Origin of the sequence: Actinoplanes rectilineatus, assembly GCF_000962825.1 — a bacterium.
Lineage (GTDB): Bacteria > Actinomycetota > Actinomycetes > Mycobacteriales > Micromonosporaceae > Actinoplanes > Actinoplanes rectilineatus.
Genome location: NZ_JZKF01000013.1, coordinates 1 through 115,343, shown reverse-complemented (window position 1 = coordinate 115,343; position 115,343 = coordinate 1). Strand labels below are relative to the sequence as shown.

The 115,343-nt window shown below is 71.0% G+C and carries 99 protein-coding genes (1 of these 99 running past the window's edge); 52 read left to right on the top strand and 47 right to left on the bottom strand.

Annotation, left to right across the window (positions count from 1 at the left end):
- The 3 genes in view from pucL to uraD are tightly spaced (at most 12 nt apart) and all read right to left on the bottom strand, a layout consistent with a single transcriptional unit that may run on beyond the window.
- A protein-coding gene (gene pucL, locus WH85_RS13035) for a factor-independent urate hydroxylase (protein WP_245673925.1) crosses the window boundary here: on the bottom strand, positions 1-447 show its 5' portion. 405 nt of this gene lie to the left of the window's left edge; the window shows 447 of its 852 coding nt (coding positions 1-447); the start codon lies at positions 445-447; its stop codon lies beyond the left edge, outside the window.
- 12 nt (positions 448-459) lie between these two features.
- Positions 460-792 (bottom strand): hydroxyisourate hydrolase, encoded by a 333-nt coding sequence (uraH, locus tag WH85_RS13030; RefSeq protein ID WP_045742080.1) that lies wholly within the window; start codon positions 790-792, stop codon positions 460-462.
- The gene (uraD, locus tag WH85_RS13025; RefSeq protein ID WP_045742079.1) at positions 782-1,279 is read right to left on the bottom strand and encodes a 2-oxo-4-hydroxy-4-carboxy-5-ureidoimidazoline decarboxylase; all 498 of its coding nucleotides are present in this window, start codon (positions 1,277-1,279) and stop codon (positions 782-784) included. The genes uraH and uraD overlap by 11 nt, the downstream gene beginning before the upstream one ends.
- Before the next feature lie 88 nt (positions 1,280-1,367).
- Here uraD and hrpB point away from each other — a divergent pair, with 88 nt between their 5' ends.
- Complete coding sequence (hrpB, locus tag WH85_RS13020) at positions 1,368-3,842, top strand: ATP-dependent helicase HrpB (protein WP_045742127.1); 2,475 nt, start codon at positions 1,368-1,370, stop codon at positions 3,840-3,842.
- 8 nt (positions 3,843-3,850) lie between these two features.
- Here hrpB and WH85_RS13015 read toward each other — a convergent pair whose 3' ends face one another.
- The 8 genes from WH85_RS13015 to glgX all read right to left on the bottom strand — a co-directional run bounded on the left by WH85_RS13015 (position 3,851) and on the right by glgX (position 15,718).
- The gene (locus WH85_RS13015; RefSeq protein ID WP_045742126.1) at positions 3,851-6,268 is read right to left on the bottom strand and encodes a putative bifunctional diguanylate cyclase/phosphodiesterase; all 2,418 of its coding nucleotides are present in this window, start codon (positions 6,266-6,268) and stop codon (positions 3,851-3,853) included.
- Between the two features lie 55 nt (positions 6,269-6,323).
- The gene (locus WH85_RS13010; RefSeq protein WP_045742078.1) at positions 6,324-7,046 is read right to left on the bottom strand and encodes a PP2C family protein-serine/threonine phosphatase; all 723 of its coding nucleotides are present in this window, start codon (positions 7,044-7,046) and stop codon (positions 6,324-6,326) included.
- An 81-nt stretch (positions 7,047-7,127) separates the two neighbouring features.
- Positions 7,128-8,156, bottom strand: coding sequence for a hypothetical protein (locus WH85_RS13005; RefSeq protein WP_045742077.1), 1,029 nt, complete (start codon positions 8,154-8,156; stop codon positions 7,128-7,130).
- Positions 8,153-9,340, bottom strand: a complete 1,188-nt coding sequence (locus tag WH85_RS13000) for a transporter substrate-binding domain-containing protein (protein WP_052720400.1) — start codon at positions 9,338-9,340, stop codon at positions 8,153-8,155. The genes WH85_RS13005 and WH85_RS13000 overlap by 4 nt, the downstream gene beginning before the upstream one ends.
- A 46-nt stretch (positions 9,341-9,386) precedes the next feature.
- Entirely contained in the window at positions 9,387-9,611 is a 225-nt protein-coding gene (gene yidD, locus WH85_RS12995) for a membrane protein insertion efficiency factor YidD (protein ID WP_045742076.1), read from the bottom strand.
- Between the two features lie 4 nt (positions 9,612-9,615).
- Complete coding sequence (gene treZ, locus WH85_RS12990; protein WP_045742075.1) at positions 9,616-11,340, bottom strand: malto-oligosyltrehalose trehalohydrolase; 1,725 nt, start codon at positions 11,338-11,340, stop codon at positions 9,616-9,618.
- The gene (gene treY / locus WH85_RS12985) at positions 11,337-13,607 is read right to left on the bottom strand and encodes a malto-oligosyltrehalose synthase (RefSeq protein ID WP_045742074.1); all 2,271 of its coding nucleotides are present in this window, start codon (positions 13,605-13,607) and stop codon (positions 11,337-11,339) included. Before treY ends, treZ begins: the two co-directional genes overlap by 4 nt.
- Positions 13,607-15,718, bottom strand: a complete 2,112-nt coding sequence (gene glgX / locus WH85_RS12980; RefSeq protein WP_045742073.1) for a glycogen debranching protein GlgX — start codon at positions 15,716-15,718, stop codon at positions 13,607-13,609. The genes treY and glgX overlap by 1 nt, the downstream gene beginning before the upstream one ends.
- A 202-nt stretch (positions 15,719-15,920) precedes the next feature.
- On the opposite strand from glgX, the gene WH85_RS50320 reads away from it, so the two are divergent.
- A complete protein-coding gene (locus WH85_RS50320) occupies positions 15,921-17,684 on the top strand; it encodes a glycogen debranching enzyme N-terminal domain-containing protein (protein ID WP_245673920.1) in 1,764 nt (587 codons plus the stop codon).
- A complete protein-coding gene (locus tag WH85_RS12970) occupies positions 17,684-18,925 on the top strand; it encodes a glycosyltransferase family 4 protein (protein ID WP_045742072.1) in 1,242 nt (413 codons plus the stop codon). The genes WH85_RS50320 and WH85_RS12970 overlap by 1 nt, the downstream gene beginning before the upstream one ends.
- 48 nt (positions 18,926-18,973) lie before the next feature.
- On the opposite strand, the gene WH85_RS12965 is transcribed toward WH85_RS12970, so the two are convergent.
- The 4 genes from WH85_RS12965 to WH85_RS12950 are packed head-to-tail and all read right to left on the bottom strand — an operon-like array spanning position 18,974 to position 22,161.
- Complete coding sequence (locus tag WH85_RS12965; protein WP_045742071.1) at positions 18,974-19,237, bottom strand: UBP-type zinc finger domain-containing protein; 264 nt, start codon at positions 19,235-19,237, stop codon at positions 18,974-18,976.
- A complete protein-coding gene (locus tag WH85_RS12960) occupies positions 19,234-20,808 on the bottom strand; it encodes a Na+/H+ antiporter (RefSeq protein ID WP_045742070.1) in 1,575 nt (524 codons plus the stop codon). The genes WH85_RS12965 and WH85_RS12960 overlap by 4 nt, the downstream gene beginning before the upstream one ends.
- A 30-nt stretch (positions 20,809-20,838) precedes the next feature.
- Positions 20,839-21,444, bottom strand: a complete 606-nt coding sequence (locus tag WH85_RS12955) for a fibronectin type III domain-containing protein (protein WP_083448965.1) — start codon at positions 21,442-21,444, stop codon at positions 20,839-20,841.
- A gap of 27 nt (positions 21,445-21,471) precedes the next feature.
- Positions 21,472-22,161: an EcsC family protein gene (locus tag WH85_RS12950; RefSeq protein WP_045742068.1), complete on the bottom strand. Its 690-nt coding sequence runs from the start codon at positions 22,159-22,161 to the stop codon at positions 21,472-21,474.
- Between the two features lie 251 nt (positions 22,162-22,412).
- Between WH85_RS12950 and WH85_RS12945 the strand changes: the two genes are divergently transcribed.
- The gene (locus WH85_RS12945; protein WP_045742067.1) at positions 22,413-23,315 is read left to right on the top strand and encodes a proteasome assembly chaperone family protein; all 903 of its coding nucleotides are present in this window, start codon (positions 22,413-22,415) and stop codon (positions 23,313-23,315) included.
- 87 nt (positions 23,316-23,402) lie between these two features.
- On the opposite strand, the gene WH85_RS12940 is transcribed toward WH85_RS12945, so the two are convergent.
- A complete protein-coding gene (locus WH85_RS12940; protein ID WP_045742066.1) occupies positions 23,403-24,161 on the bottom strand; it encodes an alpha/beta hydrolase in 759 nt (252 codons plus the stop codon).
- A 560-nt stretch (positions 24,162-24,721) separates the two neighbouring features.
- Between WH85_RS12940 and WH85_RS12935 the strand changes: the two genes are divergently transcribed.
- The 6 genes from WH85_RS12935 to WH85_RS12910 all read left to right on the top strand — a co-directional run bounded on the left by WH85_RS12935 (position 24,722) and on the right by WH85_RS12910 (position 33,732).
- A complete protein-coding gene (locus tag WH85_RS12935) occupies positions 24,722-25,531 on the top strand; it encodes a hypothetical protein (protein ID WP_169792438.1) in 810 nt (269 codons plus the stop codon).
- A gap of 724 nt (positions 25,532-26,255) precedes the next feature.
- On the top strand, positions 26,256-26,870 hold the full coding sequence (locus tag WH85_RS12930; protein ID WP_211275356.1) for a hypothetical protein: 615 nt from the start codon (positions 26,256-26,258) through the stop codon (positions 26,868-26,870).
- Between the two features lie 1,490 nt (positions 26,871-28,360).
- Positions 28,361-29,398, top strand: coding sequence for a DMT family transporter (locus WH85_RS12925; protein WP_245673919.1), 1,038 nt, complete (start codon positions 28,361-28,363; stop codon positions 29,396-29,398).
- A gap of 360 nt (positions 29,399-29,758) precedes the next feature.
- Entirely contained in the window at positions 29,759-30,727 is a 969-nt protein-coding gene (locus WH85_RS12920) for a TolB family protein (RefSeq protein ID WP_245673918.1), read from the top strand.
- A 92-nt stretch (positions 30,728-30,819) separates the two neighbouring features.
- Positions 30,820-31,497 (top strand): tRNA (guanosine(46)-N7)-methyltransferase TrmB, encoded by a 678-nt coding sequence (trmB, locus tag WH85_RS12915; RefSeq protein ID WP_045742062.1) that lies wholly within the window; start codon positions 30,820-30,822, stop codon positions 31,495-31,497.
- A gap of 180 nt (positions 31,498-31,677) precedes the next feature.
- A complete protein-coding gene (locus WH85_RS12910) occupies positions 31,678-33,732 on the top strand; it encodes a sensor histidine kinase (RefSeq protein WP_245673917.1) in 2,055 nt (684 codons plus the stop codon).
- Here WH85_RS12910 and ggt read toward each other — a convergent pair.
- Both ggt and WH85_RS12900 read right to left on the bottom strand, forming a co-directional pair.
- A complete protein-coding gene (gene ggt, locus WH85_RS12905; RefSeq protein WP_045742060.1) occupies positions 33,723-35,522 on the bottom strand; it encodes a gamma-glutamyltransferase in 1,800 nt (599 codons plus the stop codon). The genes WH85_RS12910 and ggt overlap by 10 nt on opposite strands.
- An 80-nt stretch (positions 35,523-35,602) precedes the next feature.
- Positions 35,603-37,105 (bottom strand): alpha/beta hydrolase, encoded by a 1,503-nt coding sequence (locus tag WH85_RS12900; RefSeq protein ID WP_045742059.1) that lies wholly within the window; start codon positions 37,103-37,105, stop codon positions 35,603-35,605.
- A gap of 118 nt (positions 37,106-37,223) precedes the next feature.
- Here WH85_RS12900 and WH85_RS12895 point away from each other — a divergent pair, with 118 nt between their 5' ends.
- Positions 37,224-38,345 (top strand): PQQ-dependent sugar dehydrogenase, encoded by a 1,122-nt coding sequence (locus WH85_RS12895; RefSeq protein WP_045742058.1) that lies wholly within the window; start codon positions 37,224-37,226, stop codon positions 38,343-38,345.
- Between the two features lies 1 nt (position 38,346).
- Here the strand turns inward: WH85_RS12895 and WH85_RS12890 are convergent, their stop codons facing one another.
- The 4 genes from WH85_RS12890 to WH85_RS12875 all read right to left on the bottom strand — a co-directional run bounded on the left by WH85_RS12890 (position 38,347) and on the right by WH85_RS12875 (position 41,263).
- Positions 38,347-38,607, bottom strand: a complete 261-nt coding sequence (locus WH85_RS12890) for a hypothetical protein (RefSeq protein ID WP_045742057.1) — start codon at positions 38,605-38,607, stop codon at positions 38,347-38,349.
- 40 nt (positions 38,608-38,647) lie between these two features.
- Positions 38,648-38,878 carry a hypothetical protein gene (locus WH85_RS12885; RefSeq protein WP_045742056.1) on the bottom strand — a complete coding sequence of 77 codons (231 nt, stop codon included), beginning with the start codon at positions 38,876-38,878 and terminating at the stop codon, positions 38,648-38,650.
- Positions 38,879-38,888: 10 nt separating this feature from the next.
- On the bottom strand, positions 38,889-40,532 hold the full coding sequence (locus WH85_RS12880) for a sodium:solute symporter family protein (RefSeq protein WP_045742055.1): 1,644 nt from the start codon (positions 40,530-40,532) through the stop codon (positions 38,889-38,891).
- A gap of 74 nt (positions 40,533-40,606) precedes the next feature.
- A complete protein-coding gene (locus tag WH85_RS12875) occupies positions 40,607-41,263 on the bottom strand; it encodes an HAD family hydrolase (RefSeq protein WP_045742054.1) in 657 nt (218 codons plus the stop codon).
- A 252-nt stretch (positions 41,264-41,515) separates the two neighbouring features.
- Between WH85_RS12875 and WH85_RS46950 the strand changes: the two genes are divergently transcribed.
- Positions 41,516-42,625, top strand: coding sequence for a glycosyltransferase (locus WH85_RS46950; protein ID WP_052720393.1), 1,110 nt, complete (start codon positions 41,516-41,518; stop codon positions 42,623-42,625).
- 158 nt (positions 42,626-42,783) lie between these two features.
- Here the strand turns inward: WH85_RS46950 and fgd are convergent, their stop codons facing one another.
- A complete protein-coding gene (fgd, locus tag WH85_RS12865) occupies positions 42,784-43,779 on the bottom strand; it encodes a glucose-6-phosphate dehydrogenase (coenzyme-F420) (RefSeq protein WP_045742053.1) in 996 nt (331 codons plus the stop codon).
- 10 nt (positions 43,780-43,789) lie between these two features.
- Positions 43,790-45,631 carry a sigma-70 family RNA polymerase sigma factor gene (locus tag WH85_RS12860; RefSeq protein ID WP_045742052.1) on the bottom strand — a complete coding sequence of 614 codons (1,842 nt, stop codon included), beginning with the start codon at positions 45,629-45,631 and terminating at the stop codon, positions 43,790-43,792.
- Between the two features lie 138 nt (positions 45,632-45,769).
- Here WH85_RS12860 and WH85_RS12855 point away from each other — a divergent pair, with 138 nt between their 5' ends.
- The 4 genes from WH85_RS12855 (at position 45,770) to WH85_RS12840 (ending at position 48,868) form a co-directional block, all read left to right on the top strand.
- The gene (locus WH85_RS12855) at positions 45,770-46,162 is read left to right on the top strand and encodes an ATP-binding protein (protein ID WP_045742051.1); all 393 of its coding nucleotides are present in this window, start codon (positions 45,770-45,772) and stop codon (positions 46,160-46,162) included.
- 92 nt (positions 46,163-46,254) lie between these two features.
- Complete coding sequence (locus tag WH85_RS12850; RefSeq protein ID WP_083448963.1) at positions 46,255-47,397, top strand: PP2C family protein-serine/threonine phosphatase; 1,143 nt, start codon at positions 46,255-46,257, stop codon at positions 47,395-47,397.
- A gap of 84 nt (positions 47,398-47,481) precedes the next feature.
- A complete protein-coding gene (locus WH85_RS12845) occupies positions 47,482-47,946 on the top strand; it encodes a MarR family transcriptional regulator (protein WP_045742050.1) in 465 nt (154 codons plus the stop codon).
- Positions 47,947-47,989: 43 nt separating this feature from the next.
- Complete coding sequence (locus WH85_RS12840) at positions 47,990-48,868, top strand: LLM class flavin-dependent oxidoreductase (RefSeq protein WP_045742049.1); 879 nt, start codon at positions 47,990-47,992, stop codon at positions 48,866-48,868.
- A gap of 164 nt (positions 48,869-49,032) precedes the next feature.
- On the opposite strand, the gene WH85_RS12835 is transcribed toward WH85_RS12840, so the two are convergent.
- Complete coding sequence (locus tag WH85_RS12835) at positions 49,033-49,383, bottom strand: histone-like nucleoid-structuring protein Lsr2 (RefSeq protein WP_045742048.1); 351 nt, start codon at positions 49,381-49,383, stop codon at positions 49,033-49,035.
- A gap of 194 nt (positions 49,384-49,577) precedes the next feature.
- Here WH85_RS12835 and WH85_RS12830 point away from each other — a divergent pair, with 194 nt between their 5' ends.
- Together WH85_RS12830 and WH85_RS12825 are read left to right on the top strand one after the other, a co-directional pair.
- The gene (locus WH85_RS12830; RefSeq protein ID WP_045742047.1) at positions 49,578-50,009 is read left to right on the top strand and encodes a hypothetical protein; all 432 of its coding nucleotides are present in this window, start codon (positions 49,578-49,580) and stop codon (positions 50,007-50,009) included.
- Between the two features lie 95 nt (positions 50,010-50,104).
- On the top strand, positions 50,105-51,385 hold the full coding sequence (locus WH85_RS12825; RefSeq protein WP_045742120.1) for a D-alanyl-D-alanine carboxypeptidase family protein: 1,281 nt from the start codon (positions 50,105-50,107) through the stop codon (positions 51,383-51,385).
- Between the two features lie 6 nt (positions 51,386-51,391).
- Here WH85_RS12825 and WH85_RS12820 read toward each other — a convergent pair whose 3' ends face one another.
- Positions 51,392-51,892 (bottom strand): DUF456 domain-containing protein, encoded by a 501-nt coding sequence (locus tag WH85_RS12820; RefSeq protein ID WP_045742046.1) that lies wholly within the window; start codon positions 51,890-51,892, stop codon positions 51,392-51,394.
- Between the two features lie 201 nt (positions 51,893-52,093).
- Between WH85_RS12820 and WH85_RS12815 the strand changes: the two genes are divergently transcribed.
- A complete protein-coding gene (locus WH85_RS12815; protein WP_045742045.1) occupies positions 52,094-53,023 on the top strand; it encodes a sigma-70 family RNA polymerase sigma factor in 930 nt (309 codons plus the stop codon).
- 82 nt (positions 53,024-53,105) lie between these two features.
- Here the strand turns inward: WH85_RS12815 and WH85_RS12810 are convergent, their stop codons facing one another.
- A complete protein-coding gene (locus tag WH85_RS12810; protein ID WP_045742044.1) occupies positions 53,106-55,424 on the bottom strand; it encodes a HelD family protein in 2,319 nt (772 codons plus the stop codon).
- A 172-nt stretch (positions 55,425-55,596) separates the two neighbouring features.
- Here WH85_RS12810 and WH85_RS12805 point away from each other — a divergent pair, with 172 nt between their 5' ends.
- Positions 55,597-56,103, top strand: coding sequence for a hypothetical protein (locus tag WH85_RS12805; protein ID WP_045742043.1), 507 nt, complete (start codon positions 55,597-55,599; stop codon positions 56,101-56,103).
- A gap of 63 nt (positions 56,104-56,166) precedes the next feature.
- Here WH85_RS12805 and WH85_RS12800 read toward each other — a convergent pair whose 3' ends face one another.
- Positions 56,167-57,018 (bottom strand): sigma-70 family RNA polymerase sigma factor, encoded by an 852-nt coding sequence (locus WH85_RS12800; RefSeq protein ID WP_045742042.1) that lies wholly within the window; start codon positions 57,016-57,018, stop codon positions 56,167-56,169.
- A 249-nt stretch (positions 57,019-57,267) separates the two neighbouring features.
- Between WH85_RS12800 and WH85_RS12795 the strand changes: the two genes are divergently transcribed.
- Complete coding sequence (locus tag WH85_RS12795) at positions 57,268-58,860, top strand: DEAD/DEAH box helicase (protein ID WP_045742041.1); 1,593 nt, start codon at positions 57,268-57,270, stop codon at positions 58,858-58,860.
- A 285-nt stretch (positions 58,861-59,145) separates the two neighbouring features.
- Here the strand turns inward: WH85_RS12795 and WH85_RS12790 are convergent, their stop codons facing one another.
- Positions 59,146-59,796, bottom strand: a complete 651-nt coding sequence (locus tag WH85_RS12790; RefSeq protein ID WP_045742040.1) for a hypothetical protein — start codon at positions 59,794-59,796, stop codon at positions 59,146-59,148.
- A 17-nt stretch (positions 59,797-59,813) separates the two neighbouring features.
- On the opposite strand from WH85_RS12790, the gene WH85_RS12785 reads away from it, so the two are divergent.
- Entirely contained in the window at positions 59,814-59,993 is a 180-nt protein-coding gene (locus tag WH85_RS12785; protein WP_045742039.1) for a hypothetical protein, read from the top strand.
- Positions 59,994-60,079: 86 nt separating this feature from the next.
- Here WH85_RS12785 and WH85_RS12780 read toward each other — a convergent pair whose 3' ends face one another.
- The 3 genes from WH85_RS12780 to WH85_RS12770 all read right to left on the bottom strand — a co-directional run bounded on the left by WH85_RS12780 (position 60,080) and on the right by WH85_RS12770 (position 62,395).
- Positions 60,080-61,126, bottom strand: a complete 1,047-nt coding sequence (locus WH85_RS12780; protein ID WP_052720407.1) for an App1 family protein phosphatidate phosphatase — start codon at positions 61,124-61,126, stop codon at positions 60,080-60,082.
- 165 nt (positions 61,127-61,291) lie between these two features.
- The gene (locus WH85_RS12775) at positions 61,292-61,987 is read right to left on the bottom strand and encodes a hypothetical protein (RefSeq protein WP_045742119.1); all 696 of its coding nucleotides are present in this window, start codon (positions 61,985-61,987) and stop codon (positions 61,292-61,294) included.
- Positions 61,988-62,053: 66 nt separating this feature from the next.
- Positions 62,054-62,395: a hypothetical protein gene (locus tag WH85_RS12770; RefSeq protein WP_045742037.1), complete on the bottom strand. Its 342-nt coding sequence runs from the start codon at positions 62,393-62,395 to the stop codon at positions 62,054-62,056.
- A 103-nt stretch (positions 62,396-62,498) separates the two neighbouring features.
- Between WH85_RS12770 and WH85_RS12765 the strand changes: the two genes are divergently transcribed.
- The 9 genes from WH85_RS12765 (at position 62,499) to WH85_RS12725 (ending at position 71,549) form a co-directional block, all read left to right on the top strand.
- Entirely contained in the window at positions 62,499-63,353 is an 855-nt protein-coding gene (locus WH85_RS12765) for an NAD-dependent protein deacetylase (RefSeq protein WP_045742036.1), read from the top strand.
- A gap of 143 nt (positions 63,354-63,496) precedes the next feature.
- The gene (locus WH85_RS12760) at positions 63,497-64,498 is read left to right on the top strand and encodes a LacI family DNA-binding transcriptional regulator (protein WP_045742035.1); all 1,002 of its coding nucleotides are present in this window, start codon (positions 63,497-63,499) and stop codon (positions 64,496-64,498) included.
- A gap of 118 nt (positions 64,499-64,616) precedes the next feature.
- The gene (locus tag WH85_RS12755; protein WP_045742034.1) at positions 64,617-66,302 is read left to right on the top strand and encodes an ABC transporter substrate-binding protein; all 1,686 of its coding nucleotides are present in this window, start codon (positions 64,617-64,619) and stop codon (positions 66,300-66,302) included.
- A 66-nt stretch (positions 66,303-66,368) separates the two neighbouring features.
- Positions 66,369-67,415: an ABC transporter ATP-binding protein gene (locus tag WH85_RS12750; RefSeq protein ID WP_045742033.1), complete on the top strand. Its 1,047-nt coding sequence runs from the start codon at positions 66,369-66,371 to the stop codon at positions 67,413-67,415.
- Positions 67,412-68,392 carry an ABC transporter permease gene (locus tag WH85_RS12745; RefSeq protein WP_045742032.1) on the top strand — a complete coding sequence of 327 codons (981 nt, stop codon included), beginning with the start codon at positions 67,412-67,414 and terminating at the stop codon, positions 68,390-68,392. Before WH85_RS12750 ends, WH85_RS12745 begins: the two co-directional genes overlap by 4 nt.
- A gap of 3 nt (positions 68,393-68,395) precedes the next feature.
- The gene (locus WH85_RS12740; RefSeq protein WP_045742031.1) at positions 68,396-69,373 is read left to right on the top strand and encodes an ABC transporter permease; all 978 of its coding nucleotides are present in this window, start codon (positions 68,396-68,398) and stop codon (positions 69,371-69,373) included.
- Positions 69,370-70,359, top strand: a complete 990-nt coding sequence (locus tag WH85_RS12735) for an ABC transporter ATP-binding protein (RefSeq protein WP_045742030.1) — start codon at positions 69,370-69,372, stop codon at positions 70,357-70,359. Before WH85_RS12740 ends, WH85_RS12735 begins: the two co-directional genes overlap by 4 nt.
- 112 nt (positions 70,360-70,471) lie before the next feature.
- A complete protein-coding gene (locus WH85_RS12730) occupies positions 70,472-71,293 on the top strand; it encodes a class I SAM-dependent methyltransferase (protein ID WP_045742029.1) in 822 nt (273 codons plus the stop codon).
- A 55-nt stretch (positions 71,294-71,348) separates the two neighbouring features.
- On the top strand, positions 71,349-71,549 hold the full coding sequence (locus tag WH85_RS12725; protein ID WP_045742028.1) for a hypothetical protein: 201 nt from the start codon (positions 71,349-71,351) through the stop codon (positions 71,547-71,549).
- Positions 71,550-71,637: 88 nt separating this feature from the next.
- Here WH85_RS12725 and WH85_RS12720 read toward each other — a convergent pair whose 3' ends face one another.
- Positions 71,638-72,000 (bottom strand): cupin domain-containing protein, encoded by a 363-nt coding sequence (locus WH85_RS12720; protein WP_045742027.1) that lies wholly within the window; start codon positions 71,998-72,000, stop codon positions 71,638-71,640.
- Positions 72,001-72,072: 72 nt separating this feature from the next.
- Between WH85_RS12720 and WH85_RS12715 the strand changes: the two genes are divergently transcribed.
- Both WH85_RS12715 and murJ read left to right on the top strand, forming a co-directional pair.
- The gene (locus tag WH85_RS12715) at positions 72,073-72,516 is read left to right on the top strand and encodes a MarR family winged helix-turn-helix transcriptional regulator (protein ID WP_045742026.1); all 444 of its coding nucleotides are present in this window, start codon (positions 72,073-72,075) and stop codon (positions 72,514-72,516) included.
- A 161-nt stretch (positions 72,517-72,677) separates the two neighbouring features.
- Positions 72,678-74,243, top strand: a complete 1,566-nt coding sequence (gene murJ / locus WH85_RS12710; RefSeq protein WP_045742025.1) for a murein biosynthesis integral membrane protein MurJ — start codon at positions 72,678-72,680, stop codon at positions 74,241-74,243.
- Positions 74,244-74,268: 25 nt separating this feature from the next.
- On the opposite strand, the gene lepB is transcribed toward murJ, so the two are convergent.
- The 5 genes from lepB to WH85_RS12685 all read right to left on the bottom strand — a co-directional run bounded on the left by lepB (position 74,269) and on the right by WH85_RS12685 (position 80,869).
- Entirely contained in the window at positions 74,269-75,018 is a 750-nt protein-coding gene (gene lepB, locus WH85_RS46945; protein ID WP_052720389.1) for a signal peptidase I, read from the bottom strand.
- Positions 75,015-75,305 carry a PadR family transcriptional regulator gene (locus WH85_RS12700; RefSeq protein ID WP_245673915.1) on the bottom strand — a complete coding sequence of 97 codons (291 nt, stop codon included), beginning with the start codon at positions 75,303-75,305 and terminating at the stop codon, positions 75,015-75,017. Before WH85_RS12700 ends, lepB begins: the two co-directional genes overlap by 4 nt.
- Positions 75,306-75,533: 228 nt before the next feature.
- A complete protein-coding gene (locus WH85_RS12695) occupies positions 75,534-78,053 on the bottom strand; it encodes a DNA gyrase/topoisomerase IV subunit A (RefSeq protein WP_045742023.1) in 2,520 nt (839 codons plus the stop codon).
- A gap of 13 nt (positions 78,054-78,066) precedes the next feature.
- Positions 78,067-80,148: a DNA gyrase/topoisomerase IV subunit B gene (locus tag WH85_RS12690; RefSeq protein WP_211275355.1), complete on the bottom strand. Its 2,082-nt coding sequence runs from the start codon at positions 80,146-80,148 to the stop codon at positions 78,067-78,069.
- A gap of 112 nt (positions 80,149-80,260) precedes the next feature.
- Positions 80,261-80,869 (bottom strand): adenylate/guanylate cyclase domain-containing protein, encoded by a 609-nt coding sequence (locus tag WH85_RS12685; protein WP_045742021.1) that lies wholly within the window; start codon positions 80,867-80,869, stop codon positions 80,261-80,263.
- 175 nt (positions 80,870-81,044) lie between these two features.
- Here WH85_RS12685 and WH85_RS12680 point away from each other — a divergent pair, with 175 nt between their 5' ends.
- Complete coding sequence (locus WH85_RS12680; protein WP_045742020.1) at positions 81,045-83,846, top strand: ATP-binding protein; 2,802 nt, start codon at positions 81,045-81,047, stop codon at positions 83,844-83,846.
- A 173-nt stretch (positions 83,847-84,019) separates the two neighbouring features.
- On the top strand, positions 84,020-84,790 hold the full coding sequence (locus tag WH85_RS12675) for a DUF5995 family protein (RefSeq protein WP_045742019.1): 771 nt from the start codon (positions 84,020-84,022) through the stop codon (positions 84,788-84,790).
- A 5-nt stretch (positions 84,791-84,795) separates the two neighbouring features.
- Here the strand turns inward: WH85_RS12675 and WH85_RS12670 are convergent, their stop codons facing one another.
- Both WH85_RS12670 and WH85_RS12665 read right to left on the bottom strand, forming a co-directional pair.
- Entirely contained in the window at positions 84,796-86,247 is a 1,452-nt protein-coding gene (locus tag WH85_RS12670; protein ID WP_045742018.1) for a sensor histidine kinase, read from the bottom strand.
- Complete coding sequence (locus WH85_RS12665; protein WP_063775502.1) at positions 86,240-86,938, bottom strand: response regulator transcription factor; 699 nt, start codon at positions 86,936-86,938, stop codon at positions 86,240-86,242. The genes WH85_RS12670 and WH85_RS12665 overlap by 8 nt, the downstream gene beginning before the upstream one ends.
- A gap of 76 nt (positions 86,939-87,014) precedes the next feature.
- Here WH85_RS12665 and WH85_RS12660 point away from each other — a divergent pair, with 76 nt between their 5' ends.
- Together WH85_RS12660 and WH85_RS12655 are read left to right on the top strand one after the other, a co-directional pair.
- A complete protein-coding gene (locus WH85_RS12660; RefSeq protein WP_045742016.1) occupies positions 87,015-87,815 on the top strand; it encodes an endonuclease/exonuclease/phosphatase family protein in 801 nt (266 codons plus the stop codon).
- Positions 87,816-88,084: 269 nt separating this feature from the next.
- Complete coding sequence (locus WH85_RS12655) at positions 88,085-89,107, top strand: glutathione S-transferase family protein (RefSeq protein ID WP_045742015.1); 1,023 nt, start codon at positions 88,085-88,087, stop codon at positions 89,105-89,107.
- A 1,090-nt stretch (positions 89,108-90,197) separates the two neighbouring features.
- On the opposite strand, the gene WH85_RS12650 is transcribed toward WH85_RS12655, so the two are convergent.
- On the bottom strand, positions 90,198-90,710 hold the full coding sequence (locus tag WH85_RS12650; protein ID WP_245673914.1) for a MarR family winged helix-turn-helix transcriptional regulator: 513 nt from the start codon (positions 90,708-90,710) through the stop codon (positions 90,198-90,200).
- Positions 90,711-90,799: 89 nt separating this feature from the next.
- On the opposite strand from WH85_RS12650, the gene WH85_RS48635 reads away from it, so the two are divergent.
- The 5 genes from WH85_RS48635 to WH85_RS12625 all read left to right on the top strand — a co-directional run bounded on the left by WH85_RS48635 (position 90,800) and on the right by WH85_RS12625 (position 99,766).
- The gene (locus WH85_RS48635; RefSeq protein WP_083448960.1) at positions 90,800-92,104 is read left to right on the top strand and encodes a DMT family transporter; all 1,305 of its coding nucleotides are present in this window, start codon (positions 90,800-90,802) and stop codon (positions 92,102-92,104) included.
- Between the two features lie 339 nt (positions 92,105-92,443).
- Positions 92,444-95,026 (top strand): DUF5691 domain-containing protein, encoded by a 2,583-nt coding sequence (locus WH85_RS12640; RefSeq protein ID WP_052720387.1) that lies wholly within the window; start codon positions 92,444-92,446, stop codon positions 95,024-95,026.
- Between the two features lie 147 nt (positions 95,027-95,173).
- Positions 95,174-96,235, top strand: a complete 1,062-nt coding sequence (locus WH85_RS12635; protein WP_045742012.1) for an ATP-binding protein — start codon at positions 95,174-95,176, stop codon at positions 96,233-96,235.
- Complete coding sequence (locus tag WH85_RS12630; protein ID WP_045742011.1) at positions 96,228-98,618, top strand: DUF5682 family protein; 2,391 nt, start codon at positions 96,228-96,230, stop codon at positions 98,616-98,618. Before WH85_RS12635 ends, WH85_RS12630 begins: the two co-directional genes overlap by 8 nt.
- Positions 98,615-99,766 carry a VWA domain-containing protein gene (locus WH85_RS12625; protein ID WP_245673913.1) on the top strand — a complete coding sequence of 384 codons (1,152 nt, stop codon included), beginning with the start codon at positions 98,615-98,617 and terminating at the stop codon, positions 99,764-99,766. The genes WH85_RS12630 and WH85_RS12625 overlap by 4 nt, the downstream gene beginning before the upstream one ends.
- Here the strand turns inward: WH85_RS12625 and WH85_RS12620 are convergent.
- The 3 genes from WH85_RS12620 to WH85_RS12610 all read right to left on the bottom strand — a co-directional run bounded on the left by WH85_RS12620 (position 99,763) and on the right by WH85_RS12610 (position 100,832).
- Positions 99,763-100,071 (bottom strand): hypothetical protein, encoded by a 309-nt coding sequence (locus WH85_RS12620; protein WP_045742009.1) that lies wholly within the window; start codon positions 100,069-100,071, stop codon positions 99,763-99,765. The genes WH85_RS12625 and WH85_RS12620 overlap by 4 nt on opposite strands.
- A complete protein-coding gene (locus WH85_RS52230) occupies positions 100,068-100,493 on the bottom strand; it encodes an AbrB/MazE/SpoVT family DNA-binding domain-containing protein (RefSeq protein WP_211275354.1) in 426 nt (141 codons plus the stop codon). Before WH85_RS52230 ends, WH85_RS12620 begins: the two co-directional genes overlap by 4 nt.
- A 96-nt stretch (positions 100,494-100,589) precedes the next feature.
- A complete protein-coding gene (locus WH85_RS12610; protein ID WP_045742008.1) occupies positions 100,590-100,832 on the bottom strand; it encodes a hypothetical protein in 243 nt (80 codons plus the stop codon).
- Between the two features lie 329 nt (positions 100,833-101,161).
- Between WH85_RS12610 and WH85_RS12605 the strand changes: the two genes are divergently transcribed.
- Positions 101,162-101,893 (top strand): hypothetical protein, encoded by a 732-nt coding sequence (locus tag WH85_RS12605; RefSeq protein WP_045742007.1) that lies wholly within the window; start codon positions 101,162-101,164, stop codon positions 101,891-101,893.
- A 59-nt stretch (positions 101,894-101,952) separates the two neighbouring features.
- On the opposite strand, the gene WH85_RS12600 is transcribed toward WH85_RS12605, so the two are convergent.
- The gene (locus WH85_RS12600) at positions 101,953-103,950 is read right to left on the bottom strand and encodes a S8 family peptidase (RefSeq protein WP_045742006.1); all 1,998 of its coding nucleotides are present in this window, start codon (positions 103,948-103,950) and stop codon (positions 101,953-101,955) included.
- Positions 103,951-104,179: 229 nt separating this feature from the next.
- On the opposite strand from WH85_RS12600, the gene WH85_RS12595 reads away from it, so the two are divergent.
- On the top strand, positions 104,180-104,857 hold the full coding sequence (locus WH85_RS12595; protein ID WP_045742005.1) for a hypothetical protein: 678 nt from the start codon (positions 104,180-104,182) through the stop codon (positions 104,855-104,857).
- Between the two features lie 76 nt (positions 104,858-104,933).
- Here WH85_RS12595 and WH85_RS12590 read toward each other — a convergent pair whose 3' ends face one another.
- Positions 104,934-106,757: a hypothetical protein gene (locus WH85_RS12590; RefSeq protein ID WP_045742004.1), complete on the bottom strand. Its 1,824-nt coding sequence runs from the start codon at positions 106,755-106,757 to the stop codon at positions 104,934-104,936.
- A 287-nt stretch (positions 106,758-107,044) separates the two neighbouring features.
- Between WH85_RS12590 and WH85_RS12585 the strand changes: the two genes are divergently transcribed.
- The 5 genes from WH85_RS12585 to WH85_RS12565 all read left to right on the top strand — a co-directional run bounded on the left by WH85_RS12585 (position 107,045) and on the right by WH85_RS12565 (position 111,436).
- The gene (locus WH85_RS12585; protein WP_045742003.1) at positions 107,045-107,794 is read left to right on the top strand and encodes an NUDIX hydrolase; all 750 of its coding nucleotides are present in this window, start codon (positions 107,045-107,047) and stop codon (positions 107,792-107,794) included.
- The gene (locus WH85_RS12580) at positions 107,791-108,744 is read left to right on the top strand and encodes a hypothetical protein (RefSeq protein WP_045742002.1); all 954 of its coding nucleotides are present in this window, start codon (positions 107,791-107,793) and stop codon (positions 108,742-108,744) included. Before WH85_RS12585 ends, WH85_RS12580 begins: the two co-directional genes overlap by 4 nt.
- Positions 108,745-108,754: 10 nt before the next feature.
- Complete coding sequence (locus WH85_RS12575; RefSeq protein WP_045742001.1) at positions 108,755-109,714, top strand: hypothetical protein; 960 nt, start codon at positions 108,755-108,757, stop codon at positions 109,712-109,714.
- A complete protein-coding gene (locus WH85_RS12570) occupies positions 109,711-110,934 on the top strand; it encodes an adenylosuccinate synthetase (protein WP_045742000.1) in 1,224 nt (407 codons plus the stop codon). The genes WH85_RS12575 and WH85_RS12570 overlap by 4 nt, the downstream gene beginning before the upstream one ends.
- A gap of 121 nt (positions 110,935-111,055) precedes the next feature.
- The gene (locus tag WH85_RS12565; RefSeq protein WP_425394643.1) at positions 111,056-111,436 is read left to right on the top strand and encodes a DUF1540 domain-containing protein; all 381 of its coding nucleotides are present in this window, start codon (positions 111,056-111,058) and stop codon (positions 111,434-111,436) included.
- Positions 111,437-111,485: 49 nt separating this feature from the next.
- On the opposite strand, the gene WH85_RS12560 is transcribed toward WH85_RS12565, so the two are convergent.
- Positions 111,486-111,920, bottom strand: a complete 435-nt coding sequence (locus WH85_RS12560; RefSeq protein WP_045741998.1) for a nitroreductase family deazaflavin-dependent oxidoreductase — start codon at positions 111,918-111,920, stop codon at positions 111,486-111,488.
- A 126-nt stretch (positions 111,921-112,046) separates the two neighbouring features.
- Here WH85_RS12560 and WH85_RS12555 point away from each other — a divergent pair, with 126 nt between their 5' ends.
- Genes WH85_RS12555 through WH85_RS52880 form a run of 3 tightly spaced genes read left to right on the top strand, consistent with a single transcriptional unit; the run spans position 112,047 to position 115,168 of the window.
- A complete protein-coding gene (locus WH85_RS12555) occupies positions 112,047-113,675 on the top strand; it encodes a S8 family serine peptidase (protein ID WP_045741997.1) in 1,629 nt (542 codons plus the stop codon).
- A 27-nt stretch (positions 113,676-113,702) separates the two neighbouring features.
- Complete coding sequence (locus tag WH85_RS12550) at positions 113,703-114,302, top strand: sulfite oxidase-like oxidoreductase (protein WP_045741996.1); 600 nt, start codon at positions 113,703-113,705, stop codon at positions 114,300-114,302.
- Positions 114,272-115,168: a ferredoxin reductase gene (locus WH85_RS52880; protein WP_045741995.1), complete on the top strand. Its 897-nt coding sequence runs from the start codon at positions 114,272-114,274 to the stop codon at positions 115,166-115,168. Before WH85_RS12550 ends, WH85_RS52880 begins: the two co-directional genes overlap by 31 nt.
- Positions 115,169-115,343 lie beyond the last annotated feature (175 nt).

The window sequence follows — 115,343 nt, the reverse complement described above, 5'->3', positions numbered from 1 at the left end:
GAACTCCGAATCGGTGGTGTTCAACAGGACCAGGCCGGTCACCCCGGACACCACCTGCTCGCCGTCGCCGGTCACGGTCACCACCGCGGTCCGGGTGTGGTCGCCGCGCCGCCGGAACGAGTGCGGCCCCAGACGCTCCCAGCCGATCGCCTCGACCGACACCTTCGCCCCGTGCACCTGCGGCTGGGACGCGACGAAGTGCCGGGCCAGGAGCAGCGCGAACTCCTCCGGCTCACCGGTGCCGTGCTTCTTCGCGAACGCGTACACGGTGTTCTTCATCGTGTCGGTCGGCAGCACACCGGCGTTGTCCCCGGTCAGGTGCGTGGCGGCCAGGTCGCCGGAGAGCGCGACGCTGACGGTGAAGTCCACCAGACCGTGGGTGTCGCCGTCGCGGTGCACCCGCACCAGACGCGTCTCCGCCTTGCCGTACCGGTTCGGTCCGAGCACGATCGCCAACGGTCAGCTCCCTCGATAGGTGGTGTAGCCGTACCGGCTGAGCAGCAGCGGTACGTGGTAAGACCGGTCCGGATCGGACATGTGGAAGGCGACCGTGATCTCCGGAAAGAAGCAGTCGCCGCCGAGGTACGGCTCGACGTAGAAGACCAGCCGGTATCCCCCGGCCTGCCACTCGTGCACCGGGACCGGGTATCGGATCCGGCCGTCGTCGTCGGTCCGTCCCTCGCCGATCGTGCGCCAGCCCCCGGTGTCGCGGCGTTCCAGGCGTACGTGGACGTCGCGGGCCGGATCGCCGCTGACCGTGTCCAGGATGTGCGTCGAGATCTCAGAGGTCATCGAGCACCCGTTCCAGCCGCAACAGGGCGATCCTGCGGAGTTCGCCGGTCACGATCTCGCGTTCGACGGCCGGGTCGTTGCCCAGCCGTTCCCGGGCTGCCGCCAGGATCTCCGCCTGGCCACGGCCGCTCGCGAAGATCAGGAACACGTGGCCGAACCGGTCCTCGTAGTCCCGGTTGGCCGCGACCAGGGCGGCCCTGGTGTCGTCGTCGGCGCTGGACGCGGCGGCCGACTGTTCCGCCCGCGACCAGGCGGCCTCCGCGGAATCGCCGGCGGCACGCTCGCCGATCCGCGGGTGCGCGGACAGCCCCTGCAGCACGTCCGGCCAGGTCAGCGCCCGTCCGGCGGCGTCCGCCGCGGCGAGCAGCGCGGCCCGGTCGGCATACGGCCGCCCGGCGAGGATCGCCTCGCCCCAGGCCGGCGCCGCACAGCAGGCCAGCAGGTCGGCCCTCAGCCGCTCGGCGGGCAACGCGTTGAAGGTCTCCATGGTGTTGATCAGTCAATCAGGCGGATCCGCCCCCGTCAGCGCCTGAGCGAAGAATTAACAAGCGATGCGTGAGACTGGTCGGGTGCTGATCCCCGCCGACGCCCTGCCCGATCTCCCGGTCCGCCCCGTGCTGCCGCAGGTGGTCGCCGTCCTCGACGAGGCGGGCGCCGCGGTGCTGGTGGCCCCGCCCGGAACCGGCAAGACCACACTGGTGCCGCTGGCCCTGGCCGGTCCGGGACGCCGGGTGATCGTCGCCGAGCCGCGCCGGGTCGCGGCCCGGGCCGCCGCCCGCCGGATGGCCGCGCTGCTCGGCGAGAAGGTCGGCGAGCGGGTCGGCTACGCGGTCCGCGGCGACCGGCAGGTCTCCCGGGACACCGTGGTCGAGGTGGTCACCACCGGCCTGCTGGTCCGCCGCCTGCAGCACGACCCGGAACTGGCCGGCGCCGCCACGGTGATCCTCGACGAGTGTCACGAACGGCACCTCGACTCGGACCTCGCGCTGGCGTTCCTGGTCGAGGCCCGGTCCGCGCTGCGCCCCGACCTGCGCCTGCTGGCCACCTCGGCGACCGCCGACTCGGACCGGCTCGCCGCGGTGCTGGACGGCGCACCGGTGCTGACCGCGCACGCCCGGACCTTCCCGGTCGAGGTGTCCTGGTCCCCGCCGCCCGGCCCGGTCGCCCCGCCGCTCGGCCTGCGCGTCGACCCGAGACTGCTCGACCACGTCGCGGCCACCACCCGCCGGGCACTGTCCGAAGGCGACGGTGACGTCCTGGTCTTCCTGCCCGGCGCCCGCGAGATCGAGACGGTCGCGGGACGTCTGCGCGGGGTGGACGCCGACGTGGTCGTCCTGCACGGCCGGCAGTCCGGCACCGACCAGGACGCCGCGCTGCGGGCCGGTCCGCGCCGCCGGGTGGTGCTGGCCACCGCGGTCGCCGAGAGCAGCCTGACGGTGCCCGGGGTCCGCGCGGTGGTCGACGCCGGACTGAGCCGGGTGCCCCGGACCGATCACTCGCGGGGCCTGGGCACGCTCGTGACGGTCCCGGTCTCCCGGGCCGGCGCCGAACAGCGGGCCGGCCGCGCCGGCCGGGAGGCGCCCGGACGGGTCTACCGCTGCTGGACCGCCGCGGCACACGACCGTCTCCCGGCCCGGCCGGACCCGGAGATCGCCGCCGCCGACCTCACCGGGTTCGCCCTGGACCTGGCGTTGTGGGGGCATCCGGACGGCGCCGGCCTGGCACTGCCCGACCCCCCGCCGGCCGGTGCGCTGCGGGCCGCCACGGCCGTCCTGCACGACCTGGGCGCGGTCGGCACCGACGGCCGGGTGACCGCCCGCGGCCGCGCCCTGGCCGGGGTGGGCCTGCATCCGCGTCTGGCCCGGGCGCTGCTCGACGGCGCGGCCGCGGTCGGCGAACGCCGGGCCGCGGAGATCGTCGCGGTGCTCGACGAGGACCGGTCCGCGGGCGGCGACGTGGTCGCCGCCTGGCGGCGCGCCTCCGGCGAGAGTTCCTTCACCGCGGAGGTACGCCGCCTGCGCTCCGCCGTCCGCCGGTCGGAGCAGCCGCCCCCCGCCGGCACCGGCCCGCGGATCCCGGACGACCTGGCCGCCGGCCTCGTGGTCGGGCTCGCGTTCCCGGAACGGGTGGCCCGGGCCCGTCAGGCGGGCGGCCGGTCCTACCTGATGGCCGGCGGAACCGCCGCGGACCTGCCCGACGGCAGCCCACTCACCGGCCTGCCCTGGATCGCCGTGGCCAGTGCCGACCGCACCGCCGGCGCCCGGACCGCACGGATCCGCGCCGCCGCGCCGCTGGACGAGCAGACCGCCCGCGAGGTGGCCGCCGCCCTGCTCGACGACACCACCGAGATCGCCTGGCTCGACGGCGACGTGGTGGCCCGCCGGGTCCGCCGCCTCGGCGCGATCACGCTGTCCACCACCCGGCTCACCGACCCGGATCCGCACCGGGTCGGTGCGGCCCTGCTCACCGGTCTCCGCGAGTCCGGCCTGTCGCTGCTCACCTGGACCCGGACCGCCGAGGAGCTCCGCGCCCGTCTGTCCTTCGCCCACACCGCCCTGGGCGACCCGTGGCCGGACGTGTCCGACGAGGCGCTGCTCGCCACCGCCGAGGAGTGGCTGCCGCTGGAACGGGCCCGCCGCCGCGCCGACCTGGCCAAGGTGGACGTCGCCTCGGCACTACGGCGTCTGCTGCCCTGGTCGGTGGCGGGCCGGCTGGACGAGGTGGCCCCGGAACGCCTGCCCGTCCCGAGCGGCTCCCGGGTCCGCCTGGACTACTCCGACCCGGCGGCGCCGGTGCTGGCGGTCAAGGTGCAGGAGGCCTTCGGCTGGAAGACCGCGCCGCGGCTCGCCGACGGCCGCGTCCCGGTCCTGCTGCACCTGCTCTCCCCGGCGGGGCGCCCGGTGGCGGTCACCGCGGACCTGGCGTCGTTCTGGCAGCAGGGCTACCCCCAGGTACGCGCCGAGATGCGCGGCCGTTATCCGCGGCACCCGTGGCCCGAGGACCCGACCACGGCCGCCCCCACCCGCCGTCTCAACCCACGCGCCCGGTGAGGCCCGGCTCAGAGTCCCAGCCGGTCCACGGCCACCGGCGGGCCGAACAGGTAGCCCTGGCCCAGCGGGCACCCCAGACCGGCCAGCGCCGCCGACCGCTCGTCCGTCTCGATGCCCTCGGCGACCACGTCGATGCCGAGTTCGGCGCAGATCGCCAGGACCGAGCGGCAGAGCGCGCCCGCCCGGTCGTCCGGCTGGTCGCTCACGTCGGTCAGGGTGGAGTCGAGCTTGACGATGTCGACCGGGATCGCGTGCAGCTGGGCGAGCGCGTTGAAGCCGCTGCCGAAGTCGTCGAGCGCGACGCGTACCCCCTGATCACGCAGACGGCCGACGACGGCGGCCGCGGCGGGCAGGTCCGAGATGCGCAGCGTCTCGGTGATCTCCACGACGAGCCGGGAGGCGGGCAGGTCGTGGCGGGACAGCGCGGCCGCCACCGCCTCCTCCAGGCCCTGCTGCCCGAGACGGCCGGCTGACACGTTGACGTGCACCGCGATCGGGCGGCCGAACCGGTCGGCGAGGACGGCGGCGTCGGCGCAGGCCTGGTTCAGCACGAAGTCGTCGATCGCGGCGACCAGGCCGGTGCGCTCGGCCATCGTCACGAAGACGTCCGGGTGCACCTTGCCGGCGACCGGGTCGGTCCAGCGGGCCAGGGCCTCCACCGCGACCGTGGTGTGGTCCCGCAACCGCACGATCGGCTGATAGTGCACCTCGAACCCGGAGGCCGCCGGGCTGCCGCCGGTCAGGGCCCCGGCCAGCAGCTGCGGCAGGTCCGCGTTGGGGCCGGCGTCACGGGGACCGGTGTAGCGGATCAGGGCGCCCTTGCCGCGGCGTTTCACCGCGTACATCGCGGCGTCGGCCCGGCGCAGCAGGATGTCGGCGGAGAGGCTGTCGCCCGGTTCGGCGGCGACCAGGCCGATGCTGGCGCCGACCCCGACCGCCCGGCCGTCGATGATGTACGGCTCCCGCAGCGCCGTCAGGATCCGCTGTCCGATCGCCTCCGACTCGGCCACCCAGGAGAGACCGGCGGGTTCCGGTTCGGTACGCCGCCGTTCCCGGGCCGGTGCCGAGATCCCGGACATCCGGATCCCGGCGGCCGACAGCACGTACCCCCGCTGCCGGATCACCGACCGCAGACGCCCGGGTGGACGGCTCGGCGCCGGCGGCGGTTCGGCGCCGTGGTCGAGCATCACCGCGAACTCGTCGCCGCCCAGCCGGGCCACCAGGTCCTGGGACCGGACACAGGCCCGCATCCGCTCGCCGACCGCGTGCAGCACCCGGTCACCCATGGCGTGCCCGAACGTGTCGTTGATCAGCTTGAAGTCGTCCAGGTCGGCGAAGAGCACCGCGACCGGGGCGCCGTGCTGCTCGTGCGCGTCCAGGGCGAGCACGAGGCGTTCCCGGAAGAGCGCCCGGTTGGCCAGGCCGGTGAGCGGATCGTGGTACGCCTGATGGTGCAGCCGCCGCTGGGTCTCCGCGACCCGGCCGAGCAGCGCCATGTTGTCCACGATCGTCAGCATCTGCCGGGTGACCACCAGGGCCAGGCCCAGCCATCCCAGGTACGCCTGGAACGCCGTCAGCGGGTGCCCGGTGAGGGTCCGCGCCACCAGCACCACCCCGGCCACCACCACCGGCCCGTACGGCAGGAGCAGGTGGAACCAGTCCTGGGCGATCAGCGGGGCCGGTGGGCGGGGCAGACCGACCCGGGCCGGGCTGAGCGCCGCCAGGGCGAGGAAGACCGGGCCGAGCAGGTGCCCGGCGTTCTCCAGCCAGGACGGCCCGGACCCGAGCAGCCGGATGGTGTCGCCGCAGGTGAAGGCGAGCAGCGCCATCCCGGCCAGTCGCAGCGGGCGCCGCCCGGCGGGGGTGTCCGGCCGGGTGGTGAGCAGCAGCACGACCATGGTGAGCAGCACCAGGTCGGCGACCGGGTACGCCAGCATCGCGGTCCGGGCCAGGTCGGCGGGAAGGCCGGCCGGGGCCACCGACCAGATCAGCGCCAGCAGTGACGCCGCGATCAGCACACTGTCGAGCACCAGCGCGATCTGGTCGCGCCGGGCGGAGGTGGGCATCGGCCGGGGCCGGGTCCGGGTGGCGCCGAGCAGTCCGAGCAGCATGCACACGGGCAGCACGAGGAAACCCACGTCGCCGACCGCCTCGGGGGCGGCCGGGGCGGCGCCGGTCAGGTCACGCAGCACCCACCAGAGGCGGGTCAGCGACCACACCAGCAGGCCGCCGGCGGCGAGCAGCCGCCAGCGCCGCGGGATGCCGGCGCGGCGGCGGCCGGCCGTCAGGCAGATGCCCGCGGCGGCCAGGCCGGCGATCAGTTGGGTCGTGTCCGGGTACAGCCGTGGCGGTCCGGGGACCATTTCGCCGAGAGCGACCACTCCCAGGGCGAGCGCCAGCGTGCCGATCAGTCGCGCCGTCGTCATCACCACCAAGTCCGGGCCGCGCTCGGGAGTGCGGCAGCCGAGACAAAATACCGGGTCAGTCCCGGGTGGTCACGTCGGCGACGATCACGGTGACGTTGTCGGGCCCGCCACCGCGCAGCGCGAGGTCGATCAGGCGCTCCGCGCAGGACTTCGGGTCCGGCACGGTCTGCAGTTCCTGTTCGATCACCGCGTCGCTGACCACGCCGGTCAGACCGTCGCTGCAGAGCAGCCACCGGTCACCGGGCTGGGGTTCGACGATCACGTACGCCGGGCTGACGGGCTCCCCCTGCAACACCCGGGTGACGACGGCCCGGCGTGGATGCCCGGCCGCCTCCTCGGGTTTGATGAGGCCCTGGTCGACCAGCATCTGGACGTACGTGTCGTCCTTGGTCAGCTGGTTGAGCCGGTCCTCACGCAGGAGGTAGGCACGGGAATCGCCGACGTGAGCCATCGCGGCCCGCTCGCCGTTGAAGAGAACCGCGGTCAGCGTGGTGCCCATCCCCTGGAGCGACGGGTCGGCGAGAACCTGCTCGGCGATCCGTTGGTTCGCTACTTCCAGTGCGCGGTGCAGGGAGTCCATCTGCTGGTCGGTGTCGATCACGGCGTCGAGCGAGACCATGGCTTCGACGGCGAGACGGCTGGCGAGGTCGCCGGCGGCCATCCCACCCATGCCGTCGCAGACGACGAGGAGGTTGTCACCAGCGTAGTGACAGTCCTCGTTGTTGCTCCGGACGTGTCCTTGGTCGGTGACGGCCGCCCACCGGAGGTGCAAGGTCATGGCGTGCAGCCTGCCAGGTCGATGCCAAGCTGTCTGCACGTGGTGGGCGGCATGTCGCACATGTCGTCGTTCAAAATACACTCAGCTGGGATCCAGCGGTCGTCCGAGGCACCTCGGATCGACTTCCGTCACCTTGCGTGTCGGTGCGATCCACTGGAGTGCGGAGGTCTCGACGGCCCAGCCACGGACCGCGATTCCACTCTCGGGAGATCGGGCGGAATCAGGGCAGAGCGTCTTGGATCGGACCTCCCCGTTCGGGATGAAGATCACTTCGCCGTCGGCCGTCAGCATCGTCGTCGAGGTGTCGTCGACGGTGAGCAGCTGCCCCCGGACGACATTCACCTCCCCGGTCGCCGCGATCGTCTCGACCGCACTGTCCGCGAGAACGGGCGTCCGCAGAAAGACGACACCGACCACGAACGGCATCGCGAACGCGGCCGCGATCGCCGGCCACTGGGTGGCGATCCGGGCCCAGTTCTCCGGAAGCGGACCGGTCAGCACCGGACCGAACAGCGGCGGCCCGGCCAGCAACAGCACGGTCACCCAGTTGCCGGCCCGGACGGCGGCGACCAGACCGGGCCACACGAAGATCCAGACCAGGATTCCGGTGAGCACCGGCACGCCCAGTGTGATCCATCGCATCAGCCAGGGCCCCGCCTCGACACCCTGCACCGCGGTCAGCCCCAGGATCGCCACGATCAGCATCATCAGCAGCGGGAGCAGTTGCAGCTGCCAGGAGAACGCGGCGATCACCGCGGCCATCCCGACCACCCAACCGGGCATCCGCAGCGCCGCCACGGCCAGGAACGACGAGGCGGCCCGGCCCGGCGCGCTCACCAGCAGCAGACCGCCGAGCACCCGGATCACCAGGATCGCCGCCGGGATGATCCAGCTCAGCGTGATGAACAGCGCACCGAGCATGCCCAGCGGGTTGATGTACTGCACGAGCAGCAGCATGGTCGGCAGATCCTGACGACTGAGGTACCACAGCCGCAGAATCAACATCAACAGCGGGAAGCCCGGGAGCACGGCGAGCAGCCAGTTCAGCTCGGCCCGGAAACTCGGCCGCGACGCGATCGACCGCTCCTTGAACACCGGGAACTCGTTCATCCTAGGGGGTCCTCCCAGGGCAGGCGGCTCACGTCCGGCCGCTCGGCGCGGGGCTGCGTCCGGACCGCGATCGGCGCCTGATCGGGCACCCCGGTCTCCACCTGGAGGTTCCTCTCGAAGGCCTCCTCCCAGCGGTTGTCCCGGGGATCGGCCCAGGACCGGTACAGGGTGAGGTCCACGAGGGTCTTCAGCGCCGGGTTCTCCCCGACGTTGACGCCCCAGCGCTCGGTCGGGTCCAGGCCCAGATCCCAGTGGGCGTACTTCTCGGGGAACTTGAACTTGTAACCGGCCAGGATCGCCGCATCGGTGCTCACCGCGTCGACCCGCCGCGCGTTCAGCTCGGTGACGCACTCGCTGATCCGGTTCTTGCGGGTCACGATCGCCCCGGCGTTCTCCAGGGCGGTCAGGCTGGTCGCGGTGGAGAGCGTGCAGACCTCACGGCCGGCCATGTCCTCGAACGAGGAGAGCCGCTCGTGCGGGTTCAGGGTCAGCGCGGACTGCTCGGTGTACAGGTAGGACTGGGAGAACGTGACACCGGCCATCGCCTCGCGCTCACCGGTGATGCTGTAGCTCGCGATCACCATCTGCACCGGGACCCGCTCGCCGGTCACCGCGTCGGTGGCCTGCATGCGGGCGCGGTCTTCGCTCTCCATGCCGTAGAAGCGCACGTCCTGCCGGCGGAAACCGAGATCCTCCGCGATCATGTACGCGATGTCGATGTCGAACCCGGACCAGATCCCGGTGGATTCGTCGTAGAACGCGGTGCCGTACTGGTCGTCCTTGACACCGACGGCGAGCTGCTTCCAGGTGTCCACACCGGACTCGGCGCGCAGCTCGTCGACCGTGGGAGGCCCGCCGGCCAGCAGCCGGACCAGGGTGACCAGCAGCACCAGCACCAGCAGCAACCCCAGTCCGGCGAGGCGCCAGACCCGGAACTGCTGGCCGCTGTTGCTGATCCGCCGATGCTCGATCTCGGAGACGATCTCCTCGATCACTTCCTGCTCGGCGATGGTCTGCGAGACGATCTCCTCGACGGTGGCCGGTTCGTCCGGGACCACCGGCCGGCCGCGCAGCCGGTTCACCTCGTTGGTGACCTGCCGGATCCAGTCCCGGTCACCGGTCCACTGTCGCGGCCAGCGCACACCCCGCGGTGGTGGTACGGACTCCTCGTTGGTGTCGTCCATGGCGCCATGCTCCCTCCCCCGGAGAGGCCATGGTGTCCCACCGATGTCACGGAACGGCGTCCGGCGTACCCGGAGGGACACGTGGCCCGCACCGCACCCAGCGCCCGAGGGCCAGCCGGAGCCCGCGGCGCAGCCCGTGCCGCTCGATCGCGGCCAGGGCGTAGGCGCTGCAGGTGGGCGTGTAACGGCAGCGGGTGGGCAGCCGCGGCGAGATCCGCCGGTAGCCTCGGATCGCCGCGGTCACGGCCCGCTGGGTGCGGTGTGGGGTCACATGGTCAGCGTACGGAGACGACGGCCGCACTCTCCGCCGGAAGCACCAGACGGTCCCGTTCGACGATCACGCCCGGGGACGTGGCCAGCAGGACCGCCCGCGGCACCGACCGCAGGCTCACCGTCTGGGTGGTCGCGGCCAGGTTCGCCGCCACCACGCACGGCCCGCGGCGGACCACCAGGTGCTGGTCGCCGTGCCACACCTCGACCTGGTGCAGCCACGGGTCGGCGAGTCCGGGCGTCTCGCGCCGCAGCCGGATCAGCCGTTTGTAGAGATCCAGGATCTCGCTGTGGCCCGGTTTCTCCCGCTCGGACCAGTCGAGCTTGGACCGCTCGAAGGTGGCCGGGTCCTGCGGGTCGGGCACCTCCGCCTCGGCCCAGCCGTGCCGGGCGAACTCGCGCCGCCGGCCGTTGCGGACCGCGTCGGCCAGGTCCGGCTCGGGGTGCGAGGTGAAGTACTGCCAGGGGCTGGAGGCGGCCCACTCCTCCCCCATGAACAGCATCGGGGTGAACGGCGAGGTGAGCAGCAGGGTCGCGCCGACCCGCAGCAGCCCCGGCGACAGGGTGGCGGTGAGCCGGTCGCCGATCGCCCGGTTGCCGATCTGGTCGTGGTTCTGCAGGAACGTCACGAACCGGTGGCCGGGAACGCGTTGCCGGTCCACCGGACGGCCGTGCCGGCGCTCCCGGAAGCTGGACCAGGTGCCGGCGTGGAAGAAGGCGCCTTCCAGGACGGTCCGCAGGCAGTCCAGCGACCCGAAGTCGCCGTAGTAGCCCTGGCGTTCCCCGGTGAGCAGGGTGTGCAGGGCGTGGTGCACGTCGTCGTCCCACTGGGCGTGCAGGCCGAGGCCGCCGCCCTCCCGCGGGGTGATCATCTTGGGGTCGTTGAGGTCGGACTCGGCGACCAGCGAGAGCGGCCGGCGCAGCCGGGTGGAGAGCGACTCCACCTCGACGGCCATCTGTTCGAGCAGGTGCACCGCGCCCTCGTCGTGCAGCGCGTGCACGGCGTCCAGCCGCAGGCCGTCGAAGTGGTAGTCGCGCAGCCACATCAGCACGTTGTCGATGATGTACCGGCGGACCTCGTCGGAGCCGGGGCCGTTGAGGTTGACCGAGGCGCCCCAGCTGTTCGAGGCGCCGGTGTACGGCGCGAACATCGGCGCGTACGCACCGCTGGGCCCGAAGTGGTTGTAGACCACGTCTAGCAGCACGCCGAGGCCCTTGGCGTGGGCCGCGTCGACGAACCGCTTCAGCGCGTCCGGACCGCCGTACGACTCCTGCGGCGCATACCAGCAGACCCCGTCGTAGCCCCAGTTGTACGTGCCGTTGAAGGCGTTGACCGGCAGCAGCTCGACCATGTCGACGCCGAGGTCGACCAGGTGGTCCAGCCGCTCGATCGCGGCGTCGAAGGTCCCCTCCGGGGTGAACGTGCCGACGTGCAGCTCGTAGAGGATCGCGCCGGGCAGCTGCCGGCCGGTCCAGCCCTGGTCGGTCCAGTCGAAGGCGGCGTGGTCGTAGACCCGGCTGAGCCCGTGCACGCCGTCCGGCTGCCACATCGACCGCGGGTCGGGCAGTGGCTGGTCGCGGTCGGGGAGCAGGAAGCCGTAGTCGGTGCCGGGCTCGGCCGGGACGTCGGCGTGCCACCAGCCGTGCTCGGCCGGCTCCATCTCGTGGTCGACGTCGCCGACCCGCAGCGTGACCGGTTTCTCCGGTGCCCAGACTTCGAAGACAGTCATTCTTTCACCAGGAGAGCGACGGGATAGGTGTGCAGGAGCTCGGCCACCGGAAGACGGGTGCCGCCGTAACCGACACCGGTGAACACTTCCGTCCAACTGTTGCCGTCGAGTGACAGTGCCGTGTCGTGCCAGCCGCCGTGCCGTGACAATCCGACCGGCAGCCGGGTGGCGACCGCCACCACGCCGCCGCGGTCGAAGGCGAGCACGTGCTCACCGACCCGGCCCTCGGCGAAGATCGGCCGGTATCCGGTGAACAGCTCCGGGCGTTGCCGGCGCAGGCGCAGCACCCGGCTGGTGACCAGCAGCTTGGCCGCGCCGGTGTCGTCCACCGGCGGCAGCCAGCCGTCGTCGATGCGGCCGAGCAGCTCCCGCCGCTCGGTGAAGTCCACCGGCCGGCGGTTGTCCGGGTCGACGAGCGAGTGGTCCCAGAGCTCGGTTCCCTGGTAGACGTCCGGGATGCCGGGCATGGTGAGCTGGATCAGCTTCTGGCCGAGCGAGTTCGACCGGCCGGGCGGCGTGATCGACCCGGCGAAGTCGGCGATCTCCCGGTGCAGGGCCGGGTCGTCGTAGATCTTGTCGACCATCGCCTTCAGCGCCGACTCGAAACCCTCGTCGGGACGGACCCAGGTGGTCCCGGTTCCGGCCTCGCGGGCGGCCTTCACCGCGTACGCGAGAAGCCTCTCCCGGGAGATCGGCCAGGCACCGACCGCGACCTGCCAGATCAGATGGGCCAGCGCCGGATCGGGCAGCGGAGCGGCCCGGACCCACCGGCGCACCACCTCGGTCCAGTCGCCGGGCACCTCGGCGAGCACCGCCAGCCGGGCCCGGACGTCCTCGCCGCGCTTGGTGTCGTGGGTGGCGAGCGAGGTCATCGAGTGCGGCCAGGACCGCAGGCGGTTCTCCGAGGCCTCGTGGAACTGGTCGGGGGTCAGCCCGAAGTCGCACGGGTCGTTGCCGACCTCGTTGCGGGCGGCGAACCGGGTCCAGCGGTAGAACGCGGTGTCCTCCACGCCCTTGGCCATCACCGCACCGGTGAACTGCTGGAAGCGGGCGGCGAGTTCGTCGCCCGGGTTGCGCAGCCGGGCGGTGAGCTGGTCCAGCACGCCGATCAGCTGCGGGTTGCGCCGGCCGGCCTCGGAGCGGGCCTTCGCCAGGTACCGGCCGCCCTCCGGCAGGTAGGAGCGGTAGACCGGGAAGCAGGCGGCCAGCTCGGCGAGCGCCTTCGGCGCCGCCTCGATCTCCGGCACCAGGCGGGCGAGACGGGCGAGTTCCGCGGCGAGGGTACGCGTCGCGATCGCCGACTTGGTCTGGTGCACCAGGTCCTGCCAGGACGTCGTGCCGCCGGTCAGGTGGTGATCGAGGGTGTCGAAGAACGCCTCGGTGCTTCCGTCCACGAAGACGCCGCAGACCTCGGCCATCGCGTCGTATCCGGTGGTTCCGGCGACCGGCCAGTCGGGGAGCGTCTCCCCCGGTTCGAGGATCTTCTCGACCACCAGCCAGGCGTCCGGGGCGGCCTCGTGCAGCCGCCGCAGATAGTCTCCGGGGTCGCGCAGGCCGTCCGGGTGGTCGACGCGGATGCCCTGGATCAGGCCCTCGCGGTACCAGCGGAGGATCTCGGCGTGTGTGGCGTCGAAGACGGCCGGGTCCTCGACCCGCAGGCCGGCCAGGTCGACGATGCCGAAGAACCGCCGGTAGTTGAGCTCGCTGTCGCCGCGGGTCCAGTTGACCAGCTCGTAGTGCTGCCGGTCGTGGACCTCGCGGGCGGTGCCGTCGCCGGTGCCGTCGGCGATCGGGAACCGCTTGTCGTAGTAGCGGAGCTCGCCGTCCTCGATCCTCAGGTGGTCGAGCGCGTCCGGGTCGTCGGCGAGGACCGGGATGAGGATCCGGCCACGTGACCAGTCGATATCGTAAAAATTGGAGAATTCGGATTTGCGGCCGTGGCGAAGGACGTCCCACCACGTGGGGTTGGCGGCCGGAACCGCCACCCCGGCATGGTTGGGCACGATGTCGACCACCAGGCCCAGATCAGCCGCCTTCAGGGCCTGACTGAGCTTCGTGAGCCCCTCGGCGCCGCCCAGCGCCGGATTGACCTGGGAGTGGTCCACCACGTCGTACCCGTGCTCGGAGCCGGGCGTCGCGACGAGCAGGGGCGCGGTGTAGAGGTGGCTCGCTCCGAGGTCGGCCAGGTACTCGGCGAGCTCGGCGGTGGCCTTCAGCGGGAAGTCGGGACGGACCTGGACTCGATAGGTACTGCTGGGGTGGTGCATCAAACCGTCCTGTCCAGCACGATGAGGGAGCGGTCCGGCACCCAGATCGTGTGGCCGGCCTCCACGACCGACGGACGATCCGGGGACGGGTCGGCGGTTTCGATCACTGTCTCCCACTTCTCCCCGTACTCCGCGGGAGGCGTGGCGAACTCGAGCGGCGCGTCGTGCGCGTTGAAGAAGAGCAGGAACGAGCTGTCCACGTGCCGCTGGCCGTACTGACCGCGTTCCCTGATGCCCTCACCGTTGACGAAGAGGGCGACCGCCCGGCCGAAGTCGTTGCCCCAGTCCTCGCCGGCCATCTGCCGCCCGTCCGGGGTGAACCAGGCCAGGTCCGGCAGCGGGTCACCGCCGCCGCGCGCGGTCACCGGCAGGCCGGTGAAGAACCGCCGGCGCTGGAACACCTGGTGCCGGTGGCGGAAGGCGGTCAGCTTGCGGGCGAAGTCGAGCAGGCGCTCGTCGGCGTTCTCCCAGTCGATCCAACTGATCTCGTCGTCCTGGCAGTACGCGTTGTTGTTGCCCTGCTGGGTGCGGCCCAGCTCGTCGCCGTGCGAGATCATCGGCACGCCCTGGCTGAGCATCAGCGTGGCCAGGAAGTTGCGCCGCTGCCGGGCCCGCAGTTCGAGCACCCCGGCGTCCTCGGTCGGCCCCTCGATGCCGCAGTTCCAGGACCGGTTGTGGCTCTCGCCGTCCCGGTTCTCCTCGCCGTTGGCGTCGTTGTGCTTGTCGTTGTACGACACCAGGTCGTTGAGCGTGAACCCGTCGTGCGCCGTCACGAAGTTGATCGAGTGGAACGGCTTGCGGCCGTCGTCCTGGTAGAGGTCGGCCGACCCGGTGATCCGGGACGCGAACTCCGCCAGGGTGGCCGGCTCGCCGCGCCAGAAGTCGCGGACCGTGTCGCGGTATTTTCCGTTCCACTCGGTCCAGTTCGGCGGGAAGTTGCCCACCTGGTAACCGCCGGGGCCGACGTCCCACGGCTCGGCGATCAGCTTGACCTGGCCGACCACCGGGTCCTGCTGGACCACCTCGAAGAACGTGGAGAGCCGGTCGACGTCGTAGAACTCGCGGGCCAGGGTGGACGCCAGGTCGAAGCGGAAGCCGTCGACGTGCATCTCGGTCACCCAGTACCGCAGCGAGTCCATGATCAGCTGCAGGCTCTGCGGGCTGCGGACGTTGAGGCTGTTGCCGGTGCCGGTGTAGTCCATGTAGAACTGCGGCTGGTCGTCGACGAGCCGGTAGTACGTCCGGTTGTCGATGCCCTTGAGCGACAGCGTCGGTCCCAGGTGGTTGCCCTCGGCCGTGTGGTTGTAGACCACGTCGAGGATGACCTCCATGCCGGCCGCGTGCAGGGCCTTGACCATCCCGCGGAACTCCTGGGTCTGCTGTCCCAGCGAGCCCATCGCCGAATACCCGTGGTACGGCGCGAAGAAGCCCAGCGTGTTGTAGCCCCAGTAGTTGCGCAGGCCCAGGTCGTGCAGCCGGTTGTCGTGCACGAACTGGTGCACCGGCATCAGCTCGACCGCGGTCACCCCGAGGCTCTTCAGGTGCTCGATGGTCGCCGGGTGGCCGATCGCGGAGTACGTCCCGCGCATGTCCTTCGGGATCTCCGGGTGCCGCTGGGTCAGCCCCTTGACGTGCGTCTCGTAGATCACCGAGTGGTGGTACGGGATGTCCGGACGGCGGTCGTTCCCCCAGTCGAAGTACGGGTTCACCACCACGCCCTTGGCCATGTAGGGCGCCGAGTCCAGATCCGACATCTGATCCGGGTTGGCGAAGTCGTACGCGTACAGCGAAGGATGCCAGTCGATGTCCGCGTCGATCGCCCGGGCGTACGGGTCGAGCAGCAGCTTGTGCGGGTTGCAGCGCAGCCCGCGGTGCGGCTCGTAGGGACCGTAGACGCGATATCCGTACCGCTGGCCCGGCTCCACTCCCGGAAGGTAAGCGTGCCAGACGAACGCGTCCTGCTCGTGCAGCTGGACCTTGCGTTCGTTGCCGGAGGGGTCGAAGAGACAGAGCTCCACCGCCTCGGCCACCTCGGAGAAGATCGCGAAGTTAGTGCCCGTCCCGTCGTACGTGGCCCCCAACGGGTACCGGTGACCAGGCCAGACCTGCATGTCGTGCTCCTACCCCTCAGCCGTCGCTGTGCGCACGCGGCGGGTGAGGCTTTGCCCATCCGGTGGATCGGCAAACCCGGCGTGCCGCGTCTGCGGCCATTCTCTCGGAATTGACTGATAACGTCGGCCCGACTGTCCGGTTAGCCGCCGATATCTCCCCGTCCGGGGGTTTGGCGCGCTCGATATCGAGCATTGAGGCATCGTGGTGCCATGTGATCACTTCAGCTTCGGTCCGCAGGTCTGCGGATCTCTCGACGCCACCGGCGGGGCCGGGCGGGAGTGGCTGGTCACCGACGGTCTGGGCGGGTTCGCCACGGGCACGGCCGGCGGCCTGCGCACCCGTCGACAACACACGCTCCTGACCGTTTCTGATCAGCTGGCGCTGACCGCGCTCGACCTGACTGTGACACTCGCCTCGGGCACCCGGATCCCGCTCTACAGTCACCAGTGGGCCTCCGGCACCGTCGATCCGTGCGGGCACCACCTCCTCGAGTCGTTCACGCTGGACGGCGGCCTGCCGCGCTGGCGCTGGCGGATCGGCGACGTGGTCGTCGAGCGGGAACTGGCGCTGCACCACGGACACCCGTCACTCGCCGTGGTGCACCGGGTGGTCAGCGCACCCGCACCCGTCGGACTGTCGGTCGCGGTGATGCTCGACCGGCCCGCCGAGGCCACCCCCGTCGCCGGCGGCACCGTCCTCGGCGGCGTGTGCCGACTCCTCGGACCGGGCTGGCAGACGGCCGGGGTGGCGCACCTGGGCGCGTACACCCGCGAGGACGCCGCCGGCGCCGACCTCTGGCTGGCCGGGTCCTTCACCCGCCAGGTCGCGGCCGGCGACACGCTGGAGATCTCCGCCTGGTCCGGCCTCCTCGGTCAACGGCCGCCGGCCGCGTCGGTGGTCACCGCCGCGGAGCGCGAGCGCGCTCATCGTCTGATCACGACCGCCAAATCCGAGGGGTACGCGGCGCAGCTCACGATCGCCGCAGACCGGTTCGTCGTCTGCACCCCGGAGGGCCCCGGCGTCCTCCCCGGCTACCCGTGGGACGACGGATCCCGGCACGAGGTGCTGCCCGCGTACGAGGGCCTGTTCCTGGCGACCGGCCGCGCCGACGAGGGCCGGGAGCTGCTGATCGCCGCGGCGGCCGCGCCGGACGACCCGCTGTGGCTGGTGCACGCGGTCGACCGGCACGTGACCCGGACCGGCGACACCGACCTGGCGGCCCGCCTGGTCGCACCCCTCGGCCGGCACCTGCGACAGCTCCTGGACGGCTCCGGACCGGTCACCCTGGACCCGGCAGACGGCCTGCTCCGGCACGACCCACCGGCCGGCGGGCTCCTCCCGGCCCGGGTCGGCAAACCGGTCGAGCTCAACGCGCTGTGGGTGAACGCGCTGGCCGCCATGGCCGACCTGCTCACCGAGGCCGGACGCGACGACCGCGAACCCCGCGGACTGCACGCCCGGGCCCGTACCGCGTTCCTGGCCCGCTTCCCGGCCCCCGAAGGCTGGCTGTACGACGTGGTCGAAGGTCCCGCCACGACCTACCCGCTCGGGGCCGGCGCCCACCACGACGACCCGTCGCTGCGGCCGCACCAACTGCTCGCCTGGTCGCTGCCGCACGCCCCGATGCGCGGACAGCCCGGCCACCGGCTGCGCGGCCCCGGCGAGGCCCTGCTCACCCCGCTCGGGCTGCGTACCCTGGCGCCCACCGAGTACGGCTACCAGAGCGGGCACCCCGAGCAGGGCGCGGTCCGGCCGTGGTGGATCGGCCCGTACGCGGACGCCTGCGCCGCCACCGGCCACCCGGTCGAGGGTCTCCTCACCGGTTTGCGTGCGCACCTGGCCGAATCCGGTGTCGGATCGGTGGGTGAGGCCGCGGACGGCGAACCGCCGCACCGGGCCACCGGCCGCCCGTTCTCCGCGCTCGCGGTCGCCGAGATGCTGCGGACCGAACGAGGCCACGGGTGATGACCAGAATTCTCATGCTGTCCTGGGAGTACCCGCCGCTGCTGGTCGGCGGCCTCGGACGGCACGTGCACGCACTGTCCGCGGCGCTGGCCGCCGCCGGCCACGACGTCACCGTGGTCACCCGGCACGCGCCCGGCGCCCCGCTCGAGGAGTACACCGAGGGCGTCCGGGTGATCCGCGCGCCGGACGACCCACCGGTGTTCACCGTCGCCGGCGGCGACATGCTGCCCTGGGCGCTGTCCTTCCAGCACACGCTCACCCGGGCCGCGCTGCGGGCCGCCCGCACCGGCCGGTACGACGTGGTGCACGCGCACGACTGGCTGGTCGCCCACACCGCGGTCACCCTGCGCGACCACCTGGACGTGCCGCTGGTCGCCACGGTGCACGCCACCGAGTCCGGCCGGCACCAGGGCTGGCTGCCGCACCCGCACAACCGCACGATCGACGACATCGAACGGTGGCTCACCACCGAGGCGGTCCGGGTGATCGTCTGTTCGGAGTACATGCGCACCGAGGCCGGGAGGCTCTTCGGAGCGGCCCCGGACCGGGTGGACGTGGTCGCCAACGGGGTCGACACGCTGCGCTGGCGGGCCCGGCCCCGGGCGGTCGCCGCCGCCCGGGAACGGTACGCCGGGGACGGCCCACTGATCAGTTTCGCCGGCCGCCTGGTCTACGAGAAGGGCGTCCAGCTGCTCCTGGCGGCACTCCCGGCCCTCACCGGGCGGTTCCCCGGCCTCCGCGTGGTGATCGCGGGCGACGGCCCGTACAAGAAGGAGCTCGAAGATCTCGCCGACGCGCGGGTGACCTTCAGCGGGTTTCTCGGCGGTCACGAGCTGACCGCGCTGATGGGTGCCTCGGACTGCTACGTGGTGCCGAGCATCTACGAGCCGTTCGGCATGGTCGCGCTGGAGGCCGCGGCGGCCGGCACGCCGGTGGCGGTGGCCGACACCGGCGGCCTCGCGGCGATCGTCGAGCACGGGGTGACCGGCGTAAAGTTCACCCCCGGCGACCCGGACGCGCTGGCCGCGGCGGTCGGTGCCGTGCTGGCCGACCGCGGGTACGCCCGCGCCCTGGCCCAGCACGCCCTGCGGCGGGTGCGGGACGCCTTCACCTGGCCGTCGATCGCCGCCGCCACCGCCGCCGTGTACGCCACGACCCTGTCCGACGACGCCGGCCGGGTCGCCCGCGAGGCCGAACACGTCCTCACGCACGTCCCGGCGACCCGCTCCGCCACACTCTGATCAGCCGATCCGGAGGTTCTCTCCCCAGCCGATCCGAAGATCCCCTCCTCAGCCGATCTGGTGGTCCTCGAAACACCAGCGCCACGCCTCACCCGGTTCGAACGAGCGCATCACCGGGTGGCGCTCCGCGGCGAAGTGCGCGGACATGTGCTGCCGCGGCGACGAGTCGCAGCAGGCCACCAGGCCGCAGCTCAGGCACAGCCGCAGGTGCACCCAGTCGTCGAAACCGGCGGCCACGCAGGGCGGGCAGCCACCCTCGTAGGCGCTCAGCGGCGCGTGGTCGGTCGCCTCTTTGAGATGCTGACAGCTCAATCGTCACTCCGTTGCAGCTGGGATTCTTCGAGGTCCAGTTCACGTTGAGCCCGGACCAGCACCTCCTCCGGGATCCGCCCCTCATTACGGGCGATCTTGAAGACGTGCCGTTCGGCTCTGATCATCTCGCGGCGCAACCGGCCGTACGCCGCCGACGGGGTTTCCCGCTCCTGGCTGCCCAGACGTTCCCAGGCGTTGTTGGAACGGCTCTCCACCAGACCGCGCAGCCGGTCGACGACCGAGGGCGGGGCGCCGTCCGCGTGCTCCTCCAGGGCCTTCACCGCGGCCTGACCGGCGGCGTGCTGCACCCCGGCCTCGGCCAGCGCGTCCTCGGCACTGGTGTCCTCGCGGACCTTCAGCCGGCGGGCCAGCCCCGGCAGCGTGGTGCCCTGCACCAGCAGGGTCAGCACGATGATCGCGAAGGCGACGAAGACGAACAGCTCCCGCGGGTAGTCCGGCACCCCGTCCACCCCCGGCTCCGGCAGGGTCTGCGCGGCCGCCAGGGTCACCACGCCGCGCATGCCCGCCCAGGCGATCACGGTCGGCACCGCGGCCGGTGGGCGCTGCTCGCGGTTGCGGATCCGCGGGATGAGCCGGGCCAGGTAGGTCGCCGGGTACATCCAGGCGAACCGGACCACCACCAGGACCAGGAACACCAGTCCGGTGACCAGCACGGTGGTGCCCATCGGCGTCTCGATCTCGGCGACCACCGTCCGCAGCTGCAGGCCGACCAGCAGGAAGACGACACCCTCCAGCAGGAAGATGACCAGTCGCCAGAACGCGTCGGTCTGCAGCCGGGAGGTGGCCGAGAGCAGGTACGGGATCCGGTGCCCGAGGTAGAGCCCGGCGATCACCACGGCCACCACGCTCGACGTGTGCAGCTCCTCCGCGACGATCACCACCACGAACGGGGTGAGCAGCGACACCGCGTCGTCGAGCAGCGGATCCTCGATCCTGCGGTGCAGCCACGCCGCGGCGACCGCGAACACCAGGCCGATCAGCAGACCGCCGCCCGCCTTGAGCGCCACCTCCTGGCCGATCTCGGCGAACCCGACCGTCGCGCCGCCCAGCGCACCGGCCGCCACCCGGACCATGACCAGCGCGGTCGCGTCGTTGAGCAGGCTCTCGCCCTCGAGGATGGTGACCACCCGTCGCGGCAGGCCGACCCGGCGGGCGATGGCGGTCGCGGAGACCGCGTCCGGCGGGGCGACGATCGCCCCCAGCGCCACACACGCGGCCAGCGGCACGTCCGGCAGCAGCAGGTGTACGAGATACCCGACAATCACCGCGGTCAGCGTGACGAGACCCACCGCGAGCAGCAGGATGGGACGCAACGCGAGGCGGAACGCGGGCACCGACGTCTGCAGGGCCGCCACGTACAGCAGCGGCGGCAGGATCCCGATCAGCACCAGCTCCGGTTCCAGGTGGGCTTCCGGGAACCCCGGCACGTACGACAACCCCAGACCCGCGACGAGCAGCACCAACGGGGCCACGAAGCCGAGTCGCCGGGCCAGTGCGGCGCCGACGACCGAGATCGCCACGAGGACGACCGTGTCGATGATGCTCTCCATGCCGGAGAGCTTAGATACTCCCCCCGCTGGTCACGCAGTGGTGGATATGACTCCCGAGCGGGCCACGGTGTGGGCGTAGACACCATCGAGCCCGGTACGCGTGCGGACCACGTCCACCGAGAACTGGTACGGCGTGTCCGGCTGCAGTCCGGTCAGCGTGGCGCTCGTCTCACCGCAGCCCACCGGTGTGGAGGTGACCCAGCCCACCTCGGCCTGCTCGCCGGCGACCAGGTCCTGGCTGATCGCGGTCAGGCGGTACTCCACGATGTCGCTGCCGCCCTGGTTGTACCAGGTCACGACGGCACTGGTCCGGGACGGCACCACGGTCAGCCCGTTGATGCCGTTGCCGACCGCGGGCACCGGCGGACAGGTCACCGAGGTGGACGACCCGCTCGACGCCCGCGACGACGGCAGGGTCGGCAGCATCAGCGACGGGTCCGCCGCGAGCGCACCGGCCTTCGTCGACGGGGACGCGACCACCCTGCCCTGCTGCAGCCGAATCCAGTTGCCGCCGGGACGCGGCGTCGGGCTGGTCTCCGGCTGCGAGGTCCCGGAATCGCAGGCGGCGACCAGCATCACCGGTACGGCGGCAGCCGCCAGCGCCGCGACGGCAGCCCGCCTGCGAAATCCCCGCATACCAGGAAGATCGGACTTCCCGGCATATTACTGAGGCGGCCCCGGCCGGTAGTGCTCGCGGGCCCGGCGGGACAGATCCTTGGTGGCCGCCGAATTGGCCCAGGTGCCGAGGATCACTCCGGCGCCCGGCACCACCTTGGCGAACATCCGCTTCGCGGCGCGGACCCCGGCCATCTGCGCCAGCTTGACGCCGAGCTTGAGAAGCACACCGCCGAGCGGACGACTCCCGGAACCGGTGAAGATGCGACTGGCGCGTTCCCGGCCGGCCGCCACACCCAGCGCGATCCGGGCCGACTCGGCGACCTTGTGCACCCGCTGCAGCACCAGCAGGTCGGTGGCCCGCTCCTGCGCGGTGGGATCGACGCCGTACGCCGCCGCGACGTGCAGCACCAGCCGCGCCTGGGTCCAGGCCAGCACGCCGACGTCGAGCACCGCACCGGGCAGGCCGGCCACACCCGAGACCGCGCCGGACACCCGGGCCAGCGTGAGGAAATGTTTGACCGCCTGGTCGGCGAGCTCGTCCGGGCTCGCATCCGGCTGCTCGTCACGCATCCGGTCGTGCCAGCGGGACGCCTCCGGGCCGAGACGGCGGACCGCCTCCAGCGCCAGATGCTCGGGCGCGTACTGCGGATCGGCTCGCATCCGGGCCCACAGGGAACCCGGTGGCGTCGCGGTGTCGGCGGCGGACGAGTCGAGAGGTGCGGAGGCTTGGCTCATAGATCACTCCGTGGGGGCCGAAGGAAGTGGATCTGCCCTCATTGTGGCGGATGCGCGCACGTCCATCGACACGCTCGGTGGTCGCCGTCACAGAGTCGGATTCCCGGCACATGCCCGGGTGACCGTCGGCGTGCTCCGGTGCGTACGCGATGATTTCGAACATGCCCGCGCCGTACCCGGAATGAACCGGGCCGCCGGGCTGTTGGCAGGAGGACCCGCGTCAGCGGGTCTGTGAGAGGGAGGTCCGCAGCGTGCTCGACCCACACGGGCTCTATGAGGTCACCGGTGACCTGCCGGACCTGGACGGCCCGGTGCTCATCCAGGCGCTCACCGGGTTCGTCGACGCCGGCAGCGCCGTCCAGCTCGCCCAGGATCACCTCCTGGAACATCTGGAGAGCGAGGTCGTCGTCACCTTCGACCTGGACCAGATGCTCGACTACCGTTCCCGGCGCCCCCCGATGATCTTCGTGTCCGACCGGTTCGAGAGCTACGAGGAGCCGGTCCTCGCCCTGCACCTGGTGCGCGACCAGCTGGGCACCCCGTTCCTGCTGCTCACCGGCCCCGAACCGGACCTGCAGTGGGAACGTTTCATCGCCGCGATCACCGCGTTGATCGAACGTCTCGGGGTCCGCCTGACCGTCGGACTCAACGCCATCCCGATGGCCGTGCCGCACACCCGCCCGGTCGGCGTCACCGCGCACGCCACCGACAAGGGCCTGCTCGGCGAACACGAGTCCTGGCTGCAACGGGTGCAGGTGCCGGCCAGCGTGGGCAACCTGCTGGAGTTCCGGCTCGGCAACTCCGGCCACGACGCGATCGGTTTCGCCGCGCACGTGCCGCACTACCTCGCCCAGACCGGCTACCCGCAGGCCGCCGAGCTGCTGCTCGACTCGGTCTCCAAGAACACCGGCCTGGCCCTGCCCACCGGCGGCCTGCGCGACTCGGCCAAGCTGGTCCGCGAAGAGGTCGACAAGCAGATCGCCGACGACGAGCAGGCCGGCCGCCTGGTCACCTCACTCGAGGCGCAGTACGACGCGTTCATCCGCGGCCGGCAGGGCAACCTGCTCGCCGACACCGACGCGCCGCTGCCGACCGCCGAGGAGCTCGGCGCGGAACTCGAGCGGTTCCTCGCCGAACAGTCCCGCGACGAATAGGTGTCACCTCGGCGGCCCGCCGTCGTCAGCTCCTGGTGCTGACCCGGGGCCGTACCAGGTACGGGCCCGGGGCCGCCCTGACCGCCGTCAGCTCCTGGTGCGGGCCCGCGCCAGGAGCCGGTCGAGCACACCGGGGATCTGACTGTCCCAGTAGTCCCAGGTGTGCCCGCCCGGGCTGAGTTCGGCGTCCAGCGGCACCCCGGCCGTCGCGCACGCCGCGGTGAACCGCCGGTTCTGCGCCAGCAGGTGATCCTCGCTGCCGCACCGCAGGATCAGCCGCGGCAGCCGGTCCGGATCGGCGACCCGGACCAGGTGCATCAGGTCCTCGTCCCCGCCCGCGACGATCCGGTCGGCGAAGACCCGCGAGGCCAGGGCGCGAATGTGCGGCCTGCGATCATGTTCTTGGATGTACGCGAGATCAAGCGCGCCGGACAGCGTCGCGGCGGCCGCGAACCGCTCCGGCTCGCGCAGCGCCCACTTGATCGCCCCGTAGCCGCCCATCGACAGCCCGGCGACGAAGGTGTCCTCCCGGCGGGCCGACACCCGGAAGAACCGGGCGACGGTGGCCGGCACCTCGACCGACAGGTAGTCCCAGAACCGCATGCCGTACGCCTCGTTGGCGTAGAAGCTGCGATGCACCTGCGGCATGATCACTGCCAGTCCGCGGTCGGCGGCGTACCGCTCGATCGAGGTGAAACGCGTCCACGCGGTGTGGTCGTCGGTCAGCCCGTGCAGCAGGTAGAGGACGGGCGGCGGGTCAGCGGCCGGCCGCTCCGGCAGGAGCACGGTCATCGACGTGCTCAGTTCCAACGCCTCGGACTCGACATCCACCCGGATCAGTGCCATTCGGAGATTGTGGGGCACGCCAGGCGCCGATGTCGATCATCATCCCAGACTTATTCTCCAGCTTCCCGATCCTGTGGTTCCACGGCGACGATCGCCCTGTCCGAGCAGGTGGCGAGGCATCATGTCGGCACGCTGGACGACCTTCACCTGATTCTTGAATGACGCCTGTGACCACGGGGTGGACGGGGAAGACCCGACGGCGTTCCCCGGGCATCCAGCACCTCGCCCGTCCGCTGTGCATCCACGGCTCCGTGCCGGGTGGAGGGCCGGGATTCGCCCCGGAGGTCGACGAACCCCTCCGCGTCCGGCGCGCGGCCGAAGCCCTGCGGCACCTCGCCGGCCTCCCGGGGTGTCCGTTCCCGTTGAAGATCGCGGACGGCAAGCCGCTGACCAGCGATCCGAAAAGCAGGTCTGGACGATCGTGGTGTCGATCGTCCAGACCTGCTTTTCGGATTCGGCGGCATGGGCGGACCCGAGCCGAATCCCGCGAGGCCGACAGTCGATCGTCCTGATCTTGTAGGTTCACGTCGGTGACTGTCTTGCATCAGGAGGTAGCAAGCATGGCCGCGTCCGGGGCTGACGTCTTCTCCAGCGAGGAGGCCGTGGAGTTCCTGAGAGAACTCGCCGAGGTGGCTCCTGAGTTGCGCGCCGCAGCGCTGGAACAGCGGTTCCGCTTTGTGGAAGACCAGCCCGAACTGGTCGGACGCGACGTCCACCCGGATCAGGTGGTCGCTGCCGCCGGGATCGTCGCCGCGGCTTCGGTCGGTGGAGACCAGTTCGGCGAGCGTCTCCGAAGGTTGGCCGCGAATGATCCCGCCCTCGATGCTCGACTGCCCAAGCTCATGAAAGGCCTGACCAGCGCAGCACTCGACGCGCTCACCCCTGTCGTCGACCTGTGGCGTCAGGAACGGCCGAAAGACACTGACCCCGCTGAAGTAGACGAGACGATCGCTGCGCTGTCGCAGGTACTTGCGCTTGGCGGCGGCGTGTTGGACGACCTCGACCTGATCTGGAATGAAGCCAATGATTACGGGATCGACGGAGACGCGCCCGAAGGCACGCCTCCGGGCATCGATCAGCTCGCGGGCCTACTGCGTGTTCACAACTCCGTGATGGGCGGCGGCCTGTCCTTCGCCTTGGAGGTCAACGAGCCCTTTCGGATCAGGCGCGCAGTCGAAGCCCTGCACTACTTCGGGTTGACCGCGGCCGCCGATCTTCTGGATGACACCCTGAGGCGCAGCCTGAAGGGCGAGGACTCCGATTCTTGGCCGACCGATGACGACTTCGACGGCCTGATCGACGGCGACGTGCTGGCGAGTGCATTCAGAGCGAAGGCGATCGAGGCTCCGGCCGACTTCGGCCGTGCATGAAAGTCAGTCCGATCAGCGTCGCGGTATGGCCGCGCATGTTCTGCGCTCGTGTCCCAGACATGGCCGGCCGCCGCGATGCCCAGCTGCTGAGCCCTCCCGGATAGGCCATGCTGCCGGGCCGGCGGCGGTGTCACAGTAGGCGGATTCGACGCTTGTCGGCCGAACATAGTCGAAGGTGTCGCCGGTGGGCGAAAACGGTGGCCGCAGATCAGGAAGCCGGTGAGCACGGCGCCGTAGGCCGCGGCCGGGCCGAGTCGGCGCAGAAGCCGCAGGTGGGCGCGTTGCGCGGCGACGACCTCAGGCAGGACATCGAGGGCCGGGTAGAGCTGATCGATGACGTCGGGTGGCCCGATCCAGATGCGGTGGCGGGTGCAGACGTAGCAGTGGCGGGTGCAGACGTAACGGCTGTGGGTGCAGACGTAACGGCGGCGGGTGCAGACGTAGCGGTGGTGCGGGAACAGTTGCCGGACGCGGCCGCCGGGATGGATGCCGGGCAGTGCAGCGAGGACAGCCGTTTCGCGGCTCGTGACGGAACGCGAGCCAGTCGGGCTCCGGCCCCCGTATCGCGTTGGGAATGTCGTACCCGTCGATTAGAATGTATGTACGAATGAGGGGCCCTGAGCTGCTGATCTTCGGGGGTTCACGCCTTCGCGCAGCGGCGAGTGAGGAGACCGACGTGACCACGTCCACCCTGTCCACCCCCGTCATCCCTCCCTATGCGACGATGCTCGGCTTCACGCGCTACGTCTCCCGGACCGGCCCGGCCAAGGCCACCTTCGTCGGGGGCCTGCGCCGTCAGCGGGAGCGCCGGTCTGGCTTCAACCCGCACGGCCAGATGGTCAAGGCGCTGAAGGCCGACATCGCGTTCCGCACCGGCGGCAGCTACCTCACCGGCGTCGTCGACCTGGTCAAGGACCGGTGGAAGCCGCTCTACGAGTCGGTGACCGCCGGCGCGCAGACCTACCTGGCCTCCCTCGGTGATCCGGCCCAGGTCAGCCTCGCCCAGACCCGCGAGGCGATAGCCACCGTCGGCCCCCTGGCCGTAAAGATCAACCCACACTTCGGACTCCGCTACGAGGACGGCCGCCGCGAAGCCGTCCGCCTGCACTTCGACGAGGAGCCGCCGACCCCGGAGGCGGCGACCGCGATGCTGCACCTGATGTCCCGCCACATGGACCAGATCCTCCCCAACGCCGAGCCGGTCCTGGTCGACGTCCGCCGGGGCGTCACCCTTCGCGCCAACCCGGGCGTCCGCCCCGGCGACGTGGAGAGTTGGCTGGCGGGCGAGGCGGCCGCCTTCACCGCGATGTGGGCCGCGACCGCCACGCCGGCCGCCTGACGGCCTTCCCCTCTCCGGCACTGTTACCGCTCCTCACCGCCAACCTCACTCGGTTGCGACTCACGGCCGCCGCGCGGTCGTGAGTCGCTCCACCCCATCCGCGGCGGCGCCCACGGGCCGGAACCTACGGGCCGGAACCTACGGGCCGGAATCTACGGTCTTGGGTCGCCGCCGCGGTCCGCAGTCGTGAGTCATCTCATGGGACGCGGTCGTGGAACGCGGTCGCAGCCCGCCGGCGTGAGTCATCCCGCGGGACGCGACTGCGCCCGCCTGCCGACCGCTCGGCCACCGACGCCGCCTACCGGCCCCGACGCCGCCTACCGGCCCCGATGCTGCCTACCGGCCCCGATGCTGCCTACCGGCCCCGATGCTGCCTACGTGGCCATAGAGCCGCACTCGACCGCCGCTCACGTATGTGCGCTGCGCCCAGGCACCTTCCAAAGATCGCCTTCGCCGGTGTGTGCTCCGTCCAGCCGTTACTCACGGCTGACCTCGCAGGTGTGCCGACACCCAGCCCGCTGGACGACGTCCGTTCCCGGTGTTTGCCGTATGCCATGCAGTCGGTCGCCCGCGACTCCACCAGACCGTCGCCGAGATCACGGCACGGCGGGTGATACCCCGTCCAGAAGACGTCGGATGACACCCCGTCCAGAAGAGGTCGGGTGACACCCCGTCCAGAAGACGTCGTTGGTCATGCCCCACCGACGATCCGGGGTGAGCAGAAGACAACGACCGGGCTAACCAACCCAGCCGTGACCGCTGCCTCGGGCTACCGCGTACCACCGAGCCGTTGCCGATGGCACTCCCGCCACCGGGGGCGAGCCGTGACCGCCGGCTCGAATCACCCGGCCGTCGCCAGCGGCGGATTCTCCGGTCAGGACCAGCCGTCAGTAACGGCCCGATCCGCTCAGCCGTCACCAACGGCAGATTCGCCGACCTGAACGAGCCATGGGCAACGGCTCGACACGCTCGGCCGTCGTTGGTGGTCGCTTCGTCGACCAGAACCAGCCGCAAACGACGGCTCGAAGGGTCCGGCCGTCGCTGACGGCGCTGTCACCGACCATCTCGCAGCCATGAACTACGGCCGGAACTCCCAGCCGTCACCAGGGGTTGCTTCGTTGACTGGGGGCTGACCGCGTACGACGGCTGAGTGGCCACGCAGCCTTGAGCAACGGAGCAACGGAGCAACGGAGCAACGGAGCAACGGAGCAAACCGTATCCGGACCCGTCAGCCGTCAGCCGTCAGCCGTCAGCCGTCAGCCGTCATTGCAACATTCTGGGCAGATCGGGCTGTCGAGGCTGGGCGAATCGGATCGGGCGATCGGACTGAGTGCAACGGGGCGGGCGGATCGGGCCGGGTGGAACGGGCCGGGCGGGGTGGCGGGGTAAGGTCGGGGGGTGAGTACGTATTCGGGTCTGCTTTCGCCGCCGCGCTCCTGAGCGGAGCGCTAGGTGCGCCGACCGGGTGAGTCCCGTGCGGCTTCGCAGTAGTGCGCTTCGCAGCCGGCCCTGACCGACTCACTTCTCACGGAGCGCACTCTCTCATGTCATCTTCGATGTCTCCTGCTGCTGTCGCGCGGCTGAGTCTGCTTCAACTTTCCGTTACCGGGGTGCTCTGGGGCACTACCGGTGTTGTTGTTCAGGTCGTTGCGGAACGGACCGGGCTGGGTGCTCTGGCCATCGGGTTCTACCGGCTTGTGGTGGCCGCCGGGGTTCTGCTCGTCATCGGGTTTCCGGCTCGGCGACGGATCTGGGCGGCGTTCCTCGCCGCACCGGTTGCGACCGCCGCCACCGGGGTGGGGTTGGCCGCCTATCAGGCGTTGTATTTTCTGGCCGTGCGGCTCGGTGGGGTGAGTGTCGCCACGGTGGTGAGTCTGGGGCTGGCACCGGTGTTGCTGAGTGTCTGGGAGACGCTGCGCACCCGGCAGCGGCCCAGCGTCGCGGCGCTCGGGGCGTCGGCGGCGGCGATCCTCGGGCTGGTGTTGATCGGTGGGGACACGGCCGGGTCGCCGGTTGCCACTGCGGGGCTCGGGCTGCTGGCCGCGGTGGGGTCGGGCATCGTCTATGCCGCGTCGACGGCGCTGAGCCGGCACACCGCGCAGGGGGTTCGGCCGCTGCATTTGACCACGTTGTCCTGTGTCATCGGTTCGATGGCGCTGGCCCCGCTGGCCGCCGTGGAGGGGCTGGTGTTCACGCCGGCGGCTACTCCGCTGGCGTTGTTGTTCTATGCGGGGGCGTTCGCGACGGCTCTGGCGTACGCGTTGTTCTATTCCGGTCTGCGGCACACGTCGAGCAGTGTGGCGGCCGTGGTGACGCTGCTGGAGCCGCTCGCCGCGGCCCTGCTGGCGGTGTTGTTGATCGGCGAGCGGCTGTCCGTCCCGGCGGTCGTCGGGGGGATTCTGCTGCTCGGCGCGGTGGTGAGTCTCTACGTCGGGACCGGCGGCACCACAAAAACGACGAAGACAAAAGCCGATAAAGCTGAGCAACCCGTGACACCTGCCGAAACAGTGGGCATCGCGGACCGCTGAATCACACGCGGCCCCGCCGTCCGGCGGGGCCGCCTCCGCAACCGGAAGGCAGCAGCCCGGCGGACCGCGCCCGCAATCGGAAAGGCCGGCGACCGGACGGAACCGTGCCCGCACCCGGAAAGCAACGGAGACGTGTGTGGCCGGGTCACACCACTGAGGACGGTGAGGCGCGCCCGGACCCGACGTCCGGGTGGATACCACCGAACAGGGGATATCCCTCAACCGAACCGTCACGGTTTCCACGGATATCGGCGATTCAACCGCTCAGGGACCGCTCCGGCGCGACGATTTCACCAGGCGAAAGGCGAAAGCACAGTCAGGACGAACATCGGGGGGCGTTCGGCCATGAAACTCGGACATGTGGCAGAGACGGTGACGCTGGCGGCGGCGGTGGGCTTCTCGGGCTCCGTCGTGCAGGCCGGTTCGGTGGAGGCGGCGACGCCCGCCCTGCCCAGCATGGTCGCCTACGTGCGGGGTGGTGACATCTTCGCCAGTATGGGCGAGAAAGAGCAGCGTCTCACCACCGGCGGCAACCAGGCCCGTCCGCGCTGGTCGCCGAACGGCAAGCAGCTGGCGTACCTGAAGGACGGCCAGTTGTGGACGATGAACGCGGACGGCAGCGGGCAGCGCCGGCTGACCACCCGTGCGGCGGCGGGTCCGTCCTGGTCGCCGGACGGCAAGTGGATCGCGTTCGCGTCGCTGTCCTGCACCGGGGCGCCGGGGGTGTTCCGGATCTCCACGGCGCAGGAGCGTGCGGCCCCGGAGGTGGTGTTCCCCCAGGACTGCCGCGGTGAGCCGCTACCGTCGGAGGCCGCTGCCAAGGTGTCAGGCAAGGTGTCCGGCAATTCGCTGAACGACCGGCTCCGGGCCGACGACGCGGTGGCCTGGTCGCCGGACGGCAAGCAGGTGGCGTTCCGGGGCGGTGAGTGCGAGTCGACGTATGACGCCTGTCTCAGCATCGGCGACGTGAAGACCGGCAGCGAGAAGACCGTTGCGGCGTACGGCGGCGGTGGTCTCCAGAACAGTGGTTTCGCCGTGGTGCCGAGTTGGCGTGCGGACGGTGCGAAGCTGTCCTGGACGGCGTACGAGGAGGGCGAGACCGACGCCGACAGCAAGCCGGTGCATCTGGTCGAGTACGACACCATGAACGGCGCCAAGCGGACGGTCGGCAGTGAACTGGACCGCGAGCTGGCCTACGTCGACGGTTTCCGCGCCGTGGTGACCAGCCAGAACGCGAACGACTCCTGGGTGACGCTGGTGAACCTGACCAACGGGTCGCGGACCCCGTTCCGTGTGGGTTCGCAGCCGAGTGTCCAGCCCGTGGGCTGACGTCGGCGAGACGGAGCGGAATAGGAAGGGCCGGCCCGTGGACGGGCCGGCTTTTCGCGTCGGATGGGTGTCGGCCGTATCGTGGGGCGGCCATGACTGCTGAAGCCGCCGCCGATCGCCCGATCCGCACCTTTCATCCACGCCGGGGCCGGATGAGTGCCCGGCACGCCGACGCGCACGCCGCGCTCTGGCCGCTGTTCGGCCTGACCGTGACCGATGGCGACCGGAGTCCGCTGCGTCTCGCCACGCTCTTCGGGCGCGATGCTCCGCGCGTACTGGAGATCGGTTTCGGCATGGGTGACGCGACCGCGGTGATGGCGGCAGCGGAGCCGGGCCGGGATTTCCTGGGTGTCGAGGTGCACACGCCGGGCATCGGCAACCTGCTGGCGCTGGTCCAGGAGCAGGGCCTGACCAATGTGCGGGTGGCGCACGGCGACGCGATGGAGTTGGTGCAGCGGATCGCGCCGGGCGACCTGGACGCGGTGCACGTCTTCTTCCCGGATCCGTGGCCGAAGGCGCGGCACCACAAGCGACGGCTGATCCAGCCGTCGAACGTGGCGGTGCTGCGGGAGCGCCTGCGGCCGGGTGGCGTGCTGCACTGTGCGACCGACTGGCCGGAGTACGCGGAGGCGATGGCGGAGACGCTCGACGCCGATCCGGGCCTGCGCCGGTTGCCGGAGGGCCCGCACGGTCGCCCACTGACCAAGTTCGAGCGACGGGGTGCCGAAGCCGGCCGCCCGATCAGCGATTTTCGGTACACACGGGCGTGAGCCTGCCGACAAGGCAGACGTACGCCCAGTGCACCGGCGCGACCCGAACGCGGCACGAACCGGCAAGATGCCGCTTTTGACACCTTCGCGCCTTTAGGCTTGGAGTGGAGGTCGGCCATGCGGCGAGACGACCCCGGCGGCAACGCCGGACGGTCCCCCAGGACACGTGCGGTGAAAGCCGTGGCACTCGCGCGCACGACCGAGCCTTACGGGGGGACGGCCGCCGGTTCGCACTCGGGCACACCGGCGGCCGTCACCACCAGCGCGGCCACGCCGGAACCGGCCGTCGTCTCGAACACCACCCTGAGCAGCGGATCCGCCGACCAGCTGGCCGCGCTGACCGCCCGCGCCGCCGGGGCGCCGGCGGCCTGCCTGCAACTCGTCGACGGCAACCGGCTCCGCGCGTACGGCGCCTGGGGCTCCCCCGCCTGCGACGACGCCACCGCCGAGATCGGCGGGATCGTCGCCCGCACCGGTGAGGCGCTGGCCGTCCCGGACGCCCGCACCGACGACCGGGTCCCGGACGGGCTGCTCCGCTCCCAGGGCGGCGCCTACCTCGGGCACCCGGTACACGACCGCGACGGCACCGTCCTCGGTGTGTGCTGCGTGCACGACCCGCTCCCCCGGGAGTGGACCCGCGAACAGAGCGCCGCGGTCGCCGAGGCCGCCCGGGTGGCCACCCTGCTGATCGGCGAACAGCTGGCCCGGCACGAGCTGGAACAACAGCACCGCTTCCTGGACGCGGTCCTGGACAGCCTGCACGACGGGGTGACCGCGTGTGACGCGGACGGCAGGATCGTCTTCGTCAACGAGCGGATGCGCCGGATGTGGGGCGACCGGGTCCCGGTCGCCGACGACAACGACGACCCCGGCCTGCTGCGGGCGCTGCGCGGCGAACGGATCCGGGACGAGCCGCTGTCGTTGCAGGGTGCCGGCCGCCGCACCCGGCACTACCTGATGGACGCGCAGCCGATCCACGGGGCGAACGGCCGGGTGGTCGGCGCGGTCCAGGCCGTCCAGGACGTCACCCGCCAGCGGCGGGCCGAACGGTTCCGCAGCTGCGAACTCGCGGTCACCACCGCGCTCGCCGAAGCGCCGAGTATCGAGGCCGCCGGTCCCCGGGTGCTGGAGGCGGTGGTCGCCACCCTGGACTGGGTGCACGCCGAGCTGTGGCTGGTCGAGGACGGCACGATCCGGGCCGCCGCCCGCTGGAGCACGCCGGGCTGGCCGGCCGGGATTCCGGTGCCGGCCCGGCTCGAGTTCGGCCAGGGCCTCGCCGGGCGGGCCTGGCAGGTGGACAAACCGCTGTGGATCCGGGACGTGGGACGCCCGCAGAGCCTGATCTCCCCGGACACCGCCCAGGAACGCCTGCACACCGCGCTGGCCATCCCGGTGCACGACGGCGGTGGGCCGATCGGGGTGCTGACCGTCTTCGCCGACGCGATCGAGGACCCGGAGGACGAACTGGTCGCGCTGATGTCCGGGATCGCCGCGCATCTGGGCCAGTTCGTGGAACGCCGCCGGGTCGAGGATCTGCAACGCCAGCTGGTCCGCAGCAAGAACGAGTACCTGGCGCTGGTCGGCCACGAGCTGCGGACGCCGCTCACGTCGATCAGCGCGTACACCGAACTGCTCGGCGGGGCGGACGAGGCGACCCTGGTCCGCGACGGTCCGCGGCTGATCCGGGTGATCGAACGCAACACCACCCAGCTGCGGGACATCATCAACGAGCTGCTGGAGTTGTCCGCCCTGGACGCCGGGCACGCCGACGTACGCCGGGCGCCGATGGACCTGGCCGAGGTGGTCCGCGACGTGGTGGACCGGACCCGGACCGCGATCGACGGGGCGCCGGTGGAGATCGACGCCGACCTGCCCCGCAAGCTGATCCTGCCGGGTGACAAGGAACGTCTGCGGCACATCGTGGAGAACCTGCTCGGCACCGCGGTCCGGTACAGCCCGGACGGTGGGCGGGTGGGCGTCTCGTTGCGCAGCAGCGGGCGGACGGCCGTGCTGAAGGTCTCCGACGCGGCGACCGACGTGCCCCGGGCCGAGCGGGAGCAGATCTTCACCGGGCACTACCGGACCAGCCGCGGCCACGACCGGGTGCTGCCGGGCAGCGGGCTGGGCCTGATCCTGAGTCGCACGGTGGTCGAGAAGCACCAGGGCAGCGTGGAGCTGACCGGAGGTGACACCGGGACCACCGTGCTCATCAGGTTGCCGATGGATCAGTTCTGAGCGGGCCGGACCACCGCGGCGGTGCCGCCTCCTCGGCGGACCGGTTCGGCGGAGGCGATGAAGCCGCCGCCCCGGGTGAATTCGATGGCGGTGGCCGCACCGAGTTCGGCCACGTCGGCGCCGAACTCGTGGCCGAGGGCGGTCAGCCCCGGGCCGTACTGCGTGCGGAAGGCCGGTTCGGCCTGGATGCCCGCGGTGTTGCGCTGCGAGCCGCGCGGCGCGGCCATCGCCTCCGGCAGGGTCATCCCCCGCACCAGGCGGTTGACCAGGATCTGCAGCACGGTGGTGATGATCGACGCGCCGCCGGGCGTGCCGACCGCGAGGTAGGGCTTACCGTCGCGGAACACGATCGTCGGTGAGATCGAGCTGCGCGGGCGCTTGCCCGCGGCGGGCAGGTTGGGGTCGGGCGCGTCGCCCTGGGTGCCGGTGAAGTTGAAGTCGGTCAGCTCGTTGTTGAGCACGAATCCCCGGCCGGGCACGACCATGGCGTTGCCGCCGGTCTGTTCGAGGGTGAAGGTGTACTCGACGACGTTGCCCCACCGGTCGGCGACGGTCAGGTTGGTGGTGCTCTGGCCCTGCTCGCTGGGGCCGCCGACGGTCGCCGCGGCGCATCCGGACCCGTTCAGGGCGCCCGGCGGGACCGGCTTGGTGAGTGCCTCGCCCGGGTCCACCCGGCAGGCCCGGGTCTTCGCCCAGCGGTCCGAGATCAGTTGCTTCACCAGGGCCGGGTCGGTGTTCGCGCCGACGTAACGGTTGCGGTCGGCGAACGCCAGCGCGGACGCCTCCAGGTAGTAGTGCAGTTTCTCGGTGTCGGTGGCGCCGGACGGCAGCCCCGCCTCGATGATGTTGAGCGCCTCCTCGACGGCGATGCCGCCGCTGGACGGCGTGTTCGCGCTGTACACGGTCAGGCCCCGGAAGTCCGACTTCGTCGGCTCGGGGGTGCGCACGCGATAACCGGCCAGGTCACTGCGGGTGAGACCGCCGGGCCGGATCGGGTACGCCCACGGCACAGCCGGATCGTCGGCGACCGGCGGATGCTGCACCGTCGCGATCAGATCGGCCCCGATGTCCCCCCGGTAGAACGCGCCCGTCCCCTTCGCGGCGATCAGCCGGTAGGTGGCCGCCAGGTCCGGGTTGCGTTGCGTGGAGCCGACCTCCGGGGGCGCCCCGCCGGGCAGGTACAGCTCGCGGGTGGCGTCGAACTGGGAGAACGCCGCCACGTTGTCGGTCACGTGCTGGCGGAACGTCGCGTCGACCGGGAAACCCCGTTCGGCGACCCGGGCGGCCGGCTGCAGCAGGCTGCCCAGCGAACGGGTGCCCCAGTTGCGGACCGCGGACTCCCAGGTGGCCAGGGTGCCGGGCGCGCCCACCGAGAGGCCGCTGACCCGGGCCTCCTGGAAGTCGTACGGCAACCCGTCCGCCGGGTCGATGAAGAGGGACTCGGTCGCGCTCGCCGGGGCGGTCTCCCGCCCGTCGATGGTGGAGACCTTCTTGCGTTTCGCGTCGTAGTACACGAAGAATCCGCCGCCGCCGATGCCGGCCGAGAACGGCTCGACGACGCCGAGCGTGGCGGCCGCGGCGACCGCGGCGTCGACCGCGTTGCCGCCGTTCCTCAGCACCTCCAGGCCGACTGCGGTCGCGGTGGCGTCAACGGTGGCGATGGCGCCGCCGGATCCGGTCGCGGTGGGTCCGGAGACCGTGGTGCCGCCGCCGGCGACGGCGGGTGGTGCGACGGCCACGATCCCCAAGGTGGTCAACGATAGAGCTGTCAGCGCGGGCAGGAACCGCATCGGCCCTCCAGGTCGGACAGTTTCGGTTGTCAATCCCTGCCTACCGGTGTTCGGGTCCGGGCACAACCGTCGGTCGACGATCAACCCACGCCGTACGGCGCCGGCTCGACGCCGGGACAACTCGCGCCGATGGCGGGCAGGGCCAGTGTGGTGAGGTAGCGGTCGGCGGCCGCCCGGACACAGGGGCTGTGGCTGTACGCGACGTGCCCCCAGCCGTCGTAGGTCAGCAGCCGGGCCCGCGCCCCGAGCCGGCGGGTCAGCTGGCGGGCCCAGGCGTACGGGGTGGCCGGGTCGTGCCGGGAGTTGACCACCAGCACCGGCCCGGCGGCCGGCGGGACCGGCCGTTGCGGGTTGGCCGGCGTCCCGGTCCAGCCGAGGCAGCCGGTCGCGGCGGTCAGCGCCAGCGGCGAGGCCAGCACCTGCGGCGCTTTGACGGCCAGGGTGTCCAGGCGTTTGCGGTACTCCTCGAACGTCCCGACCGGCAGCGCCCAGTCCTGGCAGATCACCGCCGGGAAGCTGTACGGGGTGAGGTCGAGCAGCCCCGGTCCGCGGCGCGCCACCGCGGCCGGCTCGGGGTTGCTCGCCTCCTTGATGTAGTGCGCGAACGAGTACCACTGCGGGTCGTAGAACGCGCTGAACGCCGCGCCCATCAGCTCCCACACCCCGAGCCTGCTCGGCGGGTCGTACGGGTTGACCAGTTCACCGGCCCGGGCCTGCTGCATCAGCCGGCTCCAGATCGCCCGGATGTCCTGCCCGCGCAGCACGCACCGGGTGTCCCGGGCGCACCAGGCGACGAACTCGTCGAACGCGTCCTGCGCCGCCTCCGCGGTGCGGCCGAGGAAGTCGTCCACGCCCGCGGTGTGGTCCATGACGCTGTCCAGCACCAGGGCCCGCAGCCGGTCCGGGTAGAGCTCGCCGTACTGCTGGCCGATCAGGCTGCCGTAGGAGGCGCCGTAGTAGCTGATCTGCTGTTCGCCGAGGGCGATCCGCGCCTCCTCGGTGTCGCGGACCACGCTGAGCGTGTCGGCGTGCCGGAACACCGCGCCGCTGCGGCTCTCGCAGTCCGCCGCCAGCCTCTGGTTGTACGCGGCCAGCGCGGCGAAGCCGTCCGGGGTCACGACGAGCGGGGACGGTTTGGCGTCGACCACGTTCTGGTCGCAGAGGATCGGGGAGCTCCGGCCGACGCCCCGCGGATCGAGTCCGACGATGTCGAAGCGGGCGCGGACCTCGGCGCTGAAGAACTCGGTGTCCAGGGCCATGGTGACGGCGGAGGCGCCGGGGCCGCCCGGGTTGACCATCAGGACCCCGATGCGGCGGGCCGGGTCGGTGGCCGGGCGGCGGGCCAGGGCGAGGTCGATCGGGGCGCCGAGCGGGGCCGACCAGTCGACCGGGACCCGCATCGTCCCGCACTGGACCTCGTCGTCCTCGGGGCACGGCGTCCAGCGGATCACCGGCGGGACGGGGGCGCGCGGACCGGGCGGGACCGCACTGCCACGGGCTGCCGCGGCCGGCGTCAGGGCGTACCCGATGATGGCAGTGAGGGTGAGGAACGCGGCCGTGACCGACTGTCCTGTAACGCGCAAAACCTCTCTCCGCCCTGCCCGGCCGCCGCACCGCGCCGCATCATCGTCGCCCGGACGGCGCGATCAATCCGGCAAACCGCCGTTTTTACCATAAAAAGGTCATGGGTACCGTGGAGGTATGACCGTCCTCGCCCGGACCTCGCGACTGGCCCTGACCGCGGCCGGGGTCGCCGCCCTGACCGCCTGCTCCGCCACCTCGACCCCGGACTCGTCACCCGGAACGCCGACCGCGGAGGCCACCTCACCGCGGGCGACCACCCCCGCCTCGAACCCGGACGGCACACCCGACCTGAACAGTCCGGAGACCGTGGCGACCGGCATCGACGTGCCGTGGGGCCTGGCATTCCGGTCCGACGGCAGCGCACTGGTCGCCGAACGCGACACCGGACGGGTGCTGAGGGTCCGCGCCGGCGGCGGCGAGCCGGAGGAGATCTACGAGGTGCCCGGCGTCGCCGAGGGCGGCGAGGGCGGACTGCTTGGCCTGGCCGTCGCGGCCGACCACGCGGAGACCGGCTGGGTGTACGCCTACTACACGGCCGACGACGACAACCGCATCGTCCGCTTCCGGCCGGACCGCACCGACGACCCCGAGGTGATCTTCAAGGGCATCGCGAAGGGCCCGCGGCACAACGGCGGGCGGATCGCCTTCGGACCGGACGGCATGCTCTACGCCGGCACCGGCGACGCGAGCGACGAATCCCGGTCACAGGACCGCGACGACCCGAGCGGAAAGATCCTGCGGCTCACCCCCGAGGGTGAGCCCGCGCCGGGGAACCCCTGGAAGAACTCGCCGGTCTGGTCGATGGGACACCGCAACGTCCAGGGCCTGGCCTGGGACTCCCAAGACCGGATGTACGGGATCGAATTCGGTCAGAACGAGTGGGACGAGGTCAACCTGATCGAGGCCGGCAAGAACTACGGCTGGCCGGACGTCGAGGGCGAGGCCGACGACGACCGGTACGCGGACCCGCTCGTGCAGTGGACCACCGACGAGGCCTCCCCCAGCGGGGCGGCGGTCGCCGGCGACACCCTCTACGTCGCCGGGCTCAAGGGCGAACGGCTCTGGACCGTGCCCCTGAGCGGCGGCGACGCGAAGGCGGAACTGGCCGGGGAGTACGGGCGCCTGCGCACGGTCGCCGTGGCGCCGGACGGTTCGCTGTGGCTCACCACCTCGAACGCCGACGGCCGCGGCGACCCCCGTGACGGCGACGACCGCATCGTCCGCTTCCCCGCGGGCTGACTCAGCCGTTGCTCGGCGGCAGCTGCGGCATCGACGAGATCGCGGCCGCGTACTGGTCCACCTGGCGTTTGTTGGGCACCACACCGAAGCCGCGGAGCCCTTCCTGGATGGCCTGCTTGACCTGGTCCTCGGCCATGCCGCGATGAGTCTCCATCACCCGGTTGACGACATAGTCGACGCGAAGCTGAATCTGCATGCCGACGCCGGAGACACCACTGCCGCCCGACGTGGCGAGGCTGCTGACTGAGGCGAGACGTTCCATGCCAGGGATATCGGCTGAAAAACCCGCCACATGATGCTTTTCACCGCGCCGTCTCGTCGTCCGGCTCCGGTTCCGGCGGCGGGTTCAAGCGCAGCCACAACAGCATCAGCAGCCCCAGGGCCAGCATCCCCAGGCCCATCCACAGGTTGATCCGGATGCCCTCGGCCTTGTCGAGCTCGGACGGGCTGTCGAAGAGACCGATGCCGGTGACGATCAGGCCGTACACGACGAACAGGCCGCCGATGACCCCGCGTACATCGAAGATTCTCATGGTTGTCCCCTCACCACACCGGGATGTAAAGCAGGACGGCCAGCACCACCGCGATCACACCCAGCAGCACCGGGTTGCGCCACCAGACGGCCGGTTCGGAGACCGCGCCGCCCTCGCCGGCCATGCCGTAGACCAGGCCCCTCAGTTCGTCCTCCGGCTTGCGCGGGGTGAACTGGGTGACGATCACCGCGACCACCACCGCCGTCACGAACGCCAGCCCCGCACCCCAGAAGCTCTCCTCCAGGTCCGAGTTGAACGGGATCACCTCGGTCAGGTGGCCGATGTACAGCGTCAGCGAGGCCAGGAAGCCGAGCAGCAGCGACCAGAAGCCGGCCCACGGCGTCATCCGCTTCCAGAACATGCCCACGATGAACGTCGCGAACAGCGGTGCGTTGAACAGCGAGAACAGCGCCTGGATGTAGTTCATGATGTTGTCGAAGCCGGCCGCGATGAACGCCGTACCGATGCCGACCAGAATGCCGGCGACCGTCGCGATCCGGCCCACCCGGATGTAGTACTCGTCGCTGCGGTCCTTCCGGACGTACGCCTGCCAGATGTCATAGGTGAAGACCGTGTTGAAACCGCTCACGTTCGCCGCCATGCCGGCCATGAACGACGCCACCAGACCGGTCACCGCCACACCCAGCACACCGTTCGGCAGCAGATCGCGCATCAGCAGCGGGATCGCGTTGTTGTAGACCAGGTCGCCCTCCTCGGCACCCAGGCCCTGCACGGTCACCAGCGCGATCAGCCCCGGGATCACGGTCACCACCGGGATCAGCAACTTCGGGAAGGCACCGATGATCGGGGTACGCCGTGCCGCACTCATGTCCTTGGCACTGAGCGCCCGCTGCACCTCCGCGAAGTTCGTCGTCCAGTACCCGAACGACAGCACGAACCCGAGACCGAAGACGATCCCGATCCAGTTCGCACCCAGCGGGTTCCCGGTGCCGGCGGTGTCCTGGAAGGTGTGCAGGGCGGCGTCGCCCAGCTGCGTCGCCCGCACCTTCTCGAACAGGCCGTCGACGCCGCCGACCTTCACCAGCCCGATGATCGTGATCGGCAGCAGACCGGCCAGGATCACGAAGAACTGCAGCACCTCGTTGTAGATCGCCGACGACAGTCCGCCGAGGGTGATGTACGCGAGCACGATCGCCGCGCCGATCACGATCGACAGCCAGAGCGGCCAGCCGAGCAGCGCCTGCAGGATCAGCGCCAGGGCGTACAGGTTGACGCCGGCGATCAGCACCTGTGCCACCGCGAAACTGACCGCGTTGAACAGGTGGGTCGGCCGGTTGAACCGCAGCCGCAGGAACTCGGGGACGCTGCGGACCTTCGACCCGTAGTAGAACGGCATCATCACGATGCCGAGGAACACCATGGCCGGGACCGCGCCGATCCAGTAGTAGTGGAGTGTCATCAGGCCGTACTCGGCGCCGTTGGCCGCCATGCCGATGATCTCCAGGGCGCCCAGGTTGGCCGAGATGAAGGCCAGACCGGTCACCCAGGCCGGCATCGACCGGCCGGAGAGGAAGAAGTCGGCGCTGGTGCGGATCGCACGCCGGGCGGCGAATCCGACCCCCAGCACCGTGACGAAATAGATCGCCAGAATCAGATAGTCGACCAACCCGACATCAAGTCTCAACCCGGACACGGGCCACCCCCTTCGAGGACGGCCCGCTGACTACCCGAATCGAAGATCTTTCACACGAGAATGTCCGGCATGTTTCAGACCAGCGCGGCGACCGCTTCCGGGGTGACCTCGGTGATGGCCTTGACCACCAGTTTCGCCTGGGCCAACGCGTCCGGAGCCGCCGGGTAGACGCCGTGCGGGACGGCGATCACGGTCAGGCCGGCCGCGCCCGCCGACCGCAGGCCGTTGCTCGAGTCCTCGATCGCCACGCAGTCGGCCGGGGTCAGGCCCAGCTTGGCGACCGCGGCCAGGTAGACGTCCGGCGCCGGCTTGCCGCGCGGCACCTCCTCGGTGGAGAGGGTCACCTCGAACTCGCCGGTCAGCCCGGCGGTCGCCAGCACCTGGTCGATCAGGATCCGCGCCGACGAGCTGGCCAGCGCCAGGCGGTAGTGCCCGCCGAGGGCCCGGACCACGTCGGCCGCGCCGGGGATGAGCGGCAGGGCGGCCCGGTAACGCTCGGCCATCCGGCCCAGCACGTCGGCGGCGACCTGCTCCGCGGTGCGCGGCACGCCCACCTCGTCGGCCAGGTGCGCCGACCACTCGCCGGTGCTCATGCCCATCATCCGGTCCTGGCTGTCCGGCAGGAATTCACGGCCGTGCTCGGCGACGTAGTCGCGACGGACCTCCTCCCAGACCTCCTCGGTGTCGATGATGACGCCGTCCAGGTCGAAAACCACCGCCGCGATACTCACCCGGTCACCCTACCCTCAACACCCCATCGTGTACGCACGGTGACGCGTCCCCGTGCCCGGCGGGCGGTTTGGACCGGCCAGTCGATGATCATCAGCCGTTAGGTCGGGGTGCGGTCCGGTTGCAGGCCGGTAGCGTCGTGGGAGTACCGCAGCCGCAGCAGGGTCGTGGTAAGCACCGCAACCGAAGCCGGGGAGCCACCGCACATGCCAGTCCCGCCGAGTCGCCCCGGACACCGCCCGGCGTCACCCACCGTGAGCGTGGTCATCCCGACGCAGAGTCCTGAGCGGCTGCCGCTGCTTCTCGCCGCGCTGCCCCCGGTGCACGAGCTGATCATCGTGGTGGGCACCGCCGAGGACACCGCGCTCGCGCTCCCCCGGGCCGCCCGGGTGATCCGCCAGACCCGCTCCGGCTCCGGCAACGCCGTCGCCTGCGGGGTCGCCACGGCCACCGGCGACATCATCGTGACCCTGCCCGGCGACGGCTCCTGCGACCCGGCCGAGGTGCCGGCGTTCGTCGCGGCGCTGCGCGGCGGGGCGGACATGGCGTACGGGTCGCGCCGCCGGATCACCCGGCCCACCGACCTGATCCTGCTCTGGTTCATGGGCGTGCTGCTCGGCTGCCGGCCGGCCGACCCCGGTTTCGGATACCGCGCCTTCTGGCGCGACACCACCGACCGGCTGGGGCTGCCCCCGGTCGCCGGGACCGAACCGCTGACCGGTGACGGCGGTGAGGTGGAGCCGCTGATCGCGGTCAGGGCCGCCCGGGCCGGGCTGAAGGTCGCCGACGTCGAGGTCACCGTCTATCCGCACACCGACCGGTCCGGGATGCCCGCCCTGGGCCCGGCGCTGCGCGCGCTGATCGCCGAACGGCGGCCGGCCGCAACCCGGACGGCCACCGGCGAGAGCATCGTCGTGATGACCGGCACCGGGCGGGTCAATCCGCCGTACCCGGACCGCTATCCGCCGAACAGTGTCCGGCAGTGGCCGGCACCGAACCCGCGGCGCGGCGGCACGAGCGGTGACCGGCCGAACAGCGGCCTGCTGCCGGGCGATGCCGGGTTTGTGGACCGCCGGCGCGGCGACCGCCGGGCCACCGACCGCCGGCGTGGCGCGGCCCGCCTGGCCGGGCCGGCGCCGGTGACACCGGGCCGGCAGGACGGCACGGCCGGGATCACCCCGCCGGGACGTGGTGACGGCGACAACCTGATGCGGCGCCGGTGGCGGGACAACCGGCCGGACGCCGAGGCGGTCGTCCGGGAAGCCGGCGCGGGCCGCCGCCGGGTGCAGGGCCGCCCCAACCTCCGCGTGATCAACGGCGAGGGCGCCGGCGGCTCGGGCCGCGGCGACCTCCGCTCTGTCTGACCCCCGCAGTGTGTTGACTTCGGGCGCGCTGCGCGCCCCAAATCAACACACCCCAAGCAGCGTGTTGACTTCAGGCGCGCAGCGCGCCCCAAATCAACACACCCCAAGCAGCGTGTTGACTTCGGGCGCCATGGGCGCCCCAAATCAACACGCGGGGGTCAGCGGTTGCGCAGCCGCGGCAGGATCTCCTGCGAGTAGAGCCGCAGGAAACGCTCCTGGTCGGGACCCGGCGCGTGGAACACCAGGTGCTTGAAGCCCATGTCGAGGTACTCGGTGACCTTCGCCGCGTGCTCCTCCGGGTCGGACGACACGATCCACCGGGTCGCGGTCCGCTCCACCGACAGCGCGTCGGCCAGCCGCTGCATCTCGATCGGGTCCTCGACGCCGGTCTTCTCCTCCGGCGACAGGGCCAGCGCACCCCAGTAGTGGGTGTCGTTGCGAGCCCGGTCGATGTCGTCGTCGAACGACACCTTGACCTCGATCATCAGGTCCAGGTCGTCGCTCTTGCGGCCGGCCTTCTCCGCGCCCTCGTTCACCGCCGGGAGCAGGGTGTCGGTGTACAGACCGTGGCCCTTGCCGCTGGTGGTGATGAATCCGTCGGCGATCCGCCCGGCCAGCCGGGTCGCCGCCGGGCCGGACGCGCCGATGTAGATCGGGACGGGCGTCGACGGCTTGTCGTAGATGGTGGCGTTCTCGGTGGAGTAGAACTGCCCCTCGTGGGTCACCCGGTCCTCGGTCCAGAGCTGCTGGATCAGGAGGACGGCCTCCTTGAGGCGGGCGAACCGCTCCTTGCCGTCCGGCCACTGCGTGCCGAGCAGCACCTCGTTGAGCGACTCGCCGGAGCCGACGCCGAGGACGACGCGTCCCGGCGCGAGGCAGCCGAGGGTGGCGAAGGCCTGCGCGACGACGGCCGGGTGGTACCGGAACGTCGGCGTGAGCACGCTCGTGCCGATCAGGACCCTTTCGGTACGCGCCGCGAGCGCCCCCAGCCACGGCAGTGCGGCCGGGGCGTGCCCGCCGTCGTGCCGCCACGGCTGGAGGTGGTCGCTGGTGAAGACCGAGTCGAAGCCGAGCTCCTCCGCGAGGATGCCGTACTTGAGCAGTTCCGCCGGCGCGAACTGCTCCGCCGAAGCTTTGTACCCGAACCGAATCATGAATCTCAGCCTAGCCCGCGGATCGGTACGCCTTGCCCGCCTCGGTCGGCGTCTTCCCGTCTTTGTAGAGCCCGAAATCCACGCTGTCGTCGACGGCCGGCAGCCCGAACCAGGCATACCGGGACACGTAGGAGCGCTTCTCCATTCCGGCGGTGGCGCCCTTGATGAAGGTCACCTTCTGCGCGTCGCTCGGGTACCTGGGCGATCCCCCGAAGTTCATCAGGCCGAACTCGGTGATCCAGATCGGTTTGCCGTACCGCTCGTGGACGGCGTCGACGTAGCCGAGGAACTGGTTCACCGCGGCTTTGCTGAAGTCGGAGCCGTACCAGTGCAGGGCGATCGCGTCCACCTGGAGGCCGCGGGCCGCGGCGCCGGTCATGAACCGGTCGAGCCACCCGTTCTCGGTGTCCCCGCCGTAGGCGACGGCCGGGCTGACCAGCTTCATCCCGGTCGCCTCCAGTTTCGGCCAGGCGTCGAGCGCGGCCTCCACGGTCATGTTCGACTGCTCGGCCAGGTCCGGTTCGTTGAAGCCGAGCAGCCACCCGTCGCCCTCGGACTTCGCCTGTTTCAGGGTGGCGTCGGTGACGTTCGCCGCACCCCAGATCATCGGCACGAAGTCGACGCCGGACGGTCCGGGCACCTCGTCGTCGCTGGGCGCCCAGTCGTAGTACCAGGACGCGCCGACGTCCTTGAGCGCGCCCTTCGCGCCGCTGAACTTCCAGACGCCGACGCCCTTCTTGGCCGAGGCGGTCACCACGGCCGCCTTCGAGGTCACCGAGGGCGAGGCCGCGGGCGACGACGAGGCCGGGGCCGGGGCGGACGGCGAGGCGCTGCGGGACACCGCCGGGGAGGGCGCGATCGAGGCGGGCGGGGCCGAGGGTGCGGCGACGACGGCCGCGGTCTCGATCGGCTCCGCCGGCCGGGTGTACGCGTAGAAGGCCCCACCGCCTCCCGCCACCACTCCCACCGTCAGCAGCCCGGCGAGCGCCTTCTGTGCGGCGGCCGCGCCCACCTTCGCCGCGAGGCCCGGGGCGGCTGTCGTGGCGGTGGTGGACGGTGCTCCGGTCGTACCCCCGAGGATGTTGAATTTCAGGACGGTCCCGAGAGCCGGCACCGGGACGACCAGCGGAAGGCCCGCCAGGAGGTGTTCGGCGGCGACCAGGTTGTCCCAGGCCGGCGCGCAGACCCGGCAGTCGCGGGTGTGCCGTGCCACACGCTTGCGCCAGAGCGCGCCGGGGCGGCCGTCCCAGGGGGTGACCAGCACGTCGAGTTCGGGGCAGCGCGGCGCCCGGTTGAGGGCCCGGACCACCACCCGGGCGGTCTCCAGCTGGGCCTTCATCCGTTGGACGCGGACGGCGGCGTGCTGCCGGGTGACCCCGGTGGCCTCGACGATCTCGTCGCGGGTCAGCTCGCCGGAGGCCTCCAGCCACCACAGCGAGAGCAGTTCGCGGTATTCCTCGTCGAGCCACCGGGTCGCCTCGGCGGTCTCCCGGCGCTGGCCGGCGAGTTCGAGCCGGGTGATCGCCAGGTCGGTGAAGTCGGCGCCCGGGTCGCGCAGGTCCGCGTCGATCGGGGCGTCCGGCTGCCGGCGGCGGAACCGTTCGCGCACCTGGCGCACGGTGATGGCCACCAGCCAGGAACGGAACGACTCGGGTTCACGCAGGTCACCGAGGTTGCTCAGGACCCGGATCATGGTCTCCTGGACGACGTCGTCGACGTCGGCGTGACCCTCCAGCGCGCGTCCCACGATGGTGTACACCAGCGGCAGGTAACCCGCCACGAGCCGGTCGATCGCGGCCGCGTCCCCGGCCCGCGCCGCGATCACCGTCGCGGTATCCGGTTGTGGTGCCATAGTCCCGCCTTTCCTGGGCATGCAGTGCTTCTCCAGGAAGGGAGACGTGCATGGTGACCATGGATAACACGTTTCGGCGTGCTGTCCCAGGGGCGACGATTAGCGTGAGCGCGGATCGGGCACAGACATCACATGCGCATGTCGGTACGACTGAACCTGCCCCGCGAGGTGGACAGCGTCCCCGCGGTGCGCAGGCTGTTGCGTTGCGCGCTGACGACCCTGCGGGTCGATCGGCAGGCCGGCGCCGATCTGGAGATCGCCCTCACCGAGGCGTGCGCCAACGTGGTGAAGCACGCGGCGGGGGTGGAGAACTTCGAGGTCCGCCTCGAGGTCGCCGATGACCGTTGCTCGATCGACGTGGTCGATGAGGGCACGGGCTTCGATCTGGGACCGGACGCGGGTGTCTCACCTGCTCCGAGCAGTGAACGGGGACGCGGGTTGTTCCTGATCAGGGCACTGGCCGAGAACGTGCGCATGCACTCCAGCCCGCGCACCGGGAGTCTCATCCACTTCGAGAAGTCCTTCGCCTGAGCGTTTCCGCGCCGGAACAGCCCAGGGTGGGCTGTTCCGGCGCGAAACGTTTGCCGTATAACAAATACCTGCTGTCGGGAGAGGAGTGTGGAGTGTCCGACCAACCGGTACCCCTGGGTTCCCTACTACGTGCTGCGCCTCCGGACCGGCTCCCCGAGGTGGTGGCGGAGCATCTGCGACGCCACTACTCGGCAGACCGGATCGAGGTCTTCATCCCCGATCTGACCCACTCCGCGATGTGCCCGCTGCTCAGCGAGGACAAGACCACAGCCGACCCGTCGGCGCTGCGCTGCTTCGGCAGTCAGCGCACCGGCGCCGAGAGCACGCTCTCCGGAACGTACCGGCTGTATCTGCCGCTGAGCTGCTGGGGTGAACGGATCGGCGTGCTGCGCCTGGACCTGCCCCGCCGTCCCGAGCCGGAGGTCGCCGACCAGCTGGCCACCGGTGCCGACGAGCTGGCGGTGGCCATGCGCGCCGCGGCCCCGGCCACCGACCGCTACCACCGGGCGAGCCGCCGGGAACGGCTCACGATGGCCGCCGAGCTCCAGTGGGACCTGCTCCCCGGCCGGTCCCTCGGCGACGAACGCTTCCTGCTCGCCGGGCAGCTCGAGCCGGCGTACGACGTCCGCGGCGACCACTTCGACTGGGCGCTCGACGGCGACCGGCTCACCATCACCGTCCTCAACGGCGACGGTGACGGTCTCGAGGCGTCCATGCTGACCGCCACCGCGGTGAACGCCATGCGCAACGCCCGCCGCTGCGGTGCCGACATCGTCGAGCAGGCCGAACTGGCCTCCGACGCGGTGCACTCCCGCTACAGCGGCACGGTGCATGCCGCCACCCTGCTCCTGGAGATCGATCTGGTCAGCGGGGACGTGGCGGCGGTCGACGCCGGCTCACCGCACTGCCTGATCGCCCGGGGCGGTGACGTCCGGCAGGTCGAGCTGGAGCAGCAGTTACCGCTCGGCATGTTCGGCGAGGCCCGTTACGAGATCCAGCGCTTCCGGCTGGATCCCGGCGACCGGATGCTCGTGGTGAGTGACGGGGTACACGCCGCCACCCCCGGAGGCCGATCACCTTACGGTGAATCTGCCCTGCTCAGTGCACTTCGACGGACACGGTTGCAGCCGGCCACAGAAGCGGTGGGTACGGTGATGCGAGGCCTTCGCGACTACCACGCCGGAGCCGACGCGCTCGACGATGCCGTCACGGTCTGCTTGGACTGGCGGCGCTGACCCGTTTCGGACCGGTTGAAAAACCGCCGGACCGGGTAGGGGTAGAGGCTCATGAGTCCGTGACTCTACAAACGGGGTGTCGGCATGGAGCGCGTCACCGAGGTCGCCGCCGCGATCGAGTCGTCGGCGGAGTCGTTCGCGGCTGTCCTCGAACAGGCCAGGCTGGCACAGAGTCCGTCTGTACCGCCGGCCCAGTTGCGCGTGCTCATGATCATCTCAGGTAACCGGCACACCAACATGAGCCGGCTGGCCGAGGCCCTCGACGTGGTGCCGTCCTCCGCCAGCCGACTCTGCGACCGGCTGGAGGCGACCGGGCTGCTGCGCCGGGTCGCCGACCCCCGCGACCGGCGCGAGGTCCGGCTGCTGCTCACCCCGGCCGCCCAGCGGCTGCTCAACGACCTGCGGGACCGTCGCCGGGCGGCGCTCGCCGACGTGCTCGACCGGATGCCGCCGGGCGCCCGCCAGGACCTGCTCCGCGCCCTGCAGGCGTTCGAGGCCGCCGCCGCGCAGGACCACGACACCGCGAGCGGCGATCTCCGGACCGCCTAGGTGATCGACAGGAGCGGTGCTGAGGGGCGATAGGCTGCGTCCCGTGCGCATCGGCATCGTGATCCTTCCGGACCAGCGCTGGGCCGTCGCCCGGCGACGCTGGCAGCTCGCCGAGGAGTTCGGCTTCGACCACGCGTGGACCTACGACCACCTCGGCTGGCGTGACCTGGCGGACGGCCCGTGGTTCGACGCGGTGCCGACCCTCACCGCGGCCGCGATGGTGACCGAGCGGATCCGCCTGGGCACCTACGTCGCCTCACCGAACTTCCGGCATCCGGTGCACTTCGCCCGGGAGGCCCTCGCCCTCGACGACATCTCCGGCGGCCGGCTGCTGCTCGGCCTCGGCGCCGGCGGCATCGGCTTCGACTCCGCCGTGCTCGGACGGCCGGAACTCACGCCGCGCGAGCGCGTCGACCGGTTCACCGAGTTCCTGGAGCTGTTCGGCACGATCCTCAGCACGCCGTCGACCACCTGGTCCGGCGAGTGGTATTCGGCGGTCGAGGCCCGCAGCATCCCCGGCCCGGTGCAGCAGCCGCGCCCACCGTTCGTGATCGCCGCCAACGGTCCCCGGGCGCTGCGGCTGGCCGCCCGCAACGGTGACGGCTGGGTCACCACCGGCCCGCAGGCGGACACCGCCGACCAGTGGTGGCGGGAGGTGACCACCATCCGGGACCGATTCGAGACGGCATTGGCGGACACCGACCGCGCACCGGACACAGTGGATCGTTATCTTAATCTGGATTCGTCGCCGGTCTACTCGCTGAGCAGCGTCAACGCCTTCGAAGACGCTATCGGCCGCGCGGCGGAACTCGGCTTCACCGACGTCATCACCCACTGGCCGCGCCAGTCCAGTTGGTACGCGGGCGACGAGAGCGTGCTGGAGTCGGTCGCCGCCGAACTGCCCCGCCTGCGCCGGGGCTGAGCTTTCCCGACCCGTTTCCCGCGCCATTTCGCCCGGCCCGGCGCGAGCCGTTTCGGGCCGGTCGAAGGGGATTCCGCGCGCCGGTTCCGTTCACGCACCGTCATCGGACTCCGGCGCCGGAGGGCAACCGGCCGCCGGGCGCGGCAGCCCGCGACCGGCACGATTCAGCGGTTGTGGGCCGCCCGGTACGCGCTGCTGACCTCCTGCGGAATGCGGCCACGCTCGGAGATTTTGTGCCCGTTGCGAATCGCCCACTCGCGGATCAGCCGGTTCTCGTCACGGGAACCGGCGGTGCGCACCGGAGTGGCCCCCCGCGACGGGATGCGCCCCGTGGTCGTCCGGCCCAGGCGGGTGCCCGCGTTGATGTACGGGTCCAGCGCCTTACGCAACTTTCCGGCATTCGCCTCGGAAAGGTCGATCGTGTAGCTGACACCGTCGAGACTGAACTCGACCGTCCGATCCGCCTTCTTGCCGTCCAGATCGTCGATCAGGGTGGTGATTACCTGGCGCGCCATAAGGACTCCCGAGAGAAATTAATCAACCGCGCCCAGTCTTGCGCGCGACCGGCGGGCCGCGCAACTCCCCACCGCGATCCGGCAATTCTTTCCATCCGCCGCCCGGCCCCTTATCAGAATGGGGCCGGCGCAATAGCGCCGAATCCGCAAAGCCCGGTTGGCCACGGGCCGCGGTGGGCGTTAGGGTCGGCGCCATGCAGGACGAGCAGCTCGCCTGGCGGGAGCAGCAGAAGCGTGCCGCGGCCGGCCGCGCCGCCGCGCTGGAGGCGGACCGTGCCGCCGAGGCACGCCAGGCCGGTGCGCTGCTCGACGACTTCGTCCGCCGTGCCGCCGAGGCCGGGCTGCCCCCGCACCCGCTCAGCGCCCGCAGCCTGGACGGACGGTCGACATACCGGACGACGGCCCGCGGGTGGTATCTGAAACACGACCGCTCGGTGGCCGTCGGCGAGGACGGCGAGTACTACATCCTCACCGTCCCGGCCTCGTTGCGCGCCCGGTTCACCGGAGCCGAACTCAGTCCCAGCAAACCCCGGATGATCGTGGGCGCGGGCGGCGGCGACGGGGATCCGATGCCCCTCGGGCGATTGCTCGACCGGCGACTGGAGGCGGGAGCCCACTGGCCGTGACCTCAGCCCTCCGGCCCTTCGCGGCCCTCACCGCCGGACTCCTCGCGGTCCCGGTGGCCGCCGTCCCCGCCGCGGCCGCAACCGGCCGCGCTCCGATCTCCGCCGCATCGACAGCAGCCGCAACCGGCCGCGTTCCCGTCTCCGCCGCATCGACAGCAGCCACATCCGGCCGCGTTCCCGTCTCCGCCGCGGCAGCCGCCCCGGTCGCGTGCCCGAAACCCAGGGTGGCCGCGCCCAGCCGGCCGCCCGCGCCCACCCCGCCAGCCGACGTCGCCGCCGACATGGCCGTCGGGGGTGAGGCTCTCGCCACCCGCGGGCTCACCGTCCCGGCGGGCGTCCCCGCCCCGCCCGCGGTCACCGCGACCACCTGGCTGGTCGCCGACCTGGACACCGGCGAGGTGCTCGGCGGCTGCGGACCACACGTCCATCAGACCCCGGCCAGCGTGCAGAAGATGCTGCTGGCCGCCACCGCCATGGACCAGCTCGACCCGGCCGAGAAGGTCACCGCCACCGACGGCGACCTGGACATCGAGGTGAACAGTTCGGCGGTCGGCCTGGTCGTCGGCGGCACCTATCCGGTCTCGACCCTCTGGCTGGGGCTGCTCCTCAACTCCGGCAACGACGCGGCGAACGCGCTGGCCCGCACGGCCGGTGGGGGCGGCACCGACGGCGTGGCCAAGACCGTCGGCGCGATGAACGCGCTGGCCGCCTCGCTGGGCGCGCGCCAGACGCACGCGGTCACCCCGTCCGGGCTGGACGGCAAGGGGCAGTTCACCAGTGCGTACGATATGGCGCTCATCGCCCGGGTGTGTTTCGCCAGCGCCGACTTCCGCAAGTACGCGCTGACGAAGACCGCGACGATGCCGGCGCAGCGGAAGCAGAAGGCCGGCGGCTTCCAGTTCCAGAACGAGAACAAGCTGATCTTCAACTATCCGGGTGCGCTGGGCGGCAAGACCGGTTTCACCACGCTGGCCCGGCACAGTTACGTCGGCGGGGCGGAACGCGACGGCCGCCGTCTCGTGGTCACCCTGCTCGGCGCCGAGGCCAGGCCGAAGCGCGGCTGGCAGCAGGGTGCCGCCCTGCTCGACTGGGGATTCTCCCTGCCGGAGGGTTCCTCGGTCGGCAACCTGGTCACCCCGGAGGAGGTAGCGGCGCAGCAGCGGGCCGAACAGCAGGCGGAGGCCGCGCCGACCGAGGGCACCCGGGTGGAGCAGTCGCCGCAGGCCGCCCGGCCGGCCTCGGGGAGCCCGGTGTCGGTGGCGGCCGCGGCGTCGATCGCGATCAGCCTGGCCGCGATCCCGCTCCTGCTCCTGGTCCTCCAGCGACGCCGGCGCCGGGCCCACCGCGACGCGACCGCCGCCGCCGCCGACCAGTAGTAGTAGTCAGCCGAGGACCAGGCCGAAGATCCAGACGACCGCGATCCCCAGCGCCGCCGCCAGCTCCACCAGCAGGGAGAGTCCGACCGCGGCCAGCGCCGACCGCGTCGACGGCCAGGCCCGGTCCGCGCCGAGCCGGTTCAGCTCGACCAGCCACACACCCAGCACGAACCCGATCACCAGCCCGGCCACCGGGATCACGAAGAAGCCGACCAGGCCGAGCACCCCGCCGAGCAGCAGCGCCGACGTCGGCACTCCCGAGTTCTGCAGCTTCTTTCCCGGCCAGAGGAACTTGAGGACCATCCCTCCGCCGCCGATCAGCGAGGCCACGATCGCCACCGTCCAGGCGACGCCGGTGGACGCCCCGCCCAGCAGCGCCCACAACAGGACGCCGCCCCAGGTCAGCAGCAATCCCGGCAACACCGGAAGAATCACCCCGATCACGCCGGTGAGGATCAGGATTCCAGAGATGATCGTGATGGCGGTACCGGTGTCGCTCAATTCCATGCGGGACACCCTGCCGCAACCGTCCAGAACCCTCAACCAGCCCCGCCGAGCGCCGATGGCTAACCAACGGCCGCTTCCGCGGACGAATGCAACCGGTACGCAACTGCGTGTGCCCGGCTCAGCACCTTTTGTATTGGACAGTTCTCCCTGTCAGCCAAGGCCCCACGGCCGCGGGCGCCGACATGAACCGGGGGAACAGACATGACCAGCGCCGTGACGACTGCCGACTTCGTCGCCGATCTCGCGCCCGCCGCGACCGTGCTCTCCGTCCGGGAGCAGGAGGAGCTGATCCGCACCCACATGCCGCTCGTCGGGCACCTGGTGCGGGACATGCTCAGCCGCATCCCCAACCACATCCATCGGGACGATCTCACCAGTGCCGGGCTGCACGCCCTGGTCACCGCGACGCGCGGCTGGGACCCGGAGCGCGGTGTGCCGTTCCACCGTTTCGCGAGCACCCGGATCCGGGGCGCGCTCCTCGACGAGCTGCGGGCGCTGGACTGGGCGACCCGGTCGGTGCGGTCGAAGGCGCGCAGCACCGACGCGACGAAGCAGAACCTGACCACCACTCTCGGCCGGACGCCCACGCCGGAGGAGCTGGCCCAGGCGCTCGGCACCACCACCACCGAGCTGAACCAGACGAACAACGACGTGCAGCGGGCGACCGTGCTCTCGCTGCAGGGTTTCACCACCAGCAGCGCCGACGACCTGGTCACCGAGCAGGCGCCGGGCCCGGAGGAGATGCTGCTGCGCCGGGAGCAGATCGGTTATCTGCACCACGCGATCGGTTCGCTGCCGGAGCGCCTGCAGACGGTGGTCACCGAGTATTTCCTGCGGGAGCGGCCGATGGCCGACATCGCCTCCGACCTGGGGGTCACCGAGAGCCGGGTGAGCCAGTTGCGCGCCGAGGCGTTGTCACTGCTCAAGGACGGCCTGAACACGCACCTCAACCCGGATCTGGCGCCCGCGCCGGACAACCCGGGAAGCATCACCGCCCGGCGCCGCGCGTCGTATTACGCACAGATCGCCAACAACACCACCATGCACAGCCGGCTGGCGATGACCAACGCGCACGGCCACACCGCGATCGGCCGGGGCCTGCGCCAGCCGCCGAACGGTGGCGGGCACTGATTCGTCCCGCACAGGAGAGACCCGGCGGTGCTTCCGCCGGGTCTCTCCTGTTTCGCCCTTCACGGGGTACGCGGTGAAGCGGTCACGCCAGCGCGGACAACACCTTCGGCAGATCCGTCGTGTGCAGAACGCCCAGTCGACGGGTCGCCCGGGTGATCGCCACGTAGAGGTCGGACAGGCCCCGCGGGCTCTCCTCGATGATCTCGTCCGGGGCGATCACGAGGACCGAGTCGAACTCCAGCCCCTTCGCCTGCCGGACGGTCATCAGGACCACGTGGTTGAGCAGGTCGGGCTGCTCCCCGACGGCCGCGCCGGGTACCGCCGCGATCAGGGCGGCGCCCAGGGACTCCTCGAGCCGGTCCGGCACGAGCACCCCGAGACGGCCCTCCTCGATCAGCGCGGACTCCTTGCGTACCTCCGCAATCAACTCCTCGGCGAGAGCGCCGGGCCCCACCCGGCGTGCCCACGGCGTCACGCCGGCCGACCGCACCGAATGCGGGGGCCGCAGGGCCGGGTCGACCGCGGCGAGCACGTCCGCGGCGACCGCCATCACCTCGGCCGGGGTGCGGTAGTTGACGCTCAGCTCGACCAGCCGCCAGCGCTGCGCCACGTAGGGTTCGAAGACCTGCTCCCAGGTGGTGGTGCCGGCCAGTTCGGAGGTCTGCGCGACGTCGCCGACCGCGGTCATCGACCGGCTCGGGCAGCGGCGCATCAGCAGCCGCCAGGCCATCGGCGACAGCTCCTGGGCCTCGTCCACGATGATGTGCCCGAACACCCAGGTCCGGTCGGCGGACGCCCGTTCGGCGGCGGTCCGGGTGTCGATGACCTCGTGCCGTTCGACGAAGGCGTCCGCGTCGACCACGTCCAGGGCGGAGAGCACCTCGTCGCGGTCGGTGCCCTCGTCCTCGAAGTCGAGCGACCGGGAACCCTCGACGATCTCGAGAACGCCCTCGACGTAGTCGAGGGCGGCGGCCCGCTGCCGCTTCTGCTCGCGCAGCTTGAGGGTGTCGTCCACACCGAGCAGCTCGGCCAGTTCGTCGAGCAGCGGTACGTCGGCCGGGGTCCAGCCGTCCGAGGGGTCGCGCAGCAGCAGCGCCCGTTCCTCGGCGGTGCACCCGGCCGAGTCCAGCCGGTCGTCGTCGGTGAGCAGGTCCCGCAGCACCTGTCGTGGGGTGAGCACCGGCCAGAACTCGAAGAGCGCCTGCTGCACGTCGACGTCCTCGCGCAGTTCCCGGCGGGTCTCGGCGAGATCGGCCTCGGAGAGCAGGTTGTCGCCGCCGAGCGGGTCGGCGCCGATCCGGTCGGCGATCAGCTGCGACAGCGCGTGGATCGACTCGGTCACGAAGATCTGCCGGGCCACGTTGTGCTGCTTGCCGGAGCGCCGGGCCGCGGACCGGGCCTCCTCGAGCACGGCCCGTTCGATGCGCAGCGGGTAGCCGTCGTGGTCGACCTCGACGAACTCGTCCGGGACGGTCTGCCGGTCGGCGACCGCGTTCTCCAGCACGTCGAGCATGTGCAGGGTGCCCTTGAGCGCGGCGGCGGCCGGGCGCTCGACGGCCCGGGCGCGGACCCCGGGGAACATGTCGCCGAGGGTGGCCAGCAGCACGCCGGTCTCCGCGAGCGACGGCAGCACCTGCGAGATGTAGCGCAGGAAGGTGGTGTTCGGCCCGAGGATCAGCACGCCGGACCGGGTCAGCTGTTCCCGGTACGTGTACAGCAGGTAAGCCGCCCGGTGCAGGGCCACCGCGGTCTTGCCGGTGCCCGGGCCGCCCTGGACGACGAGCACGCCCGGCAGTCCGGATCGGATCACCTCGTCCTGTTCCGCCTGGATGGTCTCGACGATGTCGCGCATCCGGCCGGTCCGGTTCGCGGTCAGCGCGGAGAGCAACGCCGCCTCGCCGGTCACGTCCTCCCTGCCGGTCCCGTCGCCGGCCGAGATGTCGAGCACCTCGTCGTCGATGTCGGTCAGGGTGCGTCCCCGGGTCCGCAGGTGCCGGCGCCGGGTGACGCCGTCCGGGCTGACCGCGGTGGCCAGGTAGAACGGCCGGGCGGCGGGTGCGCGCCAGTCCACCAGCAGCGGTTCCTGCGCGCGGTCCTCGGCGAAGAGCCCGAGCCGGCCGATGTAGCGCGGATGATCCGCGGCGAAGTCCAGGCGGCCGAAGCAGAGGCCGTTCTCCACCGAGTTGAACTGCGCGAGCTGCTCGGTGTAGTGGCCCCGGGTGGCTTCCCGCTGGGCCCGTCCCTGCGGGGTGCCGCCGCCTTCGAGCAGGATCGCGCGCAGCCGATTGTCCGCCTGCTCACGCAACTGATCGAGCCGCGTGTAGAGCGTGGTCAAGTACGCCTGCTCGGAATCGATCTCGGCGTTCCAGCTTGACAAAGTCGCCCCTTTTCGTGCTATCATTCCGGCGCTGGCAACCATTCTTATGGTTGCCTTTTTCGTATCTGCCATGGATTCGGCAAACGACCAGAATAGCGGAGCCGCCACGAGTTACGGCCGACACCGCGAGTGTCCGAAATCCGTCTCGACACGCCCGGGCCGTTACGCGGAGAGCCCACCCGGGATTAACCGGGACATGGACGACAACAACCACCCCATCCGGCGCTTCTCGATCGTTGCCCTCGCCATGATCGCCACCCTCGGCGTGACCTCCGCGTGCTCCGGCGACGAGGACGAGCCCGCGGCCGCCGCGGCCGCCGGCCCGGCGCCGAAGACCATCGAGGGCGCCAAGGACGCGGCCCAGACCGTTTTCGACCGGTTCAGTGGCGGGGACTTCGCCGGAGCGTGGGAGATGTACACCGCTGCCGGCAAGCAGTCGATCAGCAAGGACGACTACGTCAAGCTCAACCAGGCCTGCTCCCGCAAGGGCCTGGCGATCACGCTGACCAGTGCCCGGATGGAGGGCACCGACAAGGCGGTGGTGATCGCGAAGCAACTGGTCGCGGCCCAGTCGTACACCATGGTCTACGAGACGGACTCCTGGCGGCTGGAGCCGGCCAAGGAGGGTCTGGCGCTGTACAAACTGGGCGCCGACAAGGCCATCGCGGCCCAGAAGAAGGCCGGGACCTGCCCGAACGCCTGAACTCCGACGGGCGTCCCCGGGCCCGCCGCGAACCGCGGCGGGCCCCCGGATCCGGGCCGAGTCTCAGGCCGCCGCCGGCAGACCGTCCGCGCTGGTCAGGGCGAGACGGGTACGCAAGTCGCCACGATTGGCGATCTTCTCGTAGTAGGCGGCACGGCGGCGGGCGACACAGCCCTCCTTCGGCGGGTTCTGCGCGGCCATCGCCGGATCGAGGTGCGTGTTCAGACCGTCCCGCAGCAGCACCAGCGCCTCGGCACGCAACTGGGAGACCCGCGACTCGCTGACACCCAGCCGGGAAGCGATGTCGGCCATCGGGCGCTCCTGGAAGAAGTAGCCCTCGACCACCTCCCGCAGACGCTCCGGCAGGGCCTCCACCGCGTGCCGCAGGTACCCGAGACGTTCCCGGCGCAGCAGCATCTCCTCGGGGCCGGCACCCGGCTCGGTCACCATGTCATCGGCGGTCGCGGTGGCGAAACCCTGCAGGCTGAACACCGTGGCCCGCTGCACGTCGTCGGCGGCCTGCTCCAGGTCCTCGACGCTGCACCCGAGGCGCTCGGCGACCTCCTGCGTCGTCGGGGTACGCCCCAGCTCGGCCATCAGTTCCTCACGCGCCGAGTCGGAACGGCGGGCCCGCTGGCGGACCGAACGGCTGGCCCAGTCCAGCCCGCGGAGCTCGTCGAGGAGGGCGCCGCGAACCCGGGCCGCCGCGAACCGGGGGAACGGGACACCCCGCTCCGGGTCGAAACCACGAGCGGCGGCGACCAGAGCCGCGTACCCTGCGGAGAGCAGGTCGTCGCGGTTCACGTGTGCCGGGACACGGGCCAGCATCTCCCGGACCAGGTGTCCGACGAGAGGCATGTTCGCCCGGACGATGTCCTCGCGACGCCGCTCCACTGCCGGTGTCTCAACGGTCATCAGGGGCCTCCTCAGGTCCTGCCGGGGGCGGGGACGTCCCGGCACTGAGGAGAAAGATGAGCCGCGCTGAGTGCGGACCGGTTCGCCCTCGGGTGCGAACCGGTTGCGGAGCGTGGCCGGTACAATGATCGGTAGCGGTTAACCGCTTCTCTCTTACGGGCGGCCGCCCTCGGGTCGACCACCACGCGTCGCGACCAGTGAGGTCAGCGCCGGGCAGACCGACCCTCGACCACTGGAGTTCCCACCTTCATGACGACCTTCACCGAGCTCGGCGTGCCCGCCGTCCTCACCACGGCACTCACCGGGCTCGGGATCACGGCCCCGTTCCCGATCCAGACGGCCACCCTGCCCGACTCGCTGGCCGGGCGTGACGTCCTCGGACGTGGCCGCACCGGATCCGGCAAGACGTACGCGTTCGTGCTGCCCCTGGTGGCCCGCCTGGCCGCCTCGAAGGCGCCGCGCCGTACCGGCCGCCCCCGCGCGCTGATCCTCGCGCCGACCCGGGAACTGGCCACCCAGATCGAGGCCACCCTGCGCCCGCTCGCCGACGCGGCGAAACTGTCCACCCTCGTGGTGTTCGGCGGCGTCGGGCCCAACCCGCAGATCAAGGCGCTCAAGGACGGCGTCGACGTGCTGGTCGCCTGCCCGGGCCGGCTCGACGACCACATCCGCAACGGTCACGCCTCGCTGGACTCCATCGAGATCACCGTGCTCGACGAGGCCGACCACATGGCCGACCTGGGCTTCCTCCCGGTGGTGAAGCGTCTGATGGCGCAGACCCCGGCGACCGGTCAGCGCCTGCTCTTCTCGGCCACCCTGGACAACGGCGTCGACGTGCTGGTCCGCCAGTTCATGCGCAAGCCGGTCACCCACCACGTCGACGCGGCCGCCCAGGCGCCCGTCGAGATGGACCACCACGTGCTGCACGTCCGGCACGACGACCGGTTCGGCGTGCTCGTCGACCTGCTCGCCGCGCCCGGCCGTTCGGTCGTCTTCACCCGCACCAAGCGCCGCGCCAAGGTGCTGACCCGCCAGCTCATCGCGTCCGGCATCCCGGCCGTCGAGCTGCACGGCAACCTCGCGCAGAACGCCCGCAACCGCAACCTGTCGGCGTTCTCCGACGGCAGCGCGGGCACGCTGGTGGCGACCGACATCGCGGCCCGTGGCATCCACGTCGACGACGTCGCGCTGGTCATCCACGCCGACCCGCCGGTCGAGCACAAGGCCTACCTGCACCGGTCCGGCCGGACCGCCCGGGCCGGCAACCGCGGCACGGTGATCACGCTGATGACCGACGACCAGCAGTCCGACGTCCGTGACCTGGCCCGCAAGGCGGGCATCCGGCCGGTCACCACGAAGGCTCGGCCGGGCGACACGCTGCTCGCCGAGCTGGCGCCGGGCGAGCGGACCTTCGTCTCCCCTGCCGAGGCCGCCGCCGCGTCCGCCCCGGCCCCCACCTCGTCGGCCTCCGGCTCCCGGTCGGCGGACGGTGGCACGGCGCAGGGTGAGGGCACCGGCGGACCGTCGCGGGGTTCGCGCCGCCGCCGGGGACGTGGTCGCTCGACCGGTGCCGGCACCGCGGCCGCGACGTCGTCCGGTTCCCCGGACAAGGGCACCGGTGGCCGCGGTCAGGCCACGTCCGGCGGCCGCGGCAGCCAGGCGTCCGCCGGAGGCCGTGCCACGCAGGCCACCGCCGGTGGTCGCGGCGGTCAGCGCGGGTCCGGCCAGGCCGGCCAGGCACGTTCCACCACCCGTTCGGGTACGCCGCAGCAGCGTTCCACCGCCTCCGGTGGCGCGGCCGCGTTCTCCACCCGCTCCACCGGCCGCCGTTCCGGCCGCTGACTCCCGCGTGGTGATTTGAGGCGCTCTCCACGCCTGAAATCACCACACCCCGTCAGCCGTGTTGAGTTGGGGCGCGCAGCGCACCCCAAATCAACACACCCCGTTCGCTGTGGTGACTTCGGGCGCGCAGCGCACCCCAACTCAACACACCCCGTTCGCTGTGGTGACTTCGGGCGCGCTGCGCGCCCCAAATCAACACACCCCGTTCGCTGTGGTGAGTTGGGGCGCGCAGCGCGCCCTAACTCAACACACCCCGTTTGGTGTGGTGAGTTCGGGCGTGTGGTGTCAGGCTTCGGGGACTACCACCGAGAGCTCCTTGCCCAGCGAGTACCCGGGGCACAGCTCCAGCTCGTCGCCGCTCCAGAAACGCCCCGGGTCGTACCAGTTGGCCTTACGACCGCGGGGCAGCAGGCCCATGTCCTCATAGGTCACCGCCACCACCTCGGCGCAGTAGGCCTTCTCCAGGGTCGCCTCGCTGACCCGCCGCTCCTGCCACGGCAGCCGGATCTGCGGCACCCGGCCACGGGCCCAGCGCGCCGCCAGTTGCGACGTCGACGGGAACGGCGTGCCGTCCAGGCGGGCCACCGTCTTGAGGGCCTTGTCCTCGATGGCCCGGGTCACACCCGGTTCCAGCTGGCGCAGGTAACCGCGCTGGCCGTACCGGCGGGCCCACACGGTGACCGCGTCCCTCAGGTCGTGCAGTTGTACGCCGCGCTGGAAGCCGCCGGACCACATGTCGGGCAGCGACCTGCCGAGTTCGGCGTGCCACATCAGTGGTGGCATGTCCTCGATCACCAGGGACATGCCGACGTGGTTCACGGGACTGTTGGTGAGAGTCTGGATCGCCCGGTCCGGACCGGATCGTCCTCGGAAGATCCAGATGTCACCGGTACGAGTCAGGTCAATGGCCTCGTCGAGGCTTAGTTCGGCAACCACGTGTCTATCCTCAACAAATGCGTTGGTGGAAGGTAGTGGGACTGGCAGGACTGGCGGGCGTCGCGGCCACCGGGGCGATCATCGCCCGGCAGGAGCGACAGCGCCGGGCGTACACCCCGGACGAGATCCGGAGCCGATTGCACGAGCGGGTGGCCGAGGCCGCGAAACCGGACGGGCCGGCTCCGCGACCGGAGTGAACGATGCGGCTGGAATGACGATGCGGCTGGATCGACATACGGCTGGATCGACATGCGGCTGGATCGACATGCGGCTGGAGTGACGATCACACCATGTCGGTGTCTCTGAGTACGGACCAGAGACCGGCGCCGTCCGGGGCGGAGAACCACGTCTTGCCGCCCGACGGGACCACTTCGGCGTTCTCCGAGGGTCCCGGGATGGCGCCGGCCAGCACCGCCTGAGTGGGCGAGAGCCGCCGGATCGCCACGGCTGCGACGTTGTCCGGGTGTTCCCGGGCGAACTCGGAGTAGATCTCCTGGTCGTGCTGGCCGTCGTCGCCGACCAGCAGCCACCGGATGTCCGGGAACTCCTGGGCGAGCCGGCGCAACGTCTTGCGCTTGTGCTCCTGTCCGCTGCGGAACCACCGGTCCGGGGTGGGTCCCCAGTCGGTGAGCAGGATCGGGCCGGCCGGATAGAGGTGCCGGCTCAGGAAACGGGTCAGCGCGGGCGCGACGTTCCAGGCACCGGTGGAGAGGTAGACCACCGGGGCGCCGGGGTGCGCGTTGACCAGCCGCTCGTAGAGCACGGCCATCCCGGGGACCGCCATCCGCGCGTGTTCGTCGAGCACGAACGTGTTCCACGCGGCGAGCATCGGGCGCGGCAGCGCGGTCACCATCACCGTGTCGTCGATGTCGGAGATCACACCGAAGGTGGCCTTCGGGTCGATCACCCGGATCGGGGCGTCGACCGGTGTACTCGTCTCGATGCTCAGCCGGGCACTGCCCCAGCCCGGGTCGAGGTCGCCCTTGACCCGGCAGTCGAGGTAGCCGCTGCGGTCGGTGTGCGCCTCGGTGATCGTGCCGCCGAGCTCGATGCGGACCAGCGCCCCGGCCGCCGGGGTGGTGGTGAAACTGCGCCAGCCGCGTACCTTCTCCCGGCGTCTGCCGACCATGCCGGGGCGGGCCAGCAACACCCGGCCCATCACCCGGGCCCAGCCCGGTGCGCCGTACCCGGTGTAGGCCGTGATGTAGGGCTTCCAGCCCCGTCCGCGCAGCCGACGTTCGATGACGTCGTGGACCGCGTCCTCGATCAGGGCGGCCCGGTGCATCCGGGCCGCAGGCGAGCTCGCACCCGCGGGAGTTACCGTCACCATCGCCTCCTTACCCAGTTCCAGCCGCCCGTCCCGCCCGGCCACGTTACCGGGCGAGGACCAGGGACCCGCATCGAAGTGGGGGTGGCTGGACCACGTCACCGTCCGTCTTCCACACAGGTACGGACACGGGATGCCACGGCGCCGTCCGGGACTCCAGGATGGACATCAGGCGGCCGCCGGAAGCTCGGTGGCGGCCCACTGCTCGGACCACCACTGCTGGTCGATCGGTTCGGCGGCCGGGCCGCGCATCCGAGCCGACGAGGCCTCCGCCCGCAGGCTGCGCACCTCGTCGGCGGCGGCCTCGGCGGCCCGCCACGCGATCCGCTCGGCCTCGACGGACCGGCGGTACGCGGTCAGCCGGTGATCGCGGGCCGCGTTGCGCAGCAACGGTTCCTGCTGCACCGGGTGCAGGCGGGGGTTCCAGCCGCGGTGCGCGTACACGTCGTTGAGCTGGGCGATCGACAGGTCCTGGGAGCGGCACAGTTCGCCGGCCGCCCGGTGCAGGTAACGCTGCCGGTCGACGTTCTCGCCGGGCTTGCGACGACGGCTGATCAGCGGGTACGCGGTCGCGGCCGACGTCCGCCGGGCGGCCCGGTCCGCCTCCTCGTACGCGGTCCAGGCACTGTCGACCGTCTCCTGGGCGGCGAGCCACTCGGCCCGTCGCCGGACGGCCGTGGCGGCGGCCCGGGTCGCGGCGTTCTCGATCTCGTCCGCGTACGGGTTCTCCTCGACGGGATGCGCGCCGTGAAATCGGGGCAGCGCCGAGGTGACCACCGCGACCGCGAGGAGCAGCAGGATCGCCACCCAGATGAAGGCGGCCTGCGGCATCGCGGTCAGGAAGTTGTCAAATGCGGAATCCATGAACACCCCTGGGAAGTGGACGACGGCCGGCATCGACGGGCGTCCCGGCGGTGTCCCGCCGGGGCGTCAGGCGGCCGGCGGTCCGCGTGATCCGCGGGTGTCCGGGGTCTCGCCGCCGGGCCGGGTGTCCGGGCCGGTGATGATCGCCGCCGGAGCCGGAACGGTCTCCGGGGCCGGCGGTTCCGCGACGGCGGCCGTCGCGACGGACGGCTCCGTGCCGGCGTCCGTCGCGACCGGGCCGGCCGTCGCGACGGACAGCTCCGGAACGGCGGACAGTTCCGGGGCGACGGTGGGTGCGCTCGGTGCCCGCAGAGTCACCACCAGGGCGAGCATCGCCAGGACGGTGAGGAAGCGCAGCAGGCGTCGAGCGTCCCACGGACGCCAGAGGAGCCTGCTGACAGCGATCACGGAATCACGCTACTAGTGGAAACGGCAACGCGCAGGGCTCGCGGTGGTGACGCCCACCCTGGGGTGCCCTTGTGCGGTCACCCGTCCGGGGGACGATAGGACCATGGACCTACAGGTGGTGGAGCAGGTGGCCCGGTTGGACGCCTGGATCCGCGAGGGCGGCGTCGTGGTGCTGAGCGGGGCGGGTCTCTCCACCGACTCGGGCATCCCGGATTACCGGGGGCCGTCCGGCTCGGCCCGCCGGAACACTCCGATGACGTACCAGAACTTCACCGGCGATCCGGTGGCCCGGCGGCGCTACTGGGCGCGCAGCCATCTCGGCTGGCGCACGATCGGCGAGGCCGCACCCAACGACGGCCATCGGGCGGTGGCCCGGCTGCAGAACTCCGGCCTGCTCTCCGGAGTGATCACCCAGAACGTGGACGGCCTGCATCAGGCGGCCGGTGCCCGCGAGGTGGTGGAGTTGCACGGCAACATGGCCCGGATCGTCTGCCTGGCCTGTGGTGAGCTGACCGCCCGCGAGGAGATGGCCGAGCGTCTGACCCTGGCCAATCCGCGGTTCGCCGGGGTGGCCACCGCGGTCAACGCGGACGGCGACGTGGAGATGGACGAGGCCGAGTTGGACGGGTTCACCGTCGTCGACTGTCTGTCCTGCGACGGGATGCTCAAGCCGGACGTGGTCTATTTCGGCGAGACCGTGCCGGCCGACCGGGTGTCCCGGGCGTTCTCGCTGGTCGGGGCGGCCCGCACGCTGCTGGTTCTGGGTTCTTCGCTGACCGTGATGTCGGGTCGGCGGTTCGTGCTGCGGGCGGTGAAGGACGGCATCCGGGTGGCGATCGTGAACCGGGGTGTGACCCGCGGCGAGCCGTACGCGGACCTCTTCATCGATGCGCCGCTCGGCGTGGTCCTACCGAATCTGGCGGTTGATGCCGGTAACTACCGTTTTATTGGAAGGTAACTTAAACGGTTATCGTCTCGAAACCTTTTTTGATCTCCTGGCACATTGACGTGACGGCTCTCACTGATGTTGACTGCCGAAACCGGTACCGAAACCGGTTCCGAAACGCCGGCGCAACGGCCCAGTCACATCGCGGAGGAGCAGTGCCGATCACCATCGCCGATGTGGCAGCCGCGGCCAAGGTCAGCAAAACGACCGTGTCGCGGGTGCTCAACGGCAAGGGCGAGCTCGACCGGAGCACCGCCGACCGGGTCCGCGCGGTCATCGAGGAGCTCGGCTACGTGCCGAGCGCCCGGGCCGTCAACCTCGCCCGCGGCCGCACCCGGGTCGTCGGCATGCTGGTCCCCTCGCTCACCTGGCCCTGGATGGGCGAGGTGCTGCAGGGTGCGGCCGACGTGCTGGAGGCCGAGAACTACGGCATGCTGCTGTTCACCTGCAACCGCGGTGAGGAGTCGATGCGGCAGTTCGCCGCCCAGGTCGCCGCCAAGTCGTTCGACGGCCTGCTGGTCATCGAGCCCGAGGGCACCCTCGACTACATCGCCACCCTGCACTCGCGGGGCCTGCCGATGGTCCTGATCGACGACCGCGACCAGCAGTCCGGCCAGATCCCGAGCATCGGCACCACCAATCACCTCGGCGCCGCCGCGGCGGCGCGCCACCTGCTGGAGATCGGCCGACGGCAGCCGCTGGTCGTCACCGGGCCGGCCCGGTTCGGGTGCACCCAGCAGCGCACGGCCGGCTTCGCCTCGGTCTATGCCGAGGCCGGGCTGCCGATCGACGACGAGCGCATCATGCTCGGCGACTTCAAGGTCGGCTGTGGCGCCGACTCCGTCCGGCAGGCCATCGACAGCGGGCTCGCGTTCGACGCGGTCTTCTGCCACAACGACCTCTCCGCCTTCGGGGCCGTCCAGGCGATCCAGGACAGCGGCCGGCGCGTGCCGGAGGACGTCGCGGTGGTCGGTTTCGACGACATACCGATGGCCGCGCACAGCCAGCCCCCTCTGACCACGGTCCACCAGCCCATGCGTGAGATGGGCGAGGCCGCGGCCCGCACCCTGCTCGCCCACTTCGAGGGCGCCGCGCTCCCCAACCGGCCGACGATCATCCCGGCCACCTTCACCGTCCGCGCCTCGACAGTCTCTTAACCAGCCTCGAACAGGCCGGCCCCACGACGGCCGGCCCTCTAGCCATACCCAGCGACCGGCGTCCACCGGTCGCGCGATACCCCCTGCCCAGAAAGCGCTCTCCCGAGGAGTATTTGCGATGCAGAGAAGGAAACTGTTCGCGGTCGCCCTGGCCGGCGTCCTCGCCACCGGCGGCCTCGCGGCCTGCGGCGACTCGCCGAACGCCAACAAGAACGCCGCCAACGGCTCGCAGGCCGACTACCTGTCGATCGGCATGCCGAACGGCACCGTGACCGAGAACAACAACCCCTTCGTCGGCACCTCGGCCGGCGCCTCCCTCGGGTACCGGTGGATGCTCTACGAGCCGCTCGGCCAGTGGAACAACACCAAACCGGCCGACCCGCTGAAGCCCTGGCTGGCCAGTGAGATCACCTGGTCCGCCGACTACAAGACGGTCGACCTGGTGATCCGGGACAAGGCCACCTGGTCCGACGGCAAGCCGCTGACCGCCGAGGACGTGGTCTTCACGCTGAACCTGGTCAAGAGCAACGAGGCGCTGAACATCTTCGCGGTCCCGTTCGACCAGATCACCGCGGACGGCGACAAGGTCAAGGTCACCTTCAAGACCTCGCAGTTCACCACCCAGCACAAGGTCATCGGCCAGATCCCGATCGTGCCCAAGCACATCTGGGAGAAGATCGCCGACCCGGCCACCGACCCGATCAAGGAGCCGGTCGGCAGCGGACCGTACACGCTGAAGTCGTTCAGCCAGCAGGGCATCACGCTCGCCGTCCGGGAGAGCGGTTACTGGCAGGACCTCCCGCAGGTCAAGGAGCTGCGCTATACGTCGTACGCGGACAACAACGCGCAGACCACGGCACTGGCCAACGGTCAGTCCGACTGGAGCTTCGTCTTCATCCCGAACTACCAGCAGACGTTCGTCGCCAAGGACCCGGAGAACTACAAGGTCTGGGCGCCCGGCGTGCTCGGCATCCACGGCCTGTACCTCAACACCACCAAGAAGCCGTTCGACGACCCGAAGCTGCGCCAGGCCATGAACATGGTGGTCAACCGGGCGGACATCTTCACCCAGGCCGAGGCCGGTTACTTCCACCCGGAGATCAAGAGCGTCACGGGTCTGCCGGAGGGCGCGGGTGACGCGTACATCTCCGCCGACTTCACCGGCAAGACGTTCGCGGTCGACGTCGAGGGCGCCAAGGCACTGCTGGCCACTGCCGGGTACAAGCTGGAGGGCGACACCCTCAGGACGCCGTCCGGCGAGCCGGTCACGATCAAGCTCAGCGACCCGGCGTCGTGGTCGGACTACCAGACCACGCTGGAGATCCTCAAGAGCAACTTCGCCGAGATCGGCATCAAGGCCACGGTGGAGAAGCCGAACCAGAACGTCTGGGACGCCAACGTCCAGAAGGGCGACTTCGAGGGCACCGTCCGCTGGACCAACGGCGGCTCGACGCCGTTCGACATCTACCAGACGGTGCTGGACGGCGACCTCTACAAGCCGATCGGCACCGCCGCCCAGCAGGGCAACTTCGGCCGCTTCCAGAGCCCGGAGGCGACCGCCGCGCTGAAGACGTACTCCAGCGCCACCAGTGACGCGGACCGTGCCGCGGCGCTCGCCACCATCCAGAAGATCTTCGTGGAACAGGCGCCGATGCTGCCGATCGGCTCGGACAACGTCGGTGGCGCGTACAGCACCAAGAACTGGATCGGCTGGCCCTCGGACGCCGACTCGTACGCACCGATGCAGCCCACCCAGGCCGGCGCCCTGGACGTGGTCCTGCACCTGCGCCCGGCCAAGTCCTGATCGCCCCGTGCGCCCCGGTCACCGGCCGGGGCGCACGGCCGTCCCACTCCCCCTAAGGAATCCGGCATGACGTCGATCCCCGACGCGAAAGCGCCGGCCGGCGAGGTGGTGCTCGAGGCGATCGGCCTGACCAAGCACTTCCCCGTCCGCCGGACGATGCGCGACCTCCTCAACCGGCGCAAGGACGCGGTCCACGCCGTCGACGACGTGAACCTCACGCTCCGGCGCGGACAGGTGGTGGCCCTGGTCGGCGAGTCCGGCTCGGGCAAGTCCACCGTGGCCCGGCTGCTCGCCCAGCTCTATCCGCGGACCGGCGGCGACATCCGGCTGCACGGCACGTCGACGACCGCGAAGTCCGGGTCGGCGTTCCGCCGGTACTGCGCGCGCGTCCAGATGATCTTCCAGGACCCGTTCGCCTCGCTGAACCCGGTGCACACCATCCGGTACCACCTGACCCGGTCGCTGATGATCCACGACAACGCCGGGGACGACCTCGACGGTGCGCTGCACGAACTCCTGGAGCGGGTGCACCTGACGCCGCCGGAGCGCTACCTCGACAAGTTCCCGCACGAGCTCTCCGGCGGACAGCGCCAGCGGGTGGCGATCGCCCGGGCCCTCGGTGCGAACCCCGAGGCGCTGCTCGCCGACGAACCGGTGTCCATGCTGGACGTGTCGATCCGGCTCGGCGTGCTGAACCTCCTGCGGGACCTCAAGGAACGCCTGGACCTGGCGATCCTCTACATCACCCACGACATCGCGTCGGCACGGTACTTCGCGGACCAGACGATGGTGATGTACGCCGGCCGGATGGTCGAGGGCGGCGACAGCGAGACGGTGACGCAGAACCCGGCTCACCCGTACACGAAACTGCTGATCGACTCCGCTCCGGACCCGGACCGGCTCACCGGCGCGCCCGATGCCGCAGGCGAGGACCGTGGCAACGGTGAACCGCCGAGCCTGATCCACCCGCCGGCCGGCTGCCGGTTCCATCCGCGCTGCCCGATGGCGATGGCCCGCTGCTCGACCGAGGTGCCGGTACGGCTGGAGATCGGTGACGTCCCCGGCCACTGGGCGGCGTGCTGGCTGTACGACACCGAGGGGGCCGCGAAGTGAAGTACTTCCTGCAGCGCCTGGCCTTCTACGCGTTCACCGCCTGGGCCGCGATCACCCTGAACTTCCTCATCCCCCGGATGGTGCCCGGCGACCCGGTGCAGTCGCTGATCACCAAGTACCAGGGCCAGCTCAGCAGTCAGGCGATCGACTCGCTGTACGTGCTGTTCGGCCTGGACCGGGACATGAGCGTCGGGGAGGAGTACGTCAAGTACTGGCAGCAGCTGTTCCGCGGCGACCTGGGCCTGTCCTTCACGTTCTTCCCGACCCCGGTCTCCGAGATCATCAGTGACAGCCTCCCGTGGACGCTGTGGCTGGTCGGCATCACCACGGTGATCAGCTTCGCGATCGGCACCGGCCTCGGCGTGCTGGCCGGCTGGCGGCGCGGCTCGTGGACCGACGGCCTGCTGCCGGTCACCACGTTCCTCTCCTCGGTGCCGTACTTCTGGCTCGGCATCATCGCGATCTACCTGTTCACCGGCCCGGACAGCTTCCTCCCGTCGTCCGGCGGCGCCGACATCGGCCTGGAACCGGCCTGGGACCAGTGGTTCGTCCCGAGCGCGATCCAGCACGGCCTGCTGCCCGCCCTGACCATCCTGGTCTCCTCGGTCAGCGGCTGGATCCTCAGCATGCGCAACATGATGGTGACGGTGTCCAGTGAGGACTACATCACCGTCGCGCACGCCAAGGGCCTCTCCGACCGGAGAGTGGCACTCGGGTACGCGGCCCGCAACGCCCTGCTGCCGAACGTCTCCGGGTTCGCGCTGTCGCTGGGCTTCATCGTCGGCGGCACGCTGCTCGTGGAGATCGTCTTCTCGTACCCGGGCGTGGGTTTCCAGCTGTTCCAGGCCCTGGGTGCCCAGGACTACCCGCTGATGCAGGGCGTCTTCCTGGTCATCACGATCTCGGTGCTGATCGCGAACCTGCTGGCGGATGTGGCCTACCTGCTCCTCGACCCGCGCACCCGCAAGGAGGGCTGACCGATGTCGTCCATCTCCACCGTCGGCGCGGTGGCCGTCGTCCCGGCCGCCAAGGCCCGCAGACAGCGGTTCCGGTTCGTCGCCAACAAGAAGGCCGCGGCCGGCCTGATCATCCTCGGGATCTACGTCCTGCTGGCGATCGTCGGCCCGTGGATCGCACCGTACGACCCGGGCGCCCGCGGTGACCAGCTGGTGCAACCCCCGTCGGCGGAACACTGGATGGGCACCACCCACCTGGGCCAGGACGTGTTCAGCCAGCTGCTGGCCGGCACCCGCAGCGTGGTGTTCGTCGGGTTCTTCGCCGGCATCGTGGCCACCGTGCTGTCGGTGCTGATCGGGGTGACCGCCGGATACGTCGGCGGCAAGACCGACGAGGGTCTCTCCGCGCTCTCCAACGTGTTCCTGGTGATCCCGGCCCTGCCGCTGATCATCATCATCACCTCCGCCCTGTCCAGCGCCGAGGACTGGCTGATCGCCCTGGTCATCGGCCTGACCTCGTGGTCGTGGAACGCCCGGGTGCTGCGGGCGCAGACGCTGTCGCTGCGCCGGCGGGACTTCGTCGAGGCGGCCCGGGCGACCGGCGAGCGGACCTGGCGGGTCATCGTCTTCGAGCTGCTGCCGAACCTGACCGCGGTGATCGCCTCCGGTTTCGTCGGCACGGTCATCTTCGCGGTGCTCTCCGAGATCACCCTGGCGTTCATCGGCGTCACCTCGAATACCACCTGGAACTGGGGAACCATCCTGTTCTGGGCGCAGGGACAGCAGGCGCTCGCCCAGAACGCCTGGTGGTGGTTCGTACCGGCCGGCCTGGCCATCGCCGTCCTGGGCACCGCACTCTCGCTGATCAACTTCGGCATCGACGAGTTCGTCAGCCCGCGACTGCGCAGCGCCGGCAAGACCAAGGTGAAGACGACCAGCGGGCAGACGGTGCGGATGCGCATCGGTTTCACCCCGGTGATCCGCAAGGAGGTCTCGAAGTGAGCAGGAAACCGGTCCTCGAGATCCGCGGTCTCAACGTCGACTACGGACTGGGCGACCAGGCCGTGCACGCGATCCGCGACGTCACCCTGACCCTGCACCGCGGTGAGGTGCTCGGTCTGGCCGGCGAGAGCGGATCCGGCAAGTCCACCCTGGCGTACGGGACGACCCGGCTGCTCCCGCCGCCCGGCGTGATCACCGGCGGCGAGGTGATCTACCACCCTTCCGCGGGCGAGCCGTACGACGTACTCGGGCTCACCGACCGGCAGTTGCGGGCGTTCCGCTGGGCCGAGACGGCGATCGTGTTCCAGGGCGCGATGAACTCGCTCAACCCGGTGCACAAGATCTCCACCCAGCTGACCGACGTGCTGCGGGCCCACGATCCGCGGATGGGTGAGAAGCAGCGCACCGAGCGTGCCCGGGAGATGCTCACCCTGGTCGGCATCGCGCCGGACCGGATGGACGCGTACCCGCACCAGCTCTCCGGCGGCATGCGGCAGCGCGTGATGATCGGCATGGCGCTGATCCTGCAGCCCCAGGTCGTGATCATGGACGAGCCGACCACCGCGCTCGACGTGGTGATGCAGCGGCAGATCCTCGGCCAGCTGATCGAGCTGCGCGAGCGGCTCGGCTTCTCGGTCGTCTTCATCACCCACGACCTGTCGCTGCTGGTGGAGTTCTCGGACCGGATCGCGATCATGTACGGCGGGCGGATCGTCGAGGAGGCGCCGGCCGCCGCGATCTACCGGGACGCTCTGCACCCGTACAGCAGAGGTCTTCTGGGGTCCTTCCCGGCCCTGCGCGGCCCGCGCCGTGAACTGACCGGCATTCCCGGCTCCCCGCCCGACCTGAAGGGGATGCCGAGCGGCTGCTCCTTCCACCCGCGGTGCCCGAAGGCCTTCGACCCGTGCGCCGGCAGGATCCCGGTGCTCGCGCCGGGCGGCGACGGACGGACGGTCGCCTGCTGGCTGCACGAGGAGGCACGATGAGCTTCACCCGGGGCGTGGCCGCCTCGGCCTGTGTCCACGTCGACTACGAGACGCAGCGGCGTACGCCGAAACAGAGTGCGCGGTGGTTCACCGGCCGCATACGCTCCGGCGCGTGACCGACTACCTCGCTGTCAACCGCGCGAACTGGGACGAACGTGGCCCGGTGCACGCCGCGTCACCCGACTACCAGGTCGACGCGTTCCGCCGCGATCCGGACCACCTGAGCCAGGTGGTCCGGTTCGACCTGCCGCTGCTCGGTGACATCACCGGGCAGCGGGGCGTGCACCTGCAATGCCACATCGGCACCGACACGCTCTCGCTGTCCCGGCTCGGCGCCACCATGACCGGGCTGGACTTCTCCGGCGCCTCACTCGCCGAGGCCCGGCGCCTGGCCGCGGACACCGGTGCCGCGATCGACTTCGTCGAATCCGACGTGTACGCGGCCCGCGACGTCCTGGACGGCGAATTCGACCTGGTCTTCACCGGGATCGGCGCCCTCGGCTGGCTGCCCGACGTCAACCGCTGGGCGCGGACGGTGGCGTCGCTGCTCGCCCCGGGCGGACGGCTCTTCATCCGGGAAGGACACCCGGTCCTGTGGTCGCTCGACTACGACCGCACCGACGGCCTGGTCGCGCTCTCCGAGCCGTACTTCGAGCAGGCCGAGCCCCAGGTGTACGACGAAGCCGGAACCTATGTGTCGACCGACCACGAGTTCCAGCACACCGTGACCCACGAATGGAACCACGGACTCGGCGAGATCGTCACCGCGGTCCTCGACGCCGGACTCACCCTGACCGGGCTGGTCGAGCACCAGTCGGTGCCGTGGAACGCCCTGCCGGGACGGATGCACGAGATCGGCGGCGGCGAGTACCAGCTCATCGAGAAGCCGGAACGGTTGCCGCACACGTACACGTTGCAGGCCCGTCGCGTTTAGCCGTCGGCTGTTTCCGGGTACCTGCCGCGCATCACCGCGACAGAGGAGGCTCTCGATGCGCATCGGCGCTGTCATCGTCGTCATCTGGCTTCTACTCGGCGTGGTCGCGGCTTTCGAACGCGGCTACTTCAAGGACACCGGCGACGCCAGCTGTGCCGAAGCCGGCACGGTCATCGTCACCACGATCGCCGGCCCGCTCAACTGGCTGGGCGTCAACCCGAAGATCAAGTGTGAGGTGCCGCCGCCCAGCAAGTGAGCTGTCGCAGCCCCTCCGGCCCTCCGGCACGCCGTCCTCCCCTCGGCGCACCGGAGGGCTTCGTACGCTGACCACGAGGTTCGGGTGGTCAGTTCGCCCACGGCGGGCTGATCACGGTGCCGTCGGGCAGGGTGGCCTGCAGGCCGACGCTGGTGGTGACCCACGCCTCGACCGGGTCGGCGGTGTTGTTGTCGGCGCCGAACTCCGCACCGCGCGGGACGCGCAGCACGTCACCGGCGGTCATCTCCGCGGTGACGCCGTCGAGGGTGACGGTGAGCGTCCCGGCGAGCAGGAGCAGCACCTCCTCGCGCCCGACCCGGTGCCGGACGCCCCGGCTGCCGGGGGCCACCTCCAGACGCCAGGCGCAGAGTTCCTCGCTGCCGCTCGCGGGTGACACATAGGACCGGAAGGTCGAGCCGTGCATCCGGTGTTCCACAGCGCTCTCCAACATCGTTCCCCCTCAGGTAGTCAAGCTACTTGACCAAATAGTCAAGCAACTTGACCGTCGTGTCAAACTGCAGCCATGCGACACGATCTACTCGACCTGCCCGTTCTGCTGCTCGGCGCGGCCGGCGCCCTGGTCGAGGGCATCAACGCGGCGGTCGTCGCCCGGGGCTTCACCGACCTCCGGCCGGCACACGGCTTCGCCTTCGTCCGGCTGTCCCACGGCGGCGCCACCGTCGTCGAACTCGCCGAACACCTGGGCGTCACCAAACAGGCCGCCAGCCAGATGGCCGAAGAACTCGTTCGCAAGGGGTACGTGGAACGCCGCCCGCACCCGGTCGACGCGCGGGCCAGACTCCTCGTCCTCACCGCCCAGGGGGTCGCCTGCACCCGGGCCGCGGACGAAGCCGCCGAAGAGGTGCTCCGGCCGTGGGCCACGGCGCTCGGCCCGGAACGGCTGGCCGCCCTGCGCGCCGATCTGTCCCGGCTGGCCGTTCCGGGCCGCATCCGCCCGACCTGGTGATTTCACCCCATCCTTGACCGGCCTGGTATCACTGCACCGTGAGCAATGGATCTTCAGCAGCCGCGTCGCCGCCCTCCGGCCCGCCTGCGCCCGACCCGGCCGTCGAGGTCCTCGTACCCGCGCCCGCCGCCTCACCCTCGGTCAGCCGGGCCGGGCAGAGGATGGCGCTGGCCACCCTGGCGTCCCGGGCGGCCGGCTTCCTGCGGATCCTGGTCCTCGCCTCGGCACTCGGGCTGGGCACCCGGATGCTCGACGCGTACAACATCGCCAACACGCTGCCGAACGCCGTCTACGAACTGGTCGTCGGCGGGGCCATGGCCAGCGTGATCGTGCCACTGCTGACCCGGGCGACACTGAACGAGTCCGACGGCGGGGTGCTCTACACCCAGAAGCTGCTGTCGCTGATCGTCTACCTGCTCAGCGGCGTGACCCTGGCCGCCGTCCTCGCCGCCCCGCTGCTCATCGACCTGTACACGCCCGCCTTCACCCCCGACCAGCGGGACCTGGCGATCCTGTTCAGTCGCTTCTTCCTGCCACAGATGCTGTTCTACGGGATGAGCGCGGGAGCGGCCGCCGTCCTCAACATCCGGGGACGGTTCGGGGTGCCGGCCTGGGCACCGCTCGTCAACAGCGTCGTGGTGATCGCGGTCGGATTGACGTACCTGGTCGTCGGCGGCACCACCGAAGTGGGCGAACTGACCACCGGAAACCTGCTGCTCCTCGGCGTCGGGACCACCGCCGGCGTCGTCGCCCAGTGCAGCCTGGTGGTGTGGGGGCTGTCCCGCAGCGGCTTCCCGGTGCGCCTGCGCCTCGACCCGCGGGGCATCGCGATCCGGCAGATCGGCAGACTCAGCGCCTGGATGCTGCTGTCCGTCGTCACCGGGCAGATCCTGGTCGCCGCCGCCACCCGTACCGCGTCGTGGAGCGGCACCGGAAGCGTCACGGTCTACCAGAACGCCAGCGCGATCTTCCACGTACCGTTCGCGGTCATCGCGGTGTCGGTGATGACCGCGATGCTGCCCCGGCTGAGCCGGCACGCCGCCCGGAACGACCACCGCCGCGTGATCACCAGCCTGTCCCGGGCGGTCCGTACCGTCATGGTGATCATGGCGCCGATCGCGGCCGCCATGATCGTCCTCGGGCCGCAGATCGCCGTGGTGCTGTTCGCCCACGGCAACAGCGCCACGGCCACGGTCGACACCCTCGGCACGGTGGTCTCCGCCTTCGGGCTCGCCCTGATCCCCTTCACCAACTACATGCTGCTGCAACGGGGCCTGTTCGCCCTCCAGGACACCCGGACCGCCGCCCTGATCGCCGCCGCCGTCGCCACTGTCGGGGTGATCGGCTGCCTCGCGGCCGGGCAGTTCCTGCCTCGCGGCGCGATCGTGATCGGGATTCCGGTGGCGTACGCGGCCGCGTACACCGTCGGCCTGACCGCGACCGCGGTGGTCCTGCGCCGCCGGCTGGGACTCATCGACGGCAAGAACCTGATCCGCACCCACGTCAAGGTCCTCGCCGCGGCGACGGTGGGCGCGACCTGCGCCGTCCTGGCCATGCGGGGCGTGGCGATGGTCGCCGGCTCGCAGTCCTGGACGGTCACGCTGGTGACCTGCGTCGTGGCGGGGCTGGTGGGCGGCCTCGCCTACCTGGTCACCGGCTACCTGCTCCGCCTGACCGAGCTGCGCCACCTGCTGCGTATGGCCCTGAACTGGCTGCCGTCCCGCTGACCGCCGCCCCGACCGCCGCGAACGCTCAAGCCCGCCAGATGCGGCCGACGACACGGCCGGTGATGTCGTCCTGGTCGATCAGGCCGAGTTCACGGGAGTCCTGGGCCGCCATCCGATGGTCACCCAGCACGTAGACCTTGCCCTCCGGGATCGTCACCGGGGTGCAGATGGTGTCGGACTCCTCAGGTGCGTCCCGCAGCAGGTAGGGCTCGTTCAGCTTGATCCCGTTGCGCCACACTGCGCCGTCGCGGCACTCGATCGCGTCGCCCGGCATGCCGATGATCCGGTCAATGCGCCGGTACTTCTTGCCGGCCTCGCCGTACTCGACGACGTCGCCGTTCGCCACGCCCGTCACCCGGTACGCGACCCGGTCGGTCAGATAGCGGTCGAGGATCTGGTAGCCGGGTTCCATGCTGCCGCTGAGCACCACGTTGACGCTCAGCACCCAACGGTCGACGGCCAGCCCGCCGAGCACCCCGATCAGCACCGTCAGCACGGCCACCCGCCGGATCCGGACCATCCGCGGCAGCTCCCGCCGGGCGGCCCGCCGTTCCATCCGCGCCACCCGCAGACCACCCGCCGCCCATCGCACAGCTTCCGCACTCCCCTTCGTCTCGGCGAACTCGGCGAGGGTCGCCTCACCCCACTCGCCACCCCGTTCCTTGCGCCCCCGGACCGCCACCACCAGCATCAGGTAGGCGAGTTGGCGTACCCATCCCCCGGTCACACCGGCCGCCCGCGTGGTGACGCCCTGGAACTGCTGCCCGGCGCTCACGCGGTGGCCGCCACGCCGGTGCCGGATCCGGCCTGACGGGTCTTCGCCTCCCGCGCCGTCACCCGCTCCCGGGCCAGGGCCGCACCGTCCGCGCTGAGCCGGTAGAGGTGCCGTGGTGGCCGCCCTGGCTCGTCCGACGGCTCCCACCTGGTCTCCAGCAGCTTCTGGTCGCTGAGACGCATCAGGATCGGGTAGAGCGTCCCCGAGGCCAACGCGGTCTCCTTGCTCAACTCGTAGCCGTAACGCCACTGCTGCGGATCGTTCAGAAGCGCTCCGAACAGCAACAACGTCTGCGGCGAACTATGCGGAACCCTAGGCATGAACGAAACTCTACATAACTAGACTTACAACATCCAGACCTTCCCGTGTACGGGTCGGCCGCCGGAACCTCTTTCGCGGCTGGAGAGCACGTCACGCGTACGGGATGAGGAAGAGGAAGAGGAGGCACCCACCTGGACCCACGAGAGACGGCCCCCACCCGAAGGGCGGAGGCCGTCGCAAAGGACCGAAAGGGATCAGTCGCGTTCGATCAGGTGGCCGATCAGTTCCGGGCCCATGATGACCGCGTTGCCGGAACCGTCGCGGCGGGCGTCCGGCTCCGGGAGCTCGACCGGTTCGCCGGTGGCGCTGGCACCGACCGGGCGCGGGCCGACCCAGGCCACGGTCAGGCGGGACTCGCCCTTGAGGAAGCGCTGCACGCGGACGCCGCCGGTGGCCCGGCCCTTCGCCGGGTACGACGCGAAGGGCGACACCTTGACCTGCGTGCCCGTCGACGTCACCACCATCGGCTCGCCGTGCTCGGGGTCCGACGTGGACACCACGTTGAAGGAGATCACCTCGGCGTCGGCGGCCAGGTTGATGCCGGCCATGCCACCGCCCTTGAGGCCCTGCGGACGGACCAATTTGGCCGGGAACCGCAGGAGGTTGGCGTCGGAGGTCACGAAGACCAGGGCCTCCGCGCCGTCGGTGAGCCAGGTCGCCTGCAGGACCTCGTCGCCGTCCTTGAGCGTAATGACCTCGAACTCGTCGGAGCGGACCGGCCACTCCGGCGCGCACACCTTGATGATGCCGTGCCGGGTGCCCATCGCGATGCCGGGCGAGTCGCCCGGGGTCAGCGGGGCGAGGCCGACCACCTTCTCGCCCTGCTCCAGCGGGACCAGCTCGGAGGCGGACATGCCGCCGCGCAGCGACACCGTGCCGGACTGGTCGGGCAGCACCGGCAGCGGGAGCACGTCGGTCTTGAAGGCGCGCCCGCGGTTGGTGACCAGCAGGATCCGGCCGCGGGCGGTCGAGTGGATGACCGCGCGGACCGCGTCGTGCTTGGTCCGGCCGCTGCGACTGTGCGCCTCGGCGGACTCCTCGCTCTCGGCGGCGGTCCGGGCGATCAGGCCACTGGCGGAGAGGATCACCTGGCAGGGGTCGTCGGCGACCTCGAGCGGGCCGGCCGGCACCGAGGCTGCGAGGACCTCCTTGAGGTCGCCGTCGATCAGCGTGGTGTGGCGCGGGCGGCCGAACTCCTTGGCGACCTTGGCGAGTTCGTCGGAGACGACCTTCTTGAGCACCTTCTCGTCGTCGAGGATGCGGCTCAGATCGGCGATCTCGCCGCGCAGGCGCTCCTGCTCGGTCTCCAGCTCGATCCGGTCGAAGCGGGTGAGCCGGCGCAGCGGGGTGTCCAGGATGTACGTCGCCTGGATGTCCGAGAGGCCGAACTCGGCCATCAGGCCGGTCTTCGCCGCGGTGGAGTCGTCGCTGGCCCGGATCAGGGCGACCACCCGGTCGATGTCGATCAGGGCGATGAGCAGGCCGTCGACCAGGTGCAGGCGATCCTCGCGCTTGGTCCGCCGGTACGTCGTGCGCCGCGTGACCACCTCGTAGCGGTGCTGCACGAACACCTCGAGCAGCGCCTTGAGCCCGAGGGTCCGCGGCTGCCCCTCGACCAGGACCAGGTTGTTGATGCCGAACGAGCTCTCCAGCGGGGTGAGCCGGTAGAGGTCGGCGAGCAGTGCCTGCGGGTTGACGCCGACCTTGCACTCGATCACGAGGCGGGTGCCGTGCTCGCGGTCGGTGAGGTCCTTGACGTCGGAGATGCCGGCCAGTCGCGGCGCCTGACGCTGACCACGCCGGGGACCGGAAGTGATCAGCTTGCCCTTCACCTCGTCGGTGATCGCCTCGATGATCTTCTCGGCGCCGATGCCGTAGGGCAGCTCGGTGACCGTGATCGCCTGACGGCCGCGGCCGCCCTCGAGCAGACCGGTCTGCGCGCGGGCCCGGACCCGGACCACACCCCGGCCGGTCTCGTAGGCGCGGCGCACCTCGTCGAGGCCCAGCAGCTGACCGCCGGTGGGCAGGTCGGGGCCGGGGACGAAGCGCATCAGCTCGTCGAGGTCGGCCTCCGGCTTCTTGATCAGGTGCCGGGCGGCCGCCACCACCTCACCGAGGTTGTGCGGGATCATGTTGGTCGCCATGCCGACCGCGATGCCGGACGTGCCGTTGACCAGCAGGTTCGGGAACGCCGCCGGCAGCACCCGGGGCTCGGAGTCGGACCCGTCGTAGGTCGGCTTGAAGTCGACCGTGCCCTCGCCCAGCTCGCCGACGAGCAGCATCGCCTCGGGCGACATGCGTGCCTCGGTGTAACGGGCCGCGGCCGGGCCGTCGTCGGGCGAACCGAAGTTGCCGTGGCCGTCGATCAGCGGCGTGTTGAGCGAGAAGTCCTGGGCGAGACGGACCAGGGCGTCGTAGATCGCGACGTCGCCGTGCGGGTGGTACTTACCCATCACGTCGCCGACGACACGGGCGGACTTCACATAGGGCCGGTCGGGGCGGTGGTTCTGCTCCGACATCGACCACAGGATCCGCCGGTGCACCGGTTTCAGCCCGTCGCGGGCGTCCGGCAACGCTCGAGAGTGGATCACCGAGTACGCGTACTCCAGATAGGAGTCCTCGACCTCGGTGGTCAGCGGGTTGTCGATGATGTTGGCGCCGGCCTGGTCGAACGCGGACAGGTCGACGCGATTCTCGTTCTTGCGGCGTGCCATGGTCTGCGGCCTCTCAGGCGTCGATGGTCTCTTGGTCGATCCGGCCGGCAGCCTCGATCAACCAGTTCTTCCGGGGTTCGACACGCTCGCCCATCAGCAGTTCGAGGGTGGCCTCGGCGCGCTCGGCGTCCTCGATGGTGATCCGGCGGACGGTGCGGGCCGCCGGGTTCATCGTGGTGTCCCACAGCTCGTCGGCGTCCATCTCACCGAGACCCTTGAACCGGGGCACCGGCTTCTGCACCTGCCGTCCGGAGCGCTCCAGCTTGGCGACGGTGGTCTCCATCTCCTGCTGGGTGTAGGTGTAGAGCGTGTCGGAGTTGCGGCCCTTGGTGACCACCTTGTGCAGGGGCGGCATGGCGGCGAAGAGCCGGCCGTGCTCGATCACCGGGCGCATGTACTTGGCGAACAACGTGATCAGCAGGGTCCGGATGTGCGAACCGTCGACGTCGGCGTCCGCCATGATCATCACGCGGCCGTACCGCATCTGGCCGATCTCGAAGGTCCGGCCGGAGCCTGCGCCGAGCACCTGCACGATCGCCGAGCACTCGGCGTTGTCGAGCACCTGCTGCAGACTCGCCTTCTGCACGTTGAGGATCTTGCCACGGATCGGCAGCAGCGCCTGGTATTCGGAGCTGCGGGCCATCCGGGCGGTGCCGAGGGCCGAGTCACCCTCCACGATGAACAGTTCGGAACGGTCGATGCCGATCGCCCGGCAGTCCACCAGTTTCGCCGGCATCGACGCGCCCTCGAGCGCGGTCTTGCGGCGGGCGGCGTCCTTCTGCTGCTTCTGGGTGAGGCGGACCCGGGCCGCGTCCACGACCTTCTGCAAAACGGTGCGGGCCTCGGTCTTGGTGCGCCGGCCCTCCACCCACTCCTTCAGATAGGTCTCCACCAGGCTCTGCATCACGCGGGTGATGCCGGCGGTGGACAGCTCGTCCTTGGTCTGGGAGGTGAACTGCGGCTCCGGAACCCGCACGTGGATGACCGCGGTCATGCCCTCGAGCAGGTCGTCCAGAACGGGCGGCTCCTCCTTGGGCTTGAGCAGGCCACGCGTGTTGCGGATGGCGTCGGTCAGCGCCCGGACCAGGGCCCGCTCGAATCCCTTGCGGTGGGTGCCGCCGTGGACGTTGCGGATGGTGTTGGTGAAGCACTCGACGGTGCGTTCGTAGCCGGTGCTCCAGCGGAACGCGACCTCGATCTGGGCGTGCCGCACGACGTTGGACTGCATCACGCCGTTGGCGTCGGCGGCGTTCTCCTTGTAGGTGCCCTCACCGGTCACCACCAGGATCCCGGAGACCGGCTTGTCGGCGGCCGGCGTCTGGAACTCCACCATGTCGGTGAGCCCGTGGGGATAGTGGAACGCCTCGGTCGCCGGCTCCTCGGCGGTGGCGTCGAAGAGCGAGAACTGGACGCCGGCCACCAGGAAGGCGGTGTTGCGCAGCTTGGCGCGGACGGCGTCGACGTCGAGACGGGCACCGGTCTCGAAATACCGGGCGTCGTACCAGTACCGGGTGGACGTGCCGGTGGGCTCGCCCCGCTTCATCCGACGGGCCACCCGCAGACCCGGCTGCGGGGTGAAGGGCGCATCCGGCCCCGGGCCGTCGAACACCCCGGGAACACCACGCTGGAACGAGATCTCGTGCACCTTGCCGTCGCGCTTGACGGTGACGTCGTAGCGCAACGACAACGCGTTGACGGCGGAGGCGCCGACACCGTGCAGACCGCCGGAGGCCTTGTAGCCGGAACCGCCGAACTTGCCGCCGGCGTGCAGCCGGGTGAGCACGAGTTCGACGCCGCTGAGGCCGGACTTGGCGTGCACGTCGGTCGGGATGCCCCGGCCGTCGTCGTCGACCTGCACCGAGTTGTCACTGTGCAGGGTCACCGCGATGCGGGTGGCGTGACCGCCGACCCCCTCGTCGGTGCAGTTGTCGATGATCTCGTTCGCCAGGTGGTTGATGCCCCGGCTGTCCGTGGACCCGATGTACATGCCAGGGCGTTTACGGACAGCGTCCAGCCCTTCCAGGTGCGTGAGGTCGTCAGCCCCGTACAAGGTTTCTGGCTGTGCGGTCACGAGGCGGCACTCCCGATCGGCCATGGTGGCAAGGACGGCGCGAGCCTACCCGGCGCCCCCGACACTTCTGCCCCAGGCGAGGCAGGTGGAGACCACACCGTGGCCGAATTCGGTACAAAGCGTACGAAAAAGTGTCCTATGACACGCTGGCCAACTGTGCGGTCTGGGGCTGTAGCGCACGCCACAGATCCAACGGGTACGACTTGCCCGGCACCGACACGGGCGGCAACTCCTGATAGGCGATCAGGGCGTCGGTCACCTCGCGCGTCACCGAACAGACCACGACGGTGTCGTGCGGCGCGTACGCCTGCAACCGTGCCGCCGTGTTCACAACGCTCCCACTGATCATGGCGTAGCCCCCGTCGAAGGCCGCCATCGGGTCCACGATCACCTCACCGGTGGCCAGTCCGACCCTGGTCCGCACCGGGAACCTGCCGGCCAGGAGCCGCCCCCTCAACGCCTCCTGGACCGACAGGCCCGCCCGGACCGCCGCCGCGGCCGCCTCCGGACCGAAGCCGCCGTCACCGGCCCCGAAGACCGCCATCACCGCGTCGCCGACGTACTTCTCCACGATCCCGCCGCAGTCGCGGACCACGCGGGCCACCGTCGTGAAGTAGTCGCGCTGCAACGCCCGGATCTCCGCGCAGTCCAGCCGGTCCACCATGGCGGTGAAGCCGACGATGTCGATGAACAGCACGGTGACGTCCTGGCGCCGCTCCTGATCGACCAAGGTGATGGTGGTCATGTCTCACGCTCCCCCGGTTCACTGCGTTGACCGGGAGTACGGTGCCAGCCCGCAACCGGACGCGGATCTGTTGAACGACGTATCTCTGACAGCATCGGCGTCCGTCGTTTTTGTGACGCAGAACAGGCCGAACCGACGACAACGTGATAGGTCGATTCCCACTAGGCTGCCGGTCATGGCCAGCCAGGGGGACGAGGGGCCGCTTGTCGGGCGCACCGGCACGCTGGCCGACATCCAGTCCTACCTGCGCAACGTCGGCCCGGGCGGCACCGCTGCGGTGTTCGTGACCGGGGAGAGCGGTGTCGGCAAGAGCCGGTTGCTGCGGGAGACAGCCGACGCCCTGCGCGGGACGGACTTCGCCGTGCTGTCCGGGACCTGTCTCGACATCGGCGACGCCTCCCCGCTGCATCCGGTGCTGCAGGCGCTGCGCCGGCACGACGGCGGGCACACCGACAACAGCGGTCCCGCCGACGCCGGCGCCCTGCTCGACCGGGTGTCGCACGCCCTGCGCACGATCGCCGGCAACCGGCAGCTCCTGCTGGTCCTGGACGATCTGCAGTGGGCCGACCGGAGCACCCGGCAGCTCCTGCTCTACCTACTCGCCGGCCTCGGTGACGTCCGCGTCTCGGTGCTGGCCGCGATCCGGGCCGAGGCCCTGCACGGCACCCACCCGCTGCGCCGGGTGCTGGCCGAACTGCGCCGGCTGCGGTCGGTCCGCGTGGTCGACCTGGCCCCGCTGACCCAGGACCAGACCCGCGACCTGGTGACCGGCATCGTCGGCGGGACGGTGGCCGTCGAGGACGCCGACCGGGTGTTCAAGCGCAGCGGCGGCAACCCGTTCGTCGTCGAGGAGTTGGCCCGTGACCTGCGCGACGGGCGGGTCGAGCTGTCCGACACGCTGCGCGAGATCTTCCTGTCCCGGGTGGACGAGTTGCCGCCGAACGCCCATCAGGTGGTGCACGCGATGGCCGCCGGTGTCGAGCCGGTGGAGCACGCGGTGCTGGCCAGGGTGGTTCCGCTCGGCGAGGACCAGCTCATCGAAGCGATTCGAGCAGCGGTGGCGCACCGGTTCGTGGCCAGCGACAGCGACGGTTACCGCCTACGTCACCGGCTGGTCGCCGAGGTGCTGGAGCAGGAGGTGCTGCCGGCCCAGTCGGCCGCCCTGCACCGGCGGTTCGCCGAGTCGCTGGAAGCCGTCGAGGGTGATCCTGATCACGCTCGGCTGGCCTTCCACTGGCAGCGGGCCGGCGTACCCGAACGGGCCCTGCCCGCCGTGCTGGCGGCGGCCCGCGCGGCCGAACGCCTCTACGGTTTCGCCGAGGCCCACCGGTACTGGACGATCGCCCTGCAGCTGACCGGCGACGACTGCGAGGACCGGGCCGACGTGCTCGGCAACGCCGCCGAGTCCGCGCACCAGTGCGGCGAGCACCTGCTGGCACTGTCCCGGGTGGAGGAGCTGGCCGCGCGGACCGACGGTCCCGGGCGTTCGGACGTGCACCTGCGCCGGGCGCGTTACCTGGCCGCGGCGGGCCGCACGGCGACCGCCGAGACCGAATACCTGCGGGCCCTGGACGCCCCGGACTGCACACCCCGCCAGCGCGCCTCGGCCGCGGCGTACCTCGCCGAGCTCCTGGTCCACCTGGGCCGTTACGCCGAGGCGCACCAGCACGCCCGGGACGCCATGGAGCTGGCCGCGATCAACGGATCAACCCCTGATCTGGTACGCGCCAGCGCCGCCCTCGGCTTCAGCGCGGTGTTCCGCGAGGACCCCGCCGCCGGCCTGTCCGTGGTCCGGCAGGCGGTGGAGATCGCCGAACGGTCCGGCCACCCGGACGACCTGGGCGTGGCCTACATGCACCTCGCCGAGCTGCTCACCGGCCCGTTGAACAGCATCGAGGAGGGCGTCCTGGTGGCCCGCCGCGGCGCGGACCGCCCGGTCGGCCGGCACTACCGGACACGGCTGCTGGCGATCGCCGCGAAAGGCCTGTTCCGGGTCGGTCAGTGGGCCGAGGCGAGCGCGGTGCTGGACACCGCGATGAGCTACCGCCCGTCCGGTGCCGACGCTGTCGAGCTGCTGCTCTCCCGCTGCCAGCTGTGGGTCGGTTTCGGCGAGGTCGACAACGCGCGCCGTGACCTGGACGCGGTCGCCACCCTGCTGGCCGGCGGTGGCGCCCGGCACGTGCTGCCGATGCTCACCCTGCGGGCCGGCCTGGCGATGTGGCAGGGCGAGCACGCCGAGGCCCGCGCCGCGGTGCAGCGCGGCCTGACCGAGACCCGCTCCGACGACCTGGTGCTGATCGGGGTGCTGACCTGGCACGGCCTGCGCGCCGAGGCGGAGGCGCACGTCGCCGGGGCCCGCGTCGACCCGGGCGCGCTGCGCCGCCTGAAGACCGCCACGGAACGCCTGGTCACGGCGATGGGTGAGGCAGGTCCGGCGGTGCAGGCCGCGGTCACCGGCTATGTGGACCTGTGCACCGCCGAGATCAGCCGGATCGAGGACCGGCACGATCCGGATCCGTGGGCGCGGGCGGCCACCGTCTGGGACCGCCGGCAGCAGCCCTATCCGGCGGCGTACTCCCGGCTGCGCCAGGCGGAGGCCTCCCTGCACCGCAAGGTCCGTCGCGCTGCCGCGGTCACCGGTCTGCGTCAGGCGTACGCGACGGCGACCGCGATGGGAGCACGCCCGTTCGCCAGCGAGATCCGTGGTGTCGCCCAGCGGTTCCGGGTGGCCCTGGCCGACGACGAGCCCACCGTGCCGATGGCGGCGCCCGCCCTGGTCACCGACGAGTTGGCGGTGCTGACCGTCCGCGAGCGTGAGGTGCTGGCCGCCGTCGCGGAGGGCCTGACGAACCGGGAGATCGGCGAGAAGCTCTTCATCAGCGAGCGGACGGTGGGCGTGCATCTCGGGCACATCTTCGACAAACTGCAGGTACGTACCCGCGTGCAGGCCAGTCGGGTGTATCTGACAGCCGCCTGACCAGGGCATCGTTATCTTGCCGTGACATACGTACGTCAAATACGTCGTTCTACGGATCCCCCTGACGTACCCCTGCTGGAAGTCTGAGGCCACGGGGGAGCACCGCCCGGGGGCCACAGCCTCCGGGCGGTGCTGGGGGCCCTCCGACTTCTGCATCACCCACGGAGGATCCGATGACCCAGCCCATCTGGGGCCCTGTTCAGCAGGAGATGTCCGACCTGCTGCGGCGGCATCCCGACGACGTGCCCGGCGTGGTCGAGCAACTGGCCGGACTGCAGGACGTCCTGTGCCGCGTCCCGCCGCTGCTGCACGGCAACCCGCTTGCCGATTTCAACAAGCTCTACCTGACCATCACCGAGAACGTCCTGGAACGCCTGTACGCCGGGCGCTTCAAGGACCCGGCGTTCCTGTCCCGCCTGGACGTGGAGTTCGCCGCCCGGTACTTCGACGCACTGCGGTACTGGACCGAGGCGAGCCCGTCCTGCCCCGGCGTCTGGGCCGGCCTGTTCTGCCGCGTTCCGGGACCCGACCAGCGCCCACTGCCGTCCGCGGTCGCCGGCGTCAACGCGCACATCAACTTCGACCTGCCGTTCGCGCTGGTCACCACGTTCGACCACCTGGGCACCGACCCGATCGACGGCAGCGACCAGCACGAGGACTACCTGCAGGTCAACGACATCTTCGCCGAGGAGATCCCCGGTCTGCGCCGCGGTTACCTGGACCGGTGGCAGCTGCTCATCGACACGATGAACGGTGACCTGGACGACTGGTGGCAGGGCGAGATGGTGGAGTACACCCGGAACGTCGCGTGGCGCAACGCCCAGAAGATCTGGTCGATCCGGCACGACCAGCTCGCCCTGGACAAGCAGCGGCGGCGCCTCGACTCGACCGCCACCGGCCTGGGCAAACTCCTGCTCTCACCGTTCGCCGACTTCCTGCAGTAACCCCGTCACCCGGACGCGAGGGGCAGCTCCACGGTGAACATCGCGCCGCCTTCCGGGGCGTGACCCGCCTCGATGACACCACCGAGCCTCGTCACCAACCGGGCCGCCAGCGCCAGGCCGAGCCCGCTGCCGACAGCGCGGACCCCGCGGTACCGCCGGTTCAGCTCACCCCGCTGGAACGCCACCGCCAGATCGTCGTCGGTGAACCCGGGGCCACCGTCCCGGACCTCGAGGATCGCACCGTGTGTACCGGCCCGGACCGCCAGGACCAGCGGCGCACCGGCCGGAACCACCCGCAGCGCGTTCTCGCAGAGACCGTCGAGCACCTGCCGGATCCGGCCGGGATCGGTGTCCACCACGACCGGCCCGGACGGCGTCTCCACGGTCAGCACCGGACCCCCGTCGCCGCACCGTGACCGCCAGGCCCGGCCGGCCTCCCGGACCAGCTCCACCAGGTCGACCGGCAGCACGTCGATCGGCAGGTCGGCCGCCTCCAGCCGGGACAACACCAACAGATCCGAGATCAGCCGGTCCAGCCGCTCCGCCTCGCCGAGCACGGTCCGACCCGCCTCGGTGGTGCCGTCCCCCGCGATCACACCGTCGGCGAGCGCCTCCGCGTAACCACGGATCGTCGCGAGCGGGGTCCGCAACTCGTGCGAGACGGAGAGCAGGAACTCCCGCTCACGACCCTCGCTGGTCTGCAACGCCTCGGTGAGCTGGTCGAACGCGTCGGCAAGACGGACCGCCTCGGTGGGACCGGTGCGGGACAGCCGCACCGAACGGTCCCCGGCGGAGAGCCGGCCGGCGGCGGCCGCGGCCTGCTCGACCGGCCGCACGACCACCCGGGCCAGCAGGGCGCCGGCCGCGATGCCGCCGGCCAGCCCGGCCAGCAGGGCCAGCCAGAGGCCGCCGAGCGCGCGGGCCGCGGTGCCCGAGGAGACCGTCCGGGTGAGAACGATCCCGTCACCGGAATTCCGTGGACCGGCGTTGTCATCGTCGTCGTTCGGCGTATCGCCACCGCCGGAGTTCTGTGGGAAGGGTTGTCCTCCGGTCTCCGGGCTCGGCCCTCCGGCGGCCGTCGGGAAAGGCCGTCCTCCGGCGAAGGAGGGACGGCCGTCCACCAGGCCGAAAGCGTCGACGCTCCGGCCCGCCGCCACCTGTTTCACCACCCGGTCGGGAAGCCCGGGACGGTCGGGTTCGCCCCGCCGGATCAGGTAGATCTCGACGCCCTCGGCACGCAGACCCGCGACGACGGCGGCCCGGGACCCGGCCGGTTCGCGCGCCAACAGGGCCGCCACGAACGCCGCCCGCTCCTGCAGATCCGTGCGGACCTGCAGGTTCACCGTGCGGACCGCGGTCAGCACGCCGACCGTCCCGGTCATGAGCACCGCGATCACCGTGGTGGCCGCGGTGACCAGCACGGTCCGCCCGGCCAGGCTCCGCGGCCGTCTAGGCATCGGCGGTGTACCCGACGCCGCGGACCGTCCGGATCACCGCGGACGCCTCGCCGAGCTTCGCCCGCACCTGGGCCACGTGCACGTCGACCGTACGGGTTCCGGCATGCGAGGCGTACCCCCAGACCGCGGCCAGCAACTCCTCCCGCGTGAACACCCGCCCGGGCCGGCCCAGCAGGTGGGCGAGCAGGTCGAATTCGGTCGCGGTCAACATCAGCGGGCGGCCCTCGACAGCCGCTGTCCGGCGCTCCGGGTCAAGCGTCAACGGGCCCAGGGTGCGTACCCGCTCGGAGGCCGCCGTCACGGCCGCGCGCCGCAGCAGCGCCTTGACCCGGGTGACCAGCTCGCGCGGGCTGAACGGCTTGGTGACGTAGTCGTCGCCACCCAGCTCCAGCCCGACGATCCGGTCCACCTCGTCGTCCCTCGCGGTCAGGAAGACCACCGGCGTCCAGTCGTCGTCGGCCCGCAACCGGCGGCAGACCTCGGTGCCGTCCATCCCGGGCAGTGCGATGTCGAGGATGCAGACGACCGGCCGGAGCCGGCGGGCGGCGGCCAGCCCCGCGATGCCGTCGTGCTCGACCTGTACTCCGAAACCCTCCCGGCTCAGGTACAGCCTGACGAGATCGGCGATCGGCCGCTCGTCCTCGACCACCAGGACCAGTCCCCTGCTCGGCGTGTCCGTCACGGAACACATCATGCCGCCGGAACACTGCCGGCGGCGTATGGCGCTCGGCCTCCGAAGGCCGCGTGCGACGACTACCGTCGATGGCATGCGGGTGATGACGTGGAACGTCTGGTGGCGCTTCGGCGGGAACTGGCGGGACCGGCGGCACGGCATCGCGCAGACCGTCGCCGCGTGCCGGCCGGATCTGCTGGGGCTGGTCGAGGCCTGGTCCGGCGCCGGCACCGACCAGGCGCGGGAACTGGCCGCACCGCACCGCATGCACGCCGTCTGGGCGCCCTCCGGGCTGCCGCCGGAACCGGACCCCGCGGAGTACGCCGACCAGGCCGGCATTGCGATCGGAATCGGACTGGTCAGCCGTTGGCCGATCCGGGCCACGGAACTCACCGACCTGCCCAATCCGCAGCGCGGTGGCGTCCCGCCCCGGGCACTGCTGGCCACCGTGGACCATCCGGCCGGACCGCTGCACGTCATCACGGCGTGCACCGAGTGGGAGCCCCGGTACGCCGCCGACCACCGGGCACAGTGCGCAGCCCTCGCGGACCTCGCCACCGACCGGCGCCTGGACGGGGACCTGCCGGTGCTGCTGATCGGGGACCTGAACGTCGCACCGGACCAGCCGGAGTTCGCACCCCTGGCAGCGACCATGACCGACACCTGGGTGGCGGGCGGCGGCGACCCGGCGGCGGTCACCCTGGACTCGGCCGTGCCGTTCGCCCCCGTCGAGGCGGTGAAACAACTCGACCGGCGGATCGACCACATCCTGGCCCGGCCGGGCCGACCTGGGTCGCCGGTACGGGTGGAAAAGGCCTTCCTCGCCGGGCACCACCCCATCGCCGACGTGCTGCCCTCCGACCACTACGCGGTGGTCACCGATATCCCACTCTGAACGGGAACGCTCCCAAAGGCCCGAAAGCGCCCTCTGCCTCGTGCTATAAAAGCGAGCGGGTTCCGGTCCGAACCGGTCACAAGCGGACGTCACCCGACGACGGCCCGTCCTACCGGCGGCCACGCGGGCCGCCCCATGAGCCGGGCGAGGCGTCGAGCACGGGGGGATGCCTCGCCCACCACTTCCTCCGACGGCCGGGCTTTGACGCGTACCCCCAAAGATCTTGGTTTAGGGGTGAGACGACGGCGGACCGTGGGAAGGATGGAGACATGGCCTACGTGAATCCGTCGGGCGAGTTCACCCGCGACCAGCGATACATCGGCACCAGGATCACCGCGGACGGGCGGGACGGCTATCCGGTGGAACCCGGGCGGTACCGGCTGGTGGTGAGCCGGGCCTGCCCGTGGGCCAACCGGTCGATCATCGTGCGGCGGCTGCTCGGCCTCGAGGACGTGCTGTCGATGGGCATCGCCGGGCCCACCCACGACGAGCGGAGCTGGACCTTCGACCTGGATCCGGGCGGACGCGACCCGGTGCTGGGCATCGAACGGCTGCAGGAGGCGTTCTTCGCACGGTTCCCGGACTACGACAAGGGGATCACCGTCCCGGCGATCGTGGACGTGCCCAGCGGACAGGTGGTCACCAACGACTTCGCCCAGATCACCCTGGACCTGTCCCTGGAGTGGACGGCATTCCACCGGGACGGGGCACCGCAGCTGTACCCGCCGCACCTGCGGGACGAGATCGACGAGGTCAACGACGGGGTGTTCCGGGACGTCAACAACGGGGTGTACCGGGCCGGGTTCGCGGGGACGCAGGACGCCTACGAGAAGGCCTACGACCGGTTGTTCGGCCGGCTCGACGCCCTGTCGGCACGACTGTCCTCGCAGCGGTACCTGGTCGGGGACACGATCACCGAGGCGGACGTCCGGCTGTTCACGACGCTGGCCCGGTTCGACGCGGTCTACCACGGACACTTCAAGTGCAACCGGTCCAAGCTGGCCGAGATGCCGACGCTGTGGGCGTACGCACGAGACCTGTTCCAGACGCCCGGCTTCGGCGACACGACCGATTTCGATCACATCAAGCGGCACTACTACGAGGTGCACCGCGACATCAACCCGACCGGGATCGTCCCCAAGGGCCCGGACCTGAGCGGCTGGCTGACCCCGCACGGTCGCGAGAGCCTGGGCGGACGGCCGTTCGGTGACGGCACTCCCCCGCTGCCGCCGAGCCCGGCCGAGACGGTGCCGCCCGCCCACACTCCCTCAATGCCACTCGGCTCAAGTTGACCTCGAGGAATGCCCCGATGCCCCGATGCCGCGATGCCCCGATGCCGCGACAGGCGGCTGAGCTGCGCCGATGCGGCTGCCACCGTCGACGGCCGCACGAGTCGCCGCAGCGAGGAGGGCCGCATGGCTCCTGGTCACCTCCTTGATCAACTTGAGCTGAGTGGCAACGGGCGGTTCCGAGCCGTCGATGGTGGCCGACCGGCGTTACCGGGTGAGCCGTAGGCGACGGCCGCGCGGCAGCCACGAACGACAGTCGACCGGCTTACGGGACAGCCCCCGGTTCTACTCGTCGCCCACGGAGCAGTGTTGATCAATCGCCCGCCGTGTCTCCGAGGCCACGGGCACCAGAAACAGCAGAGCGGCGGCGGGCGATTGATCGACTACGGCCCATCCGCCCGCCGATCCCCGCAGGACAGCCCTGGACGACGGCTCGGAGCAGTCAGCCGTCCTCCACGGCTCTCTTCGGGACCGTAACCGAGCCGTGGACGACGGCTCGGAGCGCCCAGCCGTTCGACACGGCTCGTTCTCGGCCGGAAACGAGCCGTGGACGACGGCTCGGCCGGCCGGGCCGTCAACCGTGGTCCACAGATGAGCCGACAACAGCCGTGGGCGACGGCCGGGCAGCCCGCAATGCCACACCACTTGAGTTGATCTTGAGAGTGATCCGATGCCGCGACAACGACTGAGCTGCGATGGCCGCCGGAGTAGCCGCGGCGAGGCGGATCGCATGGACCCTGGCCAGCAGCTTGATCAGCTCAAGCCGAGTGGCATCGCACACCCCTAGACACGTTTCGTGGTCAGGGTGCGAAGCCCATCCGTGTGGTGATTTCGGGCGCGCTGGACGCCCCAATTCACCACACCCCTGGTGGTGTGGTGAATACGGGCGCGCTGAGCGCCCGAAATCACCACGCTGTTGTGAGTGTGGTGAATTGGGGCGCGCTGAGCGCCCGAAATCACCACGCTGTTGTGGGTGTGGTGAATTGGGGCGCGCTGAGCGCCCGAAATCACCACGCTGTTGTGGGTGTGGTGAATACGGGCGCGCTGAGCGCCCGAAATCACCACAGAGGCAGACCCTGACTGCAGAAGGTGTCTAGCTCCCGGCCTCGGGGCGCGCCGCCTCGCCCTCCGGAGCGAGGAGCGTGCGGAGCAGCTCGGCGAGCTGGTCGCGCCGGGGCTGCGGCAGGTGGGACAGCAGGCGCTGCTGTTCGGCCAGGCCGGCGGCGACGGCCTCGTCGGCGACCGTGCGGCCCCGGGCGGTCAGGCGGACCAGGACGCCGCGGCGGTCGTGCGGGTCGGGGGAACGGGTCACCAGGGTGGCCTTCTCCAGGCGGTCCAGGCGGGCCGTGGTGCCGCCGGTGCTGAGCATCATGGACGCGGCCAGGGCGCCCGGGGACAGCTCGAAGGGTTCGCCGGCGCGGCGCAGGGTGGCCAGCACGTCGAACTCGGCCCGGCTGATGTGGAAGCGGGCGTATGCCTTCTCGGTGGCGTCGCCGGCCAGCCGGGCCAGGCGGTAGATGCGCCCGAAGACGCCCATCGCCTCGGTGTCCAGGTCGGGGCGTTCGCGGGACCACTGGTCCAGGATGCGGTCGATGTCGTCGGTCACGATCCCACTTTTCTTGATGACGAGCTTCTCGACAAGGTTTATCTTGATGTCGAGATACTTTATGTCGAGGCAGTTGAGGGAGTAGAGCCATGCGGATCCTGGCGATCACCGCGCTCACCCCGGCGGTGTGGGGCACCACCTACGCTGTGACCACCGAGCTCCTGCCACCGGGACGACCGTTGCTGAGCGGGCTGCTCCGCGCCCTGCCGGCCGGGCTCGTCCTGCTGGCGGTCACCCGTGAGCTGCCGAAAGGGCACTGGTGGTGGCGGGCGGCAGTCCTCGGAACGCTCAACATCGGGATCTTCTTCGCACTGCTGTTCGTCAGCGCCTACCGTCTCCCGGGCGGCATGGCGGCGGTGCTCGGAGCGGTGCAGCCACTCATCGTGGCCGGCCTGACCGTGCTGCTGCTGACGGAACGGGTCGCGGTGCGTACCGTGATCGCGGGTCTGATCGGCGCCGCAGGCGTGGCCCTCGCGGTGCTGACCGCGACCGCCCGGCTCGACCCGGTCGGGGTCCTCGCCGGACTCGCCGGAGCCGCCTCGATGGCGCTCGGACTGGTCCTCACCAAACGCTGGGGACGCCCCTCGGTGTCGCTGCTGACCGCCACCGGCTGGCAACTCACCGCCGGCGGACTGGTGCTGCTGCCGGTGACCCTGCCGGTGGAAGGCCTGCCCGGGTCGTTGACGGCCGGCAACGTGGCCGGTTACGCCTACCTGTCGCTGGTCGGGACGGCTCTCGCGTACACCCTCTGGTTCCGGGGTCTGGAAAAGCTCCCGGCCGCGCGGGTGTCCCTGCTCAACCTGCTGTCACCGCTGGTCGCGACCCTGATCGGCTGGGCGGCGCTGGGACAGGCCCTGACCCCGGTGCAGGTCGCCGGGATGGTGGTCGCGTTCGCGGCCGTCGTGTGGGGACAGTCAGCTCAGGTCAGCGTTGGTCACCACACGACGCTCGAACCCGGTCCGCGCGGCCTGCAACATGCCACGCCCGATCGCGTCGGTGGTGGTGACGTGGTTCGGCAGGACACGCCGCAGGAACGGGACCAGCGGGGCGGTGACCGTGTACGCGGTGTTGTACCAACCGGTCCGCGACCGGACACCGTGGGTCGGCTGGATGAAACCGGGGCGGAAGGCGTACCCGTTGCGGAACATCGCCATCACCTCGTCCTCGGTGCGGGCCTTGACCCGCGCCCACATCAGCCGGCTGCTCGCACCGGTGCCGCTGCCCGAGACGTAGACGAAGGTCATGTCCGGGGCCAGCGGAGCGAGAACACGGGCCGCGGCCATCGGGAAGTCGTAGGAGACCCGGGTGTAGGCGGCCTCGTCCATGCCCACCGAGGACACCCCCAGACAGTAGAAGCAGGCGTCGTACCCGCCCAGCTCCCTCGCGATCGGTGACAGATCGGCGAAGTCGGCGAGCGTCACCTCCCGCAGCCGCGGATGGCTGACCCCGGTCGGCGTCCGGGTGACCACGAGGACCTCGGTCACGTCCGGCGCGAGCAGACACTCCCGCAACACGCCCTGACCGACCATCCCGGTCGCCCCGAACACGATCACCCGCATGGCCGCCCCCGCCGTAGAGAAAACGTCGCACCCCGCCTCTAGGGTCTCATCGTGCCCCGCGAACGACGGTCGACAACCACGGTCCCGGCGTCGACAAATACGGTCCCGGCATCGACAGACACGGTCCCGGCGGAGAAACGCGCCCGGGACCGCGCTGACCGGGTGGCCCGGGGCATGTCCGAGCTGGGGCGCTGGCTCGACGACCAGGTTCTCGCCGGACTCGCCGGGCTCGCCCGGTCCGGCCGGCAGGCGTTCGAGCCGATGGCGGCCCGGCTGGTCGACGCGCAGGCGCCCGGGGCGGCCGCGATGGTCCGCCGGCTGGGCGACCTCGCGGGCACCGGTCCGCAGTGGGCCGACCGGATGCTGGGCGAGATGGCGCTGCTGCGGCTGCTGGTCTCCGGCCACGAGCGGCTCGCCCTTCTCGACCCGGCCACGGCGGCCACGGTCCGCGCCCGGATCGGTTTCCCGACCACGGCCGAGGAGGTTCTGGCCGGTCCGCACGTCGTCGACCAGTGGCAGGTGCTGGGGCGGGCCGAGAGCGAGGACGGGGTGCTGACCACCCGGCGGACCTGGCTGCACGGGGTGGAGAGCGGCCGGTTCGCGCTGGTCATGGCGTTTGCCGCACCCGGGCGGCCACTGGTCGACGATCTCGTGCCGGGGACGGGATTCCGAGGTGGGCTGGCCTTCCATCCCGGGTCGGGGTCGCTGCGTGCGCTGGTCGCGGAGCGGTTCTCGGCGGCGGAGCCGTTCGGGGCGCCGGCGGGTGGGGGGTCGATCCGGGCGGGGTTGTCACGGTGGGCGTCGTTTCTCAGCCACCACCCTTGGGGGTACGAGTCAGCGATGCTGCTCGCGGATGTCACCCCGGGAGCCGGCCGCCCGTCAGTGGGTGACGATGGTGGACATCTCGTGGATGCCGAGGGTGCCGCTCTTCCGCTCGCGCCGGGGTTCCGGGAGCCGTGGTGGCTGCTCGCCGCGGCGGGTGGGCGGCCGGCGACGGTGGCGGCCGAGTGGTCGCCGGACGGGTTGCGACCGCTCGCGGCCTGGGTGGACGGCGAGTTCGTGCCGGTGGGGGCGCCGGCGCCGGACCCGGGAGCGGTCCGGGAGCCTGAGCTGCCGGCGGCACTGCTGGCGGCGGCCCTGGTGGGGACCGGACGGCGCCCGTGGACGGGCGATCCGGTGCGGAGCGGGTCGTCGACGATCCGCCTCCGCACCGCGGACGAATCACCGGTGGACGGGGCGGGCGGGCTGCTGGCCGCAGCGGCGGTGGCGCTGGTCAGCCGGCGGGCGGGGATCCTGCCCGGGCGGGGTCGGGTGCCGGTTCCGGCCGCGCCGCCGGAGGACACTCCGCTGCTACCCGCGGCGGCTGGACGGCGGCTTGCGCTGATTCTGAACGGGGCGGCTCCCGGCGGCGGGCACCTGGAGCGCGAACTCCTGGCGCAGTGGCTGGCAGCGGCCGCGGATCGGGGTGGCCGTGTCCCTCCGGTGCTGCTGCCGGCGCTGCTCACGGCGGGCCGCCGGGACACGTCGATCCGCGCCGGCCTGGCCCGGGTCGCCGGGCGCCGGGGCCGGTGGCTCGCCGCGCAGCGCCCGGAATGGCAGTGGCTGCTCGACGAGGCCCAGCCCGGACCGGCCGGCGACTGGCACACCGCCGGCACACCCGAACGACTCGGTCACCTGGTGGCGCTGCGCCACACCGATCCCGGCCGAGCCCGGGAACTCGTCGCCGGCACCTGGGACGCTGATCCTCCGGAGGTCCGTGCCCGTTTCCTCACGGCCTTCGCCACCGGGCTCACCCTCGACGACGAACCGCTGCTGGAGAACGCGCTCGACGACCCACACACGGAGGTCCGTGACGCCGCACGGGAACACCTCCGCCGGCTGCCGGGCGCGGCACTCGGCCGCCGGATGGCCGAACGCGCTCATGCCGCGGTACGACTGGCCCCCACCGAACAGACCCGCCTCCGAGGAGGGCCGGCACCGACCGGACGGCCCCACACCCCGGCACGACCGGTCCCGGACGGGCAGGCCCATAGTCCGGAGCGGCTGGTCCCGGCCGAGCGGACCGAGCCGGTCGAGCGGGCCGGGGTCAACGGCCGGCGGCTCGTCGTCGAACCTCCCCGGGAGGTGGATCGTCAGCTGCGGCGGGACGGGGTGGGTGCGGCGCCGCCCCGGGGGCTCGGGGCCGGGGCCTGGCTGCTCGAGGAAGTGTTGGCCGGGACTCCGCTGGCGTCCTGGGCAGCGCTGACACCGGCCGGGTGGTTGCGGGCTGCGCGTGGCAACGACTGGGCTGCTCCCCTGCTGCACGGCTGGGCCAGGGCCGCGGTGGCGCAACGGGACTCGACCTGGGCGTCCACCCTGCTCACCGATGAAGGCGGGGCCCTGCGGGAGGCCGTGCGCTGGGATCTGCACCTGGTGTTGCCGCCGGGTGATCTGGCCCGGCTTGCCGTGACCGCTCTTCGGGCTGAGGACGGTTCCGCCAACCGGCTGCTCGCTCTGCACCCGGGTCGGTGGCCGGACGGGCTCACCGACGCCATTCTGGACTCGATCACCGCGCGGGCCCGTACCGACCGGCACACCTGGCAACTCGGCGAACTGTGCCGGCTGGCCGCGGTCGCGGCGCCGCCGGAACGTGCCGGCCGGGTCGTGCGGCTCGCCGCCGAACTGGGGCAGACGCTCGACCCGTCGCGGGTCCGGCCGGTCGCCGACCTGGCCCGCGCCCTCACCTTCCGCCACGAGATGTTCGAGGAACTCCGATGACCGTCACCCGCCACGAGATGTTCGAGGGGTTCCGATGACTGCCTTCCGTTACGGGACGTCCGAGCAGTTCCGGCGACCGCCGGCCACCACGGCGGCCCGGCCGGCTCCGGACGCCGCCGTCCACCACACCGTCCTCGAGGAGTTCCGGTGACCGCACTGCGACCGCACGCCGAGGACCAGTATGCGGCGGAACTGGCCCGGCTCGCCGCCGCCGACGACCGGCCGCGGCCGCCGGGCTGGCGGCTGTCGCCGCAGGCCGTCGTCACCTATCTGCTGGGGTACGGCCGCGAGGTGACACCGAAGTACGTCGGACCGCGCCGGCTGATCGAGGTGGCCGTCGCGACGCTCGCCACCGACCGTGCGCTGCTGCTGCTCGGCGTGCCCGGCACGGCGAAGACCTGGGTGTCCGAGCATCTGGCGGCGGCGATCTCCGGTGACTCCACGCTGCTGGTGCAGGGGACGGCCGGAACAGCCGAGGAGGCCATCCGGTACGGGTGGAACTATGCCCGGCTGCTCGCCGACGGCCCCAGTGACGCCGCCCTGGTCGCCGGGCCGATCATGCGGGCCATGCGGACCGGGGCGATCGCCCGGCTGGAGGAGCTGACCCGGGTGCCGTCCGACGTGCAGGACGCGCTGATCACCATTCTGTCCGAGAAGACGCTTCCCGTGCCGGAGCTGGGTACCGAGGTGCAGGCGCAACGCGGCTTCAACCTGATCGCCACCGCCAACGATCGGGACCGCGGGGTGAACGAGCTGTCCAGCGCCCTGCGACGGCGGTTCAACACGGTCGTGCTGCCGATGCCGGCGTCCGCCGACGCCGAGGTGGAGATCGTCGTGCGGCGGGTGGCGCAGCTCGGCGCCGCCCTGGAACTACCGGATGTGCCGCCCGCGCTGGAGGAGATCCGCCGGGTGGTGACGATCTTCCGGGAGCTGCGTTCCGGGATCACCGAGGATGGGCGTACCCGGCTGAAATCGCCGACCGGAACCCTCTCCACCGCCGAGGTCATCTCCGTGGTGACCGGCGGGATGGCGCTCGCAGCCCATTTCGGCGACGGAACGCTGCGGCCCGGTGACGTGGCGGCCGGCATCGTCGGCGCGGTGGTCCGGGATCCGGTCTCCGACGACGTCGTCTGGCGCGAATACCTGGAGACGGTGGTCCGGGAGCGGTCCGGGTGGCGCGACTTCTACCGGGCCGCCCGCGATGCCTGAACGGTTCTACGGGATCCGCCATCACGGGCCGGGTTCGGCACGGGCGCTGCTGCGGGAACTCGACCGGGAACCGCCCGGAATCCTGCTCATCGAGGGGCCGCCGGAGGCCGGTGATCTGGTGCGCTGGGCGGCGGACGACGGTCTGCGCCCGCCGGTCGCGCTGCTGGGCTACGCGGTGGACGATCCGGGCCGGGCCGCTTTCTGGCCGTTCGCCGTCTTCTCCCCGGAATGGCAGGCCTTGCGGTGGGCGGTCAGGCGCGGCGTTCCGGTGCGTTTCTTCGATCTACCGTACGCGTACCGCATCGTCGCGCAGCCCGAGGCGAATGCACCCGAGCCCGAGCCCGATCAACCGCCGCAGCCGGTGGATCCGCGCGGGGAGACGGCGGCGTCCGGGACTGATCAGCTTCTCCGGCCGATGGATCCGATCGGGGAGTTGGCCGCGGCGGCCGGGTACGACGATCCGGAACGCTGGTGGGAGGACGTCGTGGAGCATCGCGGCGTGCCGGCCTTCGCGGCGATCACGGAGGCGATGACGGCGATCCGCGAGGTGTCCCCGGAGGCGCCGGACGACCTGCTGCGCGAGGCCCACATGCGGACGGTGCTGCGGGCGGAACGCCGCCGCCACAGTGACATCGCCGTGGTCTGCGGGGCCTGGCACGTGCCGGCTCTCCTGCGCAGGTCGACGGCGAAGGACGACACCGCGCTGCTCAGGGGTCTCCGCAAGGGGAGGGTGGCGTTCACCTGGGTGCCGTGGACGTACGGGCGTCTCGCCTCCTGGTCCGGGTACGGCGCCGGGGTCCGCTCCCCCGGCTGGTACCACCACCTGTTCACCGCGGGCGGTGAAACCACGGACGACGGCCTACCGGGCGACAGCGCCACGAGCACGGATCGAAGCAAGACGGACCAGAGCAGCCCGGATCGGGACAGCCCGGATCGGGACAACGCGGACCGGAGCAGCCCGGACCTGGTGGTGGCCCGGTGGATGGTGGCGGCTGCGGGAGTACTGCGGGACGAAGGTGTGGCCACGTCCCCGGCGCACGTCATCGAGGCGACCCGGCTCGCCCAGGCGCTGGCCGCGCTCCGCGGGCGGCCCCTCGCCGGACTGGCCGAGGTCACCGAGGCGGCCGAGGCGGTGCTGTGCGACGGCGAACCGCTGCGCTCGGAGCTGATCGCGCGGCGGCTCGTGGTCGGGGAACGCCTCGGCACGGTGCCGGAGACGATGCCGGCCGTCCCGCTCGCCCGGGATCTGGCGGCGCAGCAGCGGAGCGTACGCCTGCGGCCGGATCCCGCCGGGCGTGATCTCGACCTCGACCTGCGGCGGGACACCGACCTACGGCGCAGTCGCCTGCTGCACCGGCTGCGCGTGCTGGACGTGCCGTGGGGCGAGCGTGCCCGGAACCGTCGCGGCACCGGCACGTTCCGGGAGGAGTGGCGTCTGTGCTGGCAGCCCGAGTTCGCGGTGCGGCTGGTCGAGGGCAGCATGTGGGGTTCCACGGTGGTGTCCGCCGCCACGGCCGTGGTCGCCCGCCGGGCCCGGGAGGCGGCGTCGCTGGCCGAGGTCACCGCACTGGTCGAGGTGTGCCTGCTGGCCGATCTGGACGAGGCGTACCCGCCGGTGCTCGCCGCCCTGGACGTTCGGGCCGCGCTCGACGCGGATGTGCTGCACCTGATGGCGGCACTGCCCGCCCTGGCGCGGACGCTGCGGTACGGCGACGTCAGGCGTACCCGGGAAGCGGGTTTGATCGGGGTGACCGCCGGGCTGGTGAGCAGGATCTGCGCCGGTCTGCCCGCCGCGGCCGGTTCGCTCTCCGACGAGGCCGCGCGGCAGGTGCGCGACGGCACGGACCGGGTGCACCAGGCGGTCGGTCTGCTCGCCGACGGGGGTCTGCGGGAGCGGTGGCTGGACACCGTCGCGGCGCTCGCCGTGCGTCCCGGCCTGCACGGTCTGCTCGCCGGGCGGCTGACGCGGCTGCTGCTGGACGCCGGTCGGCTGGATGCGGCCGAGGTGCGCCGTCGCCTGCGGTTGCCGTTGACCGGTGGGACGCCGCCCGCACACGCGGCCGCCTGGGTGGAGGGTTTCCTGGCCGGCGGCGGTCTGCTGCTGGTCCACGACGAGGCACTGCTCGCCCTGGTGGACGACTGGCTGGCGGAGATCCCGGCGGCGGCGTTCGACGGGGTGCTGCCCCTGTTGCGGCGCACGTTCGGCGGTTTCGACGCCGCGGAACGGCGGGCCATCGGGGAGCGGATCGCCGGCGGCACGGTCGGCGGAACCGGACGGGTGACCGAGATCGATCATGCGCGGGCGGTGTTGCCGGTGCCGGTGCTCGGTGCGTTGCTGGGTCTGGAGCTGGGGCTGGAGCCGATCATCGAGGAGTTCGCGTGACCGAACGGCGACGACGCTGGCGGATGGTGCTCGGCGCGCCCGCCGACGAACCGCTCGGCGCGGTGGAGGGCCGGGACCAGGCCATGGACGCGGCGCTGGCGGCGCTCTACGACACGGACCGGGCCGGGGAGCCGTCGCCGCGGTCGGCCGGGCTGGGCGGGTCGGCGCCCCGGGTGGCCCGCTGGCTCGGCGACATCCGGGAACATTTTCCCAGCACCGTCGTGCAGGTCATGCAGGCCGACGCGATCGAGCGGCTGGACCTGACCCGGCTGCTGCTCGAACCGGAGATGCTGGCCGCGGTCGAACCGGACGTCCACCTGGTCGGCACGCTGCTCTCCCTCAACCGGGTGATGCCGGCGACCGCCGTCGCGACGGCGCGGCAGGTCGTCCGGACCGTCGTCGAGCAGGTGGAGAGCCGGGTCGCCCAGCGGATGCGGACCGCGGTGACCGGGGCGCTCAACCGGGCGGCCCGGACCGGGCGGCCCCGGAGCGCTGACGTCGACTGGGACCGGACGATCCGCGCCAACCTGCGGCACTACCTGCCCGAGCATCGGACGGTGGTGCCGGAGCGACTGGTCGGGTACGCCCGGCGGACCACCGCCGTCCAGCGTGACGTGGTGCTCTGCGTGGACCAGTCCGGCTCGATGGCGTCGTCGGTGGTGTTCGCCGGTGTCTTCGCGGCGGTGCTGGCGTCGATCCGGTCGCTGCGGACGTCACTGGTCGTCTTCGACACCGCGGTGGTGGACCTGACCGAACAGCTCGGCGACCCGGTGGACGTGCTGTTCGGCACGCAGCTGGGTGGCGGAACGGACATCGGGCGGGCACTCGGGTACGCGCAGCAGCTGATCACCCGGCCCCGGGACAGCATCCTGGTGCTGATCAGCGACCTGTACGAGGGCGGGCCCCGGGAGGAGATGCTGCGGCGGGTGGCCGCGTTGACCGGGGCCGGCGTGCAGGTCGTGGTGTTGCTGGCGCTCTCCGACGAGGGCGCTCCGGCGTACGACCGGGAGAACGCCGCGGCGCTCGCCGCCCTGGGTGTCCCGGCGTTCGCGTGCACCCCGGACGCGTTCCCGGATCTGATGGCCGCCGCCATCGAACGCCGCGACCTGCAAACCTTCGCCGGCACGACGACGTCGGCCACTGCCTAAGGATTCTCGTAGATCCCGTGGCGGCCGATACGCCGCCATCTGACTGCCGTCTCACCGTCCACCTGGAAGAACTCGAAGGTGGCACGGCCGTCGGGACCTGAGAACGACCAGGTCATCTCCCAGATGCCGGTCGTCTTCAGCATCGGTTTGACCCTCAGGTTCGCAGGCCAGGACCGACCGGGGTCGGCCACATACGCCTCACACGCGGCGTTGAACCGAGGCATGAGAGCACGAAAGATACGTCGATGCTCGACCGGCATCGACTTCCAGTCGGTGGCGAATTCGTCGGTCTTGTCGAACTTCACTCTCCGAGATCCAGGCTATCCATGAAGTCGTCGACGTTCTCGTAGGTCGTGGTTCGCCCGGCAGCGATGTCGGCATCCGCCCGGCGCTCGCCCTCCTGCCACCGTTTTTCCCAGAACCACTGCTGGCTGGCTGGTATCGCGATGGTGGGACGAAGTTCCAGGACGCCGTCGCTGCGCTCGGTGATCTCCACCTGAGAGCCGGGCTCGTTGAGGCCGTAGCGCCTGCGAACTTCAGGCGGCAACGCCACGGTGCCACGGGATTGGACGGAGACGAAACCGTGGTAGCGGGTCGCCGCCCCGGGGTCCTGCCCGAACGCGCCACCAGTGAGGTCTTTGACGGTCCGCCGCACCGCCCTGACATTTCTCCTGCCGACGCTGCGTGAGCGCCGGCCGGCTCCCGTATCGCGCGGAGTCTCGTCCATTCATCGAGTATGCAGACCCCGATCCTCGCCGCCAAGCGGCATTGCTGCATTGCAGCAATGCCGCGCGAACCGACGCGGCCTGCGTGGGTCAGTGGGTCAGCTGGTCCAGCGCAGGAAGCGGTCGAAGAGCTCCGACGCCGGGGTGTGCGGCATGTCCCGGGCCGCCTCCTCGAGGTGGTCCCACATCAGGACCGCCAGTTCGATCCGGCCCAGACCGACCGCCAGGCGTTCCCGGGCCGGGTCGCACGGCCATGGCCGGCCGCACGACGTGCAGTCCCATGACGGCCGGGCCGGGACGTGTTCCGCCTGATCCTCGGCATGGCCGGTGGTCGCCGTCATAGGCGGTTCCGGAACGCAGCAGAGCGCACGAGGGCCTCCCCCTTCGGATCCGCCCGCCAGCGGACCCGTGTCCCAACACAGTGCGCGTGCATCGTTTCCGGGTCAACCGTGGGGGACGGTGGCTCCCTGTCCGGGTGACGGCGATCGTGCCATCGTGTCCGTGCCGATCGCCCGGTCTGCAGCCGAATCGGGCGCCGGGGACACCGGTGACCACAATGCGACAGCGCACGCCGGTTCCTTTCGCGTTCTGTCGATTCCCGCCCGATATGTACCAGTCTTTGGGAGCATGGGGTTTCACATATGCCTCACCACACCCGGAGGACGGTGACATGGCCGACGACGAACTCCACGACCCGATATCCCCGAGCGGCCTGTACGCCTCGGCCGCGGCCACCACGCCCGAACGCCGCAACCGGCGCCGCAAGCAGGCCGTGGTCGGCGCGGCCGGAGCGGCGGCCCTGCTCGCCGGGGCGACGTTCGCGGCAAGCCAGTTCCTGAACGCCGAACAGCCGGAGATGCCCGCACCCGCGGCCCTGGCACCGCAGACCACCGTGCCCGTCGACGAACCGGAACCCGAGCCGGTGGACTCCCGCGTCCCCACGCCGACGTCCAAGTCGACGGTTCCGGCGGCACCGGTGGAGGCCAGCCCGGCGCCTCCGAGCCCGTCCCCGTCCGTCACGGCGGAGACGATGGCCGGGACCGAGACACCGGAACAGTCCCGGGGCGACGTCACCGTGCTCAGCAACGGCCCGGTCAACGAACGCACCGAGTTGCTCGGCACCGGGACGATCCGGATCGTGACCGCGCAGCGCGACCTGACCGGCGAGCGGGACATGCTGCTCGCCGCGGACGACGGCCAGGCGGTCGGCGGCGGCGTGCACTGCACCAGCAAGGTGCGGATGAGCACCGGCACGGACACCGGGGAGAAGCCGACGCTGCTGCTCTGCTGGCGCACGTCGAAGGCCCGCAGCGTGGTGACGATGGCGGTGGTGCCGACCGGGAAGCCACCCACCGCGTCGAGCGTGGACATCATCGGCAAGGAGTGGGCGCGGCTCGGTTAGACCCCGCCGCACAGTGAAGGCCGGCGCTCCCCGCGGAGCACCGGCCTTCATCCGCATGGTCAGGTCGTCACGGTCGTGCTGGTCACCCCCAGAACGGCGATCGTGTCGGGTACGACCACGCGGTACTTCTGGTTCGCCGTCAGGCCGTTGACCGTCGTCCTGGCCGCCGCGGGGAACGTTCCGACGGTCGTCCACCTGCCGCCCGCCAGCTGCTGCACCTGCACGGTCTGGCCGGCGACACCGGTCAGTGTCACCGTCATCACGCCCTTGGCGGAGCGGGCCGCGGCCACCTTCGCCCGGACGGTCCAGGTCGCGGTCGGCGACGTGGCGGCCAGCGCGGTCTCCGACTCGGGGACGCTCAGGTAGACCCGGAATCCGGCGGTGCCGGGACGGTTCACGACCACCGTGCCGGCGGTGGTGGTCTGGGCGCTGGTGCAGCGGACCGCGGCACCCGCCTCGGTGACACAGACCGAGACGACCTTGCCCGCGTACGCCTTGCCGGACAGTCTCACGGTGAACGTGGTGGAGGTGGCAGTGCCGTAGGCGACCTCACGGGTGCTGACGTTGCTGGTCACGACGGGCTTGACCTTGGCGACCGTCTTGACCGGGGTGGGCGCGGTCGTCGGAGCCTTGGTGGTCGGAGCGACGCTCGTCGGGGCCGTGGTGGGGGCAGCGGTCGTCGGGGCGGTCGTCGGCGCCGCAGTGGTGGGTTCGGTCGTCGGGGCGACGGTCGGCGCCGCCGTGGTCGGTTCGGTGGTCGGGGCCGCAGTCGTGGGTTCGGTCGTCGGAGCTGTTGTCGTAGCAGTAGTGGGAACTGTCGTCGTGGGAGCTGTCGTCGGGGTGCTGCCGGCCGGCGTCACCGCGGCCAGCGCGGCCGCCGCGTCGATCCGCCCGTACCCGTAGTCGTTGTCCCTGCCGGCCGCCCCCAGGTCCACGGCGGACGACTCCAGCGCACTCTCGATCCCGTCCGGCGTCAGGCTCGGCTGGAACGCCTTGAGCAGCGCCGCCACCGCCGCCACGTGCGGCGTCGCCATCGACGTGCCGTTCATGTAGGCGTACCCGTTGCCCTTGGCCGTCGGGTACGTGCTGAGGATGCCGCTGCCCGGTGCCGCCACGTCCACGTAGTCGCCCGCGTTCGAGTAGCTCGCGACCGTGTCGGTGGAGTCGGTGGCGGCGACCCCGATGACACCCGCGTCCGCCCCCGGATAGTTGACCGGGCTGCCCTGCGCACGGCTGTTGCCGGCCGCCGCCACGACTGTCACACCCTTGCTCCGGGCGTACGCGATGGCATTGGTCACCGCAGTGACCTTGGCCGACGCGCCCAGCGACATGTTGATCACCTGTGCACCGTGGTCGGCGGCCCAGATGATGCCCTCGGCGGTGTCCGACATGTACCCGGTGCCGTCCGTGCCGAGGACCCGCACCGGCAGGATCCGCACGTCCGGGGCGACCGCGGCGACGCCCACCCCGTTGCCGGTGGCGGCGGCGATCGTGCCCGCCACGTGGGTGCCGTGGCCCTGGGTGTCGGTGCCGCCGCCCGCGGAGTCGGTGATCGCGTCGTAGCCGTCCAGCACGTGACCGGCCAGATCCGGGTGCGCCGCGTCCACCCCGGTGTCCAGCACCGCGACGACCACACCCGCGCCGGTGGACTGCTTCCAGGCATCGCCCACCCGGATCTTGCCGAGATCCCACTGCTGGCCGCGGTACGGGTCGTTGTCGGCGGGCACGTCGAGCGCGCTGACCTCGGCGTCGACCTCGACACTGACCGCGTCGTCCGCCCGCTGACCCGCCTCGACCAGCTTCACGGCGGTCTTCTTGTCGGTCGCCTCGGTGACCGTGACGACCGGCCGGCCGTCGTCGCCGACCGTGGTGCTGACCACCCGGGCCGGCGCGGCCACCGACACCACCGCCGGGAGCAGCTGCTCCGGGCTCTGGCTCAGGCCGTAGGTGACGGGCTCCCAGGCGGCGCTCGCGGTGGGCAGGGCGAGGACCCCGACGGCCGCGAGCGCACCCGCGGCAACGGCTCCGGCAGCGTACCGGCGCAGCTGAACCTTCATTCCCCGAGTTCCCTCCGTCGACAACGAAGACGATCATCGGCGGGGCGCGGGGAAGGCCCAGGACTCCTTCGGTTGCACGTGGGTTGCACCGGCCCGGTTCGGCTGCGACCAGCGAACTCTCAGGGACGCACTTGCCGGATTCAACCCGGTATGTCGGTTGCGTTGACAGCATGGGGTTTCCGGGCCCGCCCGACCGCGGGCCGCCCGCCGAGACCAGAGGAACATCCTGATGAGCAGACACCACAACCGGCAGCCCGGCCGCCTCCTGGCGGTCGGCGCCGCGGGCCTGGCCGTGGTCCTGGGCGGAGGCGCCTACCTGATCACCAGCCGGATCAGCGACGACACCACGACCACGGCACAGGAGATCCGCGCCGACGCGACGACGACCGCACCCGCCGCCTCCCCCGACCTGACCACCGCCACCGGATCCACCACCGAGCCCGAACCGGCGACGACGACCGCCTCCCCGGCCCCGGTCACCTCCGAGGAGGCCGCCGAGATCGAGGAGGGCCGCCGGCAGAACGCGAAGGACGGCATCAAGGTGGACCGCCCCGCCACGCCCGACACTGCCGCCTCGGCCTCGCCGGCCGAGGACGTCAAGATGATGACCAGGGGCTCGCTGAAGGAGGGCGGCATCGTCCGGGTCTACACCGCGCACAGCGACCTGACCGGGCAGAAGGAGCTGGCGTACGTGGCCGGCGGCATCGAGGAACACCGGGACGTGCCGTGCTCGCAGACCTTCAAGTTCAGCACCAACCCGAAACCGGCCAAGCGCGACAACCTGCTGATGTGCTGGCGCACCACCCCGGACAAGAGCGTCGTCGCCATCGTCGTCGACCCGGACGGCAAACCGTCCAGGGACAAGGCCGTCGACGTCCTGGAGAAGAACTGGCGCGACATGGACTGACAGTCGCTTTACCTCTGCACAGCACTGCGACCCGGAGCCGAAGCTCCGGGCCGCAGCCCTCGTTGAACCGGATCGATCAGTACGGGGAGACCGTGAAGGCCGAGCCGCTGGAGACGATCGAGTAGTTGAACGCCGTGCTCTGCAGAGCCGTTCCCGAGTTGACGACCGATACCGTGTAGTTGCCGTTCGGCACGGCGACGGAGGCGATGGTCGGCGCGTTGGAAGCGACACCGGAGATCGACTTGGTCAGATCGAGGGTGCAGATGATCTCGCTGTCGCTGATCGGCAGCACGGTGTTGCAGTAGCTGACCGCCTTGACCGCCTGGGCACCGATCGGCGCAGTGGTGAAGTCCTGGGCGTTCCAGGTGTTGTCGGTCAGCAGAACGTAGGACTTGTTGACTACCAGGGCGGTCGCGGTCACGACGTCCAGGAAGGACAGCGACGAGAATCCGGCACCGAGGATGTCGAGAACCGGCGTGGTGTTCGACGCACCGGTGTTCGGCGTGACGGTGATGCCATAGCTGTAGGAGTACGGCGTGTTGGACGTCGACTTGGTGCCGGCCGCCGTGGTGATGCTCAGGTTCACCGCACCGGCGGCGTGCGAGCTGGTGGTGCCGGTGAAGGACGTGGCGTCGTTGACCTTGGTGATGGTGATCGGGCTACCACCGAGCGAGGCGCTCAGGATCGAACCGGCCGTAGTCGGGATACCGGTCAGACCCGCGAAGGTGACCGACGAACCACCCTGCGCCGGGCCGGAGCCGGTGGAGAGCGCCGAGCCGGAGCCGACAGCGAAGGTGACACTGGCGACGCTAAGGGCCGGGGCGGCGTTGAACGTGCCAGGCGCCGCAAGAAGCGCGCCCGAGGTACTGGCGTAGGCACAGACGTTCCAGCCCGTGGTGGTGTCCATGCCGCCGACGATCGTCGTGGTCGGAATGACCACGGCCAGTTTGGTGGTCGAGATCTTCGTGGTGGTCGCCGCGAAGGGCTCCATACCCGTTGCGCCGGCAGCGTAGGTGGCCGGGCAGGCACTCCGGCTGACCAGAACCGCCGGAGCGGCACCGGTGAAGACGGCGCTGGCGGCGGGCACGCTCACCAGGACATTCGTCGCGGTACCCGAGCTGCCGTTGTTCGGGCTGACGGTCAGCGCGGGCAACGTCGTGTCGAAGACCGCGAAGCTGCGGTCCGCCCGGGAAAAGAGCGCACTGGCCGCGTAGTTGCAGATCAGGTAGCTGGTGCCGGTCACCAGTGTCGGCACCGTGATCGTCAGGGCCGCGGCCGAGGCCTTCGCGGTCGTTCCGGCGATGACCGTGGCCGAGGCGGTGGCGGGCGCCGACGGGCACGCCGTGACCCCGGAGATGAACTGGCTGGTGTAGGTGGTTCCGGAGAAGGTGCCGGTCGGCGCGGTCAGCGTGAGCTTGTCGGCCGCCTTGCCGTTGTAGGCGTTGAGCGTTCCGACATTCACCGCGGTGACCGTGTCGGCCGTGGTGTCACCCGCATAGGTGGTGCTGCCGGTGGCCACACCACCGTAGAGGCACAGCTTGTAGCTGCTTCCGGCGGTCATGGCCGGAGTCGTCAGGTAGGCCCGGGTGGCGCTGGTGCTCGACACCGCGCCGGCGTTCACGACGGTGGACCCGGCGGTCACCGCCGCGTCGCCGTAGAGAGTGGGGCAAGTGGCGGCCACCGGGGTGACGAACCGCGCACCAAGCGCGCTGGCCAAGGTCGAACCCGTGCCGTACAGGTAAAGCACAGTGCCACCGGCGGCGGCAACCTGGGTGGTACCGAGAGTGAAGGTACCGGCGGCGAGGGCGGGGGTTGCTCCGGCCAGTGCCGCGGCGGCGGTGACCGCTGCGACAGCACCGATGACGAGTCGGCGGCCGGGTCGAGCTAGGGACTTGCGCATGCGGGGTCCTCCTACGGTCTCTACGAACCGCATTTCGTGGATTAGGTAGGGCCCGCTCGCGCTTCAAAGACGGCGGGCCGTCTCGCCGGAAGCGTAACTATTCACAGCGCTTCAATACCCAAAAGTCATAAACATCCTCATATATCAGACAGATCAGCCTCCCCCGACCTAGCATTCGCCGCACCAGGCAGAGCGATTGACACCCGCAACGGGCCGCGCTATGTTCTTCTCAGATTGAGTCTTACTCGTACTGAGCATTACTGACACTGAGAAGAACGGACGCGGCGATGGACGAGGCGAGCTACCTGGCGGGTTACGACCCGGGGCGTTATCCGTCCATCGCGGTGACCGTCGACGTGGTGGCGCTGACCATCCGGGACGGGCGGCTCTGTGTGCTGCTCGTCGAGCGTGGCGCCCCGCCGTTCGCCGGGCAGCGGGCACTCCCCGGCGGGTTCGTCAAGGCGGAGACGCTCGACGAGGCGGCGCTGCGGGAGCTCGGCGAGGAGACCGGGCTCAAACCCGGCGAGGGCGAGCTGGCCCGGGTGCATCTGGAGCAGCTGCGCTCTTACGGCGACCCCGGCCGGGACCCGCGCATGCGGATCGTCTCGGTGGCCTACCTCGCATTCGCGCCCAGCCTGCCCGACCCTACCGCCGGCTCGGACGCCGCGGGCGCCTACTGGGTGCCCGTCGACGAGGCCGTCGGGCTGGCGTTCGACCATGACGCGGTGCTCGCCGACGGGCTGGAGCGGGCCCGGTCGAAGCTCGAGTACACGCCGCTGGCCACCGCGTTCACCGCTCCCGAGTTCACCATCGGCGATCTGCGTCAGGTGTACGCGGCGGTGTGGGGCGAGGACCTGCACGCCGGCAACTTCCACCGCAAGGTGCTGTCCGTGCCGGGGTTCGTGGAGAGCACCGGCGAGACCTCGGCGCGCGGCGGGGAGCGGGGCGGCCCGAAGGCCAGGCTGTACCGGGCCGGGGACGCGAAGCTGCTGCACCCCGCTCTGCTGCGACCCGACAGAGAGGACCGGGTTCGATGATCACGTTCGACGAGGCGGTCGCCTGCATCCGGACCGCGAACAGTTTCGACGATCTGACGAACGACGCGAGCTCACGTCAGGCGTACCGTCGATGGGCGAGGATCGTGCACCCGGATGCCGTGAGCGCGGCGCAGAGGGTGACCGCGACGGACGCCTTCGCCAAGCTCTCGATCCTCTACGAGAAGCGCGCCGAGCCACCGAACGCGGCGCACCAGCGGGCGCCCGATCCGGTGATCGCCACCCGGCACGGCACCTACCACCTGGGCCGTCTCTTCGCGACCGGTGACGTCGCCGAGTTGCACGCCTCCGGCGACGCCCTGTTGAAGATCCCGCGGGATCCGGCCGACAACGACCTGATGGAGGCCGAGGCGGACGCCCTGCGGCGACTGTGGAACACCGGCGACCCGCGGTTCCGGCCCTACGTGCCGCGGCTGATCGAGAGTTTCGTGCACGAGGACGGGCAGCGCCGGCGGCGGATCGTCAACGTGCTGGAGCGCCGGCGCGGCATGGTGAGCCTGCCACCGGCCGGGCAGGCGGACCTCGGCACGGTGCTCTGGGTGTGGCGGCGCCTGCTGACCGTGCTCGGGTGGGCGCACCGGGCCGGCGTGGTCCACGGGGCGGTCCTGGAGTCGCACATTCTGATCGATCCGGCACGCCGCGGGCTGGTCCTGGTCGACTGGTGCTATGCGGGGGATCGACCGAGAGCGATAGTAAAGGCACGAGAGGCCGCCTACCCGCCGGAGGTGTTGCACGACCGGATCGCCGGTCCCGCCACGGACATCTTCATGGCGGCCGGCCTGATGACCCGCCTGATGGGCCCCAGCGCGCCCGTGGCGCTGCGCCGTTTCGCGGACGGCTGCCGGTACGCCGCCCCGCGGATGCGGCCGCAGGACGCCTGGGCGCTGCTGGCCGAGTTGGACGAGCTCATCCCCCAGCGGTACCGGAACTGAGGAGGAACTCATGGGAAGCGGACACTGGTCCACCGATGTCTACAGCGCTGCGGCCACCTACCGGGCCGCCTCCGGGACCAGCGCTTTCGCGTACAGCGACAGCGGGGCCCGCACGACGCACCCGGACCTGGACCCGCAGGGGGTCTTCATGCGGGAGAGCCGGGACTCCGACGATCACCCGTTCAGTACGCCGATCGCCGTCCTGTTCGACGTGACCGGCTCGATGGGCACCGTGCCCCGGGTGCTGCAGACCAAACTGCCGCAGCTGCTGGGCCTGCTGACCCGCAAGAACTACGCGATCGACCCGCAGATCATGTTCGGTGCGATCGGCGACGCCACCTGTGACCGGGCACCGCTGCAGGTGGGACAGTTCGAGTCGGACAACCGGATGGACGAGCAACTGGCCCGGATCCTGCTGGAGGGTGGCGGTGGCGGGCAGAAGCGCGAGTCCTACGAGCTGGCGCTCTATTTCATGGCCCGGCACACGATCCTGGACTCGATGATCAATCGCGGCCGGCGGGGTTATCTGTTCATCATCGGCGACGAGCTGCCCTACCCGCAGGTCAAGCCGCGGGAGGTGCGCACGGTCCTCGGCGACGAACTGCGGCAGCCGATCCGGGTCGAGGAGATCCTGGAGGAGCTGCGCCGCAAGTACGACGTCTACTACATCCTGCCGACCGCGGCCGGCTGGGGCGGCGACGCCGAGGTGCTGGCCCGCTGGCGCGAGCTGCTCGGGCAGAACGTGCTGGAACTCGATGACCTGGACGCGGTCTGCGAGACGATCGCGCTGACCGTCGGTCTCGGCGAGGACGCGATCGACCTGCACGAGGGCATCGCCGACCTGGCCGATCTGGGGTCGGCGGCGGGCACGTCGGTGGGCCGGGCGCTCGCCCCGCTGCAGCGCACCGCGGCGGTACGCAGCGCGCCGTTCGAGATCACCGCCGGGCAGAGCGGGAACAAGCGGCTGTGACCGAGCATGTGGCCGTGGTCGATCTGGGCTACGGCGACGCCGGCAAGGGCACGGTGGTGGACGCGCTCTGCGCCGCCGGGCGGGTCCGGGCCGTCCTGCGCTTCAACGGGGGAGCTCAGGCCGCGCACAACGTGGTCACCGAGTCCGGCCGGCATCACACGTTCGCCCAGTTCGGGTCGGGGACGCTGCGGGGCGTGCCGACCCATCTGACCCGGTTCACCGTGGTGGATCCGCTGGCGCTGGCCGGTGAGGCTGCGGCGCTGGGGCACCCGTTCGACCTGCTCACGGTCGACGGTGACGCCCTGCTCGCGACTCCGTGGCATCGGGCGGCGAATCACCGGCGGGAACTCGCGCGGGGTGCGGACCGGCACGGTTCGTGCGGCATGGGCGTCGGCGAGACCATGGCGTACGCGTCGGAGCACGCGAACGCCCCGCGGGTCGCCGACGTGCTCTCCCCCCGGCGGTTGCGCCGTCGCCTGGCGCAGGTCCGGGAGGCACTGGATCCGCACGGTGTCCCGCTCGACGACGTGGTGGACGCCTTCACCGCGTTCGGTTCGGTGGTCCGGATCGTCGGCGCGGAGTTCACCGGCCGGCTGCTGTCCGAGGGGCCGTGCGTGTTCGAGGGCGCGCAGGGGGTGCTGCTCGACGAGTGGCGGGGCTGGCACCCGTACACCACCTGGTCGACGACGACGTTCGGCAACGTGGACGAGTTGTGCCCGTCGTTCCGGCGGCTGGGCGTGGTGCGCACGTACACCACCCGGCACGGGGCCGGCCCGTTCGTGACCGAGGCGCCCGGGTTGGATCTGCCGGAGGCGCACAACGGGCGCGACGAGTGGCAGGGCGCGTTCCGGTCCGGGCATTTCGACGCGGTCGCCCACCGGTACGCCGTCGAGGTGGCCGGCGGGGTCGACGAGTTGGCGGTCACGCACCTGGACGTCCCGCCGCGCTGTCCGGGGCTGCGGGTCTGCACGTCGTACCGGGTGGACGGACGGTCCTGGGACCGGATCGTCCCGGGGGCGTTCCGCGATCTGGATTTCCAGGAGCGTCTGACCGGGCGGCTGAACCGCGCCGTGCCCGATTCCCTGCACCGCCCGGATGACTGGTCGGCCGCTATTTCAGAATTGCTCGGAGCGCCCGTCACCGTGGAATCCTACGGTCCCGGATCCGGCGATAAAATCATGCGTACCCTGGATTCGCCGCTCCAAACCACCAGCCGCTGAATCCGGTCACTTTCGGACAGATGCGCACCTCAGGAGCCTCAGGAATGGCTTACCACAACAAAGGATTGCCTTACCTAAATGACATAGGGCCGCCTTACCTAATGAGACGAATCTTTAACGGTTGATCACGCGCACAACTGGAAATCGACTCCATGACGGGGTTATCGTCGGCAGCACCGACAATGACGATTCGCAGGAGTTGGTTACCGTGACGCAGATGATGAACATGCCGCGCGTGCAGACCTGTACGGTCGCCGAGTGCGGTTACAACCACGACGGCTGTACCGCCTTCGCGATCACGATCGGATCGCTGAGCACCGCCGAGTGCGACACCTTCATCGGCTCGGGCGAGCAGGGCGGCATGGGTGTCGCCACCGCCCAGGTCGGGGCCTGCAAGCGGGCCGACTGCACCTACAACCAGAACCTCGAGTGCCGCGCGCCGGCCATCACCGTGGGTGCCTCCGGTGACAAGGCCGACTGCCTGACGTACGCGCAGGGCTGACCGCCCGCGCCGAACCCGCCGCCCCCTCGGACGGCGGGTTCCTCCGCGTCTAGGCCTTGGTCAGCACGAACACCGGGATGACCCGGTCGGTCTTCTGCTGGTATTCCGCATAGTTCGGGAACGCCGCGACCGACCGCTCCCACCAGACGTCCCGCTCGGCACCGGACACCTCGCGCGCCGTGTAATCGTGGCGCTCCTCCCGGTCCTGGAGCTCGACCTGGGGATTCTTCCGCAGGTTGTACACCCACACCGGGTTCTTCGGGCTGCCACCCAGCGAGCCGACCACCGCGTACTCACCGTCGTGCTCGACGCGCATCAGGGCCGTCTTGCGCAACAGCCCGGTCTTCGCGCCGACGCTCGTCAATACGATGATCGACATCCCCTGGATGCCACCACCCTCGGCACCTCCGGTCGCCTCGTAGAGTTCTGCCTGCTCACGTGCCCAGTCCGAGGTGCTCGGACCGTACTCCCCTGTCAACGGCATGGGCCGATCGTACGTCCGGTCGCCGCAACCGGATCGCAACCGCACGGGCCCTCCCCCGCACCCGCCACCCGCGATGGTGGTCCGGTCGGGCCGGTACGGCCGGACCGGAGAGCGGAGGACCACTCAGTGCGGCGTTTCCTTACCGGCAGCCTGGCCATGGTCGTCACCACCGCGGGTCTGGCCGCCGCGTCCGTGCCCGCCGCAGCGCAGCCGTCGCCCGGCACCACCCGGGTGGTGAGCACCGTCCTCGACGCCGAGGGCCGCCCGGTCATCTCGGTCCGTGAGGTCAGCGCGATCGGTGTGATCCGGGCGATGGACTCCGGCGCCGAGCTGGACGTCCCGGTGCGCGTCACCGATGTGCCCACCCTCAACGACAAGTTGAGCAGCAAGCAGTGGGATCTCGCCAAGATCAAGGCGCCGACCGCGTGGCAACGGTCCACCGGCGCGGGCGTCACTGTCGCGGTGATCGACACCGGGGTCGACAAATCGCACCCGGACCTGGCCGGCAAGGTGGTCGGCGGCTTCGACGCCATCACCAACACGGCCGGCGGCACCACCGACCAGAACGGTCACGGCACCCACGTGGCCGGCACCATCGCCGCGGTCACCGGCAACGACCTCGGCGTCGCCGGCTTCGCCCCGGACGCCAAGATCCTGGCGGTCCGGGCGCTCGGCGCGGACGGCAGCGGATACATGTCGGACACCGCGCAGGGCGTGGTGTGGGCCGCCGACAACGGCGCCACCGTGATCAACATGTCGCTCGGGGCCACCAAACCGCTCGCCGCCCTGACCAGCGCGATCGCCTACGCTCGGGGCAAGGGCGTGACCGTGATCGCCGCGGCCGGCAACGAGCGGGCCCAGGGCAGCCCGATCAGCTACCCGGCGGCCAACGACGGTGTCATCGCCGTCGCGGCCACCACCGCCGCGGACAAATACGCCACCTTCTCCAACAACGGCAGCTACGTCGACGTGTCCGCGCCGGGCGGCAACATCCTCAGCACCTATCCGGTTGCGCTCACCACCGGCAAGAACAGCGCCAACGCGTACGCGTACATGGACGGCACCTCTATGGCGTCACCGCACGTCGCCGCGGCCGCAGCGATCCTCCGGGCGGCGCACCCGGCCCTCACCCCGGACCAGATCGAGGCGATCCTCGAACAGTCGTCGGTGGACCTGGGCGCCGCCGGCTTCGACAAGGACTACGGGTACGGCCGGATCGACATCGACGCCGCGCTCACCGCCGCGGCCGGCCCGATGATCAGCACCAGTGTCGCCACGAAGACCGTCGTCTACGGCACCAAGACGGTCACCACCTTCAAGGTCACCGACGGCGGCAAGGCGGCCTCCGGCAAGACCGCGTCGTCCTGCCTGCAGGTCAACGGCGGCGCCTGGACATGCGGCACGGTCACCCTCAGCACGACCGGCACGTACGCGGTGACCCGGGTCGCCAACGAGCCCTTCCGGGTACGCGTCGGCATGACCGGCGCCAAGGCGGTCACCTCGGCGTACAGCGTGAAAGCGGCGGTCACCGCGGTCCGCAGCGCCAAGGGCGCGATCACCGTCAAGGTGACCGGCGCGTCCGGACAGCAGCTGACCGTCCAGCAGTACGTCAAGAAGACCTGGAAGACCGTGCGGACCGTCAAGGCGGCCGGCAGCCAGAAGATGACCGGCCTGGTCAGCGGGGGAACGTACCGCGTGGTGCTGGCGTCCACCAAGGCCGTGCAGGGCGTCACCAGCGGGACCGTCACGGCCTGAAACGAACATGCGCTTTACTCGTATCCCATGGGCATCATCTCCCGCGGCTTCGGCGGGCGGCGACGTGACTCGCCGCCCGACCTGCCGCCCGGCCAGTACCTGGCACACGACTTCCCGGTCCTCTCCGCCGGTCCGACACCCCGGATCCCGCTGGACCGCTGGCATTTCTCGATCATCACGGAGACCGGCGAGAAGACCTCCTGGAACTGGGCGGAGTTCACCGCCCTGCCGGCCGAGGAGATCACCCGGGACATCCACTGCGTGACCAAGTGGTCGAAGCTCGGCACCAACTGGAAAGGCGTCTCGCTCGACACCCTCTTCGAGGACGTCGAGACCGCGGCCGACTACGTGATGGCGCACAGCTTCGGCGGCTACACCACGAACGTGCCCCTCGAGGACCTGCTCGACGGGCAGGCCTGGATCGCGTACGAGTACGACGGCGAACCGCTGCACCCGGAACACGGCGGGCCGGCCCGGCTGGTCATCCCGCACCTGTACTTCTGGAAGTCGGCGAAATGGGTCGACGGCCTGCGGATGATGCACGAGGACGAGCCGGGCTTCTGGGAGGCCGCCGGCTACCACATGTACGGGGACCCATGGCGCGAACAGCGGTATCACGGCGACTGACCTGGCGGGCCGCCACCGTGCTGGAGGCCCGCTGGGAGACCACGACAGCCCGGACCCTGGTCCTCGACGTGCCGGACTGGCCCGGCCACCTGCCCGGCCAGCACGTCGACATCCGGCTCACCGCCGAGGACGGGTACCAGGCACAGCGCAGCTACTCGATCGCCTCGGCGTGGACCGGCGAGGCGGGAACCGTTCAGGGCGGGACCGTTGAGAGCGGGACCGTTGAGAGCGGGACCGTTGAGAGCGGGACCGTTGAGAGCGGGACCGTTGAGAGCGGGACCGTTGAGAGCGGGACCGTTGAGGCGGGAACCCGCGAGGCGGCGACCGTCGGGGGCGGGGCCGTCGAGATCACCGTGCAGCGGCTGGAGGACGGTGAGGTCTCGCCGTATCTGGCGGACGTCGTCGAAGCCGGCGACCGGATCGAGGTGCGCGGGCCGATCGGCGGCTGGTTCATCTGGCGGGACACCGCCACCGCACCGGTGACGCTGATCGCCGGCGGTTCCGGGGTGGTGCCGCTGATGGCGATGATCCGGGCCCGGGGTGCGGCGCGCGGACGGCAGCCGTTCCGGCTGATCTACTCGGTGCGTACGCCGCAGGACGCCCTCTACGCCGACGAACTGCGCCGCCGGGTCCGCGACGATCCGGGGCTGGACGTGCATTTCGTCTACACCCGGACCGCGCCGGAGGGCTGGCCGGTCCCGCCGCGGCGGATCGACGTCGCGACGGTGAACAACCACGGATGGCCGCCGGACTTCCAGCCGGACTGTTTCGTCTGCGGCCCGGCCGGGTTCGTCGAGACGGTGGCGGACATCCTGGTGGCGCTGGGCCACGACCCGAAACTGATCCGGACCGAGCGATTCGGATGACCGGGCCGGCGGGTCGACCCGCCGGCCCGCTCCTCTCATAGACACGTTCGCCATAGGGGCCCGCGTGGTGACTTCAGGCGCCCAGCGCGGCCAAAGTCACCACACCCACAACTGGTGTGGTGATTTGGGGCGCCCAGCGCGGCCAAAGTCACCACACCCACAACTGGTGTGGTGA

Excerpts from the sequence above, each read along its gene's own strand:
- uraH (WP_045742080.1), bottom strand. The coding sequence starts at position 792 with ATGACCTCTGAGATCTCGACGCACATCCTGGACACGGTCAGCGGCGAT.
- uraD (WP_045742079.1), bottom strand. The coding sequence starts at position 1,279 with ATGGAGACCTTCAACGCGTTGCCCGCCGAGCGGCTGAGGGCCGACCTG.
- WH85_RS13015 (WP_045742126.1), bottom strand. The coding sequence starts at position 6,268 with ATGACGACGGCGCGACTGATCGGCACGCTGGCGCTCGCCCTGGGAGTG.
- WH85_RS13010 (WP_045742078.1), bottom strand. The coding sequence starts at position 7,046 with ATGACCTTGCACCTCCGGTGGGCGGCCGTCACCGACCAAGGACACGTC.
- WH85_RS13005 (WP_045742077.1), bottom strand. The coding sequence starts at position 8,156 with ATGAACGAGTTCCCGGTGTTCAAGGAGCGGTCGATCGCGTCGCGGCCG.
- WH85_RS13000 (WP_052720400.1), bottom strand. The coding sequence starts at position 9,340 with ATGGACGACACCAACGAGGAGTCCGTACCACCACCGCGGGGTGTGCGC.
- treZ (WP_045742075.1), bottom strand. The coding sequence starts at position 11,340 with ATGACTGTCTTCGAAGTCTGGGCACCGGAGAAACCGGTCACGCTGCGG.
- treY (WP_045742074.1), bottom strand. The coding sequence starts at position 13,607 with ATGCACCACCCCAGCAGTACCTATCGAGTCCAGGTCCGTCCCGACTTC.
- glgX (WP_045742073.1), bottom strand. The coding sequence starts at position 15,718 with ATGCAGGTCTGGCCTGGTCACCGGTACCCGTTGGGGGCCACGTACGAC.
- WH85_RS12970 (WP_045742072.1), top strand. The coding sequence starts at position 17,684 with ATGACCAGAATTCTCATGCTGTCCTGGGAGTACCCGCCGCTGCTGGTC.
- WH85_RS12960 (WP_045742070.1), bottom strand. The coding sequence starts at position 20,808 with ATGGAGAGCATCATCGACACGGTCGTCCTCGTGGCGATCTCGGTCGTC.
- WH85_RS12955 (WP_083448965.1), bottom strand. The coding sequence starts at position 21,444 with ATGCGGGGATTTCGCAGGCGGGCTGCCGTCGCGGCGCTGGCGGCTGCC.
- WH85_RS12950 (WP_045742068.1), bottom strand. The coding sequence starts at position 22,161 with ATGAGCCAAGCCTCCGCACCTCTCGACTCGTCCGCCGCCGACACCGCG.
- WH85_RS12940 (WP_045742066.1), bottom strand. The coding sequence starts at position 24,161 with ATGGCACTGATCCGGGTGGATGTCGAGTCCGAGGCGTTGGAACTGAGC.
- WH85_RS12935 (WP_169792438.1), top strand. The coding sequence starts at position 24,722 with ATGGCCGCGTCCGGGGCTGACGTCTTCTCCAGCGAGGAGGCCGTGGAG.
- WH85_RS12930 (WP_211275356.1), top strand. The coding sequence starts at position 26,256 with ATGCTCGGCTTCACGCGCTACGTCTCCCGGACCGGCCCGGCCAAGGCC.
- trmB (WP_045742062.1), top strand. The coding sequence starts at position 30,820 with ATGACTGCTGAAGCCGCCGCCGATCGCCCGATCCGCACCTTTCATCCA.
- ggt (WP_045742060.1), bottom strand. The coding sequence starts at position 35,522 with ATGCGGTTCCTGCCCGCGCTGACAGCTCTATCGTTGACCACCTTGGGG.
- WH85_RS12895 (WP_045742058.1), top strand. The coding sequence starts at position 37,224 with ATGACCGTCCTCGCCCGGACCTCGCGACTGGCCCTGACCGCGGCCGGG.
- WH85_RS12890 (WP_045742057.1), bottom strand. The coding sequence starts at position 38,607 with ATGGAACGTCTCGCCTCAGTCAGCAGCCTCGCCACGTCGGGCGGCAGT.
- WH85_RS12885 (WP_045742056.1), bottom strand. The coding sequence starts at position 38,878 with ATGAGAATCTTCGATGTACGCGGGGTCATCGGCGGCCTGTTCGTCGTG.
- fgd (WP_045742053.1), bottom strand. The coding sequence starts at position 43,779 with ATGATTCGGTTCGGGTACAAAGCTTCGGCGGAGCAGTTCGCGCCGGCG.
- WH85_RS12860 (WP_045742052.1), bottom strand. The coding sequence starts at position 45,631 with ATGGCACCACAACCGGATACCGCGACGGTGATCGCGGCGCGGGCCGGG.
- WH85_RS12855 (WP_045742051.1), top strand. The coding sequence starts at position 45,770 with ATGTCGGTACGACTGAACCTGCCCCGCGAGGTGGACAGCGTCCCCGCG.
- WH85_RS12845 (WP_045742050.1), top strand. The coding sequence starts at position 47,482 with ATGGAGCGCGTCACCGAGGTCGCCGCCGCGATCGAGTCGTCGGCGGAG.
- WH85_RS12835 (WP_045742048.1), bottom strand. The coding sequence starts at position 49,383 with ATGGCGCGCCAGGTAATCACCACCCTGATCGACGATCTGGACGGCAAG.
- WH85_RS12830 (WP_045742047.1), top strand. The coding sequence starts at position 49,578 with ATGCAGGACGAGCAGCTCGCCTGGCGGGAGCAGCAGAAGCGTGCCGCG.
- WH85_RS12820 (WP_045742046.1), bottom strand. The coding sequence starts at position 51,892 with ATGGAATTGAGCGACACCGGTACCGCCATCACGATCATCTCTGGAATC.
- WH85_RS12815 (WP_045742045.1), top strand. The coding sequence starts at position 52,094 with ATGACCAGCGCCGTGACGACTGCCGACTTCGTCGCCGATCTCGCGCCC.
- WH85_RS12810 (WP_045742044.1), bottom strand. The coding sequence starts at position 55,424 with ATGATAGCACGAAAAGGGGCGACTTTGTCAAGCTGGAACGCCGAGATC.
- WH85_RS12805 (WP_045742043.1), top strand. The coding sequence starts at position 55,597 with ATGGACGACAACAACCACCCCATCCGGCGCTTCTCGATCGTTGCCCTC.
- WH85_RS12800 (WP_045742042.1), bottom strand. The coding sequence starts at position 57,018 with ATGACCGTTGAGACACCGGCAGTGGAGCGGCGTCGCGAGGACATCGTC.
- WH85_RS12795 (WP_045742041.1), top strand. The coding sequence starts at position 57,268 with ATGACGACCTTCACCGAGCTCGGCGTGCCCGCCGTCCTCACCACGGCA.
- WH85_RS12785 (WP_045742039.1), top strand. The coding sequence starts at position 59,814 with ATGCGTTGGTGGAAGGTAGTGGGACTGGCAGGACTGGCGGGCGTCGCG.
- WH85_RS12780 (WP_052720407.1), bottom strand. The coding sequence starts at position 61,126 with ATGGTGACGGTAACTCCCGCGGGTGCGAGCTCGCCTGCGGCCCGGATG.
- WH85_RS12775 (WP_045742119.1), bottom strand. The coding sequence starts at position 61,987 with ATGGATTCCGCATTTGACAACTTCCTGACCGCGATGCCGCAGGCCGCC.
- WH85_RS12765 (WP_045742036.1), top strand. The coding sequence starts at position 62,499 with ATGGACCTACAGGTGGTGGAGCAGGTGGCCCGGTTGGACGCCTGGATC.
- WH85_RS12755 (WP_045742034.1), top strand. The coding sequence starts at position 64,617 with ATGCAGAGAAGGAAACTGTTCGCGGTCGCCCTGGCCGGCGTCCTCGCC.
- WH85_RS12750 (WP_045742033.1), top strand. The coding sequence starts at position 66,369 with ATGACGTCGATCCCCGACGCGAAAGCGCCGGCCGGCGAGGTGGTGCTC.
- WH85_RS12740 (WP_045742031.1), top strand. The coding sequence starts at position 68,396 with ATGTCGTCCATCTCCACCGTCGGCGCGGTGGCCGTCGTCCCGGCCGCC.
- WH85_RS12725 (WP_045742028.1), top strand. The coding sequence starts at position 71,349 with ATGCGCATCGGCGCTGTCATCGTCGTCATCTGGCTTCTACTCGGCGTG.
- WH85_RS12720 (WP_045742027.1), bottom strand. The coding sequence starts at position 72,000 with ATGTTGGAGAGCGCTGTGGAACACCGGATGCACGGCTCGACCTTCCGG.
- WH85_RS12715 (WP_045742026.1), top strand. The coding sequence starts at position 72,073 with ATGCGACACGATCTACTCGACCTGCCCGTTCTGCTGCTCGGCGCGGCC.
- murJ (WP_045742025.1), top strand. The coding sequence starts at position 72,678 with ATGGCGCTGGCCACCCTGGCGTCCCGGGCGGCCGGCTTCCTGCGGATC.
- WH85_RS12695 (WP_045742023.1), bottom strand. The coding sequence starts at position 78,053 with ATGGCACGCCGCAAGAACGAGAATCGCGTCGACCTGTCCGCGTTCGAC.
- WH85_RS12690 (WP_211275355.1), bottom strand. The coding sequence starts at position 80,148 with ATGGCCGATCGGGAGTGCCGCCTCGTGACCGCACAGCCAGAAACCTTG.
- WH85_RS12685 (WP_045742021.1), bottom strand. The coding sequence starts at position 80,869 with ATGACCACCATCACCTTGGTCGATCAGGAGCGGCGCCAGGACGTCACC.
- WH85_RS12680 (WP_045742020.1), top strand. The coding sequence starts at position 81,045 with ATGGCCAGCCAGGGGGACGAGGGGCCGCTTGTCGGGCGCACCGGCACG.
- WH85_RS12675 (WP_045742019.1), top strand. The coding sequence starts at position 84,020 with ATGACCCAGCCCATCTGGGGCCCTGTTCAGCAGGAGATGTCCGACCTG.
- WH85_RS12670 (WP_045742018.1), bottom strand. The coding sequence starts at position 86,247 with ATGCCTAGACGGCCGCGGAGCCTGGCCGGGCGGACCGTGCTGGTCACC.
- WH85_RS12665 (WP_063775502.1), bottom strand. The coding sequence starts at position 86,938 with ATGTGTTCCGTGACGGACACGCCGAGCAGGGGACTGGTCCTGGTGGTC.
- WH85_RS12660 (WP_045742016.1), top strand. The coding sequence starts at position 87,015 with ATGCGGGTGATGACGTGGAACGTCTGGTGGCGCTTCGGCGGGAACTGG.
- WH85_RS12655 (WP_045742015.1), top strand. The coding sequence starts at position 88,085 with ATGGCCTACGTGAATCCGTCGGGCGAGTTCACCCGCGACCAGCGATAC.
- WH85_RS48635 (WP_083448960.1), top strand. The coding sequence starts at position 90,800 with ATGCGGATCCTGGCGATCACCGCGCTCACCCCGGCGGTGTGGGGCACC.
- WH85_RS12640 (WP_052720387.1), top strand. The coding sequence starts at position 92,444 with ATGTCCGAGCTGGGGCGCTGGCTCGACGACCAGGTTCTCGCCGGACTC.
- WH85_RS12630 (WP_045742011.1), top strand. The coding sequence starts at position 96,228 with ATGCCTGAACGGTTCTACGGGATCCGCCATCACGGGCCGGGTTCGGCA.
- WH85_RS52230 (WP_211275354.1), bottom strand. The coding sequence starts at position 100,493 with ATGGACGAGACTCCGCGCGATACGGGAGCCGGCCGGCGCTCACGCAGC.
- WH85_RS12610 (WP_045742008.1), bottom strand. The coding sequence starts at position 100,832 with ATGACGGCGACCACCGGCCATGCCGAGGATCAGGCGGAACACGTCCCG.
- WH85_RS12605 (WP_045742007.1), top strand. The coding sequence starts at position 101,162 with ATGGCCGACGACGAACTCCACGACCCGATATCCCCGAGCGGCCTGTAC.
- WH85_RS12600 (WP_045742006.1), bottom strand. The coding sequence starts at position 103,950 with ATGAAGGTTCAGCTGCGCCGGTACGCTGCCGGAGCCGTTGCCGCGGGT.
- WH85_RS12595 (WP_045742005.1), top strand. The coding sequence starts at position 104,180 with ATGAGCAGACACCACAACCGGCAGCCCGGCCGCCTCCTGGCGGTCGGC.
- WH85_RS12590 (WP_045742004.1), bottom strand. The coding sequence starts at position 106,757 with ATGCGCAAGTCCCTAGCTCGACCCGGCCGCCGACTCGTCATCGGTGCT.
- WH85_RS12585 (WP_045742003.1), top strand. The coding sequence starts at position 107,045 with ATGGACGAGGCGAGCTACCTGGCGGGTTACGACCCGGGGCGTTATCCG.
- WH85_RS12580 (WP_045742002.1), top strand. The coding sequence starts at position 107,791 with ATGATCACGTTCGACGAGGCGGTCGCCTGCATCCGGACCGCGAACAGT.
- WH85_RS12575 (WP_045742001.1), top strand. The coding sequence starts at position 108,755 with ATGGGAAGCGGACACTGGTCCACCGATGTCTACAGCGCTGCGGCCACC.
- WH85_RS12560 (WP_045741998.1), bottom strand. The coding sequence starts at position 111,920 with ATGCCGTTGACAGGGGAGTACGGTCCGAGCACCTCGGACTGGGCACGT.
- WH85_RS12550 (WP_045741996.1), top strand. The coding sequence starts at position 113,703 with ATGGGCATCATCTCCCGCGGCTTCGGCGGGCGGCGACGTGACTCGCCG.
- WH85_RS52880 (WP_045741995.1), top strand. The coding sequence starts at position 114,272 with ATGGCGCGAACAGCGGTATCACGGCGACTGACCTGGCGGGCCGCCACC.